Origin of the sequence: Paralcaligenes sp. KSB-10 (assembly GCF_021266465.1) — a bacterium.
Lineage (GTDB): Bacteria > Pseudomonadota > Gammaproteobacteria > Burkholderiales > Burkholderiaceae_B.
In genome coordinates this window covers 2515801-2628033 of record NZ_CP089848.1, presented here as the reverse complement: position 1 = coordinate 2628033, position 112233 = coordinate 2515801, and the positions used below count along the sequence as shown (strand labels likewise).

Sequence of the window (112233 nt, the reverse complement as noted above, 5' to 3'; positions counted from 1 at the left end):
GAACGCATGACGCAATCAGGGCAGATCGGGCAGATCGACCAGGCGCATGCGTTTTTCAATTGTAAAGGCACGAGACCGCAGATAGGCGGTATCGCGATGACCGTCATAATACGCCGGGTTGGGCAGCATGGCAGCAAGCTTGGCGGACTGGTAGCGGTTGAGCTGCGCCGCATTTACATGAAAATAATGCCTGGCGGCTGCCTGAGCGCCGAAAACATTGCCGCCCCACTGAGCGATGTTCAGATACAGTTCAAGTATGCGCTCTTTGCTCATGACCAGTTCGATCATATAGGCAAGCGCAAGTTCCTGGGCTTTGCGCAGATACGAGCGCGAACTCGACAGGAACAGGTTTTTGGCAAGCTGCTGAGTGATGGTCGAGCCGCCGCGCATTTTGCTTTTGCCCTGTTCGGCCTGCCTCAGGTTGTATTGCCAGGCTTTGCGGATGGCGTCCCATTCGACTCCATCGTGGTCGGTGAAGTTGGCGTCCTCGGAAGCAATTACGGCGCGCTTGAGCGAGGTATTGATCTGGCTGTATGGGACCCATTGATGGTCGAGCGCGGCTTTCGGGTCCGTGGACCTCAGCTCGGTCAGGGTGGCCGTCATGAATGCGCTGGTGTCCGGATTGCGAAAATTGAACCAGACAATCATGACAAACAGGCCGAATTGATAAAGCAGCATGGCTCCCATGCCAACAAGCAGCACGGTGCCGAGCAGCTTTTTTCCGGTTCGCTTGCGGGCGGGCATGAGAGTCAGTCGTGTTGCAGCTGTTGCCGCAGTGCGTCCAGCACGGGTGCGGCATCGGGCTGCACGTGGTGCCAGATGGCGAAGCTGGCCGCGGCCTGGCCGACCAGCATGCCCAGCCCATCGGCCAGCTGCGCCGCACCCTGGCTGCGGGCCTGCCGCAGGAAGGCGGTGGGCTGGGCGGCGTACATCATGTCATATGCCAGGGCCTGGTCTGCGTAGAGCGCGTCGGGCAGTTCGAGCGGATCCGTTCCCAGGCTGCTGGAGGTGGCGTTGATGACGATATCCCACTGGCCGGTGATGGTATCCAGCGCGCCGGCCGAGAGTTGCCCGGCAAATGCCGGCGCATGCGCGATGATTCGTGTTCGCAGTTCCTGCGCGCGTGGTGCGGTACGGTTGACGATGTGCAGTTGAGAGCATTGTTCGTTCAGCAGGGGGAGCGCCGCGCCTTTGGCCGCGCCTCCGGCGCCGATCAGCAATATTTTTTTATCCTGGAGCGCGATGCCGAGCCTGTGGATATCGCTGACGAGTCCGATGCCGTCGGTATTGCAGCCGTGCAGGTGGCCTTGGGCCATCCACAGGGTATTGACCGCGCCAGCCAGTCTGGCCCGCTCACTGAGGTGGCCGGCGGCAAGGGTGCAGGCAATTTCCTTGAACGGCAAAGTGACGTTCAGCCCTTGCCCTCCCGTGGAAAAAAATTCATGGACGGCGCCGGGGAAATCGTCGAGCGGGGCTTTGATCCGGCTGTACTCCAGCGCAATGCCCGTTTGTCGGGCGAACTGCTCGTGTATGAACGGCGAGCGGCTGTGCTCGATGGGATTGCCGATGACGGCGTAGCGGGGTTTTGATGTGGCTGAAGTCACGGCGTTTGTGTGTCGAGCTGGTTGTCGATGAAGTGCCAGGTGCGGGTAATGGCAAGCACATCGGTGTGCCTGGCCACGGCTGGCGGCAGTGGGGCAAAGGGGGCGGCAAGCTGTACGATGCGTTCCGCCGCCAAATTGAGTACGGCGTATTCGGAAGGCTGATTGATTTCGATGCGTGCCAATTGACCATCTTTCTTAATATATACCGTTAGCTGCAGTTTGCCGTGGATTTTTCCACGGGCCTGCGCCGGATAATGCTCGGTGCCGAGCAGTTCGATTTTCTTGCGCCACGCTTCCACGTATTCGGCATAGTCGGCCGCGGCGGCGGAGGGGCCCGCGAACTGTTGCCGAGGCTGGGCGTTATACCGGTCGATGCGTTCTTTGAGGGCACTGATCTGGGCATTCAGGACCAGGCTTTCCTGATAGCGTTCATCTATTCCGGGGTCGGTCGATTGCTGGAACAGATCGGGGTTCTTGCGTGCCGAGCGGGCTTTCTGCCTGGACTCCAGCTGGGTGTAGAGCTGCTGTTGCTCGGCCTCGAGCTCTTCCTGGCGTTTGTGCAGGGCGGCCAGGACGATCTGGTCGGCCGACTCATCGGCAGTGCGGGGCAGCGGCGATGCCGCGTAGCCGGCTTCGGCTTGGCCGCCGCCATTGATCTGGTTTTGCGCCAGCAGTTTTGCCTGGGCCGGCGCCGATTCGGTCCTGGCGTTCACGAGCGTGACTTCGAGAGTGCTGGACTGGGCGGCGGTTTGCGTGGGCGCCGAAAAATGGATGGCCAGCACGGCCGCGTGTATGCACACGGACAACAGTATTCCTAGGCGCAGATAGTCGTTGCGCGGTTGGGCCGGCTCGGACAAAAGCAGCAGGGAAGCTGGAATGCTGGCCACTTCTTGAAGTCCCAGTTGATGAGTTGAAATGATTTATGCCGTAACGGTGTCCAGGTAGCGGCAATCCAGTTCGAGGGCAAGTTCGTCAAACCCGAGAATTTCCAGATTGATGATCTGCCCTCGTTCCAATTCCGGCAAGGCTGGAATACGGGCGACAAACGGCGCACAACACAACCGTACCAGATCTTCGCGCAGGACGCTGGCCTGTACGGTGCGCAATCCTTGTTGCTGCAGCCAGCGCAGGCACCAGTAGCGCTCCATCGCATTCTGGAATTCGTTCCAGGTGGCGTACTGGGCGTCGAACGCGCCGATAATGGCGAATAAATCGGCCTCCTTGGGCTTGAAGGGAGCGACCAGGCGCGCCGAAACCCCATGCTCGGCAGCGGCCAGAATTTGCCACTGATTGACCAGATCGACATAGCGCCGCAAAGGAGAGGTGGACCACGCATACTGCGGAACCCCGATGGCTTCGTGGGGCAAGGCCTGGGTGGACATGCGTACGCGCCCCGCCTGCTGGGAGCGATAAATGCCCGGTACGCCATGCCCTGCCAGCAAGCCGCCCCAGATATTATTGGTCAGTATCATGTATTCGGCGACCAGCCTGTCCAGCGGGGCATTGCGCTTGCGCGGAACAAGCTGCACAGGGGTATCGGGATCGTGGGGGGACCCTTCCAGATAAAACGAATATTCGACGCGATTATTGTTTTCGGGCTTGCCGCGCACCAGGTCGCGCTGGGCGCTCAGGCGTTGGGCAAGTTGCCACAGGGGGCGCAGCCAATGCGCATGCGGCAGCGCGGCTTGAGGATCGTTCAGGGCTTCTTCGGTGATGAGCTCGTCAAGCAGATTGTGCCGCAGATTCTCACGGACCTGTATGCGTTCGAGTCGCGTCTCGGACGACAGGATCTCGCCCGTGTCGAGCCTGGCCGTTACGTACAGGGACAGGGCGGGCCTGGGCTCGCCGGCGTTGAGCGAGAAGGCCTGGATCAGCTCGTCGGGCAGCATGGGGATTTTCTGGCCCGGAAAATAAACGGTCGACATGCGCGCACGGGCCAGCTTGTCCAGTTCGCTGCCGCGGGTGATGGCCAGGCCCGGTGCGGCTATGTGGATTCCCACGCGCACCGTTGTTTCATCGATGTTTTCAATGGACAGGGCGTCGTCGATTTCAGTGGTGCTGGTATCGTCGACCGAATAGGCCTCCACGGCGCTCAATGGCAGGTCGGTGCCGATTTCAGGCAGGTCGATCGGCGCGAACCCGGTGCCTTTGGGAAAATGGGCCGATAAAAATCGATGCTGATGCAGGGCCAGGGGGTGGGGCCAGGCGCCAAGCTTGAGCAACAGCCGTTCCGGACTGATTTGAAGCTGCGCGAGCGCTGCTTCGAAGGCTTTCCATTGCAGGGTGTTTTTGTCGGGCCTGGTGAGCAGGGTATCGGCGATTTCGGCAATCGGGCCGGGCAGCGTTCCCGCCACCAGCTGGTCGGTCCACTCCTGCTGTTGTGCGGCCTGTTTCTGTTTTTTTTCGATGGCGGCCAGGGCGGCTGCCAGGATGTCAGGCGGGGCAGGCCGGTAGTGCCCCTTGCCGCGCCGATGAAAATAGGCCGGGGCGCTGTTCAAGGCAAAAATAAGGGCGGCTTTTTCGATGGAGCTGGGAGTATGTCCGAAGTAATCTTCGGCGAAATGAGAGGCTTCGAATTCTTCCTGGGGGGCGCATTCCCATAGAAAGTCGATCTCCAGGGTGGCGGCAAGCGCTTGTGCCTGTTCGAGCAGGGCGGCCGGGCTGGGCTGCTCGAATTGGAATAGTACGGTGGCGGCTTTTATTTTGCTGCGTTTGCCCGATTCGGACTCGACTTGCAGACTTGAGTCGCCTTGCGAAAAAATCTTTTCCGCCTTGAAATTTCCGCTGTCTTCATAAAGAACGTACATGGTGATCCATAGCTGCACGCTGATCCGCGTGCTTAAGGTGAAAGGTAATCAGGAGCGGTCAAGTGCGAAATCAAGGACTTGGGGCAGCCACCGCCCAAAATCGGAAATTCCGTGATCGCTGCCTTCAATGACATGGCCCTGGCAACCGGCGTACCAATCGGCCATTTCGTGCCAGTCCAGCACTTCGTCGCCGGTAGCCGCAAGCAGATAGTAGCGTTCCGGATGGGCCGGCTTGCCCACGGCCATTTCGGCCAGCTCGTCGACATACTCGGGCAAGAAGATAAAAGGATCGCCTGAATGGTAAAGCGTGTGCGTGCCGACCTGGGTAGCCAGGTCGCGTGAGGCATAGATCACCGGATTGAGCACGACTGCTCGGCATTTCCAGTATTCGGCCAGACAGGTGGCGTAATAGCCGCCCAGCGATGATCCGATCAGGGTCAGTTGGCGGCTTGCGTCCAGGGCCTGTTCTTTTTGCGCCAGTTCAATAAGGTGATGTGCCTGGGCCAGCGCGCGCGCGGGACTGGATGGCAGTTGCGGGCATATCCATTCGCCGGCCAGGCCGCGTTCTTGCATGGCCTGCGCCAACAGGTGGGCCTTGAGTGATTTGGGCGAGGAACGAAAACCGTGCAGATAGAGAATCATGAGGCACCTCGTGCATGGATCACAGGCGATCCAGAAGCTTTTGATGGATGCCGCCGAATCCGCCATTGCTCATGACCAGGATTGAGTCGCCGGGGCGGGCGGCGGCGCCGATGGCCGTGATCATTGCGTCGAGATCGTCGTACGCGGCGGCACGGTGGCCCAGGGGGGCCAAAACCTGTTTGGGATCCCATCCCAGGGCATGTTTGCCCTGAGTGGCGCCGAAACAGAATACCTGATCGGCCTGCTTCAGTGCGGCCGGGAGCCTGGCTGCCATGGTTCCGAGCTTCATGGTGTTGGAGCGTGGTTCGATGACGGCCAGAATGCGCTTGTCGCCAACCTGTTTGCGCAGGCCTTCCAGCGTGGTGGCGATGGCGGTGGGGTGATGGGCAAAGTCGTCGTAGACGGCAATCTGCCGGATCGTGCCGCGTAATTCCATGCGCCGTTTCACGCCGCCGAACGCCGAGAGCGCCTCCAGGCTGCTGCCAACGGGCACGCCGACATGTTCGGCGGCCGCCATGGCTGCCAGGGCGTTCATGCGGTTATGTTCGCCCGTCAGGTTCCATGTGATGGTGCCGACGGCCTTTTGGTCGCGCACCACATCGAAGTGGCTTGCCTCGCTGTTGGCGATGGCCTGCCATTGGCCATGTCCGCCAAAACGCACCACCGGCGTCCAGCAGCCGCGTGCCAGCACACGGTCGAGCGCCTCGGACAAATCGGGACGCACTATGCATCCTCGTGTCGGGATGGTTCGTACCAGATGGTGGAATTGAGTCTCTATAGCGTGCAGATCGGGAAAAATATCGGCATGATCATATTCAAGATTGTTCAGAATCGCGGTGCGTGGACGATAGTGAACGAACTTGGAGCGTTTGTCGAAAAATGCCGTGTCGTATTCATCGGCCTCGATGACGAACAGGGCTTGCGCGGGCTGGTAGCGGGCCGACACCTTGAGATCGCTGGCGATGCCGCCAATCAGGAAGTTGGGGGCCTGCCCGGCGTGTTCCAGTATCCAGGCAAGCATCGAGCTGGTCGTGGTTTTTCCATGGGTTCCGGCGACGGCCAGTACATGCTGGCCTCGCAGTACCTGTTCGCCCAGCCATTGCGGCCCGGAGGTGTAGGGCAGGCCCTGGTCGAGAATGGCTTCCATCAGCGGGTTGCCGCGTGTGACCACGTTGCCGATAATGAACAGATCGGGCCGCAGGCCGGTCTGGGCGGCGTCGAATCCCTCGATGAGCCGGATGCCCTGCTCTTCTAGCTGGGTGCTCATGGGGGGATAGACTCCCGCGTCGCAGCCGGTAACGGTATGGCCCGCGGCGCGCGCGATCAGTGCCAGGCCACCCATGAATGTGCCGCAAATACCCAGAATGTGTAGGTGCATAAGGATCCTCCAGCCGCTATTGTAAAGGGTGCGCCGTTCTTTCCGGCGGGCGTGGTGCTATGATTACCAGGCTAGGAATCACCCATTGAAAAGATAATGATGAAACGGCGCGTTTTTTTACGCCATGCGGCAATATTGGCCGGGGCGGCCGCGGCCGGCGGCCTGCAAGGTGCGGCGCTGGCCGACACGTTCGGCCCGGTCCCTTTGTTTGCGCAGACGCTCCCCGATCCCGACGGTACCGCCATTGCCCTGTCCAGGTGGCAAGGCAAGCCGGTGGTCGTCAACTTCTGGGCAAGCTGGTGCCCCCCTTGCGTCAAGGAAATGCCCGACTTCGAGGCTTTGCATAAAAAATACCCATCAGTGCAATTCCTGGGTATAGGCGTCGATACTGCCAGCAATATTCAGTCTTTTGTGCAAAAAGTGCGGGTATCCTACCCCTTGTTGGTGGCCGGCCACGAGGGTATACAATTGATGCGCGACTTGGGAAATCAGGCGGGCGGCTTGCCGTTTACCGTGGTTTTCGACGCCAAAGGCCGTGAGGTCAAACGGATTCTTGGGCAAATCAAGGCCAAGGAGTTCGAGCAAGTCGTGCAAGGCCTTTCGGCCTAGCTCTTTGCGCGCAGGGCTTGCGGCTTTCGGATGCAAGCCTGCTTCGCCCCTGCAATACCGCGAAAACGACATCCGCGACGACACCGCCGCGACAATTCTTTTTGTAAATTATCTGTATTTAATGGACAAATAACGCTTTTTAGCGTAAAAAAGCGTTCTGTCAGTAATAGAAACCTTCGTTATGGCGCAACAAATCCTGGTTCTGCATGGTCCTAACCTTAACTTGCTCGGTACGCGCGAGCCCGAGGTTTATGGCCGCCAGACTCTGGATGACATCAATGCAAATTTGCGGCAATTGGCCAGCCAGGCCGGGGCGAGTTGCAGCGTATTTCAAAGCAATCACGAAGGCGAGCTGGTAGACCGTATTCAAAAGGCCCGCCAGGATCATATCGATTTCATCATTATTAATGCCGCGGCGTACACTCATACCAGTGTGGCACTGCGAGATGCCCTGGCCGCGGTCGCAATTCCGTTCGTGGAAGTGCATTTGTCGAATGTACACAAGCGGGAGTCGTTTCGCCATCACTCTTATTTGTCCGATACGGCGCAGGGAGTGATTGTCGGGCTGGGTTCTTTTGGGTACGAAGCAGCATTACGCTACGCCCTGTGCAATTAGCGCATGGGGCAATACAGCCTGTCTTTTTAATCATCAACGTTGACTCTGCATTACAGCCGCAGAGTAATGTCATGGGAAGTTTGTATGGACCTTAGAAAACTAAAAACCCTGATCGATCTGGTTGCAGAATCAGGCATTGCCGAACTCGAGATCACCGAGGGCGAGGGCAAGGTAAGAATCGTCAAATTCTCCCAAACGGTGCAGCCCGTTCCTGTTGCCTACGAAGCGCCTGCCGCGCCGCCTGCGCCTGCCGCAGCGCCGGCTGCCCCGGCCGCCCCTCAAGGGCATGTGGTCAAGGCCCCGATGGTGGGAACCTTCTACCGCGCTCCCAATCCAGGCGCCTCGCCGTTTATCGAATTGGGCCAGACCGTCAAAGAGGGCGAGCCTTTGTGCATCATCGAGGCCATGAAGCTGCTGAACGAAATCGAGGCGGACAAGTCCGGCGTGATTAAAGAAATCCTGGTGGAAAATGGCGAGCCCGTTGAATACGGTCAACCCCTGTTTGTTATCGGCTGATCATCAATGTTTGAAAAAATTCTCATTGCCAATCGTGGTGAAATCGCCTTGCGCATCCAGCGCGCCTGCCGCGAACTCGGTATTAAAACGGTGGTGGTGCACTCCGATGTCGATCGCGATGCCAAGTATGTGCGTTTAGCCGATGAATCGGTTTGCATAGGGCCTGCCGCGGCTCGCGACAGTTACCTGAATATGCCGGCGCTGATTTCGGCAGCCGAAGTCACGGATGCCGAAGCAATCCATCCCGGCTACGGTTTCCTGTCCGAAAACGCCGATTTTGCCGATCGCGTCGAAAAAAGCGGCTTTGTATTTATCGGCCCGCGCCCCGAATCGATTCGCCTTATGGGCGATAAAGTAAGCGCCAAGAAAGCCATGATCGAGGCCGGTGTACCGGTCGTGCCGGGGTCGCCGGGCGCTTTGCCGGACGATCCCCAGGAAATCATGCGCCTGGGCCGTGAAGTCGGGTACCCGGTGATCATCAAGGCTTCGGGCGGCGGCGGCGGCCGGGGCATGCGGGTGGTGTATACCGAGGCGGCTTTGCTGAACGCCGTCACCATGACGAAATCCGAGGCTGGCGCGGCGTTCAATAATCCCGAAGTCTATATGGAGAAGTTCCTCGAAAACCCGCGCCATGTGGAAATCCAGGTACTTGCCGACGGCGGGCGCAATGCCGTCTGGCTGGGCGAGCGCGATTGTTCCATGCAGCGCCGCCACCAGAAAGTCATCGAAGAGGCTCCCGCGCCGGGTATCGCGCGGCGCCTTATCGAACGCATCGGCGAGCGTTGCTCCGAGGCGTGCCGCAAAATTGGCTATCGCGGCGCCGGCACCTTCGAGTTCCTGTACGAGGACGGCGAGTTTTATTTCATTGAAATGAATACCCGGATCCAGGTCGAACATACGGTTACCGAAATGATTACCGGGATCGATCTGGTGCAGCAGCAGATCCTGATTGCCGCCGGCGAAAAGTTTACGTTGCGCCAGCGCGATATCCAGATCAAGGGCCACGCCATCGAATGCCGCATCAATGCCGAGGATCCCTTCAAATTTACGCCCAGCCCGGGGCGCATCACCAACTGGCATACGCCGGGCGGTCCTGGCGTGCGCATGGATTCCCATGTGTTCAGCGGCTATGTGGTGCCGCCGAACTACGACTCCATGATTGCCAAGCTTATTACCTACGGGGACACGCGCCAGCAGGCCATTGCACGCATGGAAATCGCTCTGTCTGAAATGGTGGTCGAAGGCATAGTGACCAACATCCCTCTGCACCGCGAGCTGATGCAGGATGCCCGTTTCGTCGAAGGCGGCACAAGCATCCACTACCTCGAGCACAAGCTTTCGCAGCGTCCCTGATCTGCGATACCGAGGCGGGCCAGACAGGGGCGTGCCCCTGTTTTTTAACGGAAAAGATCATGCGTGAACTCGTCCTAAGTTGCCTGGAAGCCCAGGCCGAGGCGCTGTCGGATGCCTTGCTCGACGCAGGTGTGCTGTCGGTCTCGGTAGAGGACGCCGATAGCGATACCGACGCGGAACAGCCCTTGTTCGGCGAGCCGGGTACCGAACCCGAGATACAGGCGTGGCAGCGCAATCGCGTGGTCGCCCTGTTGCCCGATGGCGCGGACCCTGGCCAGATTCTGGAGCAGGCGAGTGCCGAGGCTGGAGTTCAAGCAGCGGCCGGCTGGTCGGTGCGCGAAGTCCCGGATGCGGATTGGGTGCGGATCACTCAGGCGCAGTTCGGGCCAATCCAGATCGGAGAACGGATCTGGATCGTGCCCAGCTGGCATCGCGACGACCCTCGTGTACCCGTGCTGGCCGAAGGGGCGTCGGCCAGCGCAGGGCAGGGCTCGATTCATATTGAGCTGGATCCGGGTCTGGCTTTCGGGACCGGCAGCCATCCAACGACCCATCTGTGCCTGGAGTGGCTGGCCGAGCATCTGCAAGGCGGCGAAACGGTGCTCGACTATGGCTGCGGGTCCGGCATTTTGGCGATCGCCGCCAAAATGCTGGGGGCGGGCAACACGTGGGCCGTCGATATCGACGAGCAGGCTGTGCAATCAACTCGGTACAATGCAGAAGTAAATCAGGTTGTTCTGGATGCCTTGCTGCCAAACCAGCTTCCGGCGGGCCAATTGCAACTGGTCGTGGCCAATATTTTGTCCAACCCGCTGAAAGTGCTGGCGCCCATGTTGTCCAACCGGGTTGCTCCGGGCGGGCGGCTGATCTTGTCGGGTGTCCTGGAGCGGCAGGCTGACGAGGTGGCCATGGCTTATGCGCCCTGGCTTGCCATGAGTGTATGGCGCGCACGCGACGGTTGGGTTTGTTTGTGCGGACAGCGCAATTAACGATAGATTTGCCTTATGGACTTAAGCACACAATGTCCTCGATGCGGTTCGGTTTTTCCAGCCAGCCTGGAACAATTGCAGTTGCGCAAGGGCTACATCCGCTGTGTCAGTTGCGCCCACATTTTCGATGGGTACGAAGCCGTCGTGTCGGGCGATGGCTCGTCCGCGGGCGCCGCGCCCCCTTCCGCGCCTGAGCCCAGCGTTGTACGCCAACGTTCGGCGCAGGCGCCAGAGACGCGTCCGCTGCCTTCCGCGCCAACGGTATCGAATGCGCCAGATGCTCCGCCCGCTGCTCCCGCGTTTACGATTTCCTCGACGCGCACCGTGCCGTTGCGGCTGCGTGCCGAACCCGTCTTGAGTGTGCCGCGGCACACAGAGCAGCGTGAAGCAGAACCGAGCCCTGCCTCGTTTTATGTCGGCGGCGAGCCGGCCCCCGATGCGCCGGAAATTTATATCGAGCCGCGTCGGGCCGATGAAGACCAACTGCCTTTGCCCGCCTTTCTGGACGAACGGTACGAGCGCCGTCATGGTTTCGCGAGAGTGTTCTGGGGGGCGCTGTGCCTGATGGCTCTGGCGGTGCTGCTGGCCCAGGTGGTGTACGTGTATCGGGCGAACATTGCCAACCATTCACCGGCCCTGCGGCCGATTCTGACCAAAGCCTGCGCGTCGCTTAAGTGCGATATTCCGTATTCGCGCCGCATTCTGCTCATTTCGATCATGAATTCATCCTTGCGCGCGGGCCCCAAGGGTGCCGGTGCGGACAAGGACACCAGTCAAATGACCTTGCAGCTTACCTTGCGCAACAATTATGACAAGCCGCAGGAATGGCCGACCCTTACACTGGATCTGGTCGATTTTTCGGGCGTGGTCGTCGCCAGGAAGAACCTGCCTCCGAAAAGTTATCTGACGGCAAAACTCCTGGAAGGGCCATTTGCCGCTCATGGTGAAATCGTCGCCACGGTGCCGATTACGGTGGCGGGCGTGAAGGTTAATGGATTTCAGCTCGGTAAATTTTTTCCTTAAAGGATCAGGATGTCTGCAAAGGTTTTAGTATGCGGTTCGGTTGCCTTCGATACGATTGCCGTGTTCGAGGGGCATTTCAAAGAACATATTCTGGCCGACAGCATACAGTCGCTGAGCGTCTCGTTTTTTGTACCGACCATGCGCAAGGAATATGGCGGTTGCGCCGGAAACATCGCCTACAACCTGCAACTGCTGGGTGGGCACCCCATGCCGGTGGGTACCGTGGGCGGCGATGCGGCCGATTACCTGGCGTATATGAAACGCCTGGGCATAGATACGAGCTTGATTCGGGTCATCCCCGATATGTTTACTCCGCAGTGTTTTATCACGACGGATCTGGACAACAATCAGATCGCTTCCTTTCATCCGGGGGCCATGGTGCGTTCGGCGGAAAACGATTGGGGCAGCACCAGGGCCTCGTGGGGGATTGTGGCGCCCGATGCCAAAGAAGGCATGTTTGCCCACGCTCGACGGCTCAAGGCCAGCGGCATTCCCTTTATTTTCGACCTGGGTCAGGCCATGCCTTTGTTTTCGGGGGAAGATATCACGCAGATGCTCGAGATGGCGCAGATCCTCACTGCCAATGATTACGAAGCCAGCGTAGTGCAACAGCGAACCGGGCGCAGCATGCAGGAAATCGCCCGGTCCTTGCAGGCTGTTGTGGTGACGCGCGGTGGTGAAGGCGCCACGCTTTACTCCAACGGTGCCGAAACGGCCATTGAGCCGGTCAAGGTGGAAAATATCGTCGACCCCACCGGCTGCGGCGACGCGCACCGGGCTGGCCTGCTCTATGGGCTGACGCAGCAGTGGGGCCTGGCCGATGCGTGCCGCTTGGCGAATGTGATGGGCGCTTTTAAAATTGCTTCACGCGGGCCGCAAAACCATCACCCGAGCCGCGGTGAAATCAGCGCTGCCCTCAAACAGCATTACGCGCTCGATTTGCTCGATCAGGCCGGTCAGGCTTGAGCGTTTGCCTGGCGATCCGCGGAATTGCCGTGTGTCGTTCGGGTTTTAAATTTTGTTCTTGCCGCTTTTCAAATAACACCCGGATCGGGTGTGCCCTTGCGCAGAGCAGGGGTGGCGGTGGCTTACTAGGGAGCAGTTTCATGAATCCTGTCAGTTTATCGTTTGCCGGCTTGCGTAAAAACCGGACCCTTGCTGCGCTGGCTCTGGCGGGCTCCCTGGCGATGTTGGCCGGTTGTGCCAACGATACGGCGTCCAGCTCGGTCTATAGCTACGGCGAGGCGCAGCGCGAGCAGGTTGTGCGCACCGGGACGGTAGAGTCGGTGCGTCCGGTCATTATCCAGCAGGGGCAGAGCAGCGGTGCCGGCATGCTGGCCGGAGGCGCATTGGGCGGCGTGGTGGGCAGCACTATCGGCCGTGGCGGCGGCAATGTATTGGCAACGGTCGGCGGCGCCATCTTGGGCGGGTTGGCGGGCAATGCCGTGGAAAACCAGGCTGGAAGGACCCAGGGGCTGGAAATCACCGTGCGGCTGGATAACGGCGAAACTCGTGTCGTGGCCCAGGCGGCCGATGTTCCTCTTTCCGCCGGTCAGCGCGTGCGCATGATCAGCGGCAATGGCCCAACCCGTGTCGTGCCTATGTAGGCAGTGCGGGCATCGACTCTTGGTGTAAGCTGCATCAATGCGGGCAAGCATGCGCGCAATCGACATGCGTAGGCTAATTTGCCTGATTCTGTAAGAGAGCCCCTTGTGGGCTTTCTTGCATTTTGTTGAGCACTTTGGCGCCGAGGTATCAAGCCGGGATGGTTCGGGATCCGATGCTTGGTGCATTTTTGGTTCGAGTTGTTTACGGGATTCGATGGGTGGGTAGCTTTGGTATTTGAAGACGCCGTCTATCGGGGCTTGGGGTCAGGGCCGGCACGGCGTGCTGGATCCGGATCTACCTCGTCCAGGCGGGCGTCGGGCCAAACTCGCTACGCCGCTGGCGCGGCTACGCTCAAACATGGCCCGCCGAAAGCCCCCGCCTTCCCTACGGTAGCATCCGGCGCACGCCTTACGCCGGTCCTGACCCCAAGCCCCGATAGACGGCTCGCGTTAGGGCTTGCCTGGAATCAACTTGCCGGCATCAATGTATACCTCGATGCATGATCTCAACGTTTCTCTCGGTGCATGTTTCCCTCGGTGCATGCCCCCAACGCTTCTCTCGATGCATTTCCTCAACGCAAGCCGCAGGGTGGGCGGTGCTGTGTAGTCCGGCGGTAGTCCAGCGCCGGGTGCTGACGAAGGGAAGGCGGGGGCTTTCGGCGGGCCCTGTTTGAGCAGTGCCTCGCGCGCGAGGCACTGCGAGTTGGCCCGACGCCCGCCTGGACGAGGCAGACCCGGGTAGTCGGCTAGCGCAGCTAGCCGACCGCTGGACGTGCCGGACTACACAGCACCGCCCACCCTGCGGCGTCTTTATAGAGATACGATCGCGCCCACAAGACAACACAGCCCCAAGCCATTGCTCAAACCTAAACGGCTCAAACACATGACTGAAACGCGTTCAGTGCCGACTACTTAAATCCAAAATGCTTTAGACGCCAAACAGCGAGAAGGAAAGATGTTCCAGGAAGACCATGCCTATTTGCGCCAGGACGAGCAGGACCAGAGGGGAAAAATCGAGCCCCCCAAAATTGGGAAGCATGCGGCGTATGGGGTCGAGCAAGGGGGCTGTCAGCGTGTGCAACACGGGCATGATCGGCGCCAGGGGATTGACCCACGATAAAATGGCTTGCACCAGAGTCAGCCAGAGCACCAGGTTAAGCGCCCATTTCAGCAGCGTGAACAGGCTGGCGAGAACCGCCGGCAATAAGCTGCTGACGGGAGGAAACTGGCCTGTCAGTACTATCCAGGTGAGCAGCAAAAAGACAAAGGCGGTTAGCCAGCTTGCCAGCAGGCATGGCCAATCGAGCCGGTTGCCGGGCCTGACGATTTTGCGGATCGGCTGTATCAGCCAGTCGGTCAGGCGCAGCACCGCCTGCGAATACGGATTGAACGGGTGCAGCCGTATTGCGAACATCCAGGCCCGGATAATCAGCGCGATTCCGAACAGGGTAAAAACAATGTTGATAATAAAGTGCAGGGCGTCGCTGAGCATGGTGTGGCTACTTTGGGTTTTACGAACGCCCATTGTCGCATGACTCAAAACCTTGGAGCATAAAAAACTGCCCGGCAAAGCCGGGCAGTTCAATTGGCTGGGCTGGATCTGCGCCGGTACTTCAAGGCGCAAGCCACAGCCATATTCTTCAAATTGGCACTTTCGAGCCTGTGCCTACAGGCTTACGGGCGACCGCCCGTAGGAAATGGCCAGGAAGCGACCGGGTTGATCACTTTTTTGGCAGCTGGTGCAGCAGTTGTTGCCTTGCTGACTTTAGCTGCTGCTTTCACGCTGGGCTTTTTGGCTGCAGGGGCAGCCTTTTTAGCGGCAGGCTTGGCAGCGGCCTTTTTGGCAGCTGGTTTTTTAGCGGCAGCTTTTTTGGCAGGAGCCTTTTTAGCGGCGGCTTTTTTTGCCGGGGCTTTTTTGGCGGCTGGTTTTTTAGCTGCCACTTTCTTGGCTGCTACTTTCTTGACCGCAGCTTTTTTGGCAGGGGCTTTTTTAGCGGCTACTTTTTTTGCCGGTGCTTTTTTAGCGACTGCTTTCTTGGCGACTGCTTTTTTAGCTGCTACTTTCTTGACTGCTACTTTTTTGGCAGGAGCTTTTTTCGCTGCTGCTTTTTTGACTGCTACTTTTTTTGCGGGTGCTGCTTTTTTCGCGACGGTTTTTTTGGCCGCCTTTTTGGCTGTTGCCATAATAAAACTCCTTGAGATTGAGTCGTTCAAAACATCCACCCATTTGATATGGCCCCCACGGAAAGGGTGCGACCCATCTCAAATGGCGCAAGCGTACAAAGTACTTTGTACTTCGTACGCCTAGAGTCTAACGTAAGCAGTCACTCAATACCAAGCATTATTCCCAGCTTAATGCTCCGCCGGTTTGATATTCGATCACTCTTGTCTCGAAAAAGTTGCGTTCTTTCTTGAGGTCGATCATCTCGGCCATCCATGGAAATGGATTTTCTTCTTGCGCAAAAAGCGGTTCCAGACCGATTTGTTGGCATCGGCGATTGGCAATAAATCGCAAATATGATTTGAACATCGAGGCATTCAAACCGAGCACTCCGCGCGGCATGGTGTCCTCAGCGTAAGCATATTCAAGGTCTACAGCCCGTCGGAACAAATCGCGCACTTCTTCGCGGAACTCGTTTGTCCACAAATGCGGGTTCTCGAGTTTGATCGTGTTGATCAGATCGATGCCGAAATTGCAGTGCATGGATTCGTCGCGCAAAATGTACATGTACTGCTCGGCGGCGCCTGTCATTTTGTTTTGACGGCCCAATGCCAAAATTTGCGTAAAACCAACATAAAAGAACAAACCTTCCATCAGGCACGCAAAAACGATGAGCGATTTAAGCAGGGTTTGATCGGTTTCGGGGGTGCCTGTTTTGAAGTTTGGATCGGCAATGGCGTTGATGAACGGGATCAGGAATTCATCTTTGGCGCGTATTGAAGCGACTTCGTTGTACGCGTTGAAAATTTCCGATTCGTCCAGATCCAGGCTTTCGACTATGTATTGATAGGCGTGGGTGTGGATGGCCTCTTCGAATGCCTGGCGCAACAGGAACTGGCGGCATTCAGGCGCGGTAATGTGCCTATATGTACCCAGCACGATGTTGTTGGCGGCCAGCGAATCGGCCGTGACGAAGAAGCCCAGATTGCGCTTGATGATGCGGCGTTCGTCTTCGGTCAGCCCGTTGGGGTTTTTCCACAGGGCAATGTCGCGCGACATGTTTATTTCTTGCGGCATCCAGTGATTGGCGCAGGTCGACAGGTATTTTTCCCAGGCCCATTTGTATTTGAACGGCACCAGTTGATTGACATCGGTCTGGCCATTGATGATGCGCTTGTCGGCAGCACGCACCCGGCCCGAGCTGTCGCCCGACGCGGATGCCGCCGCTGCCGGCGTGGGTATGGCGGTGTCGGAGCCTACCCTGGCGGGCGCGGCGTTGGCGGAGGGCTGAAGCGCCGCCTGGCCGGGTGCCGTGGATGGGGTGGAAGAGTTTTCCCAATTCAACATAATATGTTTCCTATTCGCTTATTGGCAGGCTTCGCATTCTTCGAATCCTGCATCGCCGGGACGCATGGTGCATGCGGCGCCCATTACTTCGGCTTCGGGCAGGGCCGCTGCGGCCGCCATGCTCGCGTGCGACGCTCCGGACGAGGACACCGCGTTGAGCTCGCCGCCGCGGCCGGTCGATTTTTCGGCGTTAGTGGCTCCGTTGGAGCGGAGGTAGTACGTGGTTTTGAGACCGCGAGTCCAGGCCAGCTTATAGGTGTCGTCGAGCTTCTTGCCGGACACGCCCGTCATGAAGATATTGAGCGACTGGGATTGGTCGATCCATTTTTGGCGGCGCGCCGCGCATTCGACCACCCAGGTGGGGTCGACTTCGAAAGCCGTGGCGTAGAGTTCGCGCAGCTCGTTGGGGATGCGGTCGATGCGCGCCAGGCTGCCGTCGAAATACTTCAGGTCGGCGACCATGACTTCGTCCCACAGATTGCGTTCCTTCAGGTCGCGCACCAGGTAATCGTTGACCACCGTGAATTCGCCCGACAGGTTGGATTTGACGTAGAGGTTGCGGTAGTTGGGTTCGATGCAGGGCGAAACGCCGATGATATTGGCGATGGTTGCTGTGGGTGCTATGGCAATGCAGTTCGAGTTGCGCATGCCGTACTGCTGGATATGGGTGCGCAGGGAGTCCCAGTCGAGCGTGCTGCTGTCGTCGATCTCGACATAGCCGCCACGTTCGTCGCGCAGCATGGCCAGCGTGTCTTGCGGCAGAATGCCGCGATCCCAGAGCGAGCCCTTGAAGCTGGAGTAGTGGCCGCGCTCGGCCGCCAGTTTGCTGGAAGCCCAGTAGGCGTAGTAGCAGACGGCTTCCATCGAGCGATCGGAAAACTCGACCGCGGCGTCGGAGGCGAACGGCACGCGCATGATGTGCAGGCAGTCCTGGAAGCCCATGACACCCATGCCGACCGGGCGATGGCGGGCGTTGGAGTTGCGCGCCTTGGGTACGGCGTAATAGTTGATGTCGATGACGTTATCGAGCATGCGCATGGCGATGCTGATGGTGCGCTGGAGCTTGTCGTGATCGAGCACGTATTGGCCGCCGGCATCCTGCTTGAGGTGGGCGGTCAGGTTGACCGAGCCCAGATTGCACACGGCAATTTCGGTTTCGCTGGTATTGAGCGTGATTTCGGTGCACAGGTTGGAACTGTGCACGACACCCACATGCTGCTGGGGCGAGCGGATATTGCAGGGATCCTTGAAAGTGATCCAGGGGTGGCCGGTTTCGAACAGCATGGACAGCATCTTGCGCCATAGCGATGTTGCCGGAACTTTCTTGAACAAGGCCAGTTCGCCGCGGGCGATCTTTTCTTCGTAACCGATGTATGCCTGTTCGAAGGCGCGGCCGTACTTGTCGTGCAGGTCGGGGGCGTCGGAAGGCGAAAGCAGAGTCCATTCGCCGTTTTCCATGACGCGCTTCATGAACAGGTCGGGGATCCAGTTGGCGGTATTCATGTCGGGCGTGCGGCGCCGCTCGTCGCCGGTGTTCTTGCGCAGCTCGAGGAATTCCTCGATATCGAGGTGCCAGGTTTCAAGGTAGGTGCAGACCGCTCCCTTGCGTTTCCCGCCCTGATTGACGGCAACGGCGGTGTCGTTGACGACCTTGAGGAAGGGCACGACGCCTTGGCTTTCGCCGTTGGTGCCCTTGATATGGCTGCGCAGCGCGCGCACGGGAGTCCAGTCGTTGCCAAGGCCGCCGGCATATTTGGCGAGCAGGGCGTTTTCCTTGATGGCGTCGTAGATGCCGACAAGGTCGTCGGAGACCGTGGTCAGGTAGCACGAAGACAGTTGCGAGTGCAGGGTGCCGGAGTTGAACAGGGTGGGAGTGGAGCTCATGAAATCGAAGGACGACAGGACTTCGTAGAACTCGATCGCCCGTGTTTCGCGGTCGATTTCATTGAGCGCCAGCCCCATGGCGACGCGCATGAAAAATACCTGGGGCAGCTCGATGCGGCGCCCGCGCACGTGCAGGAAGTAGCGGTCGTACAGGGTTTGCAGGCCCAAGTAATTGAATTGCTGGTCGCGCTCGGCCTTCAGGGCCTTGCCCAGTTGCGGCAGATCGTATTGGCTGAGCTTGCTGTCGAGCAGGCCGTTGTCGATGCCGGTTTTGATGAACTGGGGGAAATAGTCGACATAGCGGGTGCTCATTTCGGCTTGCGACGCTTCTTCGCCCAGCACTTCCTTGCGGATGGTGTGCATCAGCAGGCCAGCCGTGACCTGGCTGTAGGCCGGGTCTTTTTCGACCAGGGCGCGTGCCGACAGAATGGCCGATTTGAAGACTTCGTCGACCGGAATGCCGTCGTAGAGATTCTTGACCGTTTCCTTGAGGATGGCGTCGACATCGATAAGGTGTGACAGATTGCGGCCGGCTTCGGCGATGGTGGTGCGCAATTGCCCCAGATCGAGCGGCCGCTTGATGCCATTGTCGGTGACATTCAGGGTGCTTTGTTCGGCGGGAGCCTGGGCCTGGCCGGAGCGGGCGCGTTCTTGCGAACGCTTTTCCCGGTACAGCACATAGGCGCGTGCAACGTCGTGTTCGCCCGAGCGCATGAGCGCCAGTTCGACCTGGTCTTGAATTTCTTCAATATGGAAGGTGCCGCCGCTGGGACGATTGCGCACCAGCGCGCCGACGGCTTGCGCCGTCAGTGTTTCGACCAGTTCGCGTACGCGCGCCGATGCGGCGCCCTGCCCGCCGTTGACCGCCAGGAATGCCTTGGTCATGGCGATGGCGATTTTGCTGGGCTCGAATCCAACCACCGCGCCGTTGCGCCGGATGATGTTGAAATTGTGCCAGGGACTGGTGGTCGAGGCGCTTGGGGCCGACCCGGAAGGAGTGGATGAAGGGGCGACTTCGGGCCGTGACTCAGCGGTTTGTGTGGTCTGCATGAATGCTCCTGGATAAAAGGCGACATGCTGCGTGCAGCATGTGTTCAATTAGTCGTTTTTAGTAGTGGTGGCGGAGTAAAAAAGACCGCTTTACTGTGTTTTGGGGACAAGTAAGTCTTTTTATGGTAAACCACTATATGTAGTGGTTATCTTGCTTTTCTAACACTAATTGTAGTGATTGATTCAAGGTGAAGCAAGCGAAAAGATCACTTGATTTTTAATTTTATTATGCATTAAAAGGGCCTCGCCGCGGCGAGGCCCTTTGTGGGCGTGGCTTGGCTGTTTGGCTGTGCGGCTAGGCGTGCAATTGCAAAAAATTGTTAGCGCCGGCTTGGGAATCCCCCAGGGCGGCCAGCAACTGCTGGAGCCTGGTTTGGTATTGCCCGACACTGGCCAATTTGATGTGGCCGTAGCCGCGCACCATTTGCGGCAATCCGGCCAGTTCGAGCACGACGCCATAGTTGCGCTCGTCGAGGTTTTCAAGCGCGCCCAGGACCGCCTTGCGATAATCCCGGATTAGCTGCCGTTCCATTTTACGCTCCGCGCTATATCCAAAGACATCCAGCCATGAGCCGCGCAGGGTTTTGCAGCGGGCCAGCAGGGCAAGCGCTTTTTCGGTGCGGGGGCCCAGGCTTATTTTACGGGGAATGCCGGTCAGGGGGTCGCGTCGCGCCAGCAGGGGTGGGGCCATGTGAAACTGCAAGGTGAACTCGCCTTCGAATTTTTCGTGCAGCTCGCGCCGGAAGTCGCCGTTGGTAAACAGGCGTGCCACTTCGTATTCGTCTTTATAGGCCATGAGCTTATGCAGCGACTGAGCCACCTTGATGGCCAGGGCCGGCTTGGCCTTGGGTCGCAAGGCCTGCTCGGCGGCGAGCACGGCATCGACGACATCGGTATAGCGCCTGGCGTAGGCCGCATTTTGGTAGGCCGTCAGGTCGGCCCGGCACCGTTCGACGATTTTATCGAGGGATTCGGGGAAATGTACGACAACGGCTTGCGCCCTGGGCGCCGCCAAGGGGGCCAGGGCCTGGGGGTTTTGCGCGACGATGCGTCCGGCGCGAAAAGCTTCCTGGTTGGCCTGCACGGCGACTCCGTTAAGTTCGAGAGCCTGCTCGATGGCGGCCAGGCTCAAGGGAATGCTGCCGTTTTGCCATGCGACTCCCAGCATCATCATGTTCGCCATGATGCTGTCGCCGAATAGGGTGGCGGCCAGGTCATGGGCATTGAGCAAGTGGGTATTGGCGTTTCCGGCGGCGTGACGGATTTTCCCTACGAGCTGCTCCGGGCTGAAATCGACATCCGGGTCACGGGTAAATTCGGCTGTGGGCGCCAGATAGGTATTCAGGGCGATCAGCGTCTGGCCGGGTTTGAGCGTGGCGAGCGCCTCTGGATTCGAGGCGGCAACGGCATCGCAAAGGATTGCGACATCGGCCTGTTGCGGGTCGATGCGCACCGCGCCGCTGGGTCGGGCATTGTTGGACAGGCGTATATGGCTGATGACGGTGCCGCCTTTTTGAGCCAGGCCGGTAATGTCGAGTATGGATGCGGCCCGGCCCTCCAGGTGCGCCGCCATGGAAAGAATCGCGCCTACCGTGACGATGCCGGTGCCGCCAATGCCTGCGACCAGGATATTGCAGGTTTCGGGATAGGTTTTGAAATCGGGGGCGGGCAGGGTCTGGCCCAGTTGCGCCAGCCGTTCGCGGTCCTGGGGCGCGGAGGCTCCCGCTCCTTTGCGGGGAGCGCCTCCCATGACCGACACGAAGCTGGGGCAGAATCCGTCCACACAGGAGTAGTCCTTGTTGCAGCTGGACTGATCGATGGCGCGCTTGCGCCCGAACGGCGTTTCAACCGGGGTCAGGGACAGGCAATTGGATTGGGTGCCGCAGTCGCCGCAGCCTTCACACACGGCGGTGTTGATGAACAGCCGCCGGGCGGGATCGGGGAAGGTGTTTTTCTTGCGGCGCCGGCGTTTTTCCGCGGCGCAGACCTGGTCATGAATCAGCACCGTGACGCCTTCGATTTCGCGCAATTCGCGTTGCAGTTTGTCCAGTTCGTGACGGTGATGGACCGTGACGCCCGCGACCAGTGCGACACCTTGATATTTCTCTGGCTCGTCTGTGGTGACGACGATGCGTTTGACGCCTTCTCCCACCATCTGCTGGCAGATTTGCGGAACGGAAATCGAGCCGTCGACGGGCTGGCCACCCGTCATGGCGACGGCGTCGTTGAACAGAATCTTGTAGGTAATATTGGCTTGCGCGGCGACAGCCTGGCGAATGGCCAGGTAGCCGGAATGAAAGTACGTGCCTTCACCCATGTTCTGAAAGATGTGCGGCATGCGGGTGTAGCGCGAGAGGCCGATCCAGTCGGCGCCTTCTCCACCCATTTGCGTCAGGCCGCTGGTTTTTCTGTCCATCCATGTGGCCATGTAATGGCAGCCCACGCCGGCGAGCGCCTGGCTGCCTTCGGGGACTTTGGTCGAAGTATTGTGAGGGCAGCCGGAACAGAAATACGGGCGGCGGGTCAAGGGGCCGGACTCGATCGCGGCCTGGGGCGCCAGGGCGCAGCCTGAGTCTCCCAGGTCGATATGCGCGCTTTGTTTCAACCAGCGGCGCAGGGCGCCCGCGACCAGGGCGGGGCGCAACTGTCCGGTGGCGGGCACCAGCACCTCATTTTCCAGATCGCGTTTGCCGACGACCGTGGCGTGTACTGCCTGATTGAACAGCAGGTCTTTGATCTGGCTTTCGATGACAGGCGCTTTTTCTTCAAGCACCAGAATATGCTCCAGGCCTTTGGCGAAGGCCTGGAACCCCGGCTCATCCAGGGGCCAGCTCAGGCCGATCTTGTAGTGGCGCAGCGCCGGCAGGGGCTGTTCGGGGCGCATTGCCTGCAGGGTTTTCAGGGCATCGAGCGTATCGAGGCAGGCCTTGCCCGTTGTGACTATGCCCAGGGTGGCGTGAGGTGCCGGATCGATCAGGCGGTCCAGGGGGTGCTGGCGGGAAAAGGCCTTGACGGCAAGCAGGCGATCCGAGATGCGGTTTTCGATGGCGGGTGTCAGGAATTCCCTGGCGCTGTATTCCAGCGCACCGTTGTGGATGTCGTTCTGGTCGATTGTGAATTCGGGCACAGGCTGCAAATCGAAGGAGCGTCCGCTTTCAACGGTTTCGGTGACGGCCTTGAAGGCCACCCAGGCGCCCGAATAGCGCGACAGCGCCCAGCCCCACAAGCCGAAATATTCGTATTCTTCCACCGAGGCGGGGTGCACGATGGGTATGCTCCAGGCCAGCAAAGAGGTTTCGCTGGCATGCGGTATGGATGAGGATGCGGCGGTGTGGTCGTCGCCGACGATCAGCAGCACGCCGCCGTTGCGGGACGCCCCCGCCGCGTTGCCGTGATGCAGGGCGTCGCCGGCGCGGTCCACGCCCGGGCCTTTGCCGTACCACATGCCGAAGACGCCATCGACGGTGCGGTCGTCGCGTACGCCTGCCTGCTGTGTACCCATCATGATGGTGGCGCCCAGGTCTTCGTTGATGGCGGGCAGGAAGTCGATTTGATTGGCGGTCAGCAGTTTTTGCGCGCGCCACATGGCAAGGTCTACGCCTGCCAGCGGCGAGCCGCGATAGCCGGTGACGAAGCCGGCTGTGTTCAGGCCGCGCTTGCGGTCGGCGCGATGCTGCGCGAGGAGCATGCGCACCAGGGCCTGGGTGCCGGTCAGGAACACGCGGCCTTCGGTACGTGTCAGGTTGTCGCCGAGTTGGTATTGCGTATCGACGGCGGCTTGCCTGGTCGAATTGACGCTATCAACATTGGGCGGCGGTGTGCTGTCGGGCTGATGTTGCGTATCAAGTATAGGGGTAGACATAGAAAACTCCATCAATCAGGCCATGATAGGGTTTCAAGCAAGCGGTTTTATTGCTCTTTTATCTCGTAAAATCCCTAGTTATTGAAATAAACATTTCGCGTAACGGCCAAATATGGATAAAACTGATATAAAAATTCTGCAGCACTTGCAAAAAGACGGTCGTGCCTCCGCCCAGCAGCTTTCAGACCAGGTGGGTCTGTCGACGGCGCCGGTGTGGCGGCGGGTCAAGGCGCTCGAGGCCAGTGGCGCGATCGAGGGCTATTACGCCAAGGTTAATCGCAATAAGGTCGGATTGCACGGCTGCATGTTCACGCAAATCAGCCTGGACCGGCATTCGGCCGCGGTGGTGGAGAATTTCGAACGCTCGGTGCGCGATGCGCCGGAGATACTGGAGTGCTATGCGGTTACCGGCGATGCCGATTTTCTGCTGAAAATTCTGGTGCAAAGCCCGGAGGCCTACGACAGTTTCCTGCATCGTTTCCTGTTCAATCTGCCGGGTGTCCGTCAAACCCGCACTATTGTTGCTTTGCGCGAGATCAAGCAGGAGGTTCGCCTGCCTTTGTAGGTTGTCTGTATAACTGATGGTTATTGGGTTCTTGAGGCGCCGCGGCGGCGGCCCGGGCACATCGTCGTCGCCTCGCCGGCTCGAAGCTCCTCCGCTGTGCCCGGGCCGCCACCGCGGCTCGCAGCCATATTGGCGGCGAGTGGCCACAAGCGCCACACCTACCCAGTAGCGTCGTCATGTTTCGCGGGAGTGGGCTTGTGTCATCTGTTATAGCGGCGACATTTCTATTGCGCAGGAATTTGCGCGGTCTTGACCCATTCTTTCCAGCGTTGCACATCTTCCTTGACGAAGGCCTGGAAGCTGGCGACATCCATGCTTTCGGGCTGTAGTCCCAGTCTGGTGTATTGCGCGCGGGTGGCGGGGTCCTGGATGGCGTCTTTAATATAGCCGTTCATTTTTTCGACGATGGCCTTGGGTGTTCCTTTGGGGGCCGATATGCCCAGCCAGCCTTCCACGATAAAACCGGGGTAGGCGCTGTTGGTGGTGGCGATGTTCGGCCATAAGGGATTGGGTTTGGCGCCTGTCACGGCGATAGGCTTGAGATTTTTGCCTTCGATCTGGCCCATGGCGGTCAGGTAGTCGACAAAGGCGAACTGAATCAGGCCGCCGCGCAGATCGGTCAGTATCTGTGTGACGTTTTTATAGGCGGCGCCTTCGATCTGGATTTTTGCGTAGTGTTTCAGGAGCTCGGGGGGAACGCGCGACGACGAGCTGTAGTAGCCGAAAAATACCTTGCCTGGCTTTTGCCGGGCGCTGGCAACAAGTTCGCTGAGGGAATTGATGGGGTTGGCCGGGGCAACTACCGCCACGGTACCGAACTTGCCCAGCATGCCGACGTCAACGAAATCCTGTGCGGCGTTGTAAGGCAGTTTTTTGTACAGGAACTGATTGGCCGATTGCGTCGAGTTGGTTGAAAGCAGGAAGGTGTAGCCGTCGGGGGCCGCCTGTTTTACGGCTGTGGTGCCGATAATGCCGCCTGCGCCGGGCTTGTCCTCCACGACCACGTTGGCGCCGGATTTCTGGGTCAGGAAATGCGCCAGGGTTCTGGCGCTGAGGTCGGCGGCGCCGCCGGAGGCGGACGGCACGATGAGGGTTATGGGCTTGGCCGGCCATGTATCGGCCTGGGCGGATGCGGCCAGACCGGCCCCGATCAGCAGCGCTGCACTGTATCGGGCAAAAGAATGTATGAACATGATTTCCTCCTCGGGTGGTACTGATTGAACTGGTTTGTGTTTTGCTAAGCGCTTGCGGGAATGTCCGGAAATGTGATGCGGTACCAGGCCAGCAGGGCCGCGGCGCTGTCGATCCAGCGATCTCCGTACATCATGCAGTGCGGCTGCTGTTTTAATAATTGGTGCTGGATTCCCAGAAAATCGGCAATGGCCTTGTCCTGCCCTTCGGGATGCCGGTCGGGCGTGTCCAGCTCGGCCTCGAAGCAGATGCCGGGGCATTGAATGCGGCGCGAATCGATATCCACGCGCAGCAGATAACGGTCATTGAGTATGGTTGGGCTTTCCGGCGTCAAGCGCTGGACAATCGCCGCGACATCCCGGTTTGCCTCGACGGCGAGAAAGCGTTTGCGGATTTCGGCGGCATTGGGCGCGGCTTTGAGCCGGTCTGTCGCCACTGCGGGCAGGGCCTGGGCATGCGGCAAATTGCCGGGAGGCGAGGGCGCCAGCAGGACCATGCCCGCCAGCGGCAGGCCTGCCGCGGCAAGCATGACGGGCAGCGCTCCCATGCTGTGTCCGACCAAAATAAGAGCTTGGTTCAGCGTGCGGCAGGCCTGGACAAGGTGCGTGCCCAGATCGTTGATGCCCAGGCTCACTGGCGTACTGGCCGAGTACAGAGTGCCGTGTCCGGGCAGGTCAATGGCAAAGCAATTGATATGGTGTTGTGCAAAATAATCGAGATAGTGGCTATAGCACCAGGCGCCATGATAGGCACCGGCAACGAACAGAAAGGCGGGCTGCGCGGCGCTGCGGGCGCGGCAAGCTGTGAACAGGCGGCACTCGGCGGCGTCGATTCGAGGTTTATTGTCGATGGAGCTGAAATCGAACTGGTCTGTTGGCTGGTGCGGTGCGTTCATGGCGCTCATCTTAGGCGACATATTCAAATAAGAATAATTAAAATAATATATTGGTTGATAAGTTTTTTAAATTTGAATCCGGACCGCCATGTCGTTTTCCATCAGTCATTATCGCTACTTCATCTGGGTAGCCGAAACCGGCAGTTTTCGTGCCGCTGCCAGCCGGGCCTGCCGTTCCCAGCCTGCGGTGTCCCTGGCCATCAAGGATATGGAGGAGCGTTTGGGGCAGGCGTTGTTCGAGCGCGGCACTCCCGTTGTGCTCACACCGTTCGGCCGGTCGTGCCTGGAAATGGCCAAGCGCCTGGTGGAGCATGCGGACTCTGTCACCGGCACCTTGTCGAGGATGGCGAAAAGCAATAGCGGGTTTTTGAGCGTGGCCAGCGTCACCACCTTTGCCACGCACTGGATGCCGCATCTGATCGATGTATACCGGACGCGTTACCCCGGGGTCATGCTCAATGTGTACGACGACAACTCCGAAGGCGTCGAACAGATGATATTGCGCGGCCAGGTCGAACTGGGGGTATGCAGTGTTGTGAGCGGCGACAAGCGCTTGAGTTTTACCCCTTTGTTCGAAGACGAGTTCGGCCTGGTGTGTCATCGCACCCACCCCTTGGCGAAGCGATCTTCCCTTACATGGGGCGAGATCGCCGATTTGCCGCATATAGGAACCGTGGCGCATAAGCAGCTGCTGTCTCACAAGCCGGCGGCATTTTTGTTGAATCGGCCTTTTTACGTCTCGAACATGATCTCGATGCTGGCCATGTTGTCGCGCAATATGGGCGTTACGGTTCTGGCCCGGCTGGGCGTTCCGCCCGATCGGGACGATCTGGCTTTTGTGCCGCTGCTGCGGCCCTGCATCAAAAGATGCCTGGGAGTCATGCGGTTGGCGCACACGACGCTGTCGCCGGCGGCCGGCCTGATGGAGGAACTGTTGTTTCGCGAGGCTGGTTCGTCGGCGAACCCGCCGCCTTCCTCATGACGGGCCAGTGCATGCGTAGGCGCTACCAGTGCAGGTAGAACATGGCTTTGGCCAGGAACACGATGCCTATCATGTGCCAGAACACGCTATAGTGAATGCGCCGAAAGTGGCGGGATTTGAGGCGGCCTTTGCCGCCCAGTGTAATCGCGGTGATGAAGTGGCCCAGCACGCTCAGGGCAAGCACGATCTTGATGGTAAGCAGAGTGCCGAAACTGCTGGCGAAGGGATGCGCCAGGACTGCCCGGTGGTTCCAGGCCATGGCGATACCCGCTCCGTATAACACCAACAGTACGAAAGGCATGAATTTGCGCGCGCGCTGGCCGATGGCGATTTCGACCTGTCGCATGGCGTCGGCCGGCACATGCTTGCGTATGCCTTCCAGCATAAGCACTTCAAAAAACACGGTGCCGACGAAAATGAATGCGGCGAATAAATGCAGAGTGACCAGTATCGAATAACTCATGGTTTTCAGGCTCCTGGCCGGACAAGCATGTGTTGCGCCCGGTCTTTTCCAAATGCTACACCTTGCCATCGCGCAAACCGGCATAAACCTTGCCGCCAACAAGGATCAATCTGTGTACAGGCCTGCGTCCGCGGAGACCTTTCTGCTACGATATCAAGGTCATTGTGAACTGTCTCAAAGGTCGAATTGGTATGTTCAGTTGTCGTAAACCCGTTTTTGCAACAAGCCTGGCTCTGGCGGCAATATTGGCGGGATGCGCGTCGAAGGCGCCTTTGCCCGCGCCTCCCGTCAAGCCGGTCGGCGTGCAGTGCCAGGCGGTGTCCGCCGGCGATCCCCTGGTCGGCACCTGGTTGAGCATACGCAAGGAAAAGGGCATTGTCGGCGAGATGCGCACGCTGTTTGTCCTGAAGCCGGACGGCCAGATGGGCTACGTCGAGCAGCTCAAGCGAGGCAGGCAGCCGCCCCAGGAACTGAGCGAATCCGGCTGCTGGTCGCACGACAGGCAAACCCTGGTTTTGCGAACCACGAAGTCGAATGGCGAGCCGGTCGATTTAAACGATCCGATCTATACCAATCGCTATGCGATTACGTCGCAGGCGGGCACGACACTTGCGCTGCGAGGCTCCGACGGCGCAATCAGGGCCCGGCGCATGCCGGACGGCTATCGTTTGCCGTTTTAGTTCGGATTCACACCGCGTTCAGGCGAGCCAGGACGGTTTCGCGGCCCAGCAGTGTAAGAACGGCGTCAATGGCAGGGGTCTGTTTTTGACCCGTGACGGCCACGCGCAAGGGGATGCCCAGCTTGGGCATCTTGATGCCGTGATCGGCCAAAATTGCATGAATCAGCTCGGCCAGGGCCGGAGTCGTCCACGCTGGCAGAGTCCGGGCGCGCTGCGCGAAATCCCTGAGCACCACCCGCGTGGCTTCGTCCAGGTGTTGCGCGGCCAGTTCTGGGCTGGCCGGGGTATACGGGCCGCAGAACAGCATGGCTCCCTGGGCCAATTGATTGAGCGTTTCGGCGCGGTCTTTGAGCAATCCCATGACGGCGGCCAGGTCGGCGGCCAGGGGATTGCCGCCCAGTTGCTGAACGCGCGGAGCGATGCGCGCGGCCAGATCGTCGTTTGAGCTCTGCTTTATATAGTGGGCATTGACCCAATTGAGTTTCTTTGGGTCCCATTGGGCCGCCGACTTGCTGAGGTGCCGGGTATCGAACCAGTCGATCAGCTCCGCGCGGCTGAATAGCTCGTCGTCGCCATGGCTCCAGCCCAGACGCGCCAGATAGTTGATCATGGCTTCGGGCAAATAGCCTTCGTTGTCGTATTCCATGACATTGACGGCGCCGTGCCTTTTCGAGAGTTTTTCGCCATCGGGTCCGAGAATCATGGGCACATGGCCGTATTGCGGCACGGTCGCACCCAGTGCGCGTAAAATATTGATTTGACGCGGAGTGTTGTTGACGTGGTCGTCGCCGCGCAGCACGTGGGTGATTTTCATGTCCCAGTCGTCGACTACCACGCAGAAATTATAGGTGGGCGTGCCATCGGGCCGCGCGATGATCAGATCGTCGAGTTCGGTGTTGTCGAAGCTGATAGGGCCTTTGATCAGGTCGTTCCAGCCTGTGGCGCCATCGTGGGGGTTTCTGAACCGCAGCACCGGCTTGCGCCCCTCGGGAATCGGCGGCAGCGTTTTGCCCGGTTCCGGGCGCCAGGTGCCGTCGTAGCGGGGTTTCAGCCCCAGCGAGCGTGCTTTTTCGCGCATGGCTTCCACTTCCTGGGGGCTGCTGTAGCAGTGGTAGGCGGTGCCCGCGGAAAGCATCTGGCCCAGCACTTCGCGATAGCGATCGATGCGCTGCATTTGGTAAAACGGACCTTCGTCGGGCTGCATGCCCAGCCACGCCATGCTGTCGAGAATGGCCTGTACCGCTTCGGGTGTGGAGCGCTCGACATCGGTGTCTTCGATGCGTAGTACGAAGATGCCTTTATGGTGGCGTGCAAAAGCCCAGGAAAAGAGTGCGGTGCGTGCGCCCCCGAGGTGCAGATAGCCGGTCGGGGACGGCGCAAATCGGGTACGAACGGCAGAAGTGGTGGACGATGTCATGGTTTGTGTTTAGGCTTGGCGTGGCAAGAGTGATTCCTGGCCCGCTTGAGTTGTGGCAATTGGGGTATTTTAGAGTACAGATCAATCATAGTTAAAACCGGGTATAGCATGTTGCGACATCGTTTGGCTGTTTTGTTCGAGCCGCGCTCCTTGCTGGTTGTCAGCGACCGGCCATTGCCGATCGAACAGAATTTGCCTGAGTTTCTCAAAAGCAGCACGACTTTGGTGGCCGTCGAGGCGGGCGTGCCTATTGTCGTCGCCGCCCGCGGCGAGGCGAATGCGCCGGCGGCCCGGATCGACCTGGCACTGGTTTGCGTCGAGCCCTCGCGCTTGCCGGAAGCGCTGGAGGCCATACGGGCGGTTCATCCGCGAGGCTTGATTCTGTTGCCTCAGGAAACCCCGTCGGCCAATCCAATCGAAGACATGGCATATTGCCGCGCCTGGGCGCGCCTGTGCGGCTGCATGGTTCTCGGGCCCCGTTCGTTCGGTGTGCAGCGGCCCCATTTGGGCCTGAATTTAAGTCATCAAGCCAAAACGGCTTTGGTCGGGAAGGCTGCCCTGGTAGCGCAGTCGCGCTCGATCACTGCGGCTGTCCTGGATTGGGCCGAGGACGTGAGCCTGGGCTTTTCAACGGTGGTGTCCCTGGGCGATGAGTCCGTGGTCGACGTGGCCCAGGTGCTGGAATACCTGGCCATGGATCCGCGCACCGACAGCATCGCGCTTTACATGGAAGACATTCCGGCGGCGCGCGCGTTTACCAGCGCCTTGCGCGCGGCGGCGGCCATCAAGCCGGTGATTGTGCTCAAGGCAGGGCATGACTCGTCCGAACTCGGCCCGATGCATGATGCCGTGCTCGATGCTCTATTGCGCCGCGCCGGCGCGGTGCGCATCAGTTATTTTGTGCAATTGTTCTCGGCGCTGAAAGTCCTGGGCTATGCCCGCCGCCCGCGCGGGCGGCGCATTGCCTTGCTGTCCAATGGCAATGGCGCTCCGCAATTGGCTCTCGATGTCATGGGCCCAAGCACCGCTGTGTTTCGCGCCGATTTGTCCCTGGCGTCGCTCAAAGCCTTGAAGGGTGTGCTTGAAGAAGGGGCGGACATCCAGAACCCCGTGATTACACATGCTCCCTTGACCGCGGGAAAAATCAAGCAGGCCATAGACGTGCTCGCCAGCGACAGCGGGGTTGACGGCGTACTGGTGCTTTTGGCGCCCGATCCCCTGACCGACATGCCCGCCGTGGCGCGGCAACTGGCGGCGGCCGCTCCCGGCGCCCGCAAGCCTGTCATCACCTGCCTCATGGGCGATGCCAGCATGCGGCCTTTGCGCCACATGCTCGATGATGTAGGCACGCCCGCCTTTCGCACTCCCGAAACGGCAGCCCATGCTTTCGGCATTCTGGCGTCTTATCATTACAACCAGACCTTGTCGCAGCAAACGCTGCCTCCCGAGGCCCTGGGCAAACCGCCGCGGCTCGACGAGGCGCGCGCCATTCTGCGCAGCGTCCGCGACGAGCATCGTCTTGCCCTGACGGTAGCCGAGTGCCAGCGCCTGTTCGATTGTTTTCATATCCCGATTCAGTGCGCGCCGCAAGCGAAACCCGGGCCCGGCACGCCTGCCGACGACGCCATACCCATGGCGATACGCGTGCAGCGCGATGTCAGGCTGGGGCCCTACATCAAGTTCGGCTCCGGCGGCCACGATGCCCTGGTCTCGGGCCAGGATCGCGCCGTCGAACTGCCTCCGCTCAACGGTTATCTGGCGCGCCAGCTTATAGAACGCAGTGCCTTGTGGCGCCGTGTGTTGTCGCGTCAAATGAGTCCAGCCGCATTTGAGCATCTGCAGGAATCGCTCGAGCGGATTTCCGATCTGGTCAGCCTGCTCGGCGATATCGATACCCTGATTGTCGACTCCCTGTTTGCCGATGCCATGCAGCTTGCGGCGCAATCGGTGTGCATACGGCTGACCGCGTCGCCGGCACTGTTGTTGCCTGAAACTTCGGGCTATCGGCATATGGCGATCCATCCGTATCCGGTCCGCCTGGTGCAGGCCAGGCGGTTCAAGAGCGGCGAGCCCTGGATGATGCGGCCCATACGTCCGGAAGACGCCGAGCCCCTGCAGACATTCGTGCGCGATCTGTCCGACGAATCACGCTATATGCGTTTCGTATCGATGCTGCGCGAGCTGACGCCGCGCATGTTGTCGCGCTACACGCGCATCGATTACGATCGCGAGCTGGCCCTGGTGGCGACGGTCCAGCTTGCCAATCCGGAGCACCGCGGCCATCCGCGCGAACACATCATCGGCTTTGCGCATTATCTGCGCAATGCCGATGCGCGCGGCGCCGAGTATGCATTGGTGATCGGCGACGACTGGCAGCGCCGCGGCCTGGGAGCCACGTTGATGAGAGGCCTGATCGAAGCCGCTCAGGAACAGGGCCTGACTTATATCGATGGCCTGGTGCTGGCAAGCAACTACGCCATGCTCAGCCTCATGACGCATCTGGGATTTCGCAACGACAGCGACGCGGAAGATCCGACGATGCGCCGAGTATGGCTGGATCTTGGCGAAAGCCGCACGCAATAGCGGACGGGCCCTAGACCAGAACCTGGCGCAGGAAGGCGGCGATGTCGTTGATTTCTTCCAGGCACACCGCATGCGGCATCGTGTATGTTTTCCAGCTGGTTCGATAGCCTGCGTCGGTCAATTGGCGATGTGCTGCCTGGCCGCGCGCCAGGGCCACGACCGGATCGAGCACGCCATGGGCCAGAAAAATGGGGGTGTCCTGATTGGCGGCCTGCCGTTCGGCGTCGAATTGGCCGGCCAGCGGCAAATAGCCCGACAGGCCCACCATGCCGGCCAGTTTTTGATCCAGGCGCGGGCCGGTGTGCAGCGTCATGGCGCATCCCTGGGAGAACCCGGCCAACACGATCTTATCGCTGTCTATGCCGCGCTGATTTTCACGCGCTATCAGTGCTTCGATGGCGTGCTGGGAGGCGCGTATTCCTTGTTCGTCTTCGCGCATGACCGAACCCATTACATATATGTCGTACCAGGCGCGCATCGACATGCCGTTGTTGACGGTAACCGGCCGTATGGGGGCATGGGGGAAAACGAAGCGGATCGCGGGCCCGTTCTGCAGGTGAAGTTCGGGCACGACCGAGGCGAAATCGTGGCCGTCGGCGCCCAGGCCGTGCAGCCAGATGACTGCGTGAGTGGGGTTGGGCGCCGTTTCGATCTCGACGCATTCCAAAAGGGGAGAACTCATTCTGATTCCGTATGGGTATCCAGGGTTTTAAGGGCCTGGAACAGGGCGCGGTAGTGTTTGCGCTGAGGCTCCTGGCCGGTTTGCAGCCCGGCGTTTTGCTGGGCCTCTTTGCGACCGGCGCGTATCAAGGCCCGCAGCTGCTGGATGTCGGCTTGCGGATATTCGTCAAGCAGCTGGGTGAGGGCCTGGTCGTCGTTCAGCAGCAGGTCTCGAAGGGTTTCGATCCGATGCATGGCGTCGGTCTGTTCGCGCGAGCCGTTTTCCCAGACATCGATTTGCTGCCGTATGGCATCGGCCTGCGAATCGCGCATCAGCTTGCCGACGTAATGAATCTGGCGCCGCCGGCCTTCGCGGCTGGTGGTGCGCTGCGCCTGGCGGATGGCGTCGTAGAGTCTTTCGGCCAGCGGCAATTGCTTGAGTTTTTCGTTGGGAAGGTCAACCAGTTGCTTGCCCAGGTCGAGCAAAGCAAGCATTTCACGCTTTATTTGCGATTTGCTGGGGCGGTCGTACTCGGGGTCGGGAGATTCTGTAACGTCGTTTGGCATGGTAAAGCGTAAAAATGTTCTTTAATTGGCTATGATAACCGTCTAATTCCATTTCTAAATCAATATGCGCTTTGCCGGCCTGGCTTGCCGTACTATTTGCACTGTCTGTGCTTCGCGTCGGCGATTGATCCAGAAATGGAATAACTTAAAAGAGCAGCAATGAACGAACACTCTACTTTACATTTGCCTATTATTGAAAACCAGGCGCGTTTTCGCGAACTCGTTCACGAAACGCTTCAGTACGCCAAGTCGGTCGGCGCGTCCGATGCCGCCGCCGAGGTGTCCGAAAGCAGCGGCTTGTCGGTGTCGGTACGCAACAACGATATCGAAACGGTAGAACAAACCCGTGATCGTTCCCTGGATGTTACGGTTTTTGCGGGCCAGCGCCGCGGTTCGGCCTCCACCTCCGATTTTTCCACTACGGCGCTGCGCGAAACGGTCGAGGCCGCCTGGCATATTGCCCGCTATACGGCGGCCGATCCGGCGGCGGGCCTGCCCGAAGCCGATTTGCTGGCATTCGATTATCCCGATCTGAAGTTGCATTTTCCCTGGGATATTTCCACCGATGCCGCGGCCGAACTGGCCTTGCAGGCCGAGCGCGCCGCGCGTGCCACCAGCCGCTTGATTACCAATACCGATGGCGCCGCGGCAGGCGCCTTCGAGGGCCACTTTATATTGGGCAATAGCCGCGGCTTTATGGGGGGCTACCCCTATTCGCGCCATAATTTGTCGGTGGCTCCGATTGCGGGGCGCGGCGGCCATATGCAACGCGATTACTGGTACACCTCCGAGCGGGATCCTCAGCTCCTGGCCGATCCGCAAGCGATTGGGCGATATGCGGCCGAACGCACGCTGGCGCGGCTTTCAGCACGCCGAATTAAAACCGGCCGCTTTCCTGTGTTGTTCGAGGCGCCTGTGGCGGTAGGCCTGCTGGGGGCTCTGGTTCAGGCGACCAGCGGCGGGGCTTTGTACCGCAAGGCCAGCTTTTTGCTCGACGCCCTGGGCAAACCGGTATTGTCCGATCATCTCGATGTGTCGGAGAACCCTCATTCCATCGGCGGCATGGGCAGTTCCCCCTTCGATGACGAAGGGGTGCGCACCCAGCCGCGTAACGTCGTGGCCGGCGGGGTGCTGCAAGGTTATTTCCTGTCCAGCTACACCGCCCGAAAGCTCAATATGCAAACCACCGGTAATGCCGGAGGCTCCCATAATCTTGTGCTCAGCTCGCGCCTGACGCATCCCGATGACGACTTTCGCGCCATGCTGAAAAAAATGGGGCGCGGCTTGCTGGTTACCGAACTGATCGGGCAAGGGGTCAATTATGTGACGGGTGATTATTCCCGAGGCGCATTTGGCTATTGGGTTGAAGGCGGCGAAATTCGCCATGCTGTCCAGGAGATAACCATCGCAGGCAATTTGGCCGATATGTTCAGGCAAATCGCCGCCATAGGGTCCGACACGATAGTCCGGGGCTCGAAAGCTACCGGCTCGATTCTGATAGAAAACATGGCGATTGCCGGTTTGTAAACCGCCGGGATGACGGCATCAATCATGAAAAATAAGGGAATTTACGGCCTTACGGTAAATGCTACACAGTGTAATATGCGCGGGTAGCCGTTTCACCGCACCTAATATTCGAGTGTTCGAAAGGAGAGTCTTCTAATGCAGCGTCGCTCATTTCTAAAAAAAGCAGGGTTGGGAGCCATGGCAGGTACTGCCGCTGTTGCCGCCCCGGTATTTGCGCAAAGCAATCCTAAACTGAGCTGGAAAATGACTTCCAGTTTCACCACGTCCCTGCCGGCATTGTTTGGCTCGGCACAACTGTTTTGCAAGATGATTGAAGAAGCCTCCGATGGCAACTTCTCGATCCGGGTTTATCCGGGCGGCGAGCTTGTTCCGGCCCTGGGCGTCATGGATGCGGTCGGCAACAAAACGGTCGAGTGCGGCCAGACGGCCTCGTATTACTACTACGGCAAAGATCCTGCCTTCTGCTTCGACACGGCAGTCCCTTTTGGCCTGAATGCGCGTCAGATGAACGCCTGGATGTTCCAGGGCGACGGCATGAAGCTCACTCGCGAAATGTTTGCCCCACGGCACATCATCAATTTTCCCATGGGCAACACCGGTACGCAGATGGGCGGCTGGTACCGCAAGGAAATCAACTCCACGGCCGACCTCAAGGGCCTGAAGATGCGTACGGCGGGTTTCGCCGGCGAAGTCCTCTCGCGCCTGGGTGTGGTGCCGCAGCAAATTGCCGGCGGCGATATCTACCCCTCGCTTGAAAAGGGCACGCTCGATGCGGTCGAGTTCGTCGGCCCCGTCGACGACGAAAAACTCGGCTTCAACAAGGTGGCCAAGTACTATTACTACCCGGGCTGGTGGGAAGGCTGCGCGCAGGTTTCCCTGTACGTCAACGACGAGGCCTACAACAGCCTGCCCAAGCATTATCAGGCGCTCATCGACATCGCCAGCCGCCACGCCGGCGTTCAAATGCTGGCCAATTACGATGCCAACAATCCTGCTGCCTTGCGTCGCCTGATTGCCAATGGCGCCGTGCTCAAAGCCTTCCCGCGCGAAGTCATGGACGCCTCCTTCAAGGCTGCCAATACAGTCTATGCGGAATTTTCAGCGAAAAGCCCTTTGTTCAAGAAGGTCTACGACAGCTACATGGGGTTCCGCGATAATGTCGTGCCCTGGTTCCGCGTAGCCGAAGGTTCGTTCGACAACTATATGGGCATTGCCCTGGCCAATATGAAAAAATAGCGGGAATCATCGGGGTTCGGCCGAGTGTTCGAATCCGCATCGCCGCCGGCTTCCGGGCCGGCACCGGCCCAATCGGCAAAAAGGTCGCAAAATTGCGGCTTTTTTGCTTTTTGCCTGGGTTCAAGCAGGCTGGTTTCAGTAAAAACCGTGGAATATTAAGCAACTATGCTATGATTATGGGCTTTTCTGTGTGTTTGGCACGGGCGAAATACAACGCTTAGGCAAACGGGCATACGGAAATTTAAGCAGGCGGCAATGGGCGGGCTTTCTTTTATAGAAGGCCTTGGTCAGGGCGCCCTGGATACGGGGTTGCTGGAACCTTCGGCCGCCGACACATTTATTCAATTTTTAGGAACCATCATGAAGACCTTTGTGGCCAAGCCGCATGAAGTCCAACGTGACTGGTACGTGATTGACGCCAAGGGCAAAGTCCTCGGTCGTGTGGCCAGCGAAGTCGCACGTCGTTTGCGCGGCAAGCATAAGCCAGAATTCACGCCTCACGTTGACACAGGCGATTACATCGTCATTATTAACGCTGCAGATATCGTTGTGACCGGTAACAAGTCGCAAGACAAGAAATACTACCGCCACTCGACATACCCAGGTGGTATCAGCGAGACCACCTTCGAGAAAATGCAACAGCGTTTTCCTGGTCGTGCAATCCAGAAAGCGGTCAAAGGCATGCTGCCCAAAGGCCCTCTTGGTTACGCTATGATCAAGAAGCTCAAGGTTTATGCTGGCGCCGAGCATCCGCATACTGCTCAGCAGCCCAAACCGCTGGAATTCTAAGGATAGGTCATGATCGGTAACTGGAATTATGGAACTGGCCGCCGCAAAACATCGGTGGCTCGAGTGTTCCTCAAAAAAGGATCGGGCAAGATCGTTGTCAACGGCAAGCCTGTCGATGAATATTTCGCGCGTGAAACCGGCCGCATGGTCGTGCGTCAGCCTCTCGAGCTGACGGGTCACCTCGAATCGTTCGATTTTCATATCAATGTGCACGGCGGCGGCGAAAGCGGCCAGGCTGGTGCGGTGCGCCACGGCATTACCCGCGCCCTCATTGATTACGACGCAACGCTGAAACCTTCGCTGTCGCAAGCCGGCCTGGTAACGCGCGATGCCCGTGAAGTCGAACGTAAAAAAGTCGGTTTCCACAAAGCTCGCCGCCGCAAACAGTTCAGCAAGCGCTAAGCTGTTTACAAGGCTGCTATCGGCCTTGCGCGGTCCAAAGACCTCAGCTTTGCTGGGGTCTTTTTGTTGTATGGGCTAACTTTGCCCAGGGTATTGCGCGCAAGCCGGGCCGCTTGTTGCATAATCTAATCTTGACGGTCAATTTCTGGAAAACATCATGACGGCGGCAGTATCTTCTCGGATCAAGGTGGGCATCGTAGGCGGCACGGGCTATACAGGGGTGGAATTGCTGCGCCTCCTATCCCGGCATCCCCATGTCGAACTCAAGGCCATTACGTCGCGAAAAGAAGATGGCATGCTTGTGTCCGACATGTTCCCCAATCTGCGGGGGCAAGTCGGCTTGCGCTTCCAAACGCCCGATACGGCAGCCCTGAACGAATGCGACGTGGTGTTTTTTGCCACTCCGCATGGCGTAGCCATGAGCCAGGCCGAAAGCCTGCTTGAAAGCGGCGTGCGCATCATCGATCTGGCGGCCGACTTCCGCCTGCAAAACACGCAGGTGTTCCAGGATTGGTACAAAATGCCTCATGCCTGCCCAGCCGTTCTGGCTCAGTCCGTATATGGCCTGGTTGAACTGAATCGGGCCAAAATCGCCCAGGCCAAGGTCGTGGGCAATCCGGGCTGCTACCCTACCACTGTCATCCTGGGTCTTACCCCGCTCATCGAAGGGGGCAGGCGCCTGGTCGATACATCCCACATCATCGCCGATTGCAAATCCGGCACTTCAGGGGCCGGGCGCAAGGCGGCGGTCGGCATGCTCTATTCCGAGGCCGGCGACAATTTCAAGGCCTACGGGGTGGCGGGGCACCGCCATCATCCCGAAATTACCGAGCAGTTGAAAGCGGTGGCCGGTGGTCCGGTCGACGTAACGTTCGTGCCGCATCTGGTGCCCATGATACGTGGCATGTTTTCCACGCTCTATGCGCGCATATTGCCCGAGGCGCTCGACACCGATTTTCAGGCTTTGTTCGAAAAGCGCTATGCCAAGGAAACTTTTATCGATGTCATGCCCGCGGGAAGCCTGCCCGAAACACGCTCGGTGCGTGCCTCCAATCATCTGCGCATAGCCGTTCATCGGCCCGATGGCGGCGATCAACTGGTGGTGCTCGTGGTTCAGGATAATCTCGTCAAGGGTGCTTCCGGCCAGGCCGTGCAGAACATGAATCTCATGTTTGGCCTGCCTGAGGCAACCGGCCTGGAACAGGTGGCCATTTTCCCCTAACGTCTGCTTACATCTCTCTTGCGGAACTCATATCGGCTAAATGGGTCCATCCATACATGAGCGAAATCAATGCCGTTGGGTCTGGCGGCCCAGCCCCTGCTGTCATTCCTGCCAAGCCGGCTACACACAGATGGAAGATGGCGGCAGGCCTGTTGATGGGACTCGCCATAGGCTTTCTGGCCGCGCGTTATTGGTTCCAGGATAATGCCAGCCAACAGTATGGGCAGCTAAAAGCGCAGTTCGAGCAGGCCGTGACGCAAAGCCAGGCCGATCTGAATAGTGCGCAGGCCAAGCTGGATCTGCTTCAGGGGCAATTGGCCGTCGAGAAAAGCACTCGCGCGGGCCTCGAGGCCTCGCTGCAAAAAAATCAGGCGGAGCTCGGCCAGGCGCGCGATCAACTGGCTTTTTACGACCAATTATTGCCGGCGGGCCCCAAGGGGGCGATCAGCGTCCGGGCATTCGATGTGCAAATGCAGGGCAATACCCTGCAATACAGGGTGTTGCTGATGCGTAACGCGCCGGGCGATGTGCCTTTTAATGGCCTTATGCAATTTGTGGCTAACGGCATGCAACATGGCAAAGCGGTTAAAATACGGCTCGAACCCGTCCGGGCCGGTTCCGGATCCGCAGGCGATGGTCGCGACACCGGATCTGGCGAATTCGCTTTGAAGTTCGATCAGTTCCAGCGCAGCCGGGGTTTGCTAAGCTTGCCCGACGGCTTTATACCTAAAACCGTCACCCTCGATATTCTCGAAGGCAAGACTGTACGTGTTTCCCGCAGCGCCAATGTAACGCCCGCCGATTAAACTGGTAGACTTGTTGATATAGCTGTTTTAAGTGTGCAAGCCCTGCTTGCCTTGGAGTACCAAATGAATACCCTGACCGAATCCGTCGATCTGCAAGTGCCGCCGGCACCCATTCTCTTTACCGACGCGGCAGCGGGCAAAGTCAAAGACTTGCTTGCCGAAGAAGGTAACCCCGAGCTGAAGCTGCGCGTCTTCGTGCAGGGCGGAGGCTGTTCGGGCTTCCAGTATGGCTTCACCTTCGACGAAACCGTCAACGACGACGACACCACCATTGACAAGGAAGGCGTGCAGTTGCTGATCGACCCCATGAGCTTTCAATATCTGGTGGGTGCCGAAATCGACTACAAAGACGACCTCGAGGGATCCCAGTTCGTTATCCGCAATCCCAACGCCAATTCGACCTGCGGTTGCGGGTCTTCATTCTCGGCCTGATTGCCGCATCGTCCTTCTTTCGCCGCCCACTCATCAGGCGGGATAGCGGCACCCCAGCACGCTGGGGTGCCGTGCTCCGGTGACCGTCGGCAGGCCGGCCGCCTGGCCTTGATCGTACGCCTGGGCCAGCCAGGCAAAAGCCAGGGCTTCGACCAGCTGAACGGGAATATTCAAGCCGCTGGTCGGATGCACCGGGCGGCCCAGGGCTTGCCCCAGTTCGCTCATCAGGGCAGAGTTCAGGGCGCCGCCGCCACATACCCAGACTTCACGTATTGCCGGCGCATGGCGTTCGATTGCCTCGGCCACCGTGCGTGCGGTCAGGCTTTGCAGCGTGGCCTGCACATCAGTGTCGGCAATGCCTTGCGCCAGGAAGGGCGCCAGCCGCTGCGCAAGCCAGGCATGGTTGAAAAGGTCCCGGCCGGTCGACTTTGGCGGCGGCAGGTCGAACCAGGGTTCCTGGCGCAGCAGGGCTTCCAGCAAGGCTGGATGGGATCGGCCGCTCGCGGCCCAGCGCCCGTCGACGTCGTAGGCCTGTCCGGTTTTTTCCTTGCACCATAAATCCAGCAAGACATTGGCCGGCCCGGTGTCGAAGCCTCGCACCGGTTCGCCGGGATGCAGCAGGGTCACATTGCCAATGCCGCCAAGATTCAGTATGGCCCGGGGTATGCTGGCGCTGAAAACCGCTTGGTGAAAAGCCGGCACCAGGGGCGCTCCTTGGCCGCCCGCGGCGACATCGCGTGAACGGAAGTCGGCAATGACGTCGATGCCGCTCAGCTCCGCAAGCAGCGCCGGGGCGTTGATTTGCAAGGTATAGCCGGCGGCGGGGTCGTGCCTGACGGTTTGTCCGTGTGCGCCCACGGCCCGTATGCTCTGTGCGATGTTGCCGCTTTGTTCAAGAAGCTCTCGAATCGCCGCCGCGTAAAGCCGCGCCAGCGCGTTGCCGGCCAAGGCGGCTCGCTGCAGCTCGTTCGATCCTTTGGTGTTCAGAGCCAGAAACTCCTGGCGCAGGGGCTCCGGCATGGGCAGGGAAACATGAGCCCGGATGAGGGGATGATGCGGGTCGGCAAGGTCGGCCAGCACGCCGTCGACCCCGTCTGTGCTGGTGCCGGACATCAGCCCTATATACAAAGCGCCGGATGTCATGGACTGGTACGCGTGGAAGGCTTCATGATCAGGCGTTCAATGGCTTTAACGGCTGGCGACGTGCTGCTGGCTTTGCAATTCGGCAAGCAGGTGTATGTGTTCCCGGTAGCTTGCAACGCTGTGTTCAAAGGTCTTGAGCTCGGGGCCTTCAAGGGTGTGAGCAATGGGGAGATTTACCGACAGCGGATCGATTGGGCGATTGTCGACGCGGAATTCGTAGTGCAAATGTGGGCCGGTGGCCCAACCGGTCGCCCCCACATAGCCTATGAGCTGTCCCTGCTCGACGGTCTCGCCCTGTTTGAGGCCGGAAGCGAACCTGCTTTGATGAGCATACAGAGTCGAGTAGTGCTTGCCGTGCTTGATGATAATGACGTTGCCGTAGCCGTTTTTTTGCCCCATGAATTCCACGACTCCGTCGGAGGTGGAATGAATGGGTGTGCCTTTGGGCGCCGCGTAATCCACACCCTGGTGGCCTGTCCAGGTGCGGTGCAGGGGGTGCATGCGCATGCCGAAGGTAGAGCTGATCCGGGTGAATTTGAGCGCGGTGCGCAGGAATGCGCCCTTCAGGCTGTGGCCGCTGAAGTCGTAATAGGCGCCCGAGCTATCCTTGGGATCGAACCAGACGGCTTCATAGGGGTGATCCCGGTTGATGAATTCCAGCGCCAGGATACGGCCCGCACCGACTTCCATGCCATCGTGCGAGTACGATTCGTAGATGATGCGAAAGCGGTCGCCGCGTCGGATGTCCTGCATGAAATCGATTTTGCTGCCAAGGATGTCGGTCATTTGCAGCGTTATCGCGTCGGGAATATCGGCAGCATCGGTTGCTCCGAATAGCGAACTGCTGATGACGCCCTCGGCGACCCGGATTTGTGTATCGGCGGCTTCGCTGCGTTCGGCTGCAGCAAACTGGCCTTTGCCATCGGGCTTCACTTCCAGCCACTTCGAAACGAAATGGCCGTTTTCATTGGTTCCTGGGGTGTGGTTATATCGCAGCCACACCAGGCGGCCATCCTTGTCGAGAGCCGCCTGCAGTGTGCGTCCTGGCTGCAGCTTGTATATGGCGCGAGCGTTCTTGTCGTGTGCCAGAAATTGTTGCAGCCTGGGTTCTTGAATGCGCAGGCGCTGCAGCAGCGCGGACAAAGTATCGCCCGGACGGATCTGGGTTTCGCTGATGAACGGCGTGTCGAAATCGCCGATGGGCAGCGGAAACGGCTCCGGCAGGGCCAGGGTCTGCCGGGCGGCATGGATCAATGGCAGTTCGGTGGTGCCGTTGTTCGGGTCCACGACGGCCAGCGCGGCGGCGGTGGCGAACAGGCCAAGCGCTACGAACAGGAAGCTGTTTCTGATATAAGCGGAGGTGCGGTGACGGACAGGGCGCATGCCTGTCTGGGAGGGAGTGTTGATGGTCCCTTTTTTAAACATAAAGCCAAAACCTAGTTATTCGTTTGATGGATGATGCTGCGAACCCGGGTGCGATTGCCGCTGGGAAGGCGCTTGTCCGGGTGAGCCAGCAAGCACTCTGATAAGATCGAGTTTCTGGATGCGAAACACGGTCCCTGTCTGTGTGCAGGGATCCTGTTCGCACGTTATCCTAACGCATCAGGCTCGAATTTTCGAGTTATTTTTTGTGTTTTTCTTATTCTAAACGGTCTGTCATGTCGTCCACCGAAGCCCCTGTTACCCTTGAAGTCGAAGCCGATCTGCGCGTTGTAAAGCGTGGCTGCGACGAGCTGCTGGTTGAATCCGAATTCGTCAGGAAACTCGCCCGCAGCCGCTCCACGGGCGTCCCTCTGCGCATCAAGCTTGGCCTGGATCCCACCGCTCCGGATATCCATCTGGGCCATACGGTGGTGCTCAACAAGATGCGCCAGCTCCAGGATCTGGGCCACCAGGTCATTTTTCTGATCGGCGATTTCACCTCCATGATAGGCGACCCGAGCGGGCGCAATGCAACTCGCCCGCCGCTGACGGCGGAACAGATCCAGGAAAATGCGAAAACCTACTATGCCCAGGCCAGCCTGGTGCTGGATCCCTCCAAGACCGAAATCCGCTACAACTCGGAATGGTGCGATCCTTTGGGCGCGCGCGGCATGATTCAACTGGCATCGCGCTATACCGTGGCGCGCATGATGGAGCGCGAAGACTTCACCCGGCGTTTCAAGGGCGGCATCCCCATTTCGGTGCACGAATTCCTGTATCCCTTGATGCAGGGCTACGATTCCGTGGCCCTCAAGGCCGATCTCGAGCTGGGAGGCACCGATCAGAAATTCAATTTGCTGGTAGGGCGCGAGCTGCAGAAAGAGTACAAGCAAGAGCCGCAGTGCATCCTTACCATGCCCTTGCTGGAAGGTACCGACGGTGTCGATAAAATGTCCAAGTCCAAGGGCAATTACATAGGCATTTCCGAAAAACCCGATTCGATGTTCGGCAAGCTCATGTCGATTTCCGATACCCTGATGTGGCGCTATTTCGAGTTGCTGTCCTTCCGCTCGCTGGATGAAATAGAATTGTTACAAAAACAGATCAAGGAAGGGCGTAATCCGCGCGATACTAAAGTGCTGCTCGCACAGGAGCTCGTGGCGCGATTCCATTCGCAGCAGGCGGCGCACGACGCTTTGGCTCATTTCGAGGCGCGGTTTCGCGATGGCGCCATTCCCGACGACATGCCCGAGGTCCAGATCGGCGGCGCGCCATTGGGCATTCTCAAGGTCTTGCGCGAAGCGGGCCTGGTTGCCTCGGGCTCCGAGGCGCAGCGCAATGTCGAGCAGGGCGGGGTGCGGGTCGACGGCGATCGCATTGAAGACAAATCGCTGCAGCTCGCCGCCGGAACTTATGTGGTGCAAGTGGGCAAGCGCAAGTTTGCCCGCGTTACGTTAAATGGCTAGTTCGCCAACTCAGGAGGTTTTCATGAAGCTCACCAGTGTGTCGATTTCTGACCAGCAAATGATCCCCGAGCGCAATGCGTTCGGTAAAGCTGATGGGCCGGCGCATGTGGCCCTGGCCGACAACGCCAATCCTCACCTGGCGTGGTCCGGCGCACCGGCGGAAACCCGCTCGTACGCAGTAATCTGCCATGATCCCGATGTGCCGAGCAAGCCCGATGACGTCAACCAGGAAGGGCGTGAAGTGCCCGCCGATTTACCGCGCGTCGATTTTTATCACTGGGTATTGGTCGATATTGCGGCGACTGCCACCGAGATAGCCGAAGGGGCTTATTCAAACGGCATTACCCCCCGGGGCAAAGGCGGTCCGCTGGCCCCTAACGATACGCGCCAGGGGATCAACGACTACACGTCCTGGTTTGCGGGCGATCGCGACATGAGCGGCGACTACTTCGGCTACGACGGCCCTTGCCCTCCCTGGAACGATGCCTTGCCGCATCGGTACATCTTCACTGTGTATGCGCTGGACATCGAGCATGTGCCGCTTGAAGGCCGCTTTGGCGGCGCCGATGTCCTGAAAGCCATAAAAGGGCATATCCTGGATCAGGCCTCCTTGTCCGGCTGGTATACGCTCAATCCCCGCCTGGCGGGCAAAGCCTGAAGTCCGGCTGCGGTCTGGCCGGCTTGTATGAGTTTTACTCAAGCTGGCGTGAGGCAGCGCCGATTTTCAAGGCATTTATAGCTTGAAAGATGCTTTCCATCGCGGTTTCCACGGAGGCTTCGGTAAAAATAGAGGCATTCGCGTTAAAATCAGCTGCTTTGTTCCCCTCGCCATACCGAAAACCTAGGATGCCAAATGTTTGACCGTTCACGTACTCTCGATCAAGTCGATGCCGAAGTCTGGGCTGCGATTCAAAAAGAAAATGTCCGCCAGGAACAGCATATCGAATTGATCGCCTCCGAAAACTACACCAGTCCGGCGGTCATGCAGGCCCAGGGCACGCAACTGACCAACAAGTACGCCGAAGGGTATCCCGGCAAGCGTTATTACGGCGGGTGCGAGTACGTCGACATCGTTGAGCAGCTTGCCATCGATCGCCTCAAGCAGCTGTTCGGCGCCGAGGCGGCCAATGTGCAGCCGAATTCGGGTTCCCAGGCAAATCAGGGTGTGTACATGGCGGTGCTCAAGCCCGGCGATACGGTATTGGGCATGAGCCTGGCCGAGGGCGGGCACCTGACGCATGGCGCGTCGGTCAATGCCTCGGGCAAGCTTTACAACTTCAAGCATTATGGTCTGGATGCCAACGAAGTGCTCGATTACGACCAGCTCGAGCAGCTCACCAAAGAACACAAGCCCAAGCTGATCGTGGGCGGCGCTTCGGCCTATTCGCTGCGCATCGATTTCGAGCGCATGGCACGCATTGCGCACGATAACGGCGCCTTGCTCATGATCGATATCGCCCACTACGCCGGCCTGGTTGCAGGCGGTGTATATCCCAATCCCGTCCCTCACGCCGATTTCGTTACGTCGACCACGCACAAGTCGCTGCGCGGACCGCGCGGCGGCGTCATCATGATGAAGTCCGAGTTCGAAAAAGTGGTGAACTCCGCGATTTTCCCCGGCATACAGGGCGGCCCGCTCATGCACGTGATTGCCGGCAAGGCCGTTGCGTTCAAAGAAGCCCTGTCTCCCGAATTCAAGGTCTATGCCGCCCAGGTCGCCAAGAACGCCGATGTGCTGGCCCGCACCCTGGTCGAACGCGGCTTGCGCATTGTTTCCGGGCGCACCGAAAGCCATGTCATGCTGGTCGACTTGCGTCCCAAGGGCATTACCGGCAAAGAAGCCGAAGCCGTCCTGGGGCAGGCGCATATCACCGTCAACAAGAACGCCATTCCCAACGACCCCGAAAAACCATTCGTCACCAGCGGCATCCGCCTGGGTACGCCGGCCATGACCACGCGTGGCTTCAAAGAGGGCGAAGCCGAGCTCACGGCGCACCTGATTGCCGATGTGCTCGACAATCCCCGCGACCAGGCCGTGGTTGCCGATGTCCGCGCGCGTGTCAATGAACTGACGGCGCGATTGCCGGTATACCGTTAACACAGGGCAGACCCGGTTTGCCGGCCGGGCCTGAAGCGCTACGATGAAATGCCCGTTCTGCAGTAGCTTCGATACCCAGGTCATCGACTCCCGAGTCTCGGAAGAGGGCGATACCATACGCCGGCGCCGGCGCTGTACGGCGTGCGACCGGCGCTTCACAACCTATGAGCGGGTCGAGCTTGTCATGCCCGCCGTGGTCAAGCGCAATGGCACGCGTACCGAGTTCGAAACCGGCAAGTTGCGCGCCAGCCTGAACCTGGCTTTGCGTAAACGGCCGGTCAACACCGATGATGTCGACGCCGCTGTTGCCCGCATCGAAGAAAGCCTGCTGACCAGCGGAGTGCGCGAGGTCAGCTCGGGGCACGTGGGCGAGCTGGTAATGGCCGAGCTGAAGAAACTCGACCAAGTGGCGTATGTGCGTTTCGCGTCCGTGTATAAAAGCTTCGAGGACATCGGCGAGTTCGTCAAGGCTATCGATGAAATCCAGGTTCCGTCCAAATCGTAATCGGCCCGGGCCGTGTCGATGCGGGTCGCGAGCCATGCTTGCGCGGCCAGTCCTGCCGCTACAATCGATGCTGTGAATACTTCCACCATTTTCGACGACTCCTACTGGATGCGCCAGGCTATTGAGCAGGGCGCGCAGGTGCTGTACCTGACGGCGCCCAATCCGCGCGTCGGCTGCATTATTGTCCGCGACGGCCAAGTGCTTGGTTTGGGGGCGACTCAGGCCGTGGGCGGGCCGCACGCCGAAGTCATGGCCCTGCGCGATATGCGCCGGCGTGGGCACGACGCGGCCGACGCGACAGTCTACGTTACGCTCGAACCCTGCAGCCATTATGGCCGGACACCGCCTTGCGTCGACGCCCTGATCGAGGCCCGGCCGGCTCGCGTGGTGGTTGCCATGCTCGATCCGAATCCGCTGGTTGCCGGCCAGGGGCTGGCGCGCCTGCGGGCGGCCGGCATTGCCGTCACGACATCGGTATGCGTACACGAGGCCCTGGCAATCAATCCGGGTTTTATCGCCCGCATGACCCGCAAAACCCCCTGGGTATGGCTCAAGCTTGCCGCCTCGCTCGATGGCCGCAGCGCCTTGCATAATGGCGTATCGCAGTGGATTACCGGTACGCAGGCGCGCGCCGATGGCCACCATTGGCGGGCTCGCAGCTGCGTGGTGCTGACTGGCGTGGGCACGGTTCTGGCCGACGATCCGCAACTGAACGTGCGGCATGTGCAAACCGATCGCCAACCCATCAAGGCAATCGTCGATACACGCTTTGAAATCCCTGAAGATGCCCGCCTGCTTGACGGCGGCCGCACCTGGGTATTCACGTGCCGCAGCGACCCGGCCAAGGCAGAGCGCCTGGCCGGCCGCAATGTGCAGGTTATCGAACTGCCCGCCGTTCATGGCCCGAACGAAGCGCTTTCGGGCGTGGGCCGTACCGATATGCCCCGTGGCGGCGGCCGTGTCGATCTGGCGGAAATGATGCGCTGGATGGGCGCCAACGAAATCAATGAAGTCCATGTCGAAGCGGGTTCCCGGCTGAACGGCGCTTTGCTGCAGGCCCAATGTGTCGATGAGTTGCTGGTGTACATGGCGCCCATGCTGTTGGGCGACGCGCTGCCCATGGCGCGCCTGCCCGCCCTGGAAAGCCTGGAGCAGGCCGTGCGCTTCGAGTTCTTCGAGACGTGCATGCTCGCGCCCGACATCCGCCTGCGCGCCCGTCTGGGTGAACGCTGGCGGGCGCTGCTCGAAGCCGTCCAGCCTGCCGGCGTTTCCCAGGGACATCCCGAGTGAAATCGTAGAGGAATTTTTTGTGAAATGAACGGGCGGCCCTTATAGTCGCCCGAGCATGAATTAATGATAGTTTCGCTGTGACGACCGCAAGGGCCGCCATGCCGGCATCATCGTAAAAAATCAGCAGAAAGGTAAAAGAATGTTCACAGGAATCGTCGCTGCCATCGGCAATATCGTACACGTCAGTCCTCTGGAAAACGGCGGGGAAGACGCAGGGGTTCGCTTGCAGATCCATGCCTCCGAATTCTCCCTGGACAAGACCCGCCTGGGCGACTCCATCGCGATCCAGGGGGCCTGCATGACCGTCGTCGAACTGGGCGCCGCCACTTTCGAAGTCGATGTCTCGCGCGAAAGCCTGAACTGCACGACCGGTCTGGACGTGCCGGGCGAGGTCAATCTGGAGCATTCCCTGAAGCTGGGCGATTCCCTTGACGGCCATCTGGTTTCGGGACACGTGGATGGCCTGGGTGAAGTCAGCCGTTTCGAGCCCGTGGGCGAATCCTGGGATCTGCGCATCGATGTACCGGCCAAGCTGGCGAAGTACCTGGCCTACAAAGGTTCGATCACCGTCAACGGCGTAAGCCTGACGGTCAATCAGGTTGACGATAACGCGCAGGGCTGCGAGATTCGCATCAACCTGATTCCGCATACCGTGCAAGTCACCACGCTCAAGCACCTCAAGGCCGGCAGCCAGGTCAACCTGGAAATCGACATGATCGCCCGGTATGTGGAGCGGATGCTGGGGGCCACAGCCGCTTGAATCGTTGGCCTCAGGGGGCGGGTTGGCGCCTGGGGCCCCTTGCCATCAAAGCGTTGAAATGCCGTGCGCGAAACTTGGGCGCCCGATTCTGCTAGAATAGCGGACTTCGCGCATTTTTCTGGAAAATGCGCAGGTTAGGACAGGTGGCCGAGCGGTTGAAGGCGCACGCCTGGAAAGCGTGTATACGTGAATAGCGTATCGGGGGTTCGAATCCCCCTCTGTCCGCCAGTTTAGCATTCAATACCCTGCATTACCCTACACGAAACCCGCATGAACATTAGATCAGCGGGTTTTTTGTTGTCTATTAGCCTATAACGTCATGCATTGACATGGGCGGTACTTTGGCGGTACTTTTGACCGTATCTCGAAATGTCATCAGGAAAAATACCGTCATGGCACTCACCGATGTCCAGGTTAGGCAGGCCAAGCCCGCCGAAAAGCCCTATGCGCTACGGGACGGCACAGGGCTGTATTTGGAGGTCAAACCAGCCGGTAAGTATTGGCGCTGGGATTATCGCTATCAGGGCAAGCGCAAGACGATTGCCTATGGCGTCTACCCAACGGTAAGCCTGACCAAAGCGCGCGCCAAGCATCAGGCGGCCAAAGAGTTGTTGGACGACGGCCAGGACCCTATGGGGCAGCGCAAGGCTGAAAAGCTGGAAAGTACCGTCACGTTCGAGACGGTATCTCGCCAATGGTTCAAGCATTGGAAGGCGGATAAGAGTGAGCGCCACGTGGAGTATGTCTTAAAGCGGCTGGAAGCGGATTTGTTTCCCGAGATCGGGCAGCGGCCTATATCGGGTATCACATCGTCCATGTTTCGGGATGCCGTCAAGAAAATAGAAAAGCGTGGTGCCCTGGATATTGCCAAACGCGCCTTGCAGACCTGCAATCAGATTATGCGGTATGCGGTGGCCCATGACTTGACTGAACGCAACCCCGTAGCCGACGTGAGGCCCAGCGACATCCTGCAACCACGCAAGAAGCGCAATTATTCACGGATCGAAGAAAAGGACTTGCCGCAGCTCCTAAAAGACATAGATGGCTATGTAGGCGGTGAGCATACCCGGCTGGCCATGCAACTGATGGCGCTAACCTTCGTTCGTACTGGCGAATTGATCGCGGCCAGGTGGGAAGAGTTTAATATTGACGCCCAGCGCTGGAATATCCCGCCTGAGCGCATGAAGATGAAAACCCCTCATATCGTGCCATTGAGCAAGCAAGCCCTGGCCGTGCTGGAAAAGCTCAAGGCTATTTCCTTTGGTAGCGATTACGTGTTTCCGGGCGATGTGTACAAGTCGCGCCATATGAGCAATAACACAATTCTGTATGCACTGTATCGCATGGGCTATCGGGGGCGCATGACTGGGCACGGTTTTCGGGGTGTGGCCTCTACCATCTTGCATGAGCAGGGTTTTAACCATGCCCATATTGAATTGCAGCTAGCGCACCAAGAGCGCGACCAAGTAAGCGCCGCCTATAACCATGCGTTGTACCTGACGCCACGGGGCAAGATGATGCAAAGTTGGGCTGATCACTTAGACGCCTTGAGTGTTGATAACGTCGTCTCGATCAGCACCGCCAAGGCTGGATAACGGGTATTGCACGGTGTTATAGCAAACTGTATGCATAAACAGTAAAATGTTTACCGTCAGCGCCTCGCCCGATGGGGCGAAAACCGACATGTTCACCGATTCGACGCTGGCATCTTGTTTATGAACGGGACGCACTCGAACGGGCGGTATTTATGGCAGAAGAATATCCAAACCTAGATCACTGGAAGCATGTCGAAGAATTTATGGTTTATGAAGCGGCGTTGTTAATGGCTCAAATCGACCCTTACGACTATCCCGACGGCATAGAGCAGCTAAAAGAATGGGATCACCCAAGATGGAAAACTGCGAAGGGTTATCAGCGTGCCATAGCTACGGCGATAGCTAGAGGCGTTTTGACCGCATCACATATCCATGTGATTGAAACAAATTACGATGGGCAATCGTATATTGCTAAATTTGATGAGTCTCGCCATACATGGGCCGACATAGACACGAGCGGCTCGACGATAACGCGGCAGTCACTTTTCGGCTGGATTAGAAAGCAAAACATAATCCTAATTTTGCCACCACATAAAAGACAAAAAGATGGCGAATTTATTAAAGCAGTAACTTTGGCGAGCGACGGCATCATAGAAGTTTCTGTGAAAGAGACCCCTAAGATCGCTTATGCACCGTATTTAGATGAAAACAATAATTTGTCTCCAATCGAATTACGGGCAACTACCGCAGCATGGGAAGCAGTGACCGGAAATGGCGATCCTCTGATAACCGGCAAAGCTGTTAAGCCTGCCCTAAGAAAGTGGTTAACAGAACATGCTGCTGAATATGGTGGCTTAGGCAAAGAGGCAATAGAGAGATGCGCAACGGTTGCCAATTGGAACAAAAACGGCGGCGCGCCAAAGACACCAACCAGAACACCCCCCAGAGATTAAACTCTTTATTTATGCGGGTTTGCGAAACGGTACCCACTGTTCTTTGCGTTAACTACCCCTACTGTTTACGGAAAAATAGGGGAGCTGTTTTCTTAACTAACCTGCCTGTTTGAACAGCATTATTTTTGGCTCAATGGCGTCTATTGCAACTCACTTCGAGGTAATAGACGATGATCCCCAGTACACCCAAAAATGCAAATAAGTTGCCTGTGCCCAAACCGGTACAGGCTACCAGCGTAGCTACCCAGCGCCCCCGATCCCGCGCATCCATTCCGCCATTACCCGAATCTGGTTTTGCACGATGCCCCGTTGTGGCGAAAGCTAGCGGTGTCGGTGAATCGACTATTTGGCTATGGGTACGTAAAGGCAAATTCCCAAAGCCCGTCAAGATCAGCGAACGCGTCACGGGCTGGCGTGCCGAGCAGGTGCAGGAGTTCTTAGCCGACCCGCAGGCGTGGCGCTTAGCCAATCGGGAGGGCTGAACTATGAGCGGCTTGCAAATTGCTTTGTTCTGGCTTTGGCGGCGCGTGTGTCGCTGGCTTTCCGCAAGGGGGCGCGTATGAACACTATTCAACATATCGAGTTGGAACGTGCCATGCAATCGGCGGGCCTGGTAGTGGAGCATATCGAGCCGGGCCGCCTGGTTCGCTGCAAAACCGATGAGGACAAGGGCTTGCAAAAATCGGGCTGGTATCGCGTCTTTGATGATGGCGACTGTATCAGTTGCGTGTACGGTGATTGGCGTCAAGATTCGCGTGGTGCTTGGGTATCTGGTGCGAGCCGTCTGCAAACCTTCGAACAACGCGCCGCCACGCAACGCGCAATCGAGCGAGCCAAGGAGGAACGCCGCCAAGCCCGGCTCGTACAGTGGGCACAGAATCACGCCAAGCTCATGACGCTTTGGAATAGCGCCGCCCCCATCACCGAGAGCGATCCAACGGGCCAGTATTTAATCCGTCGGGGTTTGGTGGTGCCGGACACGGGCGTACTGCGTTATCACGCCGGGCTGGATTATTGGAACGATGGCGAACATGTCGGGCAGTTCCCTGCAATGCTGGCCGCCGTCACCTCACCGACCGGCGAGCTAGTCAACGTACACCGCACGTATCTAACTCACGATGGTCGCAAGGCCGCCGTGCCGACAGTCAAGAAGTTGTTCGCATCGGCGGGCATGATGGCGGGGGCTTCGATCAAAATCGGCACGCCTACGCCGCGCCCCGATGGCCGCTTGGGGCTTGGGGTAGCGGAAGGCGTTGAAACCGCCATTGCCGCATCTATTCTTTTTGGCTTGCCCGTCTGGCCGTGCGTATCGGCGCATGGGCTGGCCGCATTCGAGCCGCCCCTAGCAATCAAACATTTCTATGTTTTTGCGGACAACGACGAAAGCGGCACCGGCCAGAAAGCCGCCGCGCAATTGGGCGAACGCCTGACGCGTCAAGGTTTTACCGCACGCATTCATATACCGCCTAGTGTTGGCACAGATTGGGCCGACGAACTAATGATGCAAGGAGTGATCGCATGAACGCGATGGCCGAGGTACGTAATCTCGATAATGTGAAACCTCTTGAATGGGCTGATCCGCTGCCTTTGGGGGGCGTGAGCTACGAACGGGAATCGTATCCGCTGGATGCCTTGCCGCCCGGCCTACTTAATGCCGTAACCGATGTTCAGGCGACAACCCAGGCACCCGTGGCGATGGTGGCCACCAGTGCATTAACCGCGCTATCGCTGGCAGGGCAGGCGCATATCAATGTCGCCCGCAATAAACACCTGACCGGGCCTGTGTCGTTGTTCGCCCTGGTGCTGGCCGATTCTGGCGAGCGCAAGACCACGGTAGACGGATTCTTTACCCGCGCGGTACGCCATTACGAGGCCGCACAGGCCGAAGCTATGCAACCCGACGTAGACGCCTATCAGGCCGATTTACAGGCATGGTCTGCCAAAAAGGCCGGGACGATGGAGGCGATCAAGGCCGCTGCCAAGAAAGGCACGCCCAAGCCTGAAATAGAAAGCACGTTGCGCGACCTGGAGCACGCCAAGCCCATCGCGCCCAAGGTGCCGGAGCTGCTGTATGGCGATGCCACGCCCGAAGCCTTGACGTATGGGCTGGCTAAAAAATGGCCGAGTGGAGGCGTTATCAGTTCTGAGGCCGGGACTGTATTTGGTAGTCACGGCATGGGCAGTGATTCGGTGATGCGCAATTTGGCCGCGTTAAATGTACTGTGGGATGGGGGCGTGCAGAAGGTTAGCCGCCGCAGTGTCGAGAGCTTCGTGGTACGCAACGCCAGGTTGACGGTATCGCTACAAGTGCAATACCCGGTATTGGCCGGTTTCATGATTAAGGCGGGCGACCTGGCGCGTGGTTCTGGTTTCTTGGCCAGGTTTCTGGTGGCGTGGCCTGAATCGACACAAGGCACCCGTCAGTATCAAGAGCCGGATGATGCGATGGCCGGGCTTGCCGGGTTTAACGCGCGGCTGACGCAACTGCTAACCGAGCCTATGCCATTTGATGATACTGGCGACGGATTGGCGCCCGCCATGCTGGAATTATCTCCGGACGCCAAACAGGTATGGGTAAAGGCTTACAACCTTATCGAAAGCCAGCTTGCACCGATGGGCAGCCTGGCCGACGTGAAGGACGTAGCCAGCAAGACAGCCGATAACGCCGCTCGGATTGCAGCGCTGTTTCACCTGTACGAGCATGGCCCGAGTGGAGCCATAAGCGCCAGCGCTATGCAAGCCGCCTGCCAGGTCGCCATGTGGCACCTGAGCGAATCCAAACGCCTGTTAACCGAGCTTGGGCAAGACCCGGCCTTGAGCCTGGCCGCCCGGCTGGACGCATGGTTGATTGAGCGCTGCAACCAACAGCGTACTAATCGGATTGGCACCCGTGAGGTATTGCAGTATTTCCCTTCAACGCAATTGCGCAAGGCCGCGCAACTCACGCCAGTGCTTCAAGAGTTAATCGATGCCGACCGCGCCGGCCTGGCCAAGGATGGCAGGAAAAGCCTCATTGTCGTTAATCCAAAACTCTTGGAAGGGAGCGAATCATGGGCCTGATGGCGATGCTCGAAAAAGCCCTGAATGGGCAAGATGCTACTGCTACAGTTGCTACACCTGCTACAGATAAGCCCAAAACGCCCCCAACTGTAGCAACAATAGCAACTGTAGCAGTAGCAAGTAGCCTAAAACCCAAAACCGAGCCGCTTGTTTTGCGCCTGGTGCATACCGATAATCCGAACTGGAGTACACCGGCCTGGACGGAACAGGAAGGTGAATTGTGTATGGAACGTCTACGCCAGTTTGAAGCGAAGGGGATCCCAAGCTTTCAGGCCGAGAAGGCCGCTTGCCGCCTGGTGTATCGGGATAGACAAGACGATGACCGGCGCAGTTGCGCGGAATGTGCGAGCTTCTACGGTGGTCGCTGCGTACAGGGTAAACAGCCTTTTAGCGGGGGCGGCATTGAGGTGCTGCACCGCTGCAAGGGATTTATCGAAACAAACCCCATGAACGAGGTACAAAATGATTGATGCATTGATCGCTGGCAAGCTCTACGGCACCTCTAAACAGGGTATCGGCAAGACGGAGAACACCTATACCACGGCCAAGGTGAAAGTCACGGCTGGCAATGGCGACATGCTTTTGTGCAGCGTGATTGCCTTTGATGAAAAAGCGCAGGCCGCGCTACTGGCCTTGGAGGATGGCGATTCAGTCGCGTTGTCGGGGAGTCTCACGCCCAAGGTGTACGAGGACAAGAATGGCGCGACCCGGCCTAGTCTAGATTTGGTGGCGCATGCCATATTGACACCCTACCACGTCAAGTGCAAGCGGCAAGCGATAAATGACGAAAATAGCGATTAATTCAAAACAGCCTGAGAGCTAATAGGCGCGCTGATTTTTAACTATTTTGGTGGTACGCAGTAGTGTGTTTTGCTTAATGATTTCGTTTTCTGTGGAGATTTGATGGGTACTGGCGGATCACGATACGGAGCGGGCAGACCGGCCTATCATCGAAAAACGTCCTATTTTCGCAGTATCGACGTGCGGCGGCTTCAGCGGGAAAATAATTTACGGGCCGGGCTTGGCCTTACTTGGGCCTGGAAAGATGATAGTGGCAGGGTACTGTCATCAATCGGCATGAAAGTCGATCAGAGGGGCGTGACATTCAATTATCAGATCAATGACCAGCCTGTAAATCAGCATGTAATTCTGGTAAAGACGGCCTGCAATTACGGCGGCGGGCGGACTTGGTTTCTTTGCCCGTATTGTCAGCGGCGCTGTGCTCATGTTTATTTCGGGCAACAGGTGGCGTGCCGGAAATGTCATCGGCTTCGCTACCCTTGCCAGTCAGATGATGAAACAAGCGCAACCTGGCGCAGGCAACGAAAGCTCGAAGCGCGGCTAGGTGGGGAGAATTACTGGCGAAAACCAAAGGGAATGCATGAAACTACCTTCCAGCGGATCAGGCAGGAAATCATAGAGCTGGAATCGGAACGTGACCGATTACTATCTATTTCGTATACAGCGCTGATGGCTCGATTAAATCGCATACAGCAGCAGTGGCGGGGATAGTTCCTGGATATGTACGCGCGCGAATGGTGGTATGTCGGAAGGAATAACTGTGCATTAGTGCGGACTGTATTAAGCTGAAGCCGCGTCATCTCGCAATGCCTCTATAAGGGGGGGGCGCGTGGCTCAAGTTGCGCCAATCCCTCAAGGATTTGCGAGCGGCCATGAAAGAGCAGGCCGCACTACTCGATAGGCTTTGATTTGGTGGCGACGGCTTCATGTGAAACGTCATCTGCGGTTTCTTCGGAAAATTCTTTCGGGTCGAATCCCAGAATAGCCACCACAGCAGGATCGGTTACTTCCAGTTCTGTATCGTCAGGATCAGGGGTTTCAACTGTCCACCATGGAACACGCGCTTTCCCAATGGGGCCAAAATGTACGTCTGGCAAATCATCCTTCATAGTGCCACCCTGTATTTAAAAAATGCCGTAGGATCAATGTGACTTTGAAGCGCAATCGCTGGAGCTTTCCTAATAATTTTGATGCGTGAACAGCTACTTCTTAACGTCCTTTATTTTAACATGGTGGCCTTTTGAAGCCATGGCGATTTACGGTTTTCTTGGCGGTTTCGGGATGGCTCGCTGGTAGCCTAAAAGACGCCTGGAAGCGCCTTCGAACATCGCAGGTACCGCCGGCGATCCGTTAAAAAAACCTGAGAGAATAAGATTACTTACAATACCCGTAAGTTATCACCCTAGCCATTGCACATGATCCTATGCCCAGCCTGACCCGAAACGAAGTACGCCGCAGGTTGACAGCCTTTTCTGTTCAATGGAAAGACGCCGCCCGAGAAAATGCCGATGCCAAGCTGTTTTGGGCGCGATTTTATGAGTGCTTTGGTGTGCGCCCCGAGTCTGCGACCATATACGAAAAAGCGGTAGACAAGATCGGTGGCGGGCATGGCTTCATTGACAGTTTCATCCCAGGGCTGTTGATCGTAGAGCATAAAAGTCGGGGCAAAAATTTAGATGCCGCCTTTAACCAGGCGGCCGATTATTTTGTGGCCTTACCTGAGGCGGAGCGCCCGCGCTATATCGTGACCAGCGACTTCGCCCGTTTCCGTCTTTATGATCTCAAAACGGATCAGCACAGCGAGTGCACATTGAAAGACCTGGCCAAGCGCGCCGGGTGGTTTAATTTTTTGGTGGAAGAGAACGCCCCCGAGATCGTCGAAGAATCCCCCATTAATCGGCAAGCTGCCTACGTCGTTTCGCGTTTCCATGAAGCCCTTTTGCGTGCTAACTTCAAGGGGCGTGATCTTGAAGTGCTTCTTACCCGTTTGCTGTTTTGCCTGTTTGCCGACGATACCGGCATCTTTGGCGCTGATGGGCAGTTCCGCAATCTCATCGAGGCTACGCGACCTGATGGGCGTGACACCGGAGCCAGACTTGCGGAGTTGTTTGACGTTTTGAATACTGCCGAAGTAGAACGGCAATCCACGCTCGACGAAACGCTGTCTGCCTTCGCCTACATTAATGGGAATTTGTTTTCAGAGCGCACCCGCATACCGTCTTTTGATACCACGCTACGTAAACTGCTGGTGGAATGTGCCGAATTAGACTGGAGCGGAATCAGTCCGGCGATTTTTGGGGCTATGTTCCAGGGGGTGCTGGAGGTGCACCATCCCGACGAAACCCGGCAAGCGTCACGCCGGGAGCTGGGCGCGCATTACACGAGCGAGCGCAACATTTTACGTGTTATCAATCCGCTGTGTATGGATGACTTGCGTGCGGAGTATCAAGCCGCCAAACATAGCAAGCCGCGTTTGAAAGCACTCTATGACAAGCTGCCGAGCCTCACCTTTTTGGATCCCGCCTGCGGCTGTGGCAATTTCCTCGTAATCGCCTATCGTGAATTGCGCCGTCTGGAAAACGAGATCATCGCTGACCTGTTCGACTTTGACCGTGGGCGTGGCCTGCTGGACGTGTCCACGCTGTGCCGGGTGCGCGTGACACAGTTCTATGGGATCGAGATTGACGAAGCCGCAGCCCATATTTCGCGCGTGGCGCTGTGGATTACCGACCACCAGATGAACCTGGAGGCGGCGCAACGCTTCGGCAACACGCGGCCTACGGTGCCGCTGGTGGATAGCCCGACCATTGTTTGCGACAATGCGCTGCGCATTGACTGGGCCGGCGTGGTCGCGCCTGAGCGTTGCAGCTATGTGCTGGGGAACCCGCCTTTTGTTGGCGCCAAATTCATGACCGATGCGCAGCGCGCCGACACGCGAAGCGTGTTCGCGGGCATCAAGAACGCGGGGCTGTTGGACTTGGTGGCGGCGTGGTACATCAAGGCGATGCACTATATCCAGGTGAATCCGATTATTGATGTAGCTTTCGTATCCACCAACTCCATTGCCCAAGGTGAACAGGTGGCGGTGTTATGGTCGCCATTGCTTGCCGCTGGCATTAAAATTCGATTCGCGCACCGTACCTTCAAGTGGGGCAATGAGGGCAAGGGCAATGCCGCCGTGCATTGCGTCATCATCGGCTTCGGGCTGCGCGCGCCACCAGCCTGCACGTTGTTCGACTACGGCAACAACATCAAGGAAGACGGGATTGCGATTGCTGCAAGTCGCGTCAATCCTTACTTGCTTGACGCACCCGACGTATTGATACCGCGCCGTTCGGCTCCGATATGTCGAGTGCCCCACATACAAATTGGCAACAAGCCAATTGACAACGGGAATTACCTGTTTACCCAGTCTGAAAAGGCGGTGTTCATTGCGAAAGAGCCGGCAAGCGCGAAGTGGTTTCGTCAGTGGCTGGGTGCCGAGGAGTTTATCAACGGAATAGAGCGCTGGTGTCTGTGGCTCGGTGACTGCACCCCGTCCGAATTACGTGCGATGCCTGAGGCTCTAAAACGCGTCCAGGCCGTCCGTGAGTTTCGGCTTGCAAGTGACAGCCCACCCACTCAAAAATTGGCCAATTCTCCGACACGATTTCATGTTGAATTTTTGCCTGATGGGCCATTCATGGTCTTGCCCAGCGTGTCATCCGAAAGGCGACAGTTTGTGCCTATGGGTTTTTTGCCCGCTGAAGCGTTGGCAAGTAATCTGGTTTTGGTGATTCCGAATGCCACCCTCTACCACTTCGCCGTACTCAATAGCACCCTACACAATGCTTGGATGCGCGCGGTATGCGGGCGACTGAAAAGCGATTACCGCTATTCCAATACCATTGTCTACAACAATTATCCATGGCCGGATGCACTGACCGACAAGCAGCGCGAAGGTATCGAAGCCACCGGGCGAGCGGTGCTCGAAGCCCGCGCGCTGTATCCCGACGCCACGCTGGCCGACCTGTACGATCCGCTTACCATGCCCACGGAATTACATAGAGCGCATCAATCGGTGGATAGAGCGGTGGATTCCGCCTACGGCTACAAGGGCGGTAAAGACGATGCGGCGCGGGTGGCCTTCCTTTTTGTGCTTTATCAGAGGTACACCAGCTTGCTTCCTGTAGCGAAGGTACCCAAGCGGCGTAGAGTGGCTGGCGGGCATATCTCTGTCGCCCCGTAGCGTGGCTAATGGGCATAGTAGAAAAATTGACGCATGGGGGCGGCTTGTAAAATTCGCCCCAGCGGCGTTTTTATAACGGTACTTTTGACGGTATCTGTAAAAATTGAATTTTATAGATCGTTTGTTTATATGGATTTTAAGCCACAATGTGAATGTCCCTCTGCGCCAGGAATTAGTCTACAGCAGTTGATTGCAGTATAGAAACCCGCATGCTTTCTGGCATTGCGGGTTTTTTGCATTGCACAACCGATAGATTGATATTGCTTTGGTATCGGAATTGAAAAAAATAATATTAGACAAGCACAGCTTAAAACATCGATAGTACCCATCCAACACGTTGGTAAAGACAAGGCCCTGGGAGGGCTGGCTTTTGATTCACGCCGGCGTTGAGAAGCGTTCATGCACTGACGGATATCCGGCGGCAATTTGCCTGAGGGCGGTAGAGCCGCCGAAGGCGCGAGCGCACAACTGATTAAAGAGAGCTAGTGTGAATACATCTTCTACGCCGTCAGCCATACGCATTACAGCACTCAAGACAGCACTGGTTTCGCTGCCGCTGGAGCGGCCTTTGAAAACGTCCATCCATGAAATTTCCGATGTGTGCTGCCTGTTGACCACGCTGGAGACCGATGTGGGCATCATTGGCCAAGGTTATGGTTTTTGTTTTGATCGTCATCGTTTGGCGGCGATTGCCCAGTTCACGCAAACTCTGGCTCCGCTGGTCGTAGGACGCGATCCGCACGATGTCGAGCGTCTATGGAACGATTTTTTCCGCGGCAGCAATTTCTATGGACAAAGCGGTATTTCCATACTGGCCTATAACCCCATAGATATCGCATGCTGGGACATTATCGGAAAGGCGGCGAATCGTCCTTTGTACAAATTATTCGGCGCGTGCCGCGACCGCGTGCCGGTCTATGCCAGCGGCGGCCTGTGGCTTTCATCCAGCCAGGATGAGCTGGTGGCCGAAGCCCGCGCTTTTCTGGCGCAAGGCTTCACTGCCATGAAAATGCGCCTCGGATCGGCCGACTGGAAAGAAGACGTTGCCCGGGTCGAGGCGGTACGGTCGGAAATCGGCCATGGCGTCTCCCTGATGGCCGACGCCAATCAGGGCCTGAATGCGGCCAGCGCGCTCAGGCTGGGCAAGGCGCTGGAACAGTTCAATCTTGAATGGTTCGAAGAGCCTGTCCCTACATGGAACGATGAGGCGGGCGCCATGCTCGTTCGCAAGCTGGATACGCCGGTGGCTAGCGGCGAAACCGAATATACGCGCTATGGCATCCGGCGCATGGCGCAGAGTGCGGCGGCAACGGTGTTCATGCCCGACCTCCAACGCATGGGCGGATACACCGAGATGCTCAAGGCGGTTCGCTACCTGGGCACGCTCGATCTTGCCGTGTCTCCCCATATCTTCACAGAACATAGCCTGCATATTGTCGCTTCGGCGGGCAACGCAACGTGGTGCGAACACATGCCGTGGTTTGCCCCGTTGTTTACCGAGAAAATGTCCCTCGAGCCTGATGGCACTATTTGCCTGCCCGACCGGCCAGGGACGGGTTTTACATTCGATTGGGAAACCATAGAGCGTTACCGGATATCGGTTCGGGATTCGCAACACGGATAGTTCGGCACAGCACCTGAAGATGTTGTGGCTATTTGATAATAATCTCTCAAGGAGACAGACATGAAACAGCTTTTCCACGCAGTAAAACTTGCAGTGCAAGGCGCCACCGTCCTGGCCTGCGTGCTAGGTTCGGCAACCGCCAGTGCCAACAGCGACCCCATCAAGATTGGCTGGCTGTCGTCGTTGACGGGTCCCTTGTCTTCCGCGGCAATCGCCGAAAACGAAGGTGTGCAGTTTGCCGTTGAACAGATCAATAAGGCGGGGGGAATCAATGGCCGGCAATTGAAACTGATTACCCGCGATACCGTGGGCGACCCGACCAAGGCGGTCAATTTTGCCAACGAACTGGCTTACAGCGAAAAAGTGGCCTTTGTGATCGGGCCGGTCAATTCGGGTGAATCCCTGGCCACCATTCCTATTCTGACGCGGGCAAAAGTGCCGAATCTGGTTATTGGTACGGTAGATAGTCTGATAGATGCAAAGAAATACCCCCTGGCTTTTCGTGTCATCAACTCGAATCAGCAATGGATAACGTCGGCCAACCGCTACGCCATAGACGTCCTGAAGCACAAGAAAATCGCGATCATCGGCGATACCACCGGTTATGGCGCCTCTTCGGCCAAGGCTGCGGCCGCCTTGCTTGAAAAAGCCGGGATCAAACCGGTCTATTCGGTTCTGATCGACCCCAACAAGACCAGCGTGGCCGACGAAATCGCCAAGGCTCGCGCGGCCGGGGCCGATGTGCTGATGCCCTGGTCCGCGGCAACCGGCTTGCTGGCGCGTATCCTGAATGCCCGCGGCAATGCCCAATGGGATGTGCCGGTAGTGGGCCACCCCGCGTTGATGGGCTTGCCTATTCGCGATCTCCTCAACAAACCATCCTATTGGGACAATACCTACGCGGCCGGCTATACCAGCACCACGTACGATGCCGGTGGAAAATTGCCGGCGGCTACCCAAAAACTGATGGACCAGATGCGGCCGAAACTGGGCGACAAGATCAATTTCACCTTTTGGTGGGTTGCCCTGGGTTACGACACGGTAAAAATCATAGAGCATGCTGTGTTGAAGGCGGGCGGCACCGATCCCGAGGCCATCAAGAAAGTGCTGGAATCCACCAAGGACCTGAAGGGCGTTTATGCCGATTACACCTGGACTCCTGAAAACCATAACGGTTTCCCCGATTCCGCCATGGTGGTCGATCTTGCCAATACATTCAAAGATGGCAGTTTCAAGCGGGCTCCGCAGTAGCGCGCCTTGATTGGAAATGGTGTCGGCTCGCCCGAATCGGGCCGACACATCTTTAATAGTCACAGGAGTTCCCGGCATGCTGACAGTCCTGGTCACGGGCTTGGCGATAGGCTCGCTTTATGCGGCCGCCGCGTTGGCCTACAACGCGATGTACTCGACCTCGAAGGTCCTTAGCTTTACAACGGGCCATCTTTTCATGATCAGCGGGGTAATGGGCGCCTACCTGATCGGCGACTTGAAACTGCCCGTTTTCGTAGGGCTGGCAGGGGCCATTGCCTCCGCCATTATTTTGGGCCTGCTTACAGAATTCGTTGCAATCAGGCGTATTCTGGCCCGTTCCGAAGAACATCTCTGGCTGCTCAGTACGCTGGCTCTGGCAACCATCATTCAGCAAAGCGTAGTGCTGTTGTGGGGCACCGAGCCCAAGCCTTTTCCGCGCTTGATCGACCAGGATTTCACCTCGGGACTGTGGGATCAGAAATATTGGCTTCCTATCGCGTGCGTTGCCTTGGTGGTCGTTGCCCTGGACCGTTTTTATCGCCACACATTGTTTGGGAAAGTTTTTCTTGCGGTTGCCGAAGATCCTTTTGCCGCCAGGGCGCGGGGCGTGGCGACGGGCCGCATCAGGGCGTTTTCATACGGCATAGCCGGATTACTGGGCGGCCTGGTCGGCTTTGCGGGCGGGCAGCTTACATTCGCGGATTTCGCGGTGGGGTTGACCCTCACCTTGTACGGCTTTATCGCCCTCGCTGTCGGAGGCATGGGCAGCAACCTTGGCGCCGTGATCGGAGGCCTGGTGCTGGGGTTGTTATCCACCCTGGCCACTTATTTTTTTGGCGGCGAATACCAACGCACCATCGCGGTTGGCCTGTTAATGTTTTTCTTGCTGGTTAAACCCGAAGGCTTGTTCGGGAACCAAAAGATGCGTCAAGTATGAATATCCATCTCAAACCTGGCATGCCCATGCTGATTTGCGTTGCGGCACTGGCTACCTTGCCTTTATGGATAGGTAATCCGTATCAGCTTCATATTGCCACCCTGATCGGCGTCTACTGGATTCTGGTTGCGGGCCTGAACCTGGCGGTGGGCTACACCGGGGTGCTGTCCATCGGGCATATCGGCCTATTGGCCATTGGCGCGTATGCCTACTCTATCCTCACCGGCCGTTACGATCTGGATCCCTGGATCGCCACCCTGGCTGCGGCGGGCCTGGGTGGCGTCTGCGGATTTCTTTTAGGCCTGCCCTCATTAAGATTGCCGGGTTTCTATTTCGCCATGGCAACGCTGGCCTTTGCCCTGATGGTTACCGAATTTTCTCTGGCTCAGGCCGACCTGACCGGGGGCGGAGTAGGGCTCAGTGTGCCACCGTTCAACGCTCCGTTTGCCAGTCCCTCGGGCCTGTATTGGCTGGTGGCGGCATTCGCGGGGCTGGTTACATGGCTTTCGTGGAATCTGGTGCGCCGCATGTGGGGCCGGGCCATGATCGCATTGCGCGACAGCACGGTGGCGGCCAGTTCGGCGGGCGTACCAATCTTCAGGGTAAAACTGACGGTATTCACATTCAGCGGCGTAACAGCGGGGCTGTCGGGCGCTTTGTTCGCCACGCTTCAAAGCTACATCACACCTGAAACCTTTGTCTTCGAGCTAAGCCTGTTTTTCTTCATATGCATCGTAATCGGCGGCAGGGGTACCATCTGGGGGCCGTTCCTGGGAACCATTGTGCTGGCGATATTGCCGGAAATGATGGGTTCTCTGGCTCGTTGGGGGCAATTCTTTTATGGCGCCTTGCTGCTCATTGTTGTTTTGCTTGTTCCGGAAGGAATAGGTAGTGTCATTCGCCTGCTCCGTGAAAAATTCTCTCCTCGCAATCGCGAGAAACGGGTAGTTAGCCCCGATATCCCCCGACTGATCGCGGCGATTCGCACAGGGCGCAAACACACGGACGGCATGCAGCTTGAACAGGCCAGCAAACACTTTGGTGGGGTGGTGGCCGTCAATCAAGTGTCCCTGTCTTTGAAAGAGGGTGAAATCCACGGATTGATAGGCCCCAATGGCAGCGGCAAGACCACATTGCTGAATCTGCTTTCGGGCTATTACATCATTGACGGCGGTTCGATCGCGCTGGATGGATTGCCGCTAACGCGCGCATCGGTACAACACCGGGCGGCGGTGGGCATTGCGCGGACGTTTCAGAAGCCCCGGCTGCTCGGCACGCTCAGCGGCCTGGACAACGCAATGCTTGGAGGCTGGAAAGATACGCGCGCCGGCTTTTTGCAGAACGCACTGGCCTTGCCGGCGGCGCGCCGGGAGGACGACGGGCTGCGCGCCCGGGCCCGCGAAATTCTTCAAGCCATGGGCCTGGGCCACATCATGGATCAACCGGCCAGCTTGCTTGACCACGCCGAGCAACGGTTTCTCGAGATAGCACGGGCCCTGTGCATGCGGCCTCGTTTTATCTTGCTTGATGAACCCGCCGGCGGCCTGACGGAGCACGAAATCGAACAACTGGCCGCTATCGTGCTGGCGATGGGTCATGCGGGCCTGGGCGTATTGATTGTCGAGCATCACACCGATTTTGTATTCCGGATTTGCGATCGCGTCACTACCCTGAATCTGGGGAGCACCATAGCCAGCGGGTCGGCCGCCGAGGTTCGCGCCAACCCTGAAGTCATCCGTGTTTACCTGGGGGCCTGATCATGCATAAAGAAGAACGCGGGCATTCGGCATCTCCCATCTTGTTGGACGTTTCGTCGTTGCAGGTTGCATACGGCAAGGCGGAAGTCGTCCATGGTGTCGATTTTTGCATCCATGAAGGCGAGTTTGTCGTATTGCTGGGCCGCAACGGTGCGGGGAAAAGCTCTATGCTGCATGCCGTTTCGGGGCTGGTGGCAAAAAAAGGCGGACGCGTGCTGTTCGGCGGCCAGGACATTTCCAGTGCCGACGCCCGCGCTACCGCGCAGGCCGGATTGGTCATGGTCCTGGAAGGGCATCGGGTTTTCACCGGCCTGAGTATCGAAGACAATCTGCTGCTGGGCACCTATGCCCGGAATCGCCGCGGCGACCGCGCCAAGCTGGACATGGCCTACGATTTGTTTCCTGAACTGGCCGAGAGGCGCCATCTGATGGCGTCCCGGTTAAGCGGTGGACAGCAGCAGATCCTGGCCGTAGCCCAAGGCATTGTGGCGGAACCTCGCCTGCTCATTCTGGACGAGCCATCCAGCGGACTGGCCCCCATGGTCATTAATCGGATTCTCACGGTGGCCAAAGAGCTCTCGAAATCGGGCGTCGCGATACTGCTGGTAGAGCAGCTGGTCAAAGAGGCGCTTAAGTTCGCCGATTATTGCTATTTGGTCGAAACCGGAAAAATCGGCGGTCAAGGCACGGCCGACGAAATCAGACAAGGAGAGCTGATCAGCCGTATTTACCTGGGCGGCGGCGCAGTTCCTGCTACTGAAGCCGCAGGCTCGGCGATGGCGTCCCACGGCGACCAGGAAATCCCGCATTCCAACGATATTACGGAACATCCCGATTCATGAATATTCTTTCGATTGAAGCAATACCCGTATCCATTCCGTATCAGCATGACGGCGCGCCTACCGGCTTTGGAGGGACTGTCTGGTCCCGTCTTTCCTATCTGCTGGTGAAGGTCCAGACCGACGATGGCCTTACAGGGTGGGGCGAGGCGTTCGGCTACAACGTTATTCCATCGACCATAAAGGCTCTGGAAGAGGTGGTGCGCCCATTGGCTTTGGGGAAAGATGCAAGCGATATTTCCGCGTTGATGGCGGCCCTGAAAAAGCCCTTGCATATTTTTGGACGCAGCGGTCCGGTGCAATATGCATTAAGCGGCCTGGACATTGCCTTATGGGACCTGGCCGGAAAACGTGCCGGCGTTTCGGTGGCGCAGTTGCTGGGGCAGAGGGTACGCGATACTGTTCCCGCCTACAAAAGCTTTATGCGCCTGTCTGATCCGGCGGTTGTCTCGCGCGCGTGCGAGCGCGCGCTAAAGCAGGGGTTCGGCAGCCTGAAACTGCATGAGATTACGGTGGACGCGGTTGCGTCCGCCCGTGGCGCCATTGGCGACGACGTGAACCTGATGCTGGACGTCAATTGCGAGTGGAGCGCCGATCAGGCCATACGGATGGCTACGCAACTGGTTCCATACAAGCTCAAATGGCTGGAAGAACCCGTATGGCCGCCCGAAGACTTGCCGGGTCTGGCCCGTTTGCGCGAGGCCGTCGATATCCCGCTCGCTCTGGGCGAGAACCTCGCAAATGCGGTGTCGTTCGAGCCTTTGCTGGCAGCGGGAAGTGTGGATTATTTCCAGCCCAGTGTGACCAAAATGGGGGGCATCAGCGAATTTGGCGCGGTTGCCGAGCTGGCTCGGCAATATCACCGCCAGATGGCGCCTCACTCGCCTTATTTCGGTCCGGGCCTGCTGGCCACCTTGCAATTGGCTGGCGCATATGGCGGCATAGGGGGTATTGAAGTTTTTGGCGTCCAGCTGGAAGCCCCTTTGTTCGGCGATGTAGGCCTGCCCGGCGCGGACGGCACTATAGGCATTCCCAACGGCCCAGGCCTGGGGTGCGATCCCGACCCGCAAGTGGTCAAGCGCTATCGAATTTAACAGGTCGCTTGCGCTGCCTGGCCTGCCGCGGGGAAATGGTTCATTTCTTTTGGGCGCGCTTTTGCATGAATGCCCGCACTGCGGTCGCGTGGTCTTCGGATTTGTGCGCCATCGCCTGAAAGGCTGCCGATAGCTCCAGCAGGGTATCGAGCCGGCTATGCTGGCCTTCGCGCAGCAAGCGCTTGCTCATCCGGATTGCATCGCTTGGGTTGGCGACGATTCGCAGCGCCATTTTGCGGCATTCGGCCAGTAATTCTTCCGCCGGCACAGCTTTTGAAACCAGGCCCCATTGCACGGCTTGCGCGACATCTATCGGATCGCCGGTAAGTGTCATTTCGGCCGCGCGCGACATGCCTATGAGCCGGGGCAGGAACCAGGCGCCGCCATCCCCCGGGATAATGCCCAGCTTGACGAAACTTTCGGCGAATACGGCACGGTCGGACGCGATGCGTATGTCGCACATGCAGGCCAGATCGAATCCGGCTCCGATAGCCGGTCCGTTGATTGCGGCAATGGTGGGCACTTCCAGATTATGCAAGGCCAGGGGAAGGCGTTGTATGCCTTCCCGGTACTCATGGCGCAATGCCGGGCTGGGGAATTCGGGTTTGAGCTGTCTTTCCATTTCGGCAATATTTCCGCCGGAAGAAAAAACCTTGCCGGCGCCGGTGATGATTACAGCACGCACCGCGTGGTCGGTTTCTATACGCTGGATCGCCGCAAGAAATTCCTTGACCATATTGTTGCCTGTGAGCGCATTGCGAGTTTCATTGTGGTCCATCGTCAGTGTCACGATGCCGCGCTCGTCTTGTTCGAAATGCAGTATTGGGTCCATGCTGGATTCTTTATGATGTACGGCATAGCCGCGGTGGTTTGACGGGTTCTTGGTTGACGCGGGTTTGCCGTGGCGTCTGCAGGAGAATCTGGTCTGTTTGCCACGCCGCGTGCGGCGGCAAGAATAGACGCCAAGCTTAGAAGATCCGGAAAATTCGATCCAATATTAAATTTTTACAGATCAATAACCAAAGCATATCGATGGATTCATGGCGTTGATGCCGATCTTGCGGCCCACGGATGCAAGTGACGAAAGACGGCGCGGCGGGGAGCTGTCAACGAGCTTAAGCCTGTCCGATATGAATTCAATATCACTATCAAAAAAAATAATATTAGACACAAAGTCGCTGAAACATCGATAGTATCCGCTGGCTTATTACAACTGAATCGACTGGAACAAGCGCTGTGCACTATCTGCCGGTTTTGATGTTCCTTGCCGGACATACTCTTGAATCATGATAGATACGCTTGAGCTTATTGAAATTCCGGCTGAAGACGAAGCCTTGCGCACTGAAATACGCTCATTTCTGAGTGACGCCCTGGCTGGGTTGGCGCCGGATATTCGGGCGCGGTCCTGGATGGGATTCGATGCCGATTTCAGCCGCAAACTGGCACAGCGAGGCTGGCTTGGAATAACGCTTCCCCCGCAATACGGGGGCGCGGGCAAGAGCGCCTTCGCCCGTTTTGTACTTTCCGAAGAGCTGCTTGGCGTTGGCGCACCGGTTTCGGCCCATTGGATAGCCGATCGTCAAAGCGGGCCGTTAATCCTGAAATACGGTACCGAGGCGCAAAAATCTTTTTACCTGCCGCGAATCTGCAAGGCCGAGGCTTTCTTTTGCATAGGAATGAGCGAGCCCGATTCGGGCTCCGATCTTGCCAGCATCAGGACCAAAGCCGTACGCAACCAGGCAGGCTGGCTGCTGAGTGGAAGCAAGATCTGGACTACCAATGCACAGCACTCGGACTACATGATTGCATTGGTCCGTACCTCGGGCACGACTGCGGACCGGTACAAGGGTTTGTCGCAAATCATTGTCGACTTGAAGCTTCCCGGGGTAAGCGTACGTCCCATAAACGACATGGCCGGCGATGCGCATTTTTCGGAAGTTTTTTTCGAAGATGTGCAGTGCCCCGACGATGCATTGATCGGGGTAGAGGGCGACGGTTGGGCCCAGGTCAATGCCGAATTGGCTTTCGAACGCAGCGGGCCCGAACGCTTGTATTCGAGCATGGTCTTGCTTGAAACCTGGCTTGCGCATTGCCGGTTCAACGACGCAGGCAATGCCGTGGCGGCGGCAACGCTGGGTCAAATTGTGTCGTGGCTGGCTGTGTTGCGGGCAATGTCCCTATCGTTGACGGCCAAGCTGGCCAAAGGGGAAAGCCCGGCTATCGAGGCCACCCTGGTCAAGGATCTCGGAACTGAAATAGAACAGGCTATCCCGCGGCTTATTGGCGAGGTCCTGGGCTCGGCGCCTGATGCGCCTGTGTCCGCGTCGTTGCTGAAAACCCTGGCTTACCTGGAGCAATTGGCCCCCTCATTTTCGCTTCGCGGGGGAACTCGTGAAATCCTGCGTGGCATCATTGCGCGCGGTCTAGGGCTGCGATAAGGATTTTTCATGGACGATATTTTTGGCGATTCGATCGAGCGCTTGTTTGCTCAAATCGTTACGCCCGCCGCAATACGCGCCATCGAAGAAGGCGCCAGCATTGACGCTTTATGGCAAGCACTGGAGGACTCCGGATTTCTCGACGCGCTCGTGCCGGAGTCATCGGGCGGTGCCGGCCTGACGCTGGCCCAGGTGTTCCCCTTGTTTTTGTCCGCGGGCCGGCATGCCATACCGGTGCCTTTTGCACAAACCATGCTGGCGCGCGCTTGGCTGCACCATGTCCGGGCGCCGATACCAAAAGGGCCTATTACCATTGCCGCTTTCGGCATGCGTTCCGGCGAAAATTCCATAAGCGGCAGCGCCGTTTCATTTGGCCGTACGGCCCAATGGGTGCTGGCCGACCTTGGCAGTCAAATTGTGTTGCTGCCCACCCGGGGAGCGGACCTTGAGTCTGAGTTGATTGCGGACCCTGCCAGCCTGGATGTGGCCATGCGCTGGAAAGGGCCGCGCGCGGCAAACGGGATAAGCGGAGAGACTCATCCATGCGCCAAGCTGGCCGAAATTTCTGCGGTGTGCCACGCCTCATTGATTGCCGGTGCGGCGGATAAAGCCTTGGCCTTGACGCTGGATTACGCCGGCCAGCGCACCCAGTTCGGCAAACCCATAGGCAAGTTCCAGGCGGTCCAGAGTCAGATAAGCATTATGGCCGAGCGTACATGGGCCGCCCGCATGGCGGCGCAAATGGCCTGCAATAGCACCAACTGGTGGCCGCGCCCTTTGCTGGCCGCTGTCGGAAAGAGCCGGGCCAGTGAAGCCGCCGCTGTGATCGCCGACATTGCCCATGCGGTGCATGGCGCGTTGGGCATCACCCAGGAGTATGACCTGCAGTTATATACGCGGCGCTTGCGCCAATGGCGACTGGCTGCAGGTAATGAAACCTATTGGGCTGGCCGTATCGGCGAGGCGCTGTTGCGGAAAACCTCGAGCTCGGCGCTCGCATTCATTTGCAGCGAACTTTCAGCGGAACGCTTATGACGGAGCAGCAGGCAGCAACAGGGGCCGCCGTGGGGCAGGGTGCCGCGCCACTTGAAGGAATCCGGGTTCTTGATTTAAGCCGTGTGCTGGCGGGTCCCTGGTGTACGCAGACGCTGGCCGATCTGGGGGCCGAAGTCTGGAAGATAGAAGCTCCTGGGCAAGGCGACGACACACGCAGTTGGCTGCCGCCCGATCTGGACGGGGAGTCGACCTATTTCATGTGCGCCAACCGCAGTAAACAATCTGTGGCAATCAATTTGAAGCACAGCGAAGGCCAGGCCCTGGTGCGTCGGCTCGCGCAAGAGGCGGACATTCTGGTCGAGAATTATCGATTAGGCACGCTGGCCAAATTCGGGCTGGATTACGAAACCCTGGCGGAGCTCAATCCGCGATTGATCTACTGTTCGATCTCGGGCTATGGCCGTACGGGGCCGCGCGCCGCTGAGCCAGGGTACGATTTTGTGATTCAGGCCGAAAGCGGCCTGATGGCGATAACGGGCGAGGTGGGCGGCGAACCGATGAAGCTGGGTGTTGCCATTACCGACCTGGTTACGGGCATGAATGCAGTACAGGCCATTCTTGCCGCGCTGCTTGCGCGTGGACACAGCGGAAAGGGGCAGTTGATCGATCTGGCCTTATTGGACGGGGCGGTAAACGTGCTGGCCAATATCGGCATGGGTTATTTGGCTGCGCAGCATCGGCCCGGACGCTTTGGCAACGGACACCCCACAGTCGTGCCCTATCAAATCGTTTCAAGCTCGGATGGCCGCTTTGCCCTGGCCGTGGGCAACGATGCGCAATTCGCCGCATTGTGCGGCGTATTGCGCCGGCCCGAGCTGGCGCAGGATAACCGCTATTGCAGCAATCGCCAGCGTGTGTTGAACCGGGACACCTTATTGCGGGAACTGGAAGGCGTGTTGGTGACGCAGTCCAATTCCTATTGGCTGGAAAAAATCCGGGCCGCCGGTATTCCTGCGGGCTCTGTCAGGGATGTGCCGGAAGCGCTGGATGCGCCGGAAATAAAAGCCCGGGGGCTTATTGTCGATACACCCGACGGGCGCCACGGCAGTATACGGCTTATGCGTTCGCCCCTGAATTTGCGGGGTACGCCACCACGCGCACCTACGGCGCCGCCAAGGCTGGGGGAGCATACCGATGCGGTGCTAAAAAACATCCTGCGGGCTTCGTCCGAGCAGATTTCCTTATGGCGGGGCAGTGGTGTAATAGAATAGCCGGCAATACGAATAAGGCTTCGGCCTTGTCTTTTGCCGGCTACGTGCTACTGGGGAAAGACATGTTCGGCCACTTCACGGAAGTTGCGTACGGCGGCAATTTCTGCGCTGGGGTTCCAGGCTACTGAAATGCCGATCGATGCGCTATCGGGGAAATCGGATAAGGTTTTATACACAATCTGCGTACTGGCAAAGCGGCGGCTGATCGATGGCACCAGCGCTACGCCCAGCCCCACCTCTACCAGGCTTAGCACCGTTTGAACTTGCACGGCTTCCTGCACCACGCGGGGTGTAAAGCCGCGTAATTGGCAGGCGTGGATCGCCGCCATGCGCAGGCCCGCGGCGTCTGTTGCGGTGTACAGAATAAAGCCTTCTTCCGACAAGTCTTTCAGTTGCAGCGAAGCGCGCTGTACCAGCGGATGCATTTTTGGCATTGCCAGCACGAAATGCTCGGTATGCAAAGACAGCAGGCGCGTGCCCGCATGAGACGAAACGGGTACGCGCACGACGCCCACGTCCAGTGTTTCCTCTTCCAGTTCCTGCATGATGCGAATCGACGTTGCTTCGCGAAGAACCAGTTGCACTCCCGGATAGCGTTGGCGAAATTGAGTCAGCAGCTTGGGCAGTATGAAATGAGTTGTAGAGCCAACGAACCCCACGCGAAGAATCCCTCCGTCGCCGGTGGAGGCCGCCTGGGCCATCTGGCGAAATTGCTCGGCATGAAACAAGGCTCTGCGAGCGTCCACCAGCGCGGCTTCACCGCTTTCGGTCAGTTTTACGCCGTCTTTTCCGCGCGTGAATAACGCGACTCCTACGTCCGACTCGAGCTTGCGGATGGAAACGGACAAGGGCGGCTGCGACATGTGCAGCTTTTCCGCCGCGCGGCGAAAGTTCAAGGTTTCGGCGAGAACCACGAATTGCTGAAGATGTCGGAAGTCCATATTTCCTTTCCGGTAAGCCAGTATGTTGAGTCGATACGCAAATCATATCGATTGAAAAAAAAATAATATTGGATACATGCACCGCAGGCTCATATTCTAAATATTCGGCCGGTGCATCATGAAACACGTCGATGACAAGCATATATGGATTTCGGACCGAATCCTAATCTTATCCACGAGACAACAATGCAAGACATAAAGCCTTTTCCAAAAAAACGTATCGCGGCCCGGGCACTGGTCGATCAACTACGCATCCATGGCGTGGACCATGTGTTCTGCGTGCCTGGCGAAAGTTATTTGGCGGTGCTTGACGCTTTGTATGATTCGGATATCAGTGTCACGGTGTGCCGCCAGGAAGGCGGGGCGACAATGATGGCCGAGGCCTATGGGAAACTGACTGGGCGCCCCGCGGCGTGTTTTGTGACCCGGGCGCCCGGGGCCACGAACGCGACTCCCGGTGTGCATATTGCTTACCACGATTCCACGCCTTTACTGCTTTTCGTTGGGCAGATAGCGCGTGGCATGCGCGAAAGGGATGCGCTGCAAGAACTGGATTACCGCGCCATGTTCAGGCCGCTGGCAAAATGGGCTACAGAAATCGACGACCCGGACCGCATCCCCGAGATTATCTCCCGTGCTGTTCGCTTATCCATATCCGGGCGCCCCGGGCCTGTCGTCATGGCCTTGCCCGAAGATATGCTGGTGCAGACCACCGGCGCCAGCGACGGCCAGCCGGTATTGCCCATAGAAGCCTATCCCGGCTCCAACCAGATCGATCAGCTGCGCATACTATTGATGCAGGCCGAACGCCCATTGATTGTGCTCGGAGGCTCACGCTGGACAGCGGAATCGGTCAGGCAACTGGCCGATATCGCCGGGCAGTGGCAAATTCCCGTCGCTGTGACGTTGCGGCGCCAGATGCTTTTCCCGACTGATCATCCAAGCTTTATAGGTGATCTTGGTTTTGGCCCTGATCCGAAACTGGTGCAACACGTGAAACGCAGCGACCTGGTTTTGCTGATCGGCAGTCGTATGTCAGAGGTGCCCAGCCAGGGCTATACGCTTTTCGATATTCCCGTGCCGGAACAGACTTTGGTGCATGTTTATCCGGACCCGAGTGAGTTGGGGCGGGTTTATAGTCCCGATCTGGCCATTAACGCAAGCCCGCCTGCATTCATCGATGCCTTGTTGGGGCTGGATTTACCCAAGTCGGCGTCGCGAGCCGAATATCTGGAAAGCGGCCGGCGCCAGTATTTGTCCTGGAGCGACCCATCACAGATCCGGTCGCCGGGGCGGCTGCAAATGGCCCGTATCATGAGCTTCCTGGATAGCCGCCTGCCTGATGACGCCATAATATGCAATGGCGCTGGAAACTACGCCACCTGGGTGCATCGCTTTTACCGTTTTCGCAAATTCGGCACACAATTGGCGCCGACCTCGGGATCCATGGGGTATGGCGTCCCGGCTGCGGTGGCAGCCAAGCGTATTTTGCCGGAAAGGACGGTTATCGCCTTTGCCGGCGACGGGTGTTTCTTGATGAATGGCCAGGAATTCGCCACAGCGGTGCAATACGGCCTGGCGATTATCGTTATCCTTGTCGACAACGGTATGTTCGGCACGATTCGCATGCACCAGGAACGGGAATATCCGGGGCGCGTCAGTGCAACCCAGCTGCACAACCCCGATTTTTCCGCCTACGCCCAAGCTTTTGGCGGCCATGGCGAAAGAGTGGAAAGCACCGATGAATTTCCCGATGCATTCGAGCGGGCGCTGGCATCGAAAAAGCCCGCCATCATTCACTGCCTGATCGACCCCGAGGCGATCAACCCCTCTTATACGCTGGCCTCTGTACGCGAATCGGCGATAGCCGCCGGCCGTTAGGCCCATCGTCATTAAATGGAGCGCAGAAAAATGAACACGCATTATGGCAATTTTATCGACGGCCAATGGATTCGTTCCGACGATATCAATCGCAATATCAACCCGTCGGACACTAACGACGTAATAGGAGAGTACGCACGTGCTTCGGCTTCGCAAGCCGATCAGGCCGTCCAGGCCGCGCGCAATGCGTTTCCCCGCTGGTCGCATACGACTCCCGCAGCGCGCCACGATATCCTCGCTAGGGCGGGCACGGAAATTTTTGCGCGACGCGAAGAGTTGGGGCGCCTTCTGTCGCGTGAAGAGGGCAAGACATTGCCTGAAGGCATAGGCGAAGTCACACGCGCGGCCCAGGTATTTACTTTCATGGCTGGAGAAGCGCTGCGCATTGGCGGAGAACGTTTGTCGGGCTTGCAGGAAGGCAGCGATGCAGAGGTAACGCGCGAACCCCTGGGCGTGGTGGGCATTATTTCGCCCTGGAATTTTCCTATCGCCATTCCCGCCTGGAAAATCGCCGCCGCGCTTGCCTACGGCAATTGCATTGTCTTCAAACCGGCGGAACTCGTCCCGGGCTGCGCATGGGCATTAGTTTCCATACTGGAAAGAGCCGGCCTGCCCCCCGGTGTACTCAATCTGGTCATGGGAAGTGGCCGTACCATTGGTGCCTTGCTCACTACACACAGGGATGTGGACGCCATCAGCTTTACCGGATCCGTACCTACCGGCCGCGGTATTGCCGCTGCATGCGTGGGTGGTGAAACGATGAAGCGCATGCAACTGGAAATGGGCGGGAAGAACCCCCTTGTCGTTCTGGACGATGCAAGTCTTGACGTAGCTGTGGAGTGCGCGATAAACGGTGGCTTTTATAGTACAGGCCAGCGCTGCACGTCTTCCTCGCGCCTTATTGTCACCGATGCCATATACGATCGATTTATCGCCGCAGTCATGCGGCGCCTGGATACCTTGCAGGTGGGGCATGCACTGGAATCGTCCACCGATATCGGCCCGGTAGTCGATGAGCGACAGCTGGAAACGGATCTGTCGTACATAGATGTTGGCCGCAACGAGGGCGCGACCTTGCGGTGGGGCGGCGATACGCTTTCCCGCAAGACTCCGGGCTATTTCCTGCAACCGGCACTATTTACCGACGTGCGGCCTGATATGCGGATCGCTCGTGAAGAAATCTTTGGCCCTGTGGTGGCGGTATTGCGGGTAAAGGGTTACGACGAGGCGCTTGCTGTTGCCAACGACACGGAGTTCGGCCTGTCCGCCGGTATTTGCACGACCAGTCTGAAGTACGCTACCGATTTCAAACGAAACGCCCAGGCCGGGATCGTCAAGGTAAACCAATCGACCAGTGGGCTGGATTACCATCTGCCATTCGGAGGGCGCAAAGGATCATCGTACGGCCCACGGGAACAAGGGCATTACGCCGCCGAGTTTTACACTATTGTCAAAACGGCATATAGCTCGGCCGGATGATGGCGGCGGCACGCCGCACATGCCGACCAACTCTGCTAGATGAGCGCCTCGATCAGGAATGGGCCTTTCCTGGACAAGGCGCTGCGCAAAAGATCCACAAACGATTTGGCATCGACCGCTTGTGCCGCTTCGACGCCGGCGGCGTTTGCCATGAGCACCCAGTTGAAGGCGGGATGGTCCAGGTCCAGCATCCGGCGCGCATTATGCCCGGGCTCGCCCGCGCCGACCATTTTCAATTCATGATGCAGGATGGCATAACTGCGGTTGGCGAAAATAACCGTGACGACATCCAGTTGTTCGCGCGCCTGCGTCCAGAGCGCCTGAAGCGTATACATGCCGCTGCCATCGGCTTGCATGAGGATGACCTTGCGGTTCGGGCAGGCCACGGCCGCCCCGGTTGCCAGGGGAAGGCCGATGCCGATGGCGCCGCCGGTGATTTGCAGGAAATCGTGCGGCGCGGCGCCGAATGTGGATTTGAAAGAGTCCCTGCCGGAACTCACCGATTCGTCGCAAAGAATGGCGTTTTCAGGGCTCAAGGCGCCAATCGCCTGGATGATGGCGGCGGCCGTCAGCGGCCCGGTGGGCAATTCGCCGGCATCGGTTTTTGTTGCCACGGTCGCCGCTGATTGGCGTGCTCCGACCGCATCGGCCAGGGCTTCCAGCGCTTCGGTCAGGTCATCGGTGGGGCGGGTCAGTGCGATGGATTGACAGGTGGGCGGGGTCATCACGCCAGGCTTGCCGGGGTAAGCGAAGAACGCCACCGGTGTTTTGGCGCCGATGAGGATAAGCTGCTCGGTATCGGCAAAGGTCTTGACGGCCAGGTCGACATTGTACGGAACACGATCGATCATGACTCGTCCCGCGCCGCGTTCAACCCGGCCATTGGATTGCTGCGCCAGCAGGCGGGCACCGGTTCGTGCGGCAATCCGGCTGGCTGTTTCGAGCGCTTTGCTGCGCAGAGCCTTGCCCGACAACAGGATGACGGTCTTGCGGCCGTTTTGCAGGGCTTCGCTGGCCTGGCGCAAGGCGTCTGGGTCGACATGAGTGGGGCTGGGCAGGGTGGCGCGCTGGATATCGGCCGGGGCCTGTGTCCAGGCGGCGTCGGCCGGCAGGATCAAGGTGGCGACACCCCCTTGTCCGCCATGCGACGCCGCCACGGCCGCGGCCGCCGCGGCCGATACGTCGGCGGCGGATTGTATGCGACGCACCCATTGAGACATGGGGCGCGCCAGGCTTTCGATATCGGTGGTCAGCGGAGCGTCGTGCTGCAGGTGATACGTGGCGTGGTCGCCGACAATGTTGACGATGGGCGTGTGCGCGCGCCGCGCGTTATGCAGGTTGGCCAGGCCATTGGCCAGGCCGGGGCCCAGATGCAGAAGCGTGGCGGCCGGTTTGTCCGCCATGCGCGCGTAGCCATCGGCAGCACCTGTTACGACCCCTTCGAATAAGCCCAGGACGCAACGCATCTGGGGTTTCTTGTCCAGCGCTGCCACAAAATGCATCTCGGATGTGCCCGGGTTGGCGAAACATACATCAACGTTATTGGCCAGCAATGTGTCGCAAAGGCTATCTGCACCGTTCATTTTTAACCTTTCAATTTCCTGTGATGAAACCCTATTGTCAACCGCGATTATGGCATCTGAATACCGGCTCAAATGTATCGACGGGCGTTTTCCGCCAATAGGCTTTAGAATAATTAGCTTATTCCCAAGCAGATCGCGTACGGACTTGGCTTACGCCAAGCTCCCGCCCGCTACCCAAGTCGGCATTGGCACAGCGTTTGCCCGCGCCTTTGCATGGCATCACCTATCAGGAGAGCAAGTTCCATGAACGCTACAGTCAGCCCCAAACCATCTTCCGACGCCCCCGGCTGGGTAAAGCATGCACGCCTCAAGGCGTGGGTGTCAGAGATCGCTGCGCTGACTAAGCCGGACCACATCGAATGGTGCGATGGCTCGCAAGAGGAGTACGACCGTCTGTGCGAACTGATGGTCAAGAGCGGGACGCTGCATCGCCTGAATCCGGCCAAGCGGCCCAACTCGTACCTGGCCTGGTCCGACCCCAGCGATGTGGCGCGTGTGGAAGACCGTACTTTCATCTGTTCCGAAAAAGAAGAAGACGCCGGCCCCACTAACAACTGGACGGCGCCGGCCGCCATGCGTGAAAAGCTGAACGGGCTGTTTGCGGGCTGCATGCGCGGGCGCACCCTGTACGTGATTCCATTTTCCATGGGGCCGCTGGGCTCGCCCATTGCGCATATCGGGGTAGAGCTGTCCGATTCGCCGTATGTCGTGGTCAATATGCGCCTCATGACGCGCATGGGTCGCAAGGTGTACGACGTGCTGGGCGCCGATGGCGAGTTCGTGCCATGCGTGCATTCGGTGGGCAAGCCGCTGGCCGCCGGCGAGGCCGATGTCGTCTGGCCCTGCAACGATACCAAGTACATTGTGCATTATCCCGAAAGCCGCCAGATCTGGTCGTTCGGTTCGGGTTATGGGGGCAATGCCTTATTGGGCAAGAAGTGCTTTGCCTTGCGCATTGCGTCCACCATGGGCCGCGATGAAGGCTGGATGGCCGAGCACATGCTTGTGCTGGGTGTTACCTCGCCGCAGGGCAAGAAAATGCACGTGGCCGCGGCATTCCCGTCGGCTTGCGGGAAAACCAATTTTGCGATGCTGATTCCGCCCGCATCCCTGCCTGGCTGGAAAGTCACCACGATTGGCGACGATATCGCCTGGATCAAGCCCGGGCCCGACGGCCGCCTGTATGCGATTAATCCCGAGGCGGGCTATTTCGGGGTTGCTCCCGGCACCAACGAGAAAACCAACTTCAACTGCATGGCTTCGCTGCGCGAGAACGTACTGTTCACCAATGTGGCGCTCACCGATGACGGCGACGTGTGGTGGGAAGGCATGGGCCCGGCTCCCAAGCACTGCATCGATTGGCAAGGCAAGGACTGGACTCCTGAGTCCGGCCGCAAGGCGGCGCACCCCAATGCCCGTTTTACCGTGGCTGCGGTGCAAAACCCGGCCATCGATCCCGAGTGGGACAATCCCGCCGGGGTGGCCATCGATGCGTTTATCGTCGGCGGCCGCCGTTCGGACACAGTGCCGCTGGTCACCGAGGCGCGCAACTGGCTGGAAGGCGTATACATGGCCGCCACGCTGGGTTCCGAGACCACTGCCGCCGCCGCGGGCGCACAGGGCGTAGTGCGTCGCGATCCTTTCGCCATGCTGCCTTTCTGCGGCTACAACATGAGTTCCTACTTTGCGCATTGGCTGAAGCTGGGCGAGAAATTGCAGGCTGTTGGCGCGACCTTGCCGCGCATCTTCTGCGTCAACTGGTTCCAGACCGATGCGCAAGGCAAGTTCGTGTGGCCGGGCTTCGGGGAAAACATGCGTATCCTGAAGTGGATGCTGGAGCGCATCGAAGGCTCGGCGCAGGGCGAGGAAAATCTGTTTGGCATTACCCCTCGCTACGAAGACATCACCTGGGAAGGGCTCGATTTCGGAGCCGACAAGTTCAAGCACATCACGGCCATCGATGCCGCCGCCTGGCGCAAGGAGCTCGGCCTGCATGCGGAGCTGTTCGGCAAGCTCAAGAATCGCTTGCCGGTCGAGCTGGCGAATTTCCAAAGCCGGCTGCGGGGTAGCCTGGGCATGTAGTGCTGCCGGGCGGCATTACCTGCATTTTTGAGGTGATGCCGCTGCGGCGTGAATAAGCCTTTTCAATTATTGAACATGGATGGCGGGTCGGTCGGCCTATTGACGCCTTGATTGCTCGGGCGGCCAAGGAGCGCGCCGCTGTTGTTCCTGTTGGGCCTTGCGTTATTTCCCCCCCTGTCGTCCCTGTTCCTGTTTCCGCTGTTCTGACGGCTGTCGTGTCCTTTGTCATTCCCTCTGTTGTACTGGTGGTTGTCGCGCCCTCTGTCATTTCCCCTGTAGTAATGATTGTCGTACCGATTGTCGTACCGGTTGTAATAGCCCCCGTCATATCCCCCGTAGTACATGCAATCTCCGCTATATACGCAGGGGCCGGAATTGCTGTTGTAGTAGCCGTCCGAGTATGGGCCCGCAACGCACCCGGAGAGTGCGAGGATCGAAAGCATCAGTATTGCTGCTGGCCGGACCATGTTATCTCCATGGAAAATTAGGCGGGTAATGTACATACACCCACCGACTCTTGATTGTCCTCTGGGGTCGCATCAATGTCCAGATTTGCGGCTTTTCTATTGGAATTAAGTATTTCAATCCATTATGAATTGAATAAATTGAAATAATAAATCATTTTATTTTAATAAATGGAAGGGCAAGCCATATGCTTTCCATATGTGCGTTTCTCTTCATCCTTCTCATAACATATCATTAAATATGAATATTTTCTGATTTGAATGCAATTTAATTTTGGATAAAGTCTTCAATCCATTGTTTTAAAAAACCTTGACACGCCTGTTTTTTAAAATATAATGAAACTAAGAATCAAAATATTAAGGAGACAAGATGAAATTCCCTCGCTTACTGGCCGCGGCCATTGCGGCGCTGGCGATCCCTGTCGTGACAGCCTCGGCTCATGCCGCCGATTTTCCGCAACATGAGGTCCGGCTGGTCGTACCGTTTCCTGCTGGTGGGCCGACCGACACGATTGCCCGCATCGTGGCGCATGGCCTCAATGTGAAATGGGGTCAACCGGTAGTGGTAGAGAACAAGCCGGGCGCCGGCACCATGATCGGTACGGCCCAGGTTGCCAAGGCGGCGCCTGACGGCTATACGCTGGGCATGGCCATCAGCGCCTACACCATCAACCCGGCGATCCACAGCAAAATGGCGTATGACACATTGAAGGATCTCACCGGAGTCACCGAGCTCGCACGTTCCAATATGGTGCTGGTGGCCCAGCCCGGCGAGCCGTTCAATACGCTGCCGGAGTTGATCAAGTACGCGCGCAGCCATCCCGGGAAGCTCACGTATGCCACCCCGGGCCTGGGCACCGCCACTCATCTGGCGGGTGAAATGTTCAAGAAGGCGGCGGGCGTCGATATCGTGCATGTTCCATACAACGGGAGCGGCCCGGCGCTTACCGATCTGCTTGGCGGCCGTGTCGATCTTATGTTCGATCTCGTGTACTCGGCGCATCCCTATATTGAAAGCGGCAAGCTGAAGGCGATTGCCCTGACCTCTGCAGAACGAGACGCCACGCTGCCCAGTGTTCCGGTAATGAGCGATACGCTGCCGGGCTTCAAGGTATACAGCGTGATGGGGCTGGTCACAACGGCCGGCGCGCCCGTGCCGGCGGTGGCGAAGATTCAGCGCGATGTGGCCGCCGTCCTGGCGCAGCCCGAGGTGAAAAAACGCTTTGCCTCGCTGGGAGTCATGCCCATCGGTTCCAGCCCCGCCGATTGGAATGCGCTTATCCGTTCGGAAATCCAGCGCTGGACCCAGGTGGCGCACGACAGCAACATTCACCTCGATTAAGCACGCGGCAGTGCGCGTACTGCCGCATCTTCCACCAGACCAAAGGGGCGATCATGTCACTGAAGTTAAATCCCTTGCATCCATTGTTTGCGGCCGAGGCCAGCGGCGTGGATATCACGAAACCCTTGTCGCCGCAGATGGTGGATGCGATCGACGATGCCATGAACCGGTATGCGGTGCTGGTGTTTCGCGGCCAGCCGCTTTCGCAGGATGAGCAGATGGCATTCACGCTGTCGTTCGGGCCGCTCGATCTGGGTTTCAAGAAGGCATCCAATCAGCATGCCCGTTTGAAATACAAGGAGCTTGCCGACATTTCGAATGTCGCCGAGGATGGCGAAATAGCGGAACGCAGTCACCGGCGTATCGTGAACAATATGGCCAATCAGTTGTGGCACAGCGACAGTTCGTTCCAGAACCCTCCGGCTCGCTATTCCATGCTGCACTCGGTCGTCAATCCGTCCAGCGGCGGCGAAACCGAATTCGCCGATCTGCGTGCCGCCTACGATGGGCTCGACGCGGGTTTGCTCGCCGAGATCGAAGGGCTGGAGGCTGAGCATTTTGCCTTGCATTCACGTTTCATGCTGGGCGACACCGACTATACGCAACAGCAGATCGATGCCATACCGCGTGTACGCTGGCCGCTGATCCGCACCCATCCCGGCTCGGGCCGCAAGCTTCTGTTCGTGGGGGTGCATGCCAGCCACATCGAAGGCTTGCCCGTTGCCGAGGGACGGGTGCTGCTCTCCGATCTGCTCGAGCACGCGACCCAGCCGGCTTATGTCTACCGGCATCGCTGGCAGGTGGGCGACCTGGTGATCTGGGACAATCGCTGTACCGTGCATCGGGGGCGGCGCTACGATTTGTCGCAACGCCGCGAATTGCGCCGTTCCACCACGCTGGACGTCGACCGCGCCGATGTGCATGCGCTGGCATCCGAAGCCTCGGTGGTATATTGATGCCTTCATAACGGCCTTGCGATTTTTCTGTCATGACCGCCAAGCCTGCCTCTGCCGTACTGCCATCAGATGCCCCCGACGAAGTCAGCGCCCTGGCCCGGGGGCTGACATTATTGCGGGTTGTCGCCGAACACAAAGAGCCCCTGGGCCATAGCGAGCTGTCGCGGCTTACCGGCATACCCAAAGCCACGGTATCGCGCCTGATCGCCACGCTGGTCGGCCATGGCCATTTGCGCCAGCTGCACAACAGCGACAGGTACGAACTGGCTCCTGGCGTGCTGGACCTGGGCAATGCTTATTTGCGCAATTTCGATCTGCGCACCAGCATCCGGCCTTTCCTGGCCGAACTGGCCGAGTTTGCCGGTGCGGCCGTGCATCTGGCGGTCCCCGATCGTTTCGACATGGTGCTGATCGACACCGTGCGGCCCGATTCAGGCATGGTCTTCTCGCGTCTCGATATCGGCGCTCGCTTGAACATCTGCACGTCCGCCATTGGCCGGGCATACCTATGGTCGCTCCCGCCGGCCGAACGCGGCGCCCTGATCAACAGTGCGCGCATTGCCGCCGCCGACGAATGGGCGCGCATCGGCTCGGGGGTGGATGCGGCGCTGAAAGAGGCCGAAACCCTGGGTTTCTGCACCTCCATGGGCGAATGGCATCCTCTGGTGAATTCGATTGCGCTGGGTTTTACCGGCCCACGCGGCGCGCGCTATGCTTTTAACTGCGGCGGTCCGGCGTTTGTCCTCAGCCGCGAAATCATGATCGACCGCATCGGCCCGCGTATGCGGCAGTGCCTGCGGGCCATCGAGCGCGAAATCGGCGGTACCGGGCTCGCTTGACCCGGCGTATGGATTTTGACCAGGAGAAAATTTCATGGCAAATAAAATTTCGGCAATTGCGTCGGGAGAGTTCCAGATAGGCGGCGACCTGGCGGTCAATCGCCTGGGTTTCGGCGCGATGCGAGTTACCGGCCAGGGTATCTGGGGCGAACCGGCCGATAAGGCAGAGTCTCTTCGCACCCTCAGGCGTCTTCCCGAGCTCGGCGTAAATTTCATCGACACGGCCGACAGCTACGGCCCCAACGTCAGCGAGGATCTGATCCGTGAAGCGCTGCATCCCTATCGTGGAATCAGCGTCGCCACCAAAGGCGGCCTGACCCGTCACGGGCCTGATGAATGGCATCCCCTGGGCCGGCCCGAATACCTTCGCCAATGTGTGCTGATGAGCCTGCGTCGCCTGGGGCTGGAACGGATCGATCTCTGGCAGTTGCACCGCATCGACGCCCAGGTTCCGCGCAAGGAACAGTTCGATTGCATAGGGCAAATGCAAAAAGAGGGCCTGATTCGCCATGTCGGGCTAAGCGAGGTGCAGATCGACGATATCGAGGCCGCGGCCGCCTACTTCAAGGTGGCTACCGTGCAGAACCGCTATAACCTGGTCGATCGCGCCAGCGAAACTGTGTTGAATCATTGTGAGCAGCACGGCATAGGTTTTATTCCCTGGTACCCGCTGGCGGCGGGTGACCTGGCCAAGCCCGGCTCGTTGCTGGACCGGGTTGCCAAGACGCATGGCGTGGGACCCAGCCAGATCGCCCTGGCCTGGGTTCTCAAGCGCAGTCCGGTCGTGCTGCCTATCCCGGGCACATCGAAAGTCCGGCATCTCGAAGAGAATGTGGCGGCGGCCAGCGTTCGCCTGTCGGATGAAGAGTTTGCAGCCCTTGACCGTGAAGGGCAGGCCGAATATCGGCGCGGAACGGCCTCCTGACCTTTTCGGCATCCCCTGGACAGGCGGAAATTTTGCCGTGTGGCCGCGAGTTGCCGTTTCGCGGTATGGCCAGTCACGAGGCCAGGCGGGTTTCCCTATTTGGCGATAGGGGCCTGCGAGCTTTTCCTCTCGTCGTGAATGACGGTGGGTTTCAGGTCTTCAAGCCGCGCCGGCTGCGCGGCGTCGATGGCCACGTTCTTGCAGGCGTATTGTTTTAGATCATCGAACATGCTCCAGCGCACGATGTCGAGTTGTGCCGGCTTGTCGAAGGTATAGCGCTTGAGCGCCTTTCCTTGCGCCTGGCCGGCCGCATAGTACGAGACGCCCAGCACCGCGATGAAGTTGTTGGTGCAATCGATGCGATACGCGGATAGCGTGGACTGGTATGACAGGTTTTTATCGTACGAGGCAGTCTGCCGTTTACTGAAGTCGGCTCGCACCCGTATGTCCACAAGGGCAGGGTCGTTTTTTTCGGCCTTGAGAGAGCCAGGGTCGGCGAAATAGGCAATACTGTCGGTATTGGATACGGGAACCCAGCTGGCGGCGTGCGACATAGCGGCGCAACACAGCAGTCCGATGGACGGCAGCAGTCTGTTCACCCTTGATTCCCCGGGGCGTAGTCGGCCCACGACGTGGGCGTTTCGTACAGGCGCACTTTGGCCAGTGTCAATTGCTTGCCGAACCGGCGCGCGTAATGCGGGGCAAGTATCTCGTAGGCAAGCACGGCCAGGTTCTCGACGGTGGGAATTTTGGGCACGACTACCGTCTTGTGATCGGGCAGGCCGGACAGCAAAAGTTGCATGACGGCATCCCCTTCGTAGACGATGAAGGCGTGGTCCCACACATCGACCAAGTGCTGCAGGGCGATTTGCTTGACGTCGCTGAAATCCATCAACATGCCGTTATCGCTGGCGCCAGGTACGTCCACCGGCTCTCCTTCGAGAGTGATTTCCAGCGCGTAGCGATGTCCGTGCAGGTTGCGGCACTTGCTTTTATGGTCTGGAATGCGGTGCCCCGCATCGAACTCCAGACGCTTGGTAATGGTCAGCATGTTTGTCGATGATCGCCGGTGCTCAGCGAATTCCTAGAAATTTATGGGTTTGCACGCCAAGGCTCCACTGCGGGTGGGCCATGCAATAGTCCATGGCGAGCTTGGTATTGGCGCTTTGCGCGGGGCCATCCATGGGCTGCAGATAGAAATGATCGAAATTCAGGCGAGTGAATTTTTCGGGTTCGGCGCCGGGCTGCGGGAAAACCAGCTTCAGCTCGTTCCCTTCGAAAACCTTCAGTTCGCTGCCTGCTTTGGGGCTGACGCAGATCCAGTCGAGCCCCGCGGGGCATATTTGGGTGCCATTGGTTTCCACCGCTATGGTGAAGCCCCGGGCATGCAATTCCCCGATTAGCGCGTCATCGACCTGGAGCAGGGGTTCGCCGCCGGTAAGCACGACAAAGCGGTGTGCATCCCCTGGCGGCGACCAATGGCCGGCGACTGCCTCGGCCAACGCCCGTGCATTGCGGAATTTCCCGCCGCCGTCGCCGTCGGTTCCGACGAAGTCGGTATCGCAGAACTGGCAGATGGCGCGTTCACGGTCTTTTTCCCGCCCGGTCCACAGATTGCAGCCGGCAAACCGGCAGAACACGGCCGGGCGTCCCGCGTTGGCGCCTTCCCCCTGCAGCGTATAGAAAATTTCCTTGACGCTATACGTCATTGCCGGCGCTCCCCGACGCGTAGGCCCCGAAACCTTTTGCCCGCAGCTCGCAGGCCGGGCACGTGCCGCAACCATAGCCCCAGGCGTGGCGGTGATTGCGATCGCCCAGATAGCAGGTATGGGTATCGTCGCAAATCAGTTCTATGAATTCTTTGCCGCCCAGTTGTTCAGCCATCAGCCAGGTCTGCGCCTTGTCGAGCCACATGAGCGGCGTTTCGATGACGAGGGGGCGGTCCATGCCCAGGCTCAGGGACACCTGCAATGATTTCAGCGTATTGTCGCGGCAGTCGGGGTAGCCGGAGTAGTCCGTTTCGCACATGCCTCCGATCAGCACGGACAGTCCCCGGCGGTAGGCGATTGCCGCGGCAAACGTGAAGAAAAGTATGTTTCTGCCGGGTACGAAGGTATTGGGCAGCCCGCTTTGTTCGAAGACGATGCTGGTTTCACTGGTGAGCGAGGTGTCGCTGATATTGCCCAGTACGTCCAGATTCACCATATGGTCGTCGCCGAGGCGCGCCGCCCAGTCGGGATGGTTGGCGCGCATCTTTGAAAGCACGTTTTGCCGGCATTCGAGTTCCACGGAATGCCGCTGGCCATAGTCGAAACCCACGGTTTCAACGTGGGCATAGCGTTTCAGCGCCCACGCCAGGCAGGTGGTGGAGTCCTGGCCTCCGGAAAACAGCACGAGCGCTTTATTATGCATAAGAGTATTTGTGCGCCCTGCCGCGCTGTTCTTAGGAACGCCATTCAGAGTTTCCTTCAGGCAATCTCTATTATATGGCGTGTCGATCGAGGGGCTGCAAAGCGGATGCCGTCCCGCTTCACTGCTTGGAGGCTTCCTTTTTCAGCCTTTTGGCTTCTTTCTTTTCCTTGGGGGTTTTGGCGGGTTCTTTTTTCTGGGCTTTTTTACTGTCGTGGCTCTTGCTCATGATGAGTTCTCCGTGGTGAAAATCGGTGTGTCGCCGGGCCGTGCCGAAGGGCGATGGGATGATCGGCGGCGTGGACGAGTGTTTATCTTAAGGTATCTTGGATATTTAAAGAAACGCCAGGTGCATCGGCGGCAGGCGATCGTTGTTTTCAGCATCTTGCCTCATGGTGGCGGAGGGGTGACGTGTTGTTCCAAAACCATTAAATATGGCCCGGATTGAGTGTATTTGGGCCCGATTATTCCCCGCGGTCATAAAGAATTCGGCAAAAAGGTGTATGGTTAAGGGATAGTTCAGGCGGCCGTGCCCAGTATGATGAACGGTTTGCCTGCTTTTGAGTGTCTGTTAAAGGTACTTTTTCTGATAGTGAGGTGTTTATGCTTGTCAAACCCCGTACTCCAACGCCGTTCCGCCCATTGCGATCGAGTGTCCAGCAATTGATCAATGAAGAGCGCGCCAAGCAGGCTTCCGCCAAGCGGATTATTGGCATGAGCAGCGTCGGCAATGAGCGGTACGGCAGAAAACGGGATAAATGACAGCTTGTTTCGTTTGGTGTAGCGCCAGTCAAGGATGGGAATAGCGCCAGAAGCGAGGTCTTCAGCGCCCAGTGCTTAGCTCGAAGCGAAAAACAGTTCCGGCGCCGGCCTGATCGATCAGGCGGATATTGCTGTGATGCAATTGCAGGATGCGGTGCACAATAAGCAGGCCCAGGCCCCCGCGATTCTGGTCGGCGCGGTGCAGCGGCGACGAGCGTTTGAACAGGCTGTTGCGCAATTCCGGTGGTATGCCGGGACCGTTGTCGCTGATCTGCACCTGTACTGCGCCGTGAGCGTAATGCAGGCCGACCCGGACTTCGCCATGCGGTGGGCTATGGCGAATCGCGTTGTCCAGTAAATTGGTCAGTACCCGTTCGATCATGCCCAGGTCGGCGCTGATGTCGGGCAGTGAATGCGGCATCTCGGCCACCAGACGCAGTTGGCGGGCCTCGGCGGCCAGTTCGAATTTCTGGAAGATATCCTGCACCAGATCGGCCAGGGAAAAACTCTCCTTGTCGGGCTGGACCAGACCGGACTCCAGGCGTGCCAGCTCAAACAGTTCCTGGGCCAGGCGGCCTACTTTGCGGCTTTGGTCCAGCGCCACTTCCAGATAGCGGCGCCGCTCGGCGCTGCTGAGCGTATCGGCCTTGACCAGCAGCGTTTCCAGATAACCATGCAGCGAGGTCAGCGGGGTGCGCAGATCGTGCGAGATATTGGCGACCATTTCACGCCGTTGTTGATCCTGGCCGGCGAGTTCCTGCCACTGGTCGCCGATGCGCCGCGCCATCTGGCCGAATGCCTGCCTGAGAATCAGGATTTCATCGCGTTCGCCTGCCTGCAGCGCAGGCGCGGGAAGCAGGGTTGCCGCAATGTCGGCGCTGTCGAATTTGCGTACGGTATCGGTAAGCGTACGCAGGGGGCGAGTAATGAGCCGAAACGCAATCAGCCCCGCGAGCAGGCCCAGCAGGGCAACCAGCGCGATCGACCACAAGACGGTGCGCAGGGTCGAACTGGCGGCGATATCGGCGGCCAGGGCGTCTCGCGTTTCCCCCAGCAATACTACATAGATATAGCCATCGCTGCGGGTGCCTAGGCGCAGCGGCGCGGCGCTGAACACCTTGCTGCCGTCGAGGCTGCGCGGATCGTCTCCGAAAATCGGCAAGGGCTCCCCGGCCAGCATGCGCCTGATCGGCCCGAGATTGACTTGCCCGCGCTTCAAATGCCCCTCGGGGGCATCGTGACCCACAATGCGTCCGGTATTGTCGAGCAAATAGACTTCCACGCTGGGGTTGACGGCCATCAACTGTGCGAACAGCCCCTGGACCGCCGCGGGCCTTAGGCCTGCCTGGTCGAGGAGCTGATTGTTGCCTGCGATTTGTCCGGCCAGCCCTTTGGACAGGCGCTGTATCATTTCCTGTTCGCGCTGCGTGCTGCTCGCGATCTGAAGCCAGGCCGTCGCACCGCAACTGGCCACCAGCAGGACGGCAAAGACAGCCGAAAGGCGTTGCGACAAGGTCATGTTTTTCATGATGGATTTCCGGCCTGCGGGACAGGCGCAGCCGCAAATTTGTAGCCGCGTCCCCACACAGTCAGTATTCTTTGCGGATCGGCCGGATCGGCTTCGATCTTGATCCGCAGCCGATGGATATGGGTGTTGACGGTGTGTTCGTAGCCATCGTGCAGATAACCCCAGACCTGATTGAGCAGGTCCATGCGCGAAAATACCTTGTCGGGATGGCGGGCAAAGAAATACAGCAGGTCGAATTCCCGCGGCGTCAATTCTATGGCCTGCCCGTTGACAAAGGCTGTGCGCGCCAGGGGATCGATATTCAGCCCCCCCAGGTCGAGGCTGCCCGCGTCGAGGCGCAAATTACGCGCCATGGCGTCGGTGCGCCGCAGCAGCGCCTTGACCCTGGCGACCAGTTCCAGCATGGAGAAGGGCTTGGCAAGATAATCGTCGGCCCCCAGTTCCAGGCCCAGGATCCGGTGCACTTCGCTGGAGCGCGCACTGGTAATGATAATAGGCGTGTAGCGGGCCATGGCCCGTGCGCGCTTGCAGAGCTCGAGCCCGTCTATACCGGGCAGCATCAGGTCGAGTACCAGGGCGTCCCAGTTGCCGCCTTCAAGGAGCCGCATGCCGGTCGTGCCGTCGGCGGCATGTTCGACAGCATAGCCTTCGTCACCCAGATGCAGGCACAACAGCTCGGCAATATTGCGATCGTCTTCAACAACCAGAATGCGTTTTCGTGGGTCCATGGATGGCTCGTCTGAGGGTGCGCTGGGCCGGATTTTCCGGCGCCGGCGGGGAGGGGCGCACCCGACATGTCTATTATCCGCAATTCCCGCCTGTCCAGTTATCACAATTTATTTAACTTTACGTGAGGATTTGGCGACCGGATCGACGGAATAATGCGGGCATGCATTCATTCCATCCGAGGTGCTCCATGTTGGTCAATCCTGCCTTTGCGCATCGCTCTGTTCCAGTACACCCGGTATGGCTGCGGCTGACCCATTGGCTCAATGCGCTGGCGGTGATCATTATGGTGACCAGCGGCTGGCGCGTCTACAACGCCTCGCCGCTGTTCGATTTTTCTTTTCCCGATGCGATAACCCTGGGGGGCTGGCTTGGCGGGGCGCTGCAATGGCACTTCGCGGGCATGTGGCTGCTGGCGGTCAATGGCGGTGTTTATCTGCTGTGCAACCTGGCCGGCGGGCGCCTGCTGCGCAAATTTTTTCCTTTGACGGTGAGATCGGTCATTGCCGATGCGCGCGCCGCGCTGCGTGGCCATCTTTCGCACGCCGATCCCAGCCGTTACAACAGCATCCAGCGCCTTGCCTACCTGGTGGTGATAGTGGATCTGGCTTTACTTGTGCTGTCGGGCCTGGTGTTGTGGAAATCGGTGCAGTTCCCGATTTTGCGGGATCTGCTGGGCGGTTACGACATGGCCCGGCGTGTCCATTTCTTCGCCATGACATTGCTCGTGGCTTTTGTTGCGCTTCATGTGCTGATGGTGGCGCTGGTGCCTCGCACCCTGATCACGATGATCCGTGGCCGATAAGGAGAATAGTGTGTCCATTCGTCGTTTTATTCCCGGCCTGGATGGCGAGGCCATCGTCAAGGAAGCTCGCCGGCTATTGAATTCCCGCATTGAACAGCCTTCTCGCCGACGGTTCTTTCAGCGTACGCTGACTCTGGGGGGGGTCGCCTTGCTGAGTGGTTGCAACTTGAGCGATGAGCCGAGCGTCGAGACTGCGCTGGAACGGATTTCCCGCTTTAACGACACAGTGCAGGGCTGGCTGTTCGATTCGGCCCGATTGGCACCCACCTATCCCGAGTCCATGATTACCCGGCCGTTTCCTTTCAATGCCTACTATGGCGAGGACGAGGTGCGGCATATCGATGAAGCATCCTACCGGCTCGAAGTCACTGGCATGGTGGCCGACAAACGTAGCTGGCAACTGGGCGAACTGCGTGCGATGGCCCAGACTGAGCAGATTACCCGCCATATTTGCGTGGAAGGCTGGAGCGCCATTGGTCGTTGGGGCGGTGTGAGATTTTCCGATTTCCTGCGCCGTGTGGGTGCGGACACGACGGCCAGGTATGTGGGCTTCAAGTGTGCCGACGACTATTACACCAGTATCGATATGCCTACGGCCCTGCACCCGCAAACCGTGCTGGCCCTGACCTACGATGGTCAGACTTTGCCGGCCAAGTACGGTTTTCCCATGAAGCTGCGTATTCCGACCAAGCTCGGCTACAAGAATCCCAAGCATATCCAGGCCATTTTCGTGACCAATACGTATCCCGGCGGTTATTGGGAAGATCAGGGCTACAACTGGTTCGGAGGCAGTTGACGAAGCTGGTATGCGTTTTATCCGTGTGAAGTTGTTTGTTCTGCATGATTTATCAACGTGGCCGAGCCACATACTCTGTTAATAAGGATCTCATCATGAAAAAAATTTCTGCTTCCATACTGGCCGTGTGCCTGGCGTTTGGTACTGCCAGCGTATTTGCCGCGGACAGCATGCACAAGGATTCCATGCAAAAATCGGGCATGAGCCACGACAGCATGGGCAAATCTTCCATGGGCAAAGACTCCATGGGCAAGAGTTCAATGGCGAAAGACACCATGGGCAAGGACAAGATGGGCAAGTCTTCCATGGGTAAAGACACCATGGGCAAGGACCACATGGGCAAGGATTCGATGGCCAAGGACGAAATGAAAAAGTAAGCAGTGTGCCGCGGCCTGCAGGATGTCGGCCGGGTGGGCCTTGCGCCCATCGAGGCCAAGGTGCCTCCGATTTCAACAGGGTTTAAAATAAAGGCCCGGGCCGTCGGTCGACTAGCCTGGCCTTTGTGTTTCCTATTCTGTTCCTGGCATGGCTAATTTCCTGATTGCAGCGCTTTACAAATTCGTTCGGCTTGCCGATTACCAGGCTTTGCAGGGGCCCCTGCTGGCGTGCTGCGAAGCAAATCAGGTCAAGGGCACTTTGCTGCTGGCCGAGGAAGGCATCAATGGCACTATAGCCGGCCCCCAGGATGGCGTGGCCGCGGTGCTGGCGCATTTGCGCAGCGATCCGCGCCTGCAGGCCCTGACGCACAAGGACTCCTGGTCCGACAAAATGCCGTTTTATCGCATGAAGGTCAAGCTGAAGCGTGAGATCGTGACGATGGGCGTACCCAACGTTCATGCCGGCACGATGGCGGGCACCTACGTCAAGCCCGACGAGTGGAATCAACTGATCGACGATCCCGATGTCGTGGTGGTCGACGTGCGCAACGATTATGAAGTGTCGATCGGCTCATTTGCCGGAGCGGTCAATCCGCATACGGCAAGCTTTTCCGAGTTTCCCGAATGGGTCAAGGCGCAGTCGGCCGACGGTGGCCTGCTAAGCAGCAAATCCAGGGTGGCCATGTTTTGCACGGGCGGCATCCGCTGCGAGAAATCGACGGCCTACCTGCGTTCCCAGGGCTTTGACGAGGTTTACCATCTGGAAGGAGGCATACTCAAGTACCTGGAAACCGTGCCTCCGGAGGAAAGCCGCTGGGACGGCGAATGTTTTGTATTCGACGAACGGGTCTCGGTGCTGCATGGTTTGGCCCCCGGCCATTACGAACTGTGCCGTGCCTGCCGCCTTCCCCTTGGTCCGGCAGACAAGGCGTCCGAGTTCTTCATTGAAGGGATCAGTTGCCCGCATTGCCACGATAGGCACAGCGACGAGCAGAAACAGCGCTTTGCGGAGCGCCAGAAGCAGGTGGAACTGGCTAAAAGCCGCCATCAGCGCCATATAGGCGTACGCATGGAGCAGCCGCAGGCCGCGGATGACGCCGCCAGGCAGAAAGAGGCCTTGGCAAGGGCCGGCACCGACGATAGTGCAAAGATGAGCTGAATGCCCGGTTTGCCTCTCCCCATCCTTTATTCTTTTCGCCGCTGTCCGTATGCCATGCGGGCACGGCTGGCCATTGCGGCCAGCGGGCAGGCATGCGAACTGCGCGAGGTTGCGCTGCGCGACAAGCCGCAGGCAATGCTGGATGTTTCGCCCAAGGCAACGGTGCCGGTGCTGATTACCGGCAACAGCCAGGTCCTGGAGCAGAGCCTGGATATCATGTTGTGGGCTCTTGCGCAAAATGACCCGCATGAGTGGCTCGCGCCCACGCAGCCAGGCATGGATGCCATGCTGGAGCTGATCGCCGAATGCGACGGGCCGTTCAAGCATCACCTCGATCGCTACAAGTATCCGCAGCGCCATGCCGATTCGCAGGGCAGTGGCCATCATCGCGATGAGGCTGCTTTTTGGTTAAGTCGCCTTGATGCCAGGTTGCAACGCCAGCCGTTTTTATTTGGTGCGCACGCGGCGCTGGCCGACATGGCCATTGCGCCGTTTGTCCGCCAGTTTGCGCATGTGGATCGCGAATGGTTTCAGGCCATGCCCTGGCCCGGACTCCAGGCATGGCTGCAGGCTTGGCAGGAGTCGGAACTGATGGCGCTGATCATGGAAAAGCATGCCCCCTGGGCGCCCGGCGCCGCAGGAGTGCGTTTCCCCGCCTGAGTCATTCCATGCCGGGAGTAACGGTTGAGAAGCCGGCGTCTACGTGAGTGATTTCGCCGGTAATGCCGGCGGCCAGGTCCGACAGCATGAAGGCGGCGACATTGCCCACGTCTTCAATGGTGACGTTGCGGCGCAGGGGGGCATTGGCCTCGACGAATTTGAGGATCGAGGAAAAGTCCTTGATGCCGCTGGCGGCCAGGGTTTTGATGGGGCCGGCCGAGATGGCGTTGGCGCGTATGCCCAGAGGGCCCAGTGCGCTGGCCAGATAGCGTACGCTGGCTTCGAGCGAAGCCTTGGCCAGGCCCATGGTGTTGTAGTTGGGAACGACTTTTTCGGAGCCGAGGTAGGTCAGGGTCAGGACCGAGCTATTGCGTCCTTTGAGCAGCGGCAGCGCCGCTTTGGCCAGCGCCGGAAAGCTATAGGCGGAAATATCGTGCGCGATGCGGAATCCTTCCCGCGACAAGCCATCGAGGAAGTCGCCCGCGATGGCTTCGCGCGGCGCAAAGCCGATGGAATGGACCAGGCCGTCAAGGCCGTCCCAGTGGGCTTGCAGTCCGGCCATGGCCGATTCGATTTGCGCGTCGTCGGCAACGTCGCAAGGCAGAACGATCTTGCTGCCGAATTCGGCCGCGAAGTCGACGACACGATCTTTAAACCGTTCGCCCACATAAGTGAGGGCAAGCTCGGCCCCCTGCTGATGGCAGGCGCGGGCAATGCCGTATGCAATCGACCGGTTCGAAAGCACACCCGTAACCAGGATGCGCTTGCCGCTCAAGAAACCCATGTTGTTGATCCTTCGTTATGTCTGGAAAAGTTAGCCGCGAACGTTGGTTCCGGGCACACGCAATTGCTTGCCGAGGGCCAGGGAGCTGCTTTTCAGATTATTGAGCTTGCGCAGTTCGTCGACCGAGGTGTGGTAGCGTTTGGCCAGTGAAAACAGCGTTTCACCGTGTCGGACAGTGTGCGTGCGTACATTGACCTTGTGCCGGGTGACCACGATGTCATTGCGCTTGTTGCGAGTGACGTGGACTTCGGGTTCTTCGTCGCGCGGAACCTCGAGCGACGCCAGTTGAATGCTTCCGCCTCCGGCATCGGTAGTGGGTACCAGCAGGGTTTGCGCCGTGGCTTTGGCCTTTTTACCGTTCAGGCCATTGACATTGCGCAGGGCTACCAGGCTGATGCCGTGATGTTTGGCAATCGACGCATACGATTCGCCTTTTTTGGCGGTGTAGGTTTGCCACGAACTGAGGCGGCCCTTATAGGCCTGGAGGTTGGCGTTGAAAATATCCACCCGGTTGACCGGCAGCAGCAAAGTGGGGTGGTGCTCGCCCAGGATGATGGGGCGGTTGAACGAGGCATTCAGTGCCTTGAAGTCTTCGACCGACATCTCTGCCAATTTGGCGGCTACGGCGATATCCATATCGCGCGATTTCTGGACGGTGGTGAAGTAAGGGGTATTGCTGATTTCGGGGAGCGTGATGCCGTATTTCTGGGGATTGGCGATGATGTTCTTGATGGCTTGCAGCTTGGGCACGTAATTGCGCGTTTCGTCGGGCATATTGATTGAGCTGTAGTCGACGAAATCGCCATTGCTGGCGTTTTTGCTCATGGCCCGCTGCACCGAACCTTCGCCCCAGTTGTACGATGCGAGGGCCAGATACCAGTCGCCCTGCAACTGATACAAATAGCTGAGGTAGTCGAGTGCGGCGTTGGTCGAGGCTATGGGGTCGCGGCGCTCGTCGCGCCACCAAGTTTGTTGCAGATTGTAGTGCAACCCCGTGCTGGGGATGAATTGCCAGAGCCCGGATGCCTTGGCGCGCGAATAGGCGGTCGGGTCGTAGGCGCTTTCCACGAACGGCAGCAGGGCCAATTCGGTGGGCAGGCCGCGGCGATTGATTTCCTGCACGACATAGTAAAGATATTTGCCTGCCCGCTCGCTCATGCGCTGAATGGATTCGGGATGCGCCGCGTAGTAATCCGTCCATTGCTGGGTCAGGTCGTTATTCAGATTGGGGATGGCAAAGCCGCGCCGGATTCGATCCCACATGTCCCGGGGGGGGTGGGTCAGGTCGACAGTCCGCGATGTTTCCGCGGCGGAGTAGGTTCTTTTTTGCCCGGCGTATTGATTATGCGAGGAATTAGTGGCGCAACCGGCTAAAACTGCTGCAAGGAGCAGAATGAATAGTCGTAAGCATTTCATCGGCAATTCATTTGAAGTTGTTCTTCCATTCACGCAAGCCAGTAAAAACGGCTACAGCCGAATCCAGTCGCTTGCCGGCATAGGCTTCGGCAGCGCCAGACACACTTTCTTGCTGGGTACGAAAAAAAGGGTTGGTATCAAGTTCAACGGCAATGGTCGAAGGCAGCGTTGGCAGGTTCTGGCCCCGCAGCTCTTGCACTACCTTCCAGCGTTGCTGCAAAACAGTATTGTTGGGTTCTACATGAAGCGCCCAACGTAAATTGGCTAGAGTGTACTCGTGAGCGCAGCAAACAAGTGTATCCAGCGGTAATCCCCTGAGTTTACCTAAAGAATCAACCATTTGGGCAGGTGTGCCTTCAAATAATCGCCCACAACCGGCAGAAAACAGGGTGTCGCCGCAAAAAACCAGGGGTTTACCCTGATTAAATTGGCCGAAATAAGCGATATGGCCGGCGGTATGGCCGGGAATATCCAGGACCCGAAGGCGCAGATCGAGATTTTCCAGCACGACAATGTCGTCCTGCCTGAGTGCGTGGTCGCATACCGGCAAAGTTTCGCTTGCGGGGCCGTATACTGGTGCGCCGGTCAATTGCTGCAGCGCCAGCGCTCCTCCCACATGATCGCCATGATGGTGAGTGAGTAGAATGGCATCGAGAACAAGCTCGTATTGGCCGAGCAGTTTTTCAATGGGGGCCGATTCGCCGGGGTCGACGACGACCGCATGGCCATCCTTGCTGACCATCCATATATAGTTGTCGGACAAAGCCGGCACGGGTATGAGTTGTGTTTGTCCCGCGGCTCGATTAAAAATTGTATTTACCATGGCAACAGGAGTAGAAGTGTCTTTGGATCCATCTCCTATTGTAGAGCTTGGCGAGTGGTTGCAAACCCCATCGGGCGTATATGTCAAAGACTGGGAACAAAAACAGGTCGATGGCATAGTGGCCAATGTGTTTGGCTATCATGCCATCCAGGTCGGCTTGCCGAAATGGGATTTGCTGCGCGCCAATCGTATTCCCTACAAAGGCTATACCTGTGCCTTGCCCGATCTCGGCCCGGCGGCAAGCCAATTGTCTGTGGCCGCCGATCCGGAAAACTTGCCTTTCGACACCCAGAGCGTCGATTTGCTGGTGCTGCCCCATGTGCTCGAGTGCTCCAGCAATCCCCATCAAGTGTTGCGCGAAGCCGAGCGCGTTTTGATGCCCGAGGGGCGTGTCGTGATTTCGGGTTTCAACCCCTGGAGCCTCTGGGGTGCGCGCGAGCGCGTGCCGGGCCTGGAACCGCTGATGCCGGTGGCCACGCATCTGCAGGTTTCGCTGCCCCGCTTGAAAGATTGGTTTAAGCTTCTGTCCTTCGAAGTCGACCGGGGTCGTTTCGGCTGTTACGCTCCGCCGTGCCTGAGCGAAAAATGGCTGGGGCGATGGGCATTCATGGAATCGGCGGGTGACCGCTGGTGGCCTGTATGCGGGGCCGTGTATGTGGTGTCGGCAATCAAGAGGGTGGTGGGCTTGCGGGTTATCGGCCCGGAATGGAAAGGCAAGAAGAAACGGGTGCGGCGCGAGGCGGTGGTGACTGGCAGGCACTCCGGAGCCTGACACCGGCCGCGGGTCCGCGTTCGTTGTGCCGTTATAGTCCCGTGCCGGTATTCCGGCACGGTTTATATTGTCGGGGGCATGTTCATGCCCCGATCCTGGGTTGTAAAGACGAAGTAATGAATAGTCGCCATGTAGATATCTGGACCGATGGGGCCTGCAAGGGAAATCCGGGGCTGGGGGGCTGGGGAGCCTTGCTGCGCCAGGGGCCGCACGAGAAAACACTGTACGGCGGCGAGCCCGGCACCACGAATAACCGCATGGAGCTCATGGCGGTCATCGAGGCCCTGAAGGCGCTGAAGCGCCACTGCGAGGTGGTCGTGCACACCGATTCCCAGTATGTGCAGAAGGGCATGACGGAGTGGATCGCCAACTGGAAGCGTCGCGGCTGGCGCACCGCCGACAAAAAGCCGGTGAAAAATGCCGACTTGTGGCAGGAGCTGGACGCCCTGGTGCAGCAGCATAGCCTGAGCTGGCAGTGGGTCAAGGGCCATGCCGGTGACCCTGGCAATGAACGCGCCGACGAGCTTGCCAATCTGGGCGCCGAGCAGGCGCGCCTGGCGCAGCGCTCAGGAAAATGAGCGCTTATTGCCCAATCTTGATTCCTGTTTTTTCGACAAATGACTTCCACTTGTTCGCGTCCGTACGCACAAGGTCGGCCAGTTCTTGCGGCGAACCCCCGCCCGGTTCCGCGCCTATCTTTGCCATTTTCTCGCGCATGTCGGGACGTTTGAATCCTTTGGACAATATAGCCGCGATCTTGTTGATGCGTTCCGGCGGGGTGCCCGCCGGCGCGAACAAGGCGCTCCAGCCGGTAACGTTGTAGTTCGGCAGGCCGGATTCCGCTATGGTCGGCAAATTGGGAGATTGTGGGAAACGCTTTGAACCCGTCAAGGCCAGTGCGCGAAGACGGTCCGACCCCATCCAGGGCAGGGCGTCCGAGTAATTGGCGAATGTCAGGTCGGTTTCCCCCGACACGGCCGCCGTTACAGCCGGCGCCCCTCCACGATAGCGCACGTCGACCATGTCGATGCCCGCCATATGTTTGAATATTTCGCCGCTGTACGAGGTGAGCCCGCCCGCTCCCGAGAAATTCAGCTTTCCCGGATGGGCCTTGGCATAGGCGATCAATTCCCGGACATTGGTCACGGGCAATGACGCCTTGACCATCAGGACCATGGGATTGGTATTGACGAGCGTAATCGGGGCGAAATCCTTTACGCCGTCGTAGTCGACCTTGTAAATGAATTGGTTCAATGTCTGTGGGGCCGCCAGCCCGAGCAGCAGCGTATATCCGTCGGGTGCGCTGCGCGCAACATAGGCCGTGCCGAGGCTTCCGCTGGCCCCTGTTTTGTTTTCTATGACTATGGACTGGCCCAGGCCTTCCTGCAGAAGGGGCGCGATTAAACGCGCAACCAAATCGGCAATTCCTCCCGGGGCATAGGGGACGATGATCCTGACGGGCTTGTCCGGCCATGTGTCGGCTATCGCGGCGGACAAGAAAATAATATTGCTGGCCGCCACCAAGGCTATTGATCGTATAAGTGCACGCAACATTTATCGTCCTTGTTGTTGGGTTGCTGAGGGAATGTTTCCCGATGCTATCAATCCCTTGTTTATAATCCAATCAGATATCAACGATAACCAATATCGGTATTTGCAATGGCCTGGCGCATGTACTGAGAAAAATGCCGCTATTGTGCCGTTTGCCGGGGCTGACATGGGAGCTTTTCTACGCAAGCCTCGACCGCTATTAAATGATTTCTAAAGGGGCGCGATTTCTTGCGAATTCTGCCGGGACGGCTTTCCATTTCGATGATAGGCGCGTCGCTGCAGCATCGGAAACTCGGAAATCAGCGCGTCCCTGAGCCATTTGTTGGCGGCGTCATGATGTGAACTGCGATGCCAATATAAATTGACTTGAAAGGTCGGAGGCGTAAAAGGAAGCTGTATTTGCTTGATGGATGGATCCGCGGAAATAAAGTCGGCCAGGGCCTGCGGCACCACCGCAATGACATTGGTCGTCGCCACGATGATGGGTACGCTCATGAAGTGGGGGGTGCGCAGTACGACATCTCTTTGCAGACTATGCTTTTGCAGGAATCGTTCGAATACTTCCTGGCTGCGGCCTGTCGTTTCGACAACCACGTGTCTTAACGCCAGAAATTGCTTCATGGTCAATTTGCTGTTCGCCAGAGGATGCCCCGCCCGGATGATTCCGGCAAATGAATGCAGGCCGATCCGTCGCTGGAAAAAGTTGCTGGTCTTGATGTCCGGGAAAAAACCGGCGGCGACGTCGACTTCGCCCCCCGCCATGGCTTCTTCGAGTTCGCGCGGCGGCATGTACATGGATTGCAGGGTCAGGCCCGGCGCCATCTCTTCGATGCGGCGTATTATCAGCGGCAAATAGATTCCTTCGCCGATGTCGGAAAGCGTGATCCTGAATTCCCGCGTCGATGTTTTTGGGTCGAATTTCGGCGGCACAATGATTTCGGTTTCCATCGAGCGAATAATCGCGCGCACGGGGTCGATCAATTTACGCGAACGGCTGGTGGGCTCCATGCCCCCGGACCCCTTTATGAAAAGGGGGTCTTGCAATTGCACCCGAAGGCGGGCCAGGGCAGTGCTCAGGCCCGGTTGGCTCATGTTGAGGTAGCGCGCCGCGCTGCCCACGCTGCCCGTATCGAATATTGCAACAAAAATGCGCAGCTGCTTTAGATCGAGGTTTATATCCATTGGCCCGTGTATATCTTGATTTGAGATATTTATTATATGGGTAATCGTGTAGAGAAATTCAGGATGGCTCCCTACAATCAGTCAACACAATCATCGTCCAGTTCTGGGGAATTATGGAAACAGCCATTTCATGCACGCAAGCCTCGCCCGGCGCCATCGCGCAGGAACGTCCGCCACTTGAAGATTTCGCATGGCCGGAAGAGGGGGTGACGCGGGTTCCGTTTCGCGTTTTTTCCGACCCTGCCATTTATGCGCTCGAGCAGGAAAAGATTTTCCGGGGGCCTGTCTGGCACTACTTGTGCCTGGAGACGGAGGTCGCCCATAAAGGGGATATCCGCACTACCTGGCTGGGAGAGACTCCCATTATCGTCACCCGTGACGACAATGGGGAAATCCACGCAATGATCAACCGCTGCGCCCATAAAGGGGCCTTGGTCTGCCTGAAAGACCACGATAATCAAAGATCCCTGACCTGCGTGTATCACGCCTGGAATTATGGCCTGGATGGGAAGCTCAAAGGACTGGCGTTCCGTAAGGGGGTGCACGGCAAGGGCGGTATGCCGGAAGATTTCGATGTGCAAAAGCACCGCCTGGAGCCGTTGCGGGTGGAGGTGTTTTGCGGAATCGTATTTGGCACGTATTCCCCCGATACGGCGCCCCTGCAGGAGTTCCTGGGCGAACCCATCAGCCGCTTTATTAAACGCCACATGGATCAGCCCCTGAAGATATTGGGCGTGCACAGCCAGACCCTGCACAACAACTGGAAGCTCTATGCGGAGAATGTCAGGGATTCCTACCATGCGACATTGCTTCATACCTTCTATACGACCTTCAAGGTCAATCGCCTGGACATGGACGGTGGCATTGTTTTGTCGGAAAAAAAATGGCACCACATCAGTTATACGAAAAGAGCCACTCTGCAGGCCGACCAGGAATACCAGAAAGCCGGGGTCCATTCCGCCAAATATGAATCGAACCTGGAAGGCCCGGAATTGCTTGGCGCCTGGGATGCCTTCGAGGACAGGATCACCCATAGCATTCAAACGATCTTCCCGTCTCTCGTAATTCAACTTACGCTCAATTCCCTGGCGGTGCGGTTCTTCGTGCCGCGAGGGGTCGACAAAACGGAATTGTTCTGGGTGTTCCTGGGGTATGAAAACGATACGCCCGAGCAGGAAAAGATGCGGGTCATGCAGTCCAATCTGACCGGCGCGGCCGGACTTGTCGCCCTGGAGGACGGATGCATCAATTCCTTCGTGCAGCGGGCCACGGCCAGCAGTCCGGATCGCCAGGCATTCATAGAGATGGGGGGCCGGCAAACAGAGTCCAACGAATCCTCTCGCGCCACCGAGGCGGCCGTGCGTGGATTCTGGCACGGCTATCGCCAGATCATGGGGTTCGATAAATGAGAACAGGCCACAGCACCGTTATCAACGATGGCTCATTGCCGGCATCGCAGAAAATACCCGCCGCAACGATCCAGTCTTTCCTGCAGGACTACTGCCATACCCTGGACGATGGCGAGATCGACAATTGGGTGGGCTTTTTCAAAGAAGATGCGACATACCAGATTACAACGCGTGAAAACAGGGTAAAGGGGTATCCGATAGGCATTGTGCTCTGCGAAGGGCGCGGAATGATGAATGACCGGATCAAGGCCCTGAAAAACGCGAACATTTTCGAGAGCCACACCTACTGCCATATTCTTGGGTACCCATCCATACAATCCGGCGACAAGGGATTGCTTGCGGTGCGAACCAATTTCGTCGTGTATAGAACCATGTACACGGGCGAGGCGGAGCTCTTTGCCTCGGGGAAGTACCTGGACCTGATTGCGCTGGACAACGATGGCCCGCGTTTCGCCGAGCGTCTTGTGGTGCTTGATTCGCGCCGCATCGATACGCTGCTGGTCTACCCCTTGTAGAGGGCCGTGTCGCAGTCCAGCCCATGAGCCATGAATAAATTTCTTTTGCATGCCGATTTCAAGTGAGCCTATCCATGATTTACGAATTAAAGAAGTACATCGCCCATCCGGGCAAAGCAGCGGTGCTGCAGACCCGCTTCGCGGATAAAACGCTGCCTATTTTCCAGCGCCTGGGTATTGAGCTTCTTCATTGCTGGAACCCCGCCGAAGACAAGGACGCCCTGTATTATCTTGTCGGCTTTCCGGATAATGCGGCGCGGGAAAATGCATGGGCCGCGTTCGGCGCGGACGCCGAATGGCTTGCCATCAAGGCCGAGAGCGAGCGCGAGGGGCCTCTGCTGAAGGCCCAGTCCGCCGTCACGTTGATCCCCACGCGGTTTTCCCCCAATGAAGGCCGCTGACATCAGGCGGCATCGTGTGAAAAATGATGCCGCGGAGCTTTACGTCGTCGACGAGGGAGAAATGGACGCGCCCTGCGTGGTGCTGGGCCATTCCATTATGACCGACATGGGTATGTGGGCTCCGCAGCGCACCACCTTATTGGATCTTGGCTTGCGTGTCATCTGTTATGACAGCCTTGGCCACGGCCTCAGTCCGGCCCTTCCGCCTCCGTACACCATTGCCCAGTTGTCCGGCAGCGTTATTTCAATTCTGGATGCGCTCAATATAGAACGGGCTCACTATATTGGGCTCTCGCTGGGAGGTATCGTGGCTTGGGATTTGGCGGCGAATCATGGCAAACGGCTGGCCAGCATGGTTGTCGCCGATGCTCCCGCCCATGCATCGCCCGACTTTGCGGCGGTATGGGATGCGCGTATTCAAACAGCAAGGGAGGACGGCATGGGGGCGCTTGTGGCACCCACAATGTCACGCTGGTTTGGGCCGGAGTTTCTGGCCGAACCCATTGCGGATTCAGTGCGTGAAATGATCCGCAACACGTCGGTCGACGGATTTGTCGGCGCGGCGCGGGCCTTGCAGGCTTTTGACTATCGGTCTCATCTTGCGGAAATCAAAATGCCGACAACAATGATAGTCGGTGAGAACGATGGAGTATTGGCACCGGTGATGAAAGAGATCGCCGACGAAATCGCGGGCAGCGATTATGTGCTTGTTCCCTCGGCCAGGCATTTGCCCAATATGGAATTCCCTGAGCTTTTCAATAAAGCGCTAAGGCGCCATTTTCAAAACACGATTCAGCCAGGCCTATGACAGTAATGAAACAGCAATCGCCAGCCGCCGCGGCTGGCATCCGCCTTGAAACGCTGATGCATAACTACGTGCGGGGCAAAGACGGCAATCGTCCCCTATATATGGATCGGGTCTTTGCGCCCAGCTCGACAGTCAGCATCAGGCTCAACACCGACGCCATCGCTTTTCCGGCCGAGTTGCGGGGGCTGGAGATGATCAAGAAGGTACTGGTGCGGGAATTCAGCCAGAAATACGAGAATATTTTCACTTTTTATCTGGATCGGCCATCGGGATTGCTCCAGCGGTTTTCCTGCGGCTGGCTTGTCGCCATGACAGAGATAGCGACGGGCCAGATACGGATAGGTTGCGGGCGGTTTGATTGGGTCTTTCATGCGGACGCGCTTCATGCAAGCGAACTTCAGATCACCATCGACTTGATGCTTACCGTCGCCGCTGAAAAACACGACATTCTGTTTACGTGGCTGCTTGATCAAGCCTATCCCTGGGCCGATGTGAAACACATTCTGGATAGCTGGCCGCCGTTGCCGGAGCTGGCGGTCTTGCGCAAGGGTTTGCTCACCTGTGCCAAGGGTGGCTCGCAGGACTAATAGAATGTGGCGCTGATGGCAGTGCGATAGAATAGGGGCTACATCTCGTTGGTGCCGCAGGCATTGCAAAATGCTTGCCCGCCTCGGAGGATGCGTCGCCAGTTCCGTCATAAACAAATAGTTGCCATAGCGAAGGGTCGTGGGTATGCAAAACGCCGATAACAGAATCATAGTTCTGGATACCGAAACCACTGGCCTGGAGCCTTCGCAGGGGCACCGCGTCATTGAAGTCGCCTGTGTGGAAATGGTCAACCGCAGCCTGACCGGCAATCACTTGCACCTGTACATCAATCCGGATCGCGACAGCGACCCCGAGGCCTTGCGCATTCACGGACTGACGACCGAATTCCTGTCGGGGCACCCGCGCTTCGAAGAGGTGGCCGGGCAAATCATGGATTATGTTGCGGGTGCCGAGGTCGTCATTCATAACGCCGCTTTCGACAAGAAATTCCTCAATGCCGAGCTGGCCCGCGCGGGGCATCCCGCTTTCGAAACCCTGTGCGACAAAATCACCGATTCGCTCTTGTATGCGCGCGAGCTTCACCCCGGCAAGCGCAATTCGCTGGATGCCCTGTGTGACCGCTACGGCATCTCCAATGCTCACCGAACCCTGCATGGCGCCTTGCTCGATTCCGAATTGTTGGCGGAAGTCTGGCTGGCCATGACGCGTGGCCAGGATGCCCTGCTGATGAATTTCGAAGAGGAAGATTCCCGCAATGAGGCGGGCGTGCGAATCGAAAAATTCGATACTTCCGGGTTGAAGGTCCTGGCCGCCTCCGTCGCTGAAATGACCGAACACAATGCCTACCTGGATGCCCTGGACAAGGCCTCCGGCGGGTCCTGTGTGTGGCGCCGGGAATAGCGGCCAAGCAATTTTTGGAGCAAAGAGGCCAAGGCCGGCTTCAGTATCGTGTACAATAGCGGCCTTCCAGCGATCGTTCGCAACGATCCTTGGGCGGTTAGCTCAGTGGTAGAGCACTGCCTTCACACGGCAGGGGTCACTGGTTCGAACCCAGTACCGCCCACCAGAATTTCCCTTTTAAAATCAATGAATTTGTGTGTCACTAAGCATAAAGTGGCCGCGTGGCCGGCTTATGCTTTTCATGTTTGGCCACCTTATGTTTTATTGAGGTTTGGCGCGCCTGGATAGCGGCTTTCCCCTGTAAACGTGCTGATTTTGCGAACCTCAGTTGTTGGGCAAGCCGCCCAGCTTGCGGCTGATCCACAGTGCGGCCAAGGTGCAGGCCGCTCCCGAAAGAAGGTACAGGCCTACATACCCCACCCCCAGGTAGGCGACCAGCGCAAGGGCGACCAATGGGGCGAAGCCCGCCCCCAGCAGTGAGCTGAGGTCTGCGGAGAAGTGTGCGCCCGTATAGCGGAATTCGGGACGGAAGCTGGCTGTTACCGCGCCGGAAGATTGGGCATGAGAGAAGCCAAGCAGGGCGAATCCAATAATGATGAAAAGATAGCTTTCGATGTCGTTCCCGGACAGCAGGACTGCCGTCCATCCACTGTAGACGGCAATAAGAATGGCAAACAAGCCCAGCGTAAGGCGCCGCCCCAGGCGGTCGGCGATCCGGCCGGACAGCAACATGCAGGGGATGGCCACGAGAGCGCCGATGATCTGGACCACGAGGAAATGGGTTGGGGATTGCCGGGTGTACAACAGGGCCCACGAAAGCGTGAATAGGGTTACCAGGTTGAGAAGGGCGTAGCTGGCCAGCGGCGCAAACGCGCCCAACGCCACGTATCGTCCCTGCGAGCGAAGCAAGCCTCCCACCAATGCGGGCGCAAGGTCGCGTTGCTTGAACTCCATGGTGTATTCGGGGCTGACCACCAGGCGCAGGCGGGCGAACAAGGCCACCACGTTGACGGCGAAAGCCGTAAAGAACGGATATCGCCATCCCCAGGCATAGAACTCCTCGTGCGAGAGGCTCGACCACAGGTAGGCAAAAAGGCCGGCCGCAACAATGAAACCGATGGGTGCGCCCAGTTGGGGAATCGATGCATACCAGCCACGTCTGCCCCGGGGAGCCTTGATGGCCAGCAGGGACGCCAGCCCGTCCCAGCTACCGCCCATGGCAAAGCCCTGGCCCACGCGCAGGATGCACAGCGCCGCAATGGAGGCATAGCCGAGAGACTCGTAGCCCGGCAGGAACGCAACGCCAACCGTGGCCGAACCCAACAGGAACAAGGCGATGGTCAATGTCGTGGTGCGGCCGAAGCGTCGTTGTACAGGCAGGAAAAACAGCGAGCCCAGCGGCTGTGCGATAAAGCCCAAGGCGAATATCGCAAAGGAGTAGAACATGCCATCTGCCGGGCTGGCGAAGGGAAAAAAGACCCTCGGGAATACCAGGGCGCAGGCGATGCCGAACACGAATACATCGAAGGAGCTGGCCGTACGCCCGACCACCACGCCGACGGAGATGTCGCTGGGCGTGATTTGCCGCGCGTGAGAATGCATGGGCTGCGCAAAGCCGGATGCTTTGGCGGGCTGAGCGGGATTGGTAGACATAGCGCTTCCGATGAACAAACTGCCGAGTAAACTCGCCAAATCGAAATAGTAGTCGCGAGGTTGCTTCGAGGGGTATTATAAAATAATAAGGGATTTCTCTTTTCGTCGCAGGTTTTCTTCTCATGCTGGTGAAACATTTCTGTCGCTTGCTGCTGCTTCCCGTCGTACTGATGCTGGGGGGGTGCAAGCTAGTGCTGCTCAATCCCGACGGCTACGTGGCACGGCAGCAAAGCGACATCATGATCAGCACCACGATCATCATCGCGTTGATCGTCGTCCCCGTGCTCATTGCCATTGCCGTCATCGCCTGGCGCTACCGCGCCTCGAACACACAGGCGAAGTACGACGACAAGTGGGACCATTCCCACCAGCTCGAGCTGCTGGTGTGGGGGGTGCCCCTGCTGATCATCATCGCGGTGGGCGCGGTCAGCTGGACCGGAACCCATCAGCTCGATCCATATCGTCCGCTGGACAAAATAGCCGAACACAAACCCGTGCCCGCCAACACCAAGCCACTGGAGGTGGAAGTAGTGTCGCTGCGCTGGAAGTGGCTGTTTTTCTACCCCGGCTACGGTATTGCCACGGTAAACGAGCTGGTGGCGCCGGTCGACGTGCCGATCCACTTCAAGCTAACCTCCGACACCATGATGGATTCCTTCTTTATCCCTGCCCTGGTGGGTCAGGTCTATACCATGCCCGGCATGCAGACGGTGCTTCATGGCGTGATCAACAAGCCGGGTGAATACAAGGGTTTTTCCGCCAACTATAGCGGTGCCGGCTTTACCGACATGCGCTTCCTCTTCCACGGCATGAGCCAGAAGGACTTCAACAGCTGGGTAGAAAAGGTTGGCGCCAGCGGCCAGGCTCTGGATCGCACCGCCTACGACAAGCTCAGGCAGCCGAGCCGTGCCGAGCCGATACACTATTACGCCCATTTCAGCCCCGATTTATATGAACGCATCCTCAACCGTTGCGTCGATCCCGGTCAGATGTGCATGAGCCCCATAATGACAGACACCATGCACAGTCGCGGCATGGAATCGGCCCCCGCGCATGGCGCGGCGATGCACTGATCGGCCTTCCTTGGATGCACACTATGCCTGACCGCTCCGAATTCCTGAATTTCCTTCTCGGGCGCCTGACGCTCGACTCCCTTCCTCTGGACAACATGATCGTCGTGGGCACCTTCATCGTGGTGGCCGTGATCGGCGTATGCCTTCTGGGCTTCATCACGTGGAAACGCTATTGGGGCTATTTGTGGCACGAGTGGTTCACCAGCGTCGACCACAAGAAACTGGGCATCATGTACATCATCCTGGCCACGGTAATGCTGCTGCGCGGCTTTTCCGACGCCATCATGATGCGCTCGCAGCAAGCCATTGCCTTCGGCAGCGACATGGGGTATTTGCCTCCGCATCACTACGACCAGATCTTCTCGGCCCACGGCTCGATCATGATCTTTTTCGTGGCCATGCCCTACATCGCGGGCCTGATGAACTACGTGATGCCGCTGCAGATCGGGTCGCGCGACGTTGCCTTCCCTTTTCTCAACAACCTGAGCTTCTGGCTGACCTGTTCCGGTGTCGTGCTGTTCATGGCATCGCTGTTCATCGGCGATTTCTCGACCGCCGGCTGGCTGGGTTATCCGCCCGTATCCGAGCTCCAGCAAAGCCCGGGGACAGGGGTGGACTACTACATCTGGGGCTTGCAGCTATCGGGCGTGGGAACGCTTCTGACCGGCATCAATTTCGTCGTCACCATCATCAAGATGCGGGCGCCGGGCATGAGCATGATGAAGATGCCTATGTTCAGCTGGACCACGCTGTGCACCAGCGGCCTGATCGTAGTGACATTCCCGATCCTCACCGCCACGCTGTTCCTGCTGTCGCTGGACCGCTACCTTGGCATGCATTTCTTCACCAATGGCTTTGGCGGCAATGTGATGCTGTACATCAACCTGATCTGGGTATGGGGCCACCCGGAGGTGTACATCCTGATCCTGCCTATTTTCGGCGTGTACTCGGAGATCGTGGCGACATTCTCGCGCAAGCCGCTATTCGGTTATTCCTCGATGGTCTATGCCACCGCGGCGATCATGATCCTGTCCTACCTCGTGTGGCTGCACCACTTCTTCACGATGGGCTCGGGCGCCGACGTCAACTCGTTCTTTTCATTGACGACCATGATCATCTCCATCCCCACCGGGGCGAAGATTTTCAACTGGCTGTTCACCATGTATCGCGGCCGCGTGCACTACACGGTGCCGATGTTATGGACGATGGGCTTCTTGTTCACCTTCACCATTGGCGGCATGACCGGGGTGATGCTGTCGGTGGCGCCGGCCGACTTCCTGCTGCACAACAGCCTGTTCCTGATCGCGCATTTCCATAACGTCATCATCGGCGGCGTGGTGTTCGGCGTGTTCGCAGCCATCAACTACTGGTTTCCCAAGGCCTTTGGCTTCCAGCTGGACGAGTTCTGGGGCAAGCTCTCGTTCTGGTTCTGGCAAGTTGGCTTCTGGGTGGCCTTCGGCCCGCTCTATGTGCTGGGCCTGATGGGGGTGACCCGCCGCCTGAGCCACTTCGACGACCCGAGCCTGCAGGTCTGGTTCATCGTTGCCGCCTTCGGCGCGTTCCTGATCCTGCTTGGCATTCTCGCGTTCATCATGCAGATCTACATCAGTGTCCGCCGCCGCGACGCGTATGCCGTGGGCCACGATCCCTGGGAGGCCCGTACACTGGAATGGTCCACGTCTTCGCCGCCGCCCGCCTACAACTTCGCCTTTATTCCGCAGGTGCACGAGCGTGATGCCTGGTCCGACATGAAGGAGCAGGGAGTCCGCCGCCCGCTGGAGGGGTTCAACGACATTCACATGCCCAAGAACACCGGCACCGGCGTCATCCTTGGCGTGCTGGCGACCCTGTTCGGATTCGCCATGGTCTGGTATATCTGGTGGCTGGCGATTGTTTCGTTCCTGGGAATCATCGTCGTGTCCATCGGCCACACCTTCAATTACCACCGCGACTATCACATTGCCGCCGATGATGTAAACCAGTTTGAACATTCCGGCAACTGGACGCCCGATCCGGAAGGGGTTGCCGCATGAGTACCAATGCCATCGCCGCCGGTCGTCACGCGGCGCCAACATTCTATTGCCGCCAAGAGCCGCCGTTGCATAACGGAACCCTGCTCGGGTTCTGGATCTACCTGATGAGCGACTGCTTCATCTTCGCGTCCCTGTTCGTTGCCAATGCGGTACTGGGCAGCCACTATGCCGGCGGCCCGACGGGCAGCCAGGTATTCGATCTGACCGGACTGGCCTGGAACACCGCTTTGCTGCTCGTTTCCTCGGTGACGTTCGGTTTTGCGATGCTGCAGATGGGGCGGGGCAACAAAAGCGCCATGCTCGGCTGGCTGGCCGTCGCCGGCATATTGGCGGCCGCCTTCGTGGGCCTGGAAATCCACGAATTCATCGACATGATCGGCCAGGGCGCGGGGCCGGGCCGCAGCGCGTTCCTGTCTTCGTTCTTCGCCCTGGTCGGCACGCACGGGCTGCATGTGACCTTCGGCACGCTGTGGCTGATCGTGCTGATGGTGCAGTTGAATCGCTACGGCATCACTCAGGAAAATATCCGGCGCCTGCGCTGCCTGAGCATGTTCTGGCATTTCCTGGATCTGGTATGGGTTGGTGTTTTCAGCTATGTCTATCTGATAGGAGTATTGCGATGAATCACCCCTCTCCATCCGGCGCTGCGGCATCATCCGGCCACGACGAGGGCGTCATGCAAGCGCACGAAGGCTCCCTGCGCAGCTACCTGACTGGTTTCGCGCTGGCGGCCATCCTGACCATCATCCCGTTCTGGCTGGTCATGGGGCATGTCATCGAAAATCGTTTCGCCACCATCGTCATCGTGCTGGTCCTGGCCGTCGTGCAAATCTTTGTGCACATTATCTATTTCCTGCACCTGGATACGCGCTCGGAAGGCGGCTGGAACATGCTGGCCTTCATCTTCTCCGCCGTATTGGTCGTCATCGTGCTCGGAGCCTCCATTTGGGTCCTGTACAACGAAAACATGAACATGATGCCTGGAATGATGCCGGGGACATCGCAACATCAGCACTCCATGCCAGAATCGTGACAGCCACTTCCGGCAAGGCCGCGAGGGCTCGCCGAAGTAGCGGTTTCATTTTCTGGATGGTGCTGACGGCCTGCGCATTTGCCGGATTCATCCTGTTGGGAAACTGGCAATTGCACCGCCTGGACTGGAAGCTAAGGCTGATTCACGATGTGAGCACGCGCATCCACGCGCCGCCGGTAGCCGCTCCCGGGCCGGCGGCATGGCAGCGCATCGAAAGCGGTCACCTGCAATACCTGCATGTGCGGCTCAGCGGCCATTTCCTCGCCGGCAAGCAGACGCTGGTGCATGGCACCAGTCCAAAAGGCTATGGCTACTGGGTGATGGTGCCGTTCGAGACCGATCGTGGCTTCATCGTGCTCATCAACCGGGGCTACATTCCGCCTGGCCTTGCTGAAACTCCCGGCTATGCAAAAGCGAACGCCCCTGACGGTGAAGCCGTCGTGACCGGGTTATTGCGTTTCACCGAGCCACACGGCGGCTTTATGCGTCGCAACCGTCCTGACGCTAATCAGTGGTATTCGCGCGACGTGGCCGCCATTTCGAAGGCGGACAATCTGCCGACTGAACAGGTCGCACCGTATTTTGTCGATGCCGATGCAAACCCGGAGGGCTGGCCTGTCGGCGGTCTTACGAAAACCCACTTTCGCAATACTCATTTGGGATACGCCGTCACATGGTACCTGATGGCGCTGGCCTCGCTGCTGGGGGCCGGCATCATGATTCGCCACGAATGGCGGATACGGCATCCATTGCGCTGATTTTTGTACCTATGGCGATTTCGTAAATTGTCATCCGAGCCGGTTTTTGCTGGGTCATTACATGTGCGACGGATAATCGACGTTCTTAATGCTTTTTGAACGAAATCCAGGCTCCCCAAAACAGACTGGAAAAGAATCGTTGCGGCTTTTCGAATCCGGCATTAGCCAGCAGCTTTATTACCGCTTCTTCTGAATGGGGTGGGTCCGCTCCCTGCAGAATCTTGCCCAGCTTCGCTTTGACCTCGTCCGGGGTTGCGCCCTGCATGCGCCAGCGCTCGCCCCAGGCTGCTAGCAAAAGCGGTTGGCTGGCATAGGCATAATGATTGCCAGCCAAAATCAGCGGCGCGCCTGGTTTAAGACGAGAACCAATGGCTTGAAGGATGTCTTGCTTTGCTTTGTCACCGGGTAAATGGTGCAGCACACCGATCAATGTAGCGGCATCAAATATCGGTTCTTGCGGCAAATCGTCAACCTGACCCAGTTTCACACTAGTGCGTTCCGCCATCCCGGCTTCAGCGATGCGGGCCGTTGCAATATCGAGCATGGGCTGGGAAGGGTCAACAGCGGTAAAACGCCAGCCTGGCTCGAGGTGCCCGGCCTTGGTGATTTCCTGTGCCGGGCCACCTGCGCCTACTACAAGCACATGCGAGGTGCTTCCTGTACCCAGCGATGCGGCTAGCATGCACGCAGCCAGTTCGTGACAGGCGTCGTAGCCGGCGAGCGCAATGCGGCTCTGCTGCTCATATTCACCAGCGCGAGACGGGTCAAATTTAGTGGTGCTATCTGCTAACGATGTAGACATATATTGCATTCCTTTATCAATACAGCGCCGTACAAAAAACCTCTTCATGAGCCATAGGCTAGCGGTGTCTCTGTGCTATTACAATATGATTATTTATCCTGGTATAAAAATAGCCAGCATCAATCTGTGAAGCTGTATCGCCGCGTTGCTGCCCTGGTAGACCTCATGATTTTCGTTAGTGTTGTTAGTGAGAGGCTACCTTGCCCCGACGAAATGACGCCTATTGCTTCGGTTGGCTGCATGATGCCGGTAAAGAGTGCCGCTGTAGCGTACGTTTCCGCGACTTTGGTTCGACTCCCACTCGCGGGTCGCGGGCCAGTACCAGAGTCGTAATTTCTTCCGCGATATCTTCAAATGCCTGATCGTCTTGCGCTACATAGAGCCATTTTCCCAGCACGGCATGCGGGCGCAAGGCGGGCATTTCTTCGGTAAGTGCGGCGTGGTGTTCTTGCGAGGTACAAACCAGCAAGCCATTCCAGGGCTCGTCGCGATCAGCGACAACCAGGCACAGCATGCCGTCGATATAAGCAGCCTCGCAGCCGAACATCTTTGCCTGGATGTAGTTTGATTCGCGCTCGAATTTGTCGAAGATCCAGATGAGCGAGTTGCTGCGACGGGCGCCCTTGGCAACCTGGAAGATGGATTCTGTCTTGGGCATGGATTTAGCCTTGGGGGATTAAGTGTTTTTTTGTGGCCTGTGCCGTTAAATCTGTATGCGCTTTAG

Annotated in this window: 106 protein-coding genes and 2 tRNA genes; 70 read left to right on the top strand and 38 right to left on the bottom strand. The window is 58.2% G+C overall.

Annotated features, from left to right (window positions below; translation table 11 throughout):
* Window positions 1-15: 15 nt before the first annotated feature.
* Genes mtgA through mpl form a run of 6 tightly spaced genes read right to left on the bottom strand, consistent with a single transcriptional unit; the run spans window position 16 to window position 6431 of the window.
* Window positions 16-744, bottom strand: a complete 729-nt coding sequence (mtgA, locus tag LSG25_RS11970) for a monofunctional biosynthetic peptidoglycan transglycosylase (protein ID WP_232741160.1) — start codon at window positions 742-744, stop codon at window positions 16-18.
* Window positions 745-749: 5 nt separating this feature from the next.
* Window positions 750-1604, bottom strand: a complete 855-nt coding sequence (gene aroE / locus LSG25_RS11965; protein WP_232741159.1) for a shikimate dehydrogenase — start codon at window positions 1602-1604, stop codon at window positions 750-752.
* A complete protein-coding gene (locus tag LSG25_RS11960; RefSeq protein WP_370636009.1) occupies window positions 1601-2482 on the bottom strand; it encodes an energy transducer TonB in 882 nt (293 codons plus the stop codon). Before LSG25_RS11960 ends, aroE begins: the two co-directional genes overlap by 4 nt.
* A 42-nt stretch (window positions 2483-2524) precedes the next feature.
* A complete protein-coding gene (locus tag LSG25_RS11955) occupies window positions 2525-4411 on the bottom strand; it encodes a ribonuclease catalytic domain-containing protein (protein WP_232741157.1) in 1887 nt (628 codons plus the stop codon).
* Window positions 4412-4459: 48 nt separating this feature from the next.
* Complete coding sequence (locus LSG25_RS11950; protein ID WP_232741156.1) at window positions 4460-5053, bottom strand: YqiA/YcfP family alpha/beta fold hydrolase; 594 nt, start codon at window positions 5051-5053, stop codon at window positions 4460-4462.
* A 19-nt stretch (window positions 5054-5072) separates the two neighbouring features.
* On the bottom strand, window positions 5073-6431 hold the full coding sequence (gene mpl, locus LSG25_RS11945; RefSeq protein ID WP_232741155.1) for a UDP-N-acetylmuramate:L-alanyl-gamma-D-glutamyl-meso-diaminopimelate ligase: 1359 nt from the start codon (window positions 6429-6431) through the stop codon (window positions 5073-5075).
* Window positions 6432-6530: 99 nt separating this feature from the next.
* On the opposite strand from mpl, the gene LSG25_RS11940 reads away from it, so the two are divergent.
* From LSG25_RS11940 to LSG25_RS11905, 8 genes are all read left to right on the top strand, one after another.
* The gene (locus LSG25_RS11940) at window positions 6531-7040 is read left to right on the top strand and encodes a TlpA disulfide reductase family protein (RefSeq protein WP_232744665.1); all 510 of its coding nucleotides are present in this window, start codon (window positions 6531-6533) and stop codon (window positions 7038-7040) included.
* A 181-nt stretch (window positions 7041-7221) separates the two neighbouring features.
* On the top strand, window positions 7222-7656 hold the full coding sequence (gene aroQ, locus LSG25_RS11935) for a type II 3-dehydroquinate dehydratase (protein WP_232741154.1): 435 nt from the start codon (window positions 7222-7224) through the stop codon (window positions 7654-7656).
* A gap of 84 nt (window positions 7657-7740) precedes the next feature.
* On the top strand, window positions 7741-8172 hold the full coding sequence (accB, locus tag LSG25_RS11930; RefSeq protein WP_232741153.1) for an acetyl-CoA carboxylase biotin carboxyl carrier protein: 432 nt from the start codon (window positions 7741-7743) through the stop codon (window positions 8170-8172).
* Window positions 8173-8178: 6 nt separating this feature from the next.
* Window positions 8179-9525, top strand: a complete 1347-nt coding sequence (accC, locus tag LSG25_RS11925; protein WP_232741152.1) for an acetyl-CoA carboxylase biotin carboxylase subunit — start codon at window positions 8179-8181, stop codon at window positions 9523-9525.
* 59 nt (window positions 9526-9584) lie between these two features.
* Complete coding sequence (gene prmA / locus LSG25_RS11920) at window positions 9585-10514, top strand: 50S ribosomal protein L11 methyltransferase (RefSeq protein WP_232741151.1); 930 nt, start codon at window positions 9585-9587, stop codon at window positions 10512-10514.
* A gap of 15 nt (window positions 10515-10529) precedes the next feature.
* Window positions 10530-11537 (top strand): zinc-ribbon and DUF3426 domain-containing protein, encoded by a 1008-nt coding sequence (locus LSG25_RS11915; protein ID WP_232741150.1) that lies wholly within the window; start codon window positions 10530-10532, stop codon window positions 11535-11537.
* Window positions 11538-11546: 9 nt separating this feature from the next.
* Window positions 11547-12503: a carbohydrate kinase family protein gene (locus LSG25_RS11910; protein WP_232741149.1), complete on the top strand. Its 957-nt coding sequence runs from the start codon at window positions 11547-11549 to the stop codon at window positions 12501-12503.
* Window positions 12504-12643: 140 nt separating this feature from the next.
* On the top strand, window positions 12644-13144 hold the full coding sequence (locus LSG25_RS11905; protein WP_232741148.1) for a glycine zipper 2TM domain-containing protein: 501 nt from the start codon (window positions 12644-12646) through the stop codon (window positions 13142-13144).
* A 928-nt stretch (window positions 13145-14072) separates the two neighbouring features.
* Here LSG25_RS11905 and LSG25_RS11900 read toward each other — a convergent pair.
* From LSG25_RS11900 to LSG25_RS11880, 5 genes are all read right to left on the bottom strand, one after another.
* A complete protein-coding gene (locus LSG25_RS11900; RefSeq protein WP_232741147.1) occupies window positions 14073-14636 on the bottom strand; it encodes a YggT family protein in 564 nt (187 codons plus the stop codon).
* A gap of 182 nt (window positions 14637-14818) precedes the next feature.
* Window positions 14819-15328, bottom strand: a complete 510-nt coding sequence (locus LSG25_RS11895) for a histone H1-like DNA-binding protein (protein ID WP_232741146.1) — start codon at window positions 15326-15328, stop codon at window positions 14819-14821.
* 157 nt (window positions 15329-15485) lie between these two features.
* Window positions 15486-16652, bottom strand: coding sequence for a ribonucleotide-diphosphate reductase subunit beta (locus tag LSG25_RS11890; RefSeq protein ID WP_232741145.1), 1167 nt, complete (start codon window positions 16650-16652; stop codon window positions 15486-15488).
* Between the two features lie 18 nt (window positions 16653-16670).
* Entirely contained in the window at window positions 16671-19586 is a 2916-nt protein-coding gene (locus LSG25_RS11885; protein WP_232741144.1) for a ribonucleoside-diphosphate reductase subunit alpha, read from the bottom strand.
* Between the two features lie 295 nt (window positions 19587-19881).
* On the bottom strand, window positions 19882-23448 hold the full coding sequence (locus LSG25_RS11880; RefSeq protein WP_232741143.1) for an indolepyruvate ferredoxin oxidoreductase family protein: 3567 nt from the start codon (window positions 23446-23448) through the stop codon (window positions 19882-19884).
* Between the two features lie 112 nt (window positions 23449-23560).
* On the opposite strand from LSG25_RS11880, the gene LSG25_RS11875 reads away from it, so the two are divergent.
* Window positions 23561-24013, top strand: coding sequence for an Lrp/AsnC family transcriptional regulator (locus LSG25_RS11875; protein ID WP_232741142.1), 453 nt, complete (start codon window positions 23561-23563; stop codon window positions 24011-24013).
* A gap of 224 nt (window positions 24014-24237) precedes the next feature.
* Here LSG25_RS11875 and LSG25_RS11870 read toward each other — a convergent pair whose 3' ends face one another.
* Complete coding sequence (locus LSG25_RS11870; RefSeq protein ID WP_232741141.1) at window positions 24238-25206, bottom strand: tripartite tricarboxylate transporter substrate binding protein; 969 nt, start codon at window positions 25204-25206, stop codon at window positions 24238-24240.
* A gap of 44 nt (window positions 25207-25250) precedes the next feature.
* A complete protein-coding gene (locus LSG25_RS11865; protein ID WP_232741140.1) occupies window positions 25251-26099 on the bottom strand; it encodes an alpha/beta hydrolase in 849 nt (282 codons plus the stop codon).
* An 88-nt stretch (window positions 26100-26187) separates the two neighbouring features.
* Here LSG25_RS11865 and LSG25_RS11860 point away from each other — a divergent pair, with 88 nt between their 5' ends.
* Window positions 26188-27081 carry a LysR family transcriptional regulator gene (locus tag LSG25_RS11860; RefSeq protein WP_232741139.1) on the top strand — a complete coding sequence of 298 codons (894 nt, stop codon included), beginning with the start codon at window positions 26188-26190 and terminating at the stop codon, window positions 27079-27081.
* Between the two features lie 22 nt (window positions 27082-27103).
* Here LSG25_RS11860 and LSG25_RS11855 read toward each other — a convergent pair whose 3' ends face one another.
* Window positions 27104-27544 carry a CopD family copper resistance protein gene (locus tag LSG25_RS11855; protein WP_232741138.1) on the bottom strand — a complete coding sequence of 147 codons (441 nt, stop codon included), beginning with the start codon at window positions 27542-27544 and terminating at the stop codon, window positions 27104-27106.
* A gap of 191 nt (window positions 27545-27735) precedes the next feature.
* Here LSG25_RS11855 and LSG25_RS11850 point away from each other — a divergent pair, with 191 nt between their 5' ends.
* Window positions 27736-28224 (top strand): hypothetical protein, encoded by a 489-nt coding sequence (locus tag LSG25_RS11850; RefSeq protein WP_232741137.1) that lies wholly within the window; start codon window positions 27736-27738, stop codon window positions 28222-28224.
* Between the two features lie 7 nt (window positions 28225-28231).
* Here the strand turns inward: LSG25_RS11850 and gltX are convergent, their stop codons facing one another.
* The gene (gene gltX / locus LSG25_RS11845; RefSeq protein WP_232741136.1) at window positions 28232-29641 is read right to left on the bottom strand and encodes a glutamate--tRNA ligase; all 1410 of its coding nucleotides are present in this window, start codon (window positions 29639-29641) and stop codon (window positions 28232-28234) included.
* Window positions 29642-29749: 108 nt separating this feature from the next.
* On the opposite strand from gltX, the gene LSG25_RS11840 reads away from it, so the two are divergent.
* Window positions 29750-32224, top strand: a complete 2475-nt coding sequence (locus LSG25_RS11840) for a GNAT family N-acetyltransferase (protein ID WP_232741135.1) — start codon at window positions 29750-29752, stop codon at window positions 32222-32224.
* A gap of 10 nt (window positions 32225-32234) precedes the next feature.
* Here LSG25_RS11840 and LSG25_RS11835 read toward each other — a convergent pair whose 3' ends face one another.
* Both LSG25_RS11835 and yjgA read right to left on the bottom strand, forming a co-directional pair.
* Window positions 32235-32906 (bottom strand): alpha/beta hydrolase, encoded by a 672-nt coding sequence (locus LSG25_RS11835; protein ID WP_232741134.1) that lies wholly within the window; start codon window positions 32904-32906, stop codon window positions 32235-32237.
* Window positions 32903-33451 carry a ribosome biogenesis factor YjgA gene (gene yjgA, locus LSG25_RS11830; protein ID WP_232741133.1) on the bottom strand — a complete coding sequence of 183 codons (549 nt, stop codon included), beginning with the start codon at window positions 33449-33451 and terminating at the stop codon, window positions 32903-32905. Before yjgA ends, LSG25_RS11835 begins: the two co-directional genes overlap by 4 nt.
* A gap of 159 nt (window positions 33452-33610) precedes the next feature.
* On the opposite strand from yjgA, the gene pmbA reads away from it, so the two are divergent.
* The 7 genes from pmbA (at window position 33611) to erpA (ending at window position 39865) form a co-directional block, all read left to right on the top strand.
* Window positions 33611-34978, top strand: a complete 1368-nt coding sequence (gene pmbA / locus LSG25_RS11825; RefSeq protein ID WP_232741132.1) for a metalloprotease PmbA — start codon at window positions 33611-33613, stop codon at window positions 34976-34978.
* Between the two features lie 135 nt (window positions 34979-35113).
* On the top strand, window positions 35114-36214 hold the full coding sequence (locus tag LSG25_RS11820) for a TRAP transporter substrate-binding protein (protein ID WP_232741131.1): 1101 nt from the start codon (window positions 35114-35116) through the stop codon (window positions 36212-36214).
* A gap of 360 nt (window positions 36215-36574) precedes the next feature.
* Window positions 36575-37003 (top strand): 50S ribosomal protein L13, encoded by a 429-nt coding sequence (gene rplM / locus LSG25_RS11815; protein ID WP_232744664.1) that lies wholly within the window; start codon window positions 36575-36577, stop codon window positions 37001-37003.
* Between the two features lie 9 nt (window positions 37004-37012).
* Window positions 37013-37405, top strand: a complete 393-nt coding sequence (rpsI, locus tag LSG25_RS11810) for a 30S ribosomal protein S9 (RefSeq protein WP_232741130.1) — start codon at window positions 37013-37015, stop codon at window positions 37403-37405.
* Window positions 37406-37562: 157 nt separating this feature from the next.
* Window positions 37563-38627 carry an N-acetyl-gamma-glutamyl-phosphate reductase gene (argC, locus tag LSG25_RS11805; protein ID WP_232741129.1) on the top strand — a complete coding sequence of 355 codons (1065 nt, stop codon included), beginning with the start codon at window positions 37563-37565 and terminating at the stop codon, window positions 38625-38627.
* 56 nt (window positions 38628-38683) lie between these two features.
* The gene (locus LSG25_RS11800; protein WP_232741128.1) at window positions 38684-39433 is read left to right on the top strand and encodes a DUF6776 family protein; all 750 of its coding nucleotides are present in this window, start codon (window positions 38684-38686) and stop codon (window positions 39431-39433) included.
* A gap of 63 nt (window positions 39434-39496) precedes the next feature.
* Window positions 39497-39865 carry an iron-sulfur cluster insertion protein ErpA gene (gene erpA, locus LSG25_RS11795; RefSeq protein ID WP_232741127.1) on the top strand — a complete coding sequence of 123 codons (369 nt, stop codon included), beginning with the start codon at window positions 39497-39499 and terminating at the stop codon, window positions 39863-39865.
* 33 nt (window positions 39866-39898) lie between these two features.
* On the opposite strand, the gene LSG25_RS11790 is transcribed toward erpA, so the two are convergent.
* Together LSG25_RS11790 and LSG25_RS11785 are read right to left on the bottom strand one after the other, a co-directional pair.
* Complete coding sequence (locus tag LSG25_RS11790; protein WP_232741126.1) at window positions 39899-41008, bottom strand: anhydro-N-acetylmuramic acid kinase; 1110 nt, start codon at window positions 41006-41008, stop codon at window positions 39899-39901.
* A gap of 45 nt (window positions 41009-41053) precedes the next feature.
* Window positions 41054-42433: a peptidoglycan DD-metalloendopeptidase family protein gene (locus LSG25_RS11785; RefSeq protein ID WP_370635858.1), complete on the bottom strand. Its 1380-nt coding sequence runs from the start codon at window positions 42431-42433 to the stop codon at window positions 41054-41056.
* 233 nt (window positions 42434-42666) lie between these two features.
* On the opposite strand from LSG25_RS11785, the gene tyrS reads away from it, so the two are divergent.
* The gene (tyrS, locus tag LSG25_RS11780) at window positions 42667-43896 is read left to right on the top strand and encodes a tyrosine--tRNA ligase (protein WP_232741125.1); all 1230 of its coding nucleotides are present in this window, start codon (window positions 42667-42669) and stop codon (window positions 43894-43896) included.
* 22 nt (window positions 43897-43918) lie between these two features.
* Entirely contained in the window at window positions 43919-44554 is a 636-nt protein-coding gene (locus LSG25_RS11775; protein WP_232741124.1) for a YbhB/YbcL family Raf kinase inhibitor-like protein, read from the top strand.
* Window positions 44555-44588: 34 nt separating this feature from the next.
* On the opposite strand, the gene LSG25_RS11770 is transcribed toward LSG25_RS11775, so the two are convergent.
* Window positions 44589-44765 carry a hypothetical protein gene (locus LSG25_RS11770; protein WP_232741123.1) on the bottom strand — a complete coding sequence of 59 codons (177 nt, stop codon included), beginning with the start codon at window positions 44763-44765 and terminating at the stop codon, window positions 44589-44591.
* On the opposite strand from LSG25_RS11770, the gene glyA reads away from it, so the two are divergent.
* From glyA to LSG25_RS11715, 12 genes are all read left to right on the top strand, one after another.
* The gene (gene glyA / locus LSG25_RS11765) at window positions 44750-45994 is read left to right on the top strand and encodes a serine hydroxymethyltransferase (RefSeq protein WP_232741122.1); all 1245 of its coding nucleotides are present in this window, start codon (window positions 44750-44752) and stop codon (window positions 45992-45994) included. The two genes, LSG25_RS11770 and glyA, sit on opposite strands and share 16 nt — an antisense overlap.
* 43 nt (window positions 45995-46037) lie before the next feature.
* Window positions 46038-46499 (top strand): transcriptional regulator NrdR, encoded by a 462-nt coding sequence (gene nrdR, locus LSG25_RS11760; RefSeq protein ID WP_232741121.1) that lies wholly within the window; start codon window positions 46038-46040, stop codon window positions 46497-46499.
* A gap of 72 nt (window positions 46500-46571) precedes the next feature.
* Window positions 46572-47789 carry a bifunctional diaminohydroxyphosphoribosylaminopyrimidine deaminase/5-amino-6-(5-phosphoribosylamino)uracil reductase RibD gene (gene ribD / locus LSG25_RS11755; protein WP_232741120.1) on the top strand — a complete coding sequence of 406 codons (1218 nt, stop codon included), beginning with the start codon at window positions 46572-46574 and terminating at the stop codon, window positions 47787-47789.
* Between the two features lie 139 nt (window positions 47790-47928).
* Entirely contained in the window at window positions 47929-48549 is a 621-nt protein-coding gene (locus tag LSG25_RS11750) for a riboflavin synthase (RefSeq protein WP_232741119.1), read from the top strand.
* A 137-nt stretch (window positions 48550-48686) separates the two neighbouring features.
* Window positions 48687-48777 (top strand) — tRNA-Ser (locus tag LSG25_RS11745).
* Window positions 48778-48941: 164 nt separating this feature from the next.
* Entirely contained in the window at window positions 48942-50144 is a 1203-nt protein-coding gene (locus LSG25_RS11740; protein WP_232741118.1) for an integrase arm-type DNA-binding domain-containing protein, read from the top strand.
* 152 nt (window positions 50145-50296) lie between these two features.
* On the top strand, window positions 50297-51037 hold the full coding sequence (locus LSG25_RS11735; RefSeq protein ID WP_232741117.1) for a hypothetical protein: 741 nt from the start codon (window positions 50297-50299) through the stop codon (window positions 51035-51037).
* Between the two features lie 170 nt (window positions 51038-51207).
* Window positions 51208-51519: a helix-turn-helix transcriptional regulator gene (locus LSG25_RS20510; RefSeq protein WP_370635857.1), complete on the top strand. Its 312-nt coding sequence runs from the start codon at window positions 51208-51210 to the stop codon at window positions 51517-51519.
* 77 nt (window positions 51520-51596) lie between these two features.
* Complete coding sequence (locus tag LSG25_RS11730) at window positions 51597-52559, top strand: toprim domain-containing protein (RefSeq protein WP_232741116.1); 963 nt, start codon at window positions 51597-51599, stop codon at window positions 52557-52559.
* Complete coding sequence (locus tag LSG25_RS11725; protein ID WP_232741115.1) at window positions 52556-54097, top strand: YfjI family protein; 1542 nt, start codon at window positions 52556-52558, stop codon at window positions 54095-54097. Before LSG25_RS11730 ends, LSG25_RS11725 begins: the two co-directional genes overlap by 4 nt.
* Window positions 54088-54567, top strand: a complete 480-nt coding sequence (locus tag LSG25_RS11720; RefSeq protein ID WP_232741114.1) for a hypothetical protein — start codon at window positions 54088-54090, stop codon at window positions 54565-54567. Before LSG25_RS11725 ends, LSG25_RS11720 begins: the two co-directional genes overlap by 10 nt.
* The gene (locus LSG25_RS11715) at window positions 54560-54898 is read left to right on the top strand and encodes a single-stranded DNA-binding protein (protein ID WP_232741113.1); all 339 of its coding nucleotides are present in this window, start codon (window positions 54560-54562) and stop codon (window positions 54896-54898) included. The genes LSG25_RS11720 and LSG25_RS11715 overlap by 8 nt, the downstream gene beginning before the upstream one ends.
* Window positions 54899-55788: 890 nt before the next feature.
* Here the strand turns inward: LSG25_RS11715 and LSG25_RS11710 are convergent.
* Complete coding sequence (locus tag LSG25_RS11710) at window positions 55789-56007, bottom strand: hypothetical protein (RefSeq protein WP_232741112.1); 219 nt, start codon at window positions 56005-56007, stop codon at window positions 55789-55791.
* Window positions 56008-56321: 314 nt separating this feature from the next.
* Between LSG25_RS11710 and LSG25_RS11705 the strand changes: the two genes are divergently transcribed.
* From LSG25_RS11705 to LSG25_RS11675, 7 genes are all read left to right on the top strand, one after another.
* Window positions 56322-59126, top strand: a complete 2805-nt coding sequence (locus tag LSG25_RS11705) for a DNA methyltransferase (protein WP_232741111.1) — start codon at window positions 56322-56324, stop codon at window positions 59124-59126.
* A 487-nt stretch (window positions 59127-59613) separates the two neighbouring features.
* A complete protein-coding gene (locus LSG25_RS11700; RefSeq protein ID WP_232741110.1) occupies window positions 59614-60750 on the top strand; it encodes a mandelate racemase/muconate lactonizing enzyme family protein in 1137 nt (378 codons plus the stop codon).
* 60 nt (window positions 60751-60810) lie between these two features.
* Window positions 60811-62001 (top strand): ABC transporter substrate-binding protein, encoded by a 1191-nt coding sequence (locus LSG25_RS11695; protein WP_232741109.1) that lies wholly within the window; start codon window positions 60811-60813, stop codon window positions 61999-62001.
* A gap of 76 nt (window positions 62002-62077) precedes the next feature.
* On the top strand, window positions 62078-62938 hold the full coding sequence (locus LSG25_RS11690) for a branched-chain amino acid ABC transporter permease (protein ID WP_232741108.1): 861 nt from the start codon (window positions 62078-62080) through the stop codon (window positions 62936-62938).
* Window positions 62935-64695, top strand: a complete 1761-nt coding sequence (locus LSG25_RS11685; protein WP_232741107.1) for an ATP-binding cassette domain-containing protein — start codon at window positions 62935-62937, stop codon at window positions 64693-64695. Before LSG25_RS11690 ends, LSG25_RS11685 begins: the two co-directional genes overlap by 4 nt.
* A 2-nt stretch (window positions 64696-64697) precedes the next feature.
* Window positions 64698-65537: an ABC transporter ATP-binding protein gene (locus tag LSG25_RS11680; protein WP_232741106.1), complete on the top strand. Its 840-nt coding sequence runs from the start codon at window positions 64698-64700 to the stop codon at window positions 65535-65537.
* A complete protein-coding gene (locus LSG25_RS11675; protein ID WP_232741105.1) occupies window positions 65534-66628 on the top strand; it encodes a mandelate racemase/muconate lactonizing enzyme family protein in 1095 nt (364 codons plus the stop codon). The genes LSG25_RS11680 and LSG25_RS11675 overlap by 4 nt, the downstream gene beginning before the upstream one ends.
* Window positions 66629-66668: 40 nt before the next feature.
* Here the strand turns inward: LSG25_RS11675 and LSG25_RS11670 are convergent, their stop codons facing one another.
* Window positions 66669-67460 carry a crotonase/enoyl-CoA hydratase family protein gene (locus LSG25_RS11670; RefSeq protein ID WP_232741104.1) on the bottom strand — a complete coding sequence of 264 codons (792 nt, stop codon included), beginning with the start codon at window positions 67458-67460 and terminating at the stop codon, window positions 66669-66671.
* A 454-nt stretch (window positions 67461-67914) separates the two neighbouring features.
* Between LSG25_RS11670 and LSG25_RS11665 the strand changes: the two genes are divergently transcribed.
* Genes LSG25_RS11665 through LSG25_RS11655 form a run of 3 tightly spaced genes read left to right on the top strand, consistent with a single transcriptional unit; the run spans window position 67915 to window position 71333 of the window.
* On the top strand, window positions 67915-69066 hold the full coding sequence (locus LSG25_RS11665; RefSeq protein ID WP_232741103.1) for an acyl-CoA dehydrogenase family protein: 1152 nt from the start codon (window positions 67915-67917) through the stop codon (window positions 69064-69066).
* Window positions 69067-69075: 9 nt separating this feature from the next.
* Window positions 69076-70101: an acyl-CoA dehydrogenase gene (locus tag LSG25_RS11660; RefSeq protein WP_232741102.1), complete on the top strand. Its 1026-nt coding sequence runs from the start codon at window positions 69076-69078 to the stop codon at window positions 70099-70101.
* Entirely contained in the window at window positions 70098-71333 is a 1236-nt protein-coding gene (locus LSG25_RS11655; RefSeq protein ID WP_232741101.1) for a CaiB/BaiF CoA-transferase family protein, read from the top strand. Before LSG25_RS11660 ends, LSG25_RS11655 begins: the two co-directional genes overlap by 4 nt.
* Window positions 71334-71380: 47 nt before the next feature.
* On the opposite strand, the gene LSG25_RS11650 is transcribed toward LSG25_RS11655, so the two are convergent.
* On the bottom strand, window positions 71381-72274 hold the full coding sequence (locus LSG25_RS11650; protein WP_232741100.1) for a LysR family transcriptional regulator: 894 nt from the start codon (window positions 72272-72274) through the stop codon (window positions 71381-71383).
* 186 nt (window positions 72275-72460) lie between these two features.
* Between LSG25_RS11650 and LSG25_RS11645 the strand changes: the two genes are divergently transcribed.
* Both LSG25_RS11645 and LSG25_RS11640 read left to right on the top strand, forming a co-directional pair.
* Window positions 72461-74155 carry a thiamine pyrophosphate-binding protein gene (locus tag LSG25_RS11645; RefSeq protein ID WP_232741099.1) on the top strand — a complete coding sequence of 565 codons (1695 nt, stop codon included), beginning with the start codon at window positions 72461-72463 and terminating at the stop codon, window positions 74153-74155.
* Window positions 74156-74185: 30 nt separating this feature from the next.
* Window positions 74186-75634: an aldehyde dehydrogenase family protein gene (locus tag LSG25_RS11640; protein ID WP_232741098.1), complete on the top strand. Its 1449-nt coding sequence runs from the start codon at window positions 74186-74188 to the stop codon at window positions 75632-75634.
* 35 nt (window positions 75635-75669) lie between these two features.
* Here LSG25_RS11640 and LSG25_RS11635 read toward each other — a convergent pair whose 3' ends face one another.
* Window positions 75670-77217, bottom strand: coding sequence for an acetolactate synthase large subunit (locus LSG25_RS11635; protein WP_232741097.1), 1548 nt, complete (start codon window positions 77215-77217; stop codon window positions 75670-75672).
* Window positions 77218-77460: 243 nt separating this feature from the next.
* Here LSG25_RS11635 and LSG25_RS11630 point away from each other — a divergent pair, with 243 nt between their 5' ends.
* The 5 genes from LSG25_RS11630 (at window position 77461) to LSG25_RS11610 (ending at window position 83825) form a co-directional block, all read left to right on the top strand.
* Window positions 77461-79299 carry a phosphoenolpyruvate carboxykinase (GTP) gene (locus LSG25_RS11630; RefSeq protein WP_232741096.1) on the top strand — a complete coding sequence of 613 codons (1839 nt, stop codon included), beginning with the start codon at window positions 77461-77463 and terminating at the stop codon, window positions 79297-79299.
* 834 nt (window positions 79300-80133) lie between these two features.
* Window positions 80134-81105, top strand: coding sequence for a tripartite tricarboxylate transporter substrate binding protein (locus LSG25_RS11625; protein ID WP_232741095.1), 972 nt, complete (start codon window positions 80134-80136; stop codon window positions 81103-81105).
* A 53-nt stretch (window positions 81106-81158) separates the two neighbouring features.
* A complete protein-coding gene (locus tag LSG25_RS11620; RefSeq protein WP_232741094.1) occupies window positions 81159-82061 on the top strand; it encodes a TauD/TfdA family dioxygenase in 903 nt (300 codons plus the stop codon).
* Between the two features lie 32 nt (window positions 82062-82093).
* Window positions 82094-82900: an IclR family transcriptional regulator gene (locus LSG25_RS11615; protein WP_232741093.1), complete on the top strand. Its 807-nt coding sequence runs from the start codon at window positions 82094-82096 to the stop codon at window positions 82898-82900.
* A gap of 34 nt (window positions 82901-82934) precedes the next feature.
* A complete protein-coding gene (locus LSG25_RS11610) occupies window positions 82935-83825 on the top strand; it encodes an aldo/keto reductase (protein ID WP_232741092.1) in 891 nt (296 codons plus the stop codon).
* A 95-nt stretch (window positions 83826-83920) separates the two neighbouring features.
* On the opposite strand, the gene LSG25_RS11605 is transcribed toward LSG25_RS11610, so the two are convergent.
* The 4 genes from LSG25_RS11605 to queC are packed head-to-tail and all read right to left on the bottom strand — an operon-like array spanning window position 83921 to window position 86237.
* Complete coding sequence (locus LSG25_RS11605; protein ID WP_232741091.1) at window positions 83921-84424, bottom strand: surface-adhesin E family protein; 504 nt, start codon at window positions 84422-84424, stop codon at window positions 83921-83923.
* Window positions 84421-84876, bottom strand: a complete 456-nt coding sequence (gene queD, locus LSG25_RS11600) for a 6-carboxytetrahydropterin synthase QueD (protein ID WP_232741090.1) — start codon at window positions 84874-84876, stop codon at window positions 84421-84423. Before queD ends, LSG25_RS11605 begins: the two co-directional genes overlap by 4 nt.
* 22 nt (window positions 84877-84898) lie before the next feature.
* Complete coding sequence (gene queE / locus LSG25_RS11595; protein WP_232741089.1) at window positions 84899-85534, bottom strand: 7-carboxy-7-deazaguanine synthase; 636 nt, start codon at window positions 85532-85534, stop codon at window positions 84899-84901.
* Window positions 85524-86237 carry a 7-cyano-7-deazaguanine synthase QueC gene (queC, locus tag LSG25_RS11590; RefSeq protein ID WP_232741088.1) on the bottom strand — a complete coding sequence of 238 codons (714 nt, stop codon included), beginning with the start codon at window positions 86235-86237 and terminating at the stop codon, window positions 85524-85526. Before queC ends, queE begins: the two co-directional genes overlap by 11 nt.
* Window positions 86238-86247: 10 nt before the next feature.
* Here queC and LSG25_RS11585 point away from each other — a divergent pair, with 10 nt between their 5' ends.
* Window positions 86248-86682, top strand: a complete 435-nt coding sequence (locus tag LSG25_RS11585; RefSeq protein WP_232741087.1) for a hypothetical protein — start codon at window positions 86248-86250, stop codon at window positions 86680-86682.
* A 375-nt stretch (window positions 86683-87057) separates the two neighbouring features.
* Here the strand turns inward: LSG25_RS11585 and LSG25_RS11580 are convergent, their stop codons facing one another.
* Together LSG25_RS11580 and LSG25_RS11575 are read right to left on the bottom strand one after the other, a co-directional pair.
* Window positions 87058-88524, bottom strand: a complete 1467-nt coding sequence (locus tag LSG25_RS11580; protein WP_232741086.1) for a HAMP domain-containing sensor histidine kinase — start codon at window positions 88522-88524, stop codon at window positions 87058-87060.
* Window positions 88521-89252, bottom strand: coding sequence for a response regulator transcription factor (locus LSG25_RS11575; RefSeq protein WP_232741085.1), 732 nt, complete (start codon window positions 89250-89252; stop codon window positions 88521-88523). The genes LSG25_RS11580 and LSG25_RS11575 overlap by 4 nt, the downstream gene beginning before the upstream one ends.
* Window positions 89253-89440: 188 nt before the next feature.
* Between LSG25_RS11575 and LSG25_RS11570 the strand changes: the two genes are divergently transcribed.
* From LSG25_RS11570 to LSG25_RS11550, 5 genes are all read left to right on the top strand, one after another.
* Window positions 89441-90055 carry a cytochrome b/b6 domain-containing protein gene (locus LSG25_RS11570; RefSeq protein WP_232741084.1) on the top strand — a complete coding sequence of 205 codons (615 nt, stop codon included), beginning with the start codon at window positions 89441-89443 and terminating at the stop codon, window positions 90053-90055.
* 10 nt (window positions 90056-90065) lie between these two features.
* The gene (locus LSG25_RS11565; protein ID WP_232741083.1) at window positions 90066-90851 is read left to right on the top strand and encodes a molybdopterin-dependent oxidoreductase; all 786 of its coding nucleotides are present in this window, start codon (window positions 90066-90068) and stop codon (window positions 90849-90851) included.
* Window positions 90852-90946: 95 nt separating this feature from the next.
* Complete coding sequence (locus LSG25_RS11560; protein ID WP_232741082.1) at window positions 90947-91228, top strand: pentapeptide MXKDX repeat protein; 282 nt, start codon at window positions 90947-90949, stop codon at window positions 91226-91228.
* Between the two features lie 148 nt (window positions 91229-91376).
* The gene (locus LSG25_RS11555; protein WP_232741081.1) at window positions 91377-92387 is read left to right on the top strand and encodes a rhodanese-related sulfurtransferase; all 1011 of its coding nucleotides are present in this window, start codon (window positions 91377-91379) and stop codon (window positions 92385-92387) included.
* Window positions 92388-93047: a glutathione S-transferase gene (locus LSG25_RS11550; RefSeq protein ID WP_232741080.1), complete on the top strand. Its 660-nt coding sequence runs from the start codon at window positions 92388-92390 to the stop codon at window positions 93045-93047.
* 1 nt (window position 93048) lies between these two features.
* Here the strand turns inward: LSG25_RS11550 and fabI are convergent, their stop codons facing one another.
* Genes fabI through gloB form a run of 3 tightly spaced genes read right to left on the bottom strand, consistent with a single transcriptional unit; the run spans window position 93049 to window position 96070 of the window.
* Window positions 93049-93831 (bottom strand): enoyl-ACP reductase FabI, encoded by a 783-nt coding sequence (gene fabI / locus LSG25_RS11545; RefSeq protein WP_232741079.1) that lies wholly within the window; start codon window positions 93829-93831, stop codon window positions 93049-93051.
* Between the two features lie 30 nt (window positions 93832-93861).
* The gene (locus LSG25_RS11540; RefSeq protein WP_232741078.1) at window positions 93862-95247 is read right to left on the bottom strand and encodes a transglycosylase SLT domain-containing protein; all 1386 of its coding nucleotides are present in this window, start codon (window positions 95245-95247) and stop codon (window positions 93862-93864) included.
* Between the two features lie 7 nt (window positions 95248-95254).
* The gene (gene gloB / locus LSG25_RS11535; RefSeq protein WP_232741077.1) at window positions 95255-96070 is read right to left on the bottom strand and encodes a hydroxyacylglutathione hydrolase; all 816 of its coding nucleotides are present in this window, start codon (window positions 96068-96070) and stop codon (window positions 95255-95257) included.
* 16 nt (window positions 96071-96086) lie between these two features.
* On the opposite strand from gloB, the gene LSG25_RS11530 reads away from it, so the two are divergent.
* Entirely contained in the window at window positions 96087-96842 is a 756-nt protein-coding gene (locus LSG25_RS11530) for a class I SAM-dependent methyltransferase (RefSeq protein WP_232741076.1), read from the top strand.
* 116 nt (window positions 96843-96958) lie between these two features.
* Window positions 96959-97420: a ribonuclease HI gene (gene rnhA / locus LSG25_RS11525; protein ID WP_232741075.1), complete on the top strand. Its 462-nt coding sequence runs from the start codon at window positions 96959-96961 to the stop codon at window positions 97418-97420.
* A 4-nt stretch (window positions 97421-97424) separates the two neighbouring features.
* On the opposite strand, the gene LSG25_RS11520 is transcribed toward rnhA, so the two are convergent.
* Both LSG25_RS11520 and LSG25_RS11515 read right to left on the bottom strand, forming a co-directional pair.
* Window positions 97425-98396, bottom strand: a complete 972-nt coding sequence (locus tag LSG25_RS11520) for a tripartite tricarboxylate transporter substrate binding protein (RefSeq protein ID WP_232741074.1) — start codon at window positions 98394-98396, stop codon at window positions 97425-97427.
* A gap of 207 nt (window positions 98397-98603) precedes the next feature.
* Window positions 98604-99575 (bottom strand): LysR family transcriptional regulator, encoded by a 972-nt coding sequence (locus tag LSG25_RS11515; RefSeq protein ID WP_232741073.1) that lies wholly within the window; start codon window positions 99573-99575, stop codon window positions 98604-98606.
* A gap of 113 nt (window positions 99576-99688) precedes the next feature.
* Here LSG25_RS11515 and LSG25_RS11510 point away from each other — a divergent pair, with 113 nt between their 5' ends.
* The 7 genes from LSG25_RS11510 to LSG25_RS11480 all read left to right on the top strand — a co-directional run bounded on the left by LSG25_RS11510 (window position 99689) and on the right by LSG25_RS11480 (window position 104323).
* Window positions 99689-100984, top strand: a complete 1296-nt coding sequence (locus LSG25_RS11510) for a Rieske 2Fe-2S domain-containing protein (protein ID WP_232741072.1) — start codon at window positions 99689-99691, stop codon at window positions 100982-100984.
* Window positions 100981-101499, top strand: a complete 519-nt coding sequence (locus LSG25_RS11505) for an aromatic-ring-hydroxylating dioxygenase subunit beta (RefSeq protein ID WP_232741071.1) — start codon at window positions 100981-100983, stop codon at window positions 101497-101499. The genes LSG25_RS11510 and LSG25_RS11505 overlap by 4 nt, the downstream gene beginning before the upstream one ends.
* A gap of 74 nt (window positions 101500-101573) precedes the next feature.
* A complete protein-coding gene (locus LSG25_RS11500; RefSeq protein WP_232741070.1) occupies window positions 101574-101900 on the top strand; it encodes an NIPSNAP family protein in 327 nt (108 codons plus the stop codon).
* Window positions 101901-101916: 16 nt separating this feature from the next.
* Window positions 101917-102708: an alpha/beta fold hydrolase gene (locus tag LSG25_RS11495; RefSeq protein WP_232741069.1), complete on the top strand. Its 792-nt coding sequence runs from the start codon at window positions 101917-101919 to the stop codon at window positions 102706-102708.
* A gap of 5 nt (window positions 102709-102713) precedes the next feature.
* Window positions 102714-103295 (top strand): hypothetical protein, encoded by a 582-nt coding sequence (locus LSG25_RS11490; RefSeq protein ID WP_232741068.1) that lies wholly within the window; start codon window positions 102714-102716, stop codon window positions 103293-103295.
* Window positions 103296-103440: 145 nt separating this feature from the next.
* Window positions 103441-104157 (top strand): DNA polymerase III subunit epsilon, encoded by a 717-nt coding sequence (gene dnaQ / locus LSG25_RS11485; RefSeq protein ID WP_232741067.1) that lies wholly within the window; start codon window positions 103441-103443, stop codon window positions 104155-104157.
* A 91-nt stretch (window positions 104158-104248) separates the two neighbouring features.
* Window positions 104249-104323 (top strand) — tRNA-Val (locus tag LSG25_RS11480).
* Window positions 104324-104481: 158 nt separating this feature from the next.
* On the opposite strand, the gene LSG25_RS11475 is transcribed toward LSG25_RS11480, so the two are convergent.
* Window positions 104482-105810, bottom strand: coding sequence for an MFS transporter (locus tag LSG25_RS11475; RefSeq protein ID WP_232741066.1), 1329 nt, complete (start codon window positions 105808-105810; stop codon window positions 104482-104484).
* Window positions 105811-105932: 122 nt separating this feature from the next.
* On the opposite strand from LSG25_RS11475, the gene cyoA reads away from it, so the two are divergent.
* From cyoA to LSG25_RS11450, 5 genes are read left to right on the top strand one after another with little or no spacing between them, the layout of a single operon-like run.
* On the top strand, window positions 105933-106883 hold the full coding sequence (gene cyoA / locus LSG25_RS11470) for a ubiquinol oxidase subunit II (RefSeq protein WP_232741065.1): 951 nt from the start codon (window positions 105933-105935) through the stop codon (window positions 106881-106883).
* Between the two features lie 23 nt (window positions 106884-106906).
* Window positions 106907-108916 (top strand): cytochrome o ubiquinol oxidase subunit I, encoded by a 2010-nt coding sequence (cyoB, locus tag LSG25_RS11465; protein WP_232741064.1) that lies wholly within the window; start codon window positions 106907-106909, stop codon window positions 108914-108916.
* A complete protein-coding gene (gene cyoC / locus LSG25_RS11460) occupies window positions 108913-109539 on the top strand; it encodes a cytochrome o ubiquinol oxidase subunit III (protein ID WP_232741063.1) in 627 nt (208 codons plus the stop codon). The genes cyoB and cyoC overlap by 4 nt, the downstream gene beginning before the upstream one ends.
* Window positions 109536-109949 (top strand): cytochrome o ubiquinol oxidase subunit IV, encoded by a 414-nt coding sequence (cyoD, locus tag LSG25_RS11455; protein ID WP_232741062.1) that lies wholly within the window; start codon window positions 109536-109538, stop codon window positions 109947-109949. The genes cyoC and cyoD overlap by 4 nt, the downstream gene beginning before the upstream one ends.
* Before the next feature lie 56 nt (window positions 109950-110005).
* Window positions 110006-110707, top strand: a complete 702-nt coding sequence (locus tag LSG25_RS11450; RefSeq protein WP_232741061.1) for an SURF1 family protein — start codon at window positions 110006-110008, stop codon at window positions 110705-110707.
* A gap of 85 nt (window positions 110708-110792) precedes the next feature.
* On the opposite strand, the gene LSG25_RS11445 is transcribed toward LSG25_RS11450, so the two are convergent.
* Window positions 110793-111509 (bottom strand): cyclopropane-fatty-acyl-phospholipid synthase family protein, encoded by a 717-nt coding sequence (locus tag LSG25_RS11445; RefSeq protein WP_232741060.1) that lies wholly within the window; start codon window positions 111507-111509, stop codon window positions 110793-110795.
* A gap of 220 nt (window positions 111510-111729) precedes the next feature.
* Window positions 111730-112167, bottom strand: a complete 438-nt coding sequence (locus tag LSG25_RS11440) for a hypothetical protein (RefSeq protein ID WP_232741059.1) — start codon at window positions 112165-112167, stop codon at window positions 111730-111732.
* Window positions 112168-112233: the final 66 nt, after the last annotated feature.

What these genes read in the sequence shown, in the direction of transcription:
- mtgA (WP_232741160.1), bottom strand. Translation starts at nt 744, where the DNA reads ATGCCCGCCCGCAAGCGAACCGGAAAAAAGCTGCTCGGCACCGTGCTG.
- LSG25_RS11955 (WP_232741157.1), bottom strand. Translation starts at nt 4,411, where the DNA reads ATGTACGTTCTTTATGAAGACAGCGGAAATTTCAAGGCGGAAAAGATT.
- LSG25_RS11950 (WP_232741156.1), bottom strand. Translation starts at nt 5,053, where the DNA reads ATGATTCTCTATCTGCACGGTTTTCGTTCCTCGCCCAAATCACTCAAG.
- mpl (WP_232741155.1), bottom strand. Translation starts at nt 6,431, where the DNA reads ATGCACCTACACATTCTGGGTATTTGCGGCACATTCATGGGTGGCCTG.
- LSG25_RS11940 (WP_232744665.1), top strand. Translation starts at nt 6,531, where the DNA reads ATGAAACGGCGCGTTTTTTTACGCCATGCGGCAATATTGGCCGGGGCG.
- aroQ (WP_232741154.1), top strand. Translation starts at nt 7,222, where the DNA reads ATGGCGCAACAAATCCTGGTTCTGCATGGTCCTAACCTTAACTTGCTC.
- accB (WP_232741153.1), top strand. Translation starts at nt 7,741, where the DNA reads ATGGACCTTAGAAAACTAAAAACCCTGATCGATCTGGTTGCAGAATCA.
- accC (WP_232741152.1), top strand. Translation starts at nt 8,179, where the DNA reads ATGTTTGAAAAAATTCTCATTGCCAATCGTGGTGAAATCGCCTTGCGC.
- prmA (WP_232741151.1), top strand. Translation starts at nt 9,585, where the DNA reads ATGCGTGAACTCGTCCTAAGTTGCCTGGAAGCCCAGGCCGAGGCGCTG.
- LSG25_RS11915 (WP_232741150.1), top strand. Translation starts at nt 10,530, where the DNA reads ATGGACTTAAGCACACAATGTCCTCGATGCGGTTCGGTTTTTCCAGCC.
- LSG25_RS11910 (WP_232741149.1), top strand. Translation starts at nt 11,547, where the DNA reads ATGTCTGCAAAGGTTTTAGTATGCGGTTCGGTTGCCTTCGATACGATT.
- LSG25_RS11905 (WP_232741148.1), top strand. Translation starts at nt 12,644, where the DNA reads ATGAATCCTGTCAGTTTATCGTTTGCCGGCTTGCGTAAAAACCGGACC.
- LSG25_RS11900 (WP_232741147.1), bottom strand. Translation starts at nt 14,636, where the DNA reads ATGCTCAGCGACGCCCTGCACTTTATTATCAACATTGTTTTTACCCTG.
- LSG25_RS11895 (WP_232741146.1), bottom strand. Translation starts at nt 15,328, where the DNA reads ATGGCAACAGCCAAAAAGGCGGCCAAAAAAACCGTCGCGAAAAAAGCA.
- LSG25_RS11890 (WP_232741145.1), bottom strand. Translation starts at nt 16,652, where the DNA reads ATGTTGAATTGGGAAAACTCTTCCACCCCATCCACGGCACCCGGCCAG.
- LSG25_RS11885 (WP_232741144.1), bottom strand. Translation starts at nt 19,586, where the DNA reads ATGCAGACCACACAAACCGCTGAGTCACGGCCCGAAGTCGCCCCTTCA.
- LSG25_RS11880 (WP_232741143.1), bottom strand. Translation starts at nt 23,448, where the DNA reads ATGTCTACCCCTATACTTGATACGCAACATCAGCCCGACAGCACACCG.
- LSG25_RS11875 (WP_232741142.1), top strand. Translation starts at nt 23,561, where the DNA reads ATGGATAAAACTGATATAAAAATTCTGCAGCACTTGCAAAAAGACGGT.
- LSG25_RS11870 (WP_232741141.1), bottom strand. Translation starts at nt 25,206, where the DNA reads ATGTTCATACATTCTTTTGCCCGATACAGTGCAGCGCTGCTGATCGGG.
- LSG25_RS11865 (WP_232741140.1), bottom strand. Translation starts at nt 26,099, where the DNA reads ATGAACGCACCGCACCAGCCAACAGACCAGTTCGATTTCAGCTCCATC.
- LSG25_RS11860 (WP_232741139.1), top strand. Translation starts at nt 26,188, where the DNA reads ATGTCGTTTTCCATCAGTCATTATCGCTACTTCATCTGGGTAGCCGAA.
- LSG25_RS11855 (WP_232741138.1), bottom strand. Translation starts at nt 27,544, where the DNA reads ATGAGTTATTCGATACTGGTCACTCTGCATTTATTCGCCGCATTCATT.
- LSG25_RS11850 (WP_232741137.1), top strand. Translation starts at nt 27,736, where the DNA reads ATGTTCAGTTGTCGTAAACCCGTTTTTGCAACAAGCCTGGCTCTGGCG.
- gltX (WP_232741136.1), bottom strand. Translation starts at nt 29,641, where the DNA reads ATGACATCGTCCACCACTTCTGCCGTTCGTACCCGATTTGCGCCGTCC.
- LSG25_RS11840 (WP_232741135.1), top strand. Translation starts at nt 29,750, where the DNA reads ATGTTGCGACATCGTTTGGCTGTTTTGTTCGAGCCGCGCTCCTTGCTG.
- LSG25_RS11835 (WP_232741134.1), bottom strand. Translation starts at nt 32,906, where the DNA reads ATGAGTTCTCCCCTTTTGGAATGCGTCGAGATCGAAACGGCGCCCAAC.
- yjgA (WP_232741133.1), bottom strand. Translation starts at nt 33,451, where the DNA reads ATGCCAAACGACGTTACAGAATCTCCCGACCCCGAGTACGACCGCCCC.
- pmbA (WP_232741132.1), top strand. Translation starts at nt 33,611, where the DNA reads ATGAACGAACACTCTACTTTACATTTGCCTATTATTGAAAACCAGGCG.
- LSG25_RS11820 (WP_232741131.1), top strand. Translation starts at nt 35,114, where the DNA reads ATGCAGCGTCGCTCATTTCTAAAAAAAGCAGGGTTGGGAGCCATGGCA.
- rplM (WP_232744664.1), top strand. Translation starts at nt 36,575, where the DNA reads ATGAAGACCTTTGTGGCCAAGCCGCATGAAGTCCAACGTGACTGGTAC.
- rpsI (WP_232741130.1), top strand. Translation starts at nt 37,013, where the DNA reads ATGATCGGTAACTGGAATTATGGAACTGGCCGCCGCAAAACATCGGTG.
- argC (WP_232741129.1), top strand. Translation starts at nt 37,563, where the DNA reads ATGACGGCGGCAGTATCTTCTCGGATCAAGGTGGGCATCGTAGGCGGC.
- LSG25_RS11800 (WP_232741128.1), top strand. Translation starts at nt 38,684, where the DNA reads ATGAGCGAAATCAATGCCGTTGGGTCTGGCGGCCCAGCCCCTGCTGTC.
- erpA (WP_232741127.1), top strand. Translation starts at nt 39,497, where the DNA reads ATGAATACCCTGACCGAATCCGTCGATCTGCAAGTGCCGCCGGCACCC.
- LSG25_RS11790 (WP_232741126.1), bottom strand. Translation starts at nt 41,008, where the DNA reads ATGACATCCGGCGCTTTGTATATAGGGCTGATGTCCGGCACCAGCACA.
- LSG25_RS11785 (WP_370635858.1), bottom strand. Translation starts at nt 42,433, where the DNA reads ATGTTTAAAAAAGGGACCATCAACACTCCCTCCCAGACAGGCATGCGC.
- tyrS (WP_232741125.1), top strand. Translation starts at nt 42,667, where the DNA reads ATGTCGTCCACCGAAGCCCCTGTTACCCTTGAAGTCGAAGCCGATCTG.
- LSG25_RS11775 (WP_232741124.1), top strand. Translation starts at nt 43,919, where the DNA reads ATGAAGCTCACCAGTGTGTCGATTTCTGACCAGCAAATGATCCCCGAG.
- glyA (WP_232741122.1), top strand. Translation starts at nt 44,750, where the DNA reads ATGTTTGACCGTTCACGTACTCTCGATCAAGTCGATGCCGAAGTCTGG.
- nrdR (WP_232741121.1), top strand. Translation starts at nt 46,038, where the DNA reads ATGAAATGCCCGTTCTGCAGTAGCTTCGATACCCAGGTCATCGACTCC.
- LSG25_RS11750 (WP_232741119.1), top strand. Translation starts at nt 47,929, where the DNA reads ATGTTCACAGGAATCGTCGCTGCCATCGGCAATATCGTACACGTCAGT.
- LSG25_RS11740 (WP_232741118.1), top strand. Translation starts at nt 48,942, where the DNA reads ATGGCACTCACCGATGTCCAGGTTAGGCAGGCCAAGCCCGCCGAAAAG.
- LSG25_RS11735 (WP_232741117.1), top strand. Translation starts at nt 50,297, where the DNA reads ATGGCAGAAGAATATCCAAACCTAGATCACTGGAAGCATGTCGAAGAA.
- LSG25_RS20510 (WP_370635857.1), top strand. Translation starts at nt 51,208, where the DNA reads ATGATCCCCAGTACACCCAAAAATGCAAATAAGTTGCCTGTGCCCAAA.
- LSG25_RS11730 (WP_232741116.1), top strand. Translation starts at nt 51,597, where the DNA reads ATGAACACTATTCAACATATCGAGTTGGAACGTGCCATGCAATCGGCG.
- LSG25_RS11725 (WP_232741115.1), top strand. Translation starts at nt 52,556, where the DNA reads ATGAACGCGATGGCCGAGGTACGTAATCTCGATAATGTGAAACCTCTT.
- LSG25_RS11720 (WP_232741114.1), top strand. Translation starts at nt 54,088, where the DNA reads ATGGGCCTGATGGCGATGCTCGAAAAAGCCCTGAATGGGCAAGATGCT.
- LSG25_RS11715 (WP_232741113.1), top strand. Translation starts at nt 54,560, where the DNA reads ATGATTGATGCATTGATCGCTGGCAAGCTCTACGGCACCTCTAAACAG.
- LSG25_RS11710 (WP_232741112.1), bottom strand. Translation starts at nt 56,007, where the DNA reads ATGAAGGATGATTTGCCAGACGTACATTTTGGCCCCATTGGGAAAGCG.
- LSG25_RS11705 (WP_232741111.1), top strand. Translation starts at nt 56,322, where the DNA reads ATGCCCAGCCTGACCCGAAACGAAGTACGCCGCAGGTTGACAGCCTTT.
- LSG25_RS11695 (WP_232741109.1), top strand. Translation starts at nt 60,811, where the DNA reads ATGAAACAGCTTTTCCACGCAGTAAAACTTGCAGTGCAAGGCGCCACC.
- LSG25_RS11690 (WP_232741108.1), top strand. Translation starts at nt 62,078, where the DNA reads ATGCTGACAGTCCTGGTCACGGGCTTGGCGATAGGCTCGCTTTATGCG.
- LSG25_RS11685 (WP_232741107.1), top strand. Translation starts at nt 62,935, where the DNA reads ATGAATATCCATCTCAAACCTGGCATGCCCATGCTGATTTGCGTTGCG.
- LSG25_RS11680 (WP_232741106.1), top strand. Translation starts at nt 64,698, where the DNA reads ATGCATAAAGAAGAACGCGGGCATTCGGCATCTCCCATCTTGTTGGAC.
- LSG25_RS11675 (WP_232741105.1), top strand. Translation starts at nt 65,534, where the DNA reads ATGAATATTCTTTCGATTGAAGCAATACCCGTATCCATTCCGTATCAG.
- LSG25_RS11670 (WP_232741104.1), bottom strand. Translation starts at nt 67,460, where the DNA reads ATGGACCCAATACTGCATTTCGAACAAGACGAGCGCGGCATCGTGACA.
- LSG25_RS11665 (WP_232741103.1), top strand. Translation starts at nt 67,915, where the DNA reads ATGATAGATACGCTTGAGCTTATTGAAATTCCGGCTGAAGACGAAGCC.
- LSG25_RS11660 (WP_232741102.1), top strand. Translation starts at nt 69,076, where the DNA reads ATGGACGATATTTTTGGCGATTCGATCGAGCGCTTGTTTGCTCAAATC.
- LSG25_RS11655 (WP_232741101.1), top strand. Translation starts at nt 70,098, where the DNA reads ATGACGGAGCAGCAGGCAGCAACAGGGGCCGCCGTGGGGCAGGGTGCC.
- LSG25_RS11650 (WP_232741100.1), bottom strand. Translation starts at nt 72,274, where the DNA reads ATGGACTTCCGACATCTTCAGCAATTCGTGGTTCTCGCCGAAACCTTG.
- LSG25_RS11645 (WP_232741099.1), top strand. Translation starts at nt 72,461, where the DNA reads ATGCAAGACATAAAGCCTTTTCCAAAAAAACGTATCGCGGCCCGGGCA.
- LSG25_RS11640 (WP_232741098.1), top strand. Translation starts at nt 74,186, where the DNA reads ATGAACACGCATTATGGCAATTTTATCGACGGCCAATGGATTCGTTCC.
- LSG25_RS11635 (WP_232741097.1), bottom strand. Translation starts at nt 77,217, where the DNA reads ATGAACGGTGCAGATAGCCTTTGCGACACATTGCTGGCCAATAACGTT.
- LSG25_RS11630 (WP_232741096.1), top strand. Translation starts at nt 77,461, where the DNA reads ATGAACGCTACAGTCAGCCCCAAACCATCTTCCGACGCCCCCGGCTGG.
- LSG25_RS11625 (WP_232741095.1), top strand. Translation starts at nt 80,134, where the DNA reads ATGAAATTCCCTCGCTTACTGGCCGCGGCCATTGCGGCGCTGGCGATC.
- LSG25_RS11620 (WP_232741094.1), top strand. Translation starts at nt 81,159, where the DNA reads ATGTCACTGAAGTTAAATCCCTTGCATCCATTGTTTGCGGCCGAGGCC.
- LSG25_RS11615 (WP_232741093.1), top strand. Translation starts at nt 82,094, where the DNA reads ATGACCGCCAAGCCTGCCTCTGCCGTACTGCCATCAGATGCCCCCGAC.
- LSG25_RS11610 (WP_232741092.1), top strand. Translation starts at nt 82,935, where the DNA reads ATGGCAAATAAAATTTCGGCAATTGCGTCGGGAGAGTTCCAGATAGGC.
- queD (WP_232741090.1), bottom strand. Translation starts at nt 84,876, where the DNA reads ATGCTGACCATTACCAAGCGTCTGGAGTTCGATGCGGGGCACCGCATT.
- queE (WP_232741089.1), bottom strand. Translation starts at nt 85,534, where the DNA reads ATGACGTATAGCGTCAAGGAAATTTTCTATACGCTGCAGGGGGAAGGC.
- queC (WP_232741088.1), bottom strand. Translation starts at nt 86,237, where the DNA reads ATGCATAATAAAGCGCTCGTGCTGTTTTCCGGAGGCCAGGACTCCACC.
- LSG25_RS11580 (WP_232741086.1), bottom strand. Translation starts at nt 88,524, where the DNA reads ATGAAAAACATGACCTTGTCGCAACGCCTTTCGGCTGTCTTTGCCGTC.
- LSG25_RS11575 (WP_232741085.1), bottom strand. Translation starts at nt 89,252, where the DNA reads ATGGACCCACGAAAACGCATTCTGGTTGTTGAAGACGATCGCAATATT.
- LSG25_RS11570 (WP_232741084.1), top strand. Translation starts at nt 89,441, where the DNA reads ATGTTGGTCAATCCTGCCTTTGCGCATCGCTCTGTTCCAGTACACCCG.
- LSG25_RS11560 (WP_232741082.1), top strand. Translation starts at nt 90,947, where the DNA reads ATGAAAAAAATTTCTGCTTCCATACTGGCCGTGTGCCTGGCGTTTGGT.
- LSG25_RS11555 (WP_232741081.1), top strand. Translation starts at nt 91,377, where the DNA reads ATGGCTAATTTCCTGATTGCAGCGCTTTACAAATTCGTTCGGCTTGCC.
- LSG25_RS11550 (WP_232741080.1), top strand. Translation starts at nt 92,388, where the DNA reads ATGCCCGGTTTGCCTCTCCCCATCCTTTATTCTTTTCGCCGCTGTCCG.
- fabI (WP_232741079.1), bottom strand. Translation starts at nt 93,831, where the DNA reads ATGGGTTTCTTGAGCGGCAAGCGCATCCTGGTTACGGGTGTGCTTTCG.
- LSG25_RS11540 (WP_232741078.1), bottom strand. Translation starts at nt 95,247, where the DNA reads ATGAAATGCTTACGACTATTCATTCTGCTCCTTGCAGCAGTTTTAGCC.
- gloB (WP_232741077.1), bottom strand. Translation starts at nt 96,070, where the DNA reads ATGGTAAATACAATTTTTAATCGAGCCGCGGGACAAACACAACTCATA.
- rnhA (WP_232741075.1), top strand. Translation starts at nt 96,959, where the DNA reads ATGAATAGTCGCCATGTAGATATCTGGACCGATGGGGCCTGCAAGGGA.
- LSG25_RS11520 (WP_232741074.1), bottom strand. Translation starts at nt 98,396, where the DNA reads ATGTTGCGTGCACTTATACGATCAATAGCCTTGGTGGCGGCCAGCAAT.
- LSG25_RS11515 (WP_232741073.1), bottom strand. Translation starts at nt 99,575, where the DNA reads ATGGATATAAACCTCGATCTAAAGCAGCTGCGCATTTTTGTTGCAATA.
- LSG25_RS11510 (WP_232741072.1), top strand. Translation starts at nt 99,689, where the DNA reads ATGGAAACAGCCATTTCATGCACGCAAGCCTCGCCCGGCGCCATCGCG.
- LSG25_RS11505 (WP_232741071.1), top strand. Translation starts at nt 100,981, where the DNA reads ATGAGAACAGGCCACAGCACCGTTATCAACGATGGCTCATTGCCGGCA.
- LSG25_RS11500 (WP_232741070.1), top strand. Translation starts at nt 101,574, where the DNA reads ATGATTTACGAATTAAAGAAGTACATCGCCCATCCGGGCAAAGCAGCG.
- LSG25_RS11490 (WP_232741068.1), top strand. Translation starts at nt 102,714, where the DNA reads ATGAAACAGCAATCGCCAGCCGCCGCGGCTGGCATCCGCCTTGAAACG.
- dnaQ (WP_232741067.1), top strand. Translation starts at nt 103,441, where the DNA reads ATGCAAAACGCCGATAACAGAATCATAGTTCTGGATACCGAAACCACT.
- LSG25_RS11475 (WP_232741066.1), bottom strand. Translation starts at nt 105,810, where the DNA reads ATGTCTACCAATCCCGCTCAGCCCGCCAAAGCATCCGGCTTTGCGCAG.
- cyoA (WP_232741065.1), top strand. Translation starts at nt 105,933, where the DNA reads ATGCTGGTGAAACATTTCTGTCGCTTGCTGCTGCTTCCCGTCGTACTG.
- cyoB (WP_232741064.1), top strand. Translation starts at nt 106,907, where the DNA reads ATGCCTGACCGCTCCGAATTCCTGAATTTCCTTCTCGGGCGCCTGACG.
- cyoC (WP_232741063.1), top strand. Translation starts at nt 108,913, where the DNA reads ATGAGTACCAATGCCATCGCCGCCGGTCGTCACGCGGCGCCAACATTC.
- cyoD (WP_232741062.1), top strand. Translation starts at nt 109,536, where the DNA reads ATGAATCACCCCTCTCCATCCGGCGCTGCGGCATCATCCGGCCACGAC.
- LSG25_RS11450 (WP_232741061.1), top strand. Translation starts at nt 110,006, where the DNA reads ATGGTGCTGACGGCCTGCGCATTTGCCGGATTCATCCTGTTGGGAAAC.
- LSG25_RS11445 (WP_232741060.1), bottom strand. Translation starts at nt 111,509, where the DNA reads ATGTCTACATCGTTAGCAGATAGCACCACTAAATTTGACCCGTCTCGC.
- LSG25_RS11440 (WP_232741059.1), bottom strand. Translation starts at nt 112,167, where the DNA reads ATGCCCAAGACAGAATCCATCTTCCAGGTTGCCAAGGGCGCCCGTCGC.